Below are 83,456 nucleotides of genomic sequence, written 5' to 3'. Positions count from 1 at the left end.
CTGGAGGACCGCATGCAGCCCCTGCTGGGCCTGCTGATGCGCGAAGCGGGCAAGAGCGCCAGCAACGCCGTGGCCGAGGTGCGCGAGGCCGTGGACTTTCTGCGCTACTACGCGGCCCAGGTGCAAAGCACCTTCGACAACCCCACCCACCTCCCCCTCGGCCCGGTGGCTTGTATCAGCCCCTGGAACTTCCCGCTCGCCATCTTCATGGGCCAGGTGGCGGCTGCCCTGGTCGCAGGCAACCCCGTGCTGGCCAAGCCCGCCGAACAAACCCCGCTGATCGCCGCCGAGGCCGTGCGCCTGCTGTGGCAGGCCGGCGTGCCCCGCGAGGCGGTGCAGTTGCTGCCCGGCCAGGGCGAGACCGTGGGCGCGCGTTTGATTGGCGACGCCCGGGTGATGGGCGTGATGTTCACCGGCTCCACCGAAGTGGCGCGCATCCTGCAGCGCACCGTGGCCGGGCGCTTGGACACTGCAGGCCGCCCCATCCCGCTGATTGCCGAAACCGGTGGGCAGAACGCGATGATCGTGGACTCGTCCGCCTTGGTCGAGCAGGTGGTTGGCGACGCGGTGTCGTCCGCCTTTGACAGCGCAGGCCAGCGCTGCTCCGCCCTGCGCGTGTTGTGCGTTCAGGAAGAAGCCGCCGACCGCGTGGTGGAGATGCTGCAGGGCGCCATGGGCGAACTGCGCATGGGCAACCCCGGAGCGCTGCGTGTGGACGTGGGCCCCGTCATCGATGCCGAAGCACAAGCGGGCATCATCCGACACATCGAGAACTTCAAGGCCAAGGGCCATCGGGTGTTCCAGCACCCGAACCATGTGTCGGCCGCCGGCATACAAGGCACCTTCGTGCCTCCCACATTGATCGAACTGAACCACATCGGTGAGCTGGAGCGCGAAGTCTTCGGCCCCGTGCTGCACCTGGTGCGCTACGCGCGCGACGACCTGGATCGCCTGCTCGACCAGATCAACGCCACCGGCTACGGCCTGACGCAAGGTGTGCACACCCGCATCGACGAAACCATTGCCCGTGTGGTGAACCGGGCCCATGCTGGCAACGTGTACGTCAACCGCAACATGGTGGGCGCCGTGGTGGGCGTGCAGCCCTTTGGCGGCGAAGGCCTGTCGGGCACGGGGCCCAAGGCAGGTGGGCCGCTGTACCTGCTGCGCCTGCTGTCGCAGCGCCCAGGCAACGCGGTAGCACAGGCGTTTGAACACATCGACAACGTCAGCCCCCCGGACCGAACAGAACAGCAGCGTTTGCACACACGGCTGAGCGCTCTGGCGCGCTGGGCGCAAACGGCTGGCCGTGAAGCTCTCGCCGCCACCTGTCGCCGCTTTGGCGACGAAGCGCAAAGCGGCACAGCACGCCTACTCCCGGGCCCCACGGGAGAGCGCAATACCTACACCCTTCTCCCTCGCTCCAAAGTGCTGTGCCATGCCTCCCAGATGGGCGATGCCCTTACCCAGTTGGCGGCGGTGCTGGCCTGCGGAGGCACCGCAGTCTGGCCTGCGGCGCTTGCCAGCGCGGCCGCCACCCTGCCCCAGGAAGTGCAGGCGTCGATCGAACTTCAGACCGACCCGCTCGCGTCGGCCGATCCGGCTATTGCGGCCTGCCTGTACCACGGCGGGAGCGATGCCCTGCGAGCCCTTTGCCAGGCCATTGCGCAACGCCCTGGTGCCATCGTCAGCGTAACTGCCCTGCCTGAAGGCAGCGCAGAGGTTCCTCTGGAAAGGTTGGTAACGGAACGCGCGGTCAGCATCAATACCGCAGCGGCCGGCGGCAACGCCAGCCTCATGACTATCGGGTGATGAGCGAATTGCGCACGGAGGCAGAAGTGATCACTCCATGAGAAAGCCGCCCATGGCTCTGCAAAGGAACCATGGGCGGCTTGACGGTCGGCTCTGAAAATTCTGCGAACGGGCACCTTCCTCAACAAGGATCGGTGCGTGTGCGACTCAGCGCACCACCATCAGCGAGAAGGGCCAGACGTAAGCCTGCAAGGTGACATAAAGGCCCACCAGGCAAGCCAGTGCGATCGAGTGGAAGAACACGTAGCGCAGGATGTCGCCTTCGTGGTTGAACCAGCGCGTTGCCGTGGAAGCGACCACGATCGACTGGGCATCGATCATCTTGCCCATGACGCCCCCGGAACTGTTCGCCGCACCCATCAGGTTGGGCGACAGGCCCAATTGCTCGGCTGCCACCTTTTGCATGCCACCAAACAGCACGTTGGATGCCGTATCCGAGCCCGTCATGGCCACGCCGATCCAGCCCATCAAGGTGCCAAAGAAGGGATACAGGACACCGGTATTGGCAAACGCCAAGCCCAGTGTGGTGTCAGTGCCCGAATAACGCGTCAGGGTGCCCAGCGCCAGCATGAGAACAATGGTCATGAGCGAATAGCGCACCAGCCAGAACGTGCGCAGGTAATTGGCAACGATCTCGATCGGGTTGTACTTCATGACCAACGCACCCACCAAGGCCGAAGCCAGAATGCCCGTACCCGTGGCCGACAGCAGATTCAGCGTATAGACAGCGCCTTCCTTGGTGGGGCTGGGAACAACGGGCGGCATCTTCATGATCAGGTTGTGCAGTCCATCAATCGGGAAGGTGGGTGCAAACAAGCTGTTCAGGAAGGTCTTGAATTGCGGCAGACCCCAGATGAACACGAAGATGGTGAGAATCAGCCACGGCGTCCACGCCCGCATCAGGTCGGCACGCGAATGGCGCTGTACCGCTACAGCAGGCCCGACATTACCGCCATCGGTTTCATGGCCCTTCAGCGAGGTCGACGTCCACACCTTCTTGGGCTGCCACACGCGCAGGAACAAGATGAGAGCAATCATCGAGCAAATGGCGGCAATGATGTCGACCAGTTCGGGGCCGATGAAGTTGGACACCAGATACTGGGGAATGGCGAATGAAAGGCCCGTCACGAGTATCGCCGGCCAAATTTCCATCATCGCCTTGCGGCCTGCAAAGGCCCAGATCAGCCAGAAGGGCACCAGCAGCGAGAAAAATGGAAGCTGCCGCCCAATCATCGCGGTGACCTCCATGAGATCGTAACCGTGGACCTTGGCCAAGGTGATCACCGGGGTGCCCAGCGCACCAAAGGCCACCGGAGCCGTATTGGCGATCAGGCTAAGACCCGATGCGGCCAGCGGCGAAAAACCCAGGCCGATCAAAATACCCGCCGTGACAGCCACGGGCGTCCCGAAGCCGGCTGCTCCTTCAAAAAAGGCGCCAAAGCTGAAGGCGATCAACAAAAGCTGCAGGCGGCGGTCTTCGGTGATGCCGGAGAGGGAATCCTGCAGAATCTTGAAGCTGCCATTCTTCTCGGCAAGCTGCTGCAGAAAAATGATGTTCAGCACAATCCAGCCGATGGGTAGAAGGCCGGTGAAGCCCCCCAGCAAAGCAGCCTTGCCCGCCATGGGTGCGGGCATGCCGTAGGCCAGGACGGCCACCAGCAGTGCTGCCAACAAACCCAGCCCCGCCGCAATGTGCGCCTTGATATGAAAAATCCCCAATGCCGCCAGCATGACCACGACTGGTATGGCGGCCAGTAGCGTGGATATCACCATATTGCCGAACGGATCGTATATTTGCTGCCAAACCATGTGTTATGTCCCCTATTGTGTTGGTTGTTGATCAGCAATCCATCAAAGCCCCGAGCAGCAAGCTACCCACGACTTAAATAGTGATCGCGGCGCGAGTGTATGCAGGATGTCTCTCCAGCAGATTGAAGTTTATTGTTGTGCGCGTTGCAAAAACTTTGCGCTACTGCGAGAAAGGAGTGATCGCAAGGGCGCAATAACCACTTCCAAAACAAGGCCAACAGTAGCCACCAGGGGATTGGCATTACACGACCGGGCGCACCCAGCCCTTGATTTGCGCGAACTTTCGGCTGCCTACCACTATCGCAATGGCCACTGCGCCAGGATGCGATACGGACCTGGCGAACCGCGCAGGTTGTAGAGCAATTGGAATTCGCGCACCACCCAGCTCACCGGCGAGACGCCATGCTCTCCCACCGTCCCGTCGCTGTAGAGCAGGGTCATATGCGGCGTCATCGATGGGAGAGGACGATCCACCGTTGCACCGCCCGCGAATACGGAGTCCAGCGCCCGATACAACGAACGGTGCAACGCCCTGATCCCTTCCACGCCCGGCTCGTTACCGCACAGTACCAGTGGGTGTCTGGATCGCCGACCACGAAAACTCAGGCACCGATCCAGCTGCAACTCAAACGCAGGCACATTTACCTGCGCCGCTGCCAGACAGGCACGCTGACATTTGGTCTCTGAAAACACCGCATCCCATCCCAGCGACAGGATGGTGACATGCAGCCGCTCGGCGCGCACCATGCTGCCTTCCAGTTTGTGCAGCGCCTTTTCCGTCTCGCGCAACTGTACTGCTTGCTGCACACCCTGCGCACTGGCCAGCACGGCAAAGAAAAGATGGTGATTCATGCCCGGTGCTGGCGCTATCGCAGGCAATAGTTGCTGGTCGCGGGACATGCCGATGGGCCTCTTTGAAAGACCCGACACCCTAGCGCGGCTGTGCGCTACAGTCCAGGCCCCTAACGCCCCTGTCCTTTCAACCGCAATTTCTGAGCGCTGTTGCGCCCACGCCATCGCGGCATACGGATCACTCCCACTCGACAATTCACTCGCCCTCTGCACGCCTCTGTGCACTGGGGCGGAAGCGACTTCGAAGTCCTTTATACCGTCAAAGATACCGTCAAAACCCGTGGGCTTCGGTGATACGTCGTGGTGCAGCCATGTCGTTCAGACCTACGTCGAAGCTGCATCCCGCGCACCCATTCAGACCCACGCAACAAGATGATGCCATAGGGCCGCGCCATGTCATACCGTCGCGAGACCAGCCTCTGCTTCAACGCAGGAGTCCCCCGTCAGATCAGGTGCCCGACCTCTGGGTCAAGGCGGCTTCAGCGACGACTACAGTTCGACAGTACCGGCCTGAAGGGAAGACATCAGGGCTGCAGCGACCTGTACCTGCCCGTCCTTGTGCAAACGCGCCAGCAGATCGTCCGGCTGCGGGCGAGAGCTCAAATCGGTGCGAAAGTGACGGAATGCAGCGCTGAACGCCTGAGGATCGCCTTGGAACAGGGCCGCGAGAAACTCGTCCGGCTTGCGCAGCGCAATGCCCAGCTTTGCCAGCTCGCCTTTGCGAAAATCCTTGGTATTGCGAGTGACCAATGCAACGGCCTGGCCTCCCCCATACGCATTGGCCGCGATCAGATAGTGGGCACACGCCGCGACATGGGCGTCCTTGGCCGAGCGGACTGCGTGCGCCACACTGGCGAACTGGGCTTGTACGTCCCTCGTGGCCACCAGGGCGTGGGGTAGCGCATCCTGCATGCGCGCCTCATGCGCCTTGGCATCGTCAAGGGTCTTTTTCCGTCCAGCATCCACCAGTGCACGGGCCACCTCGTCAAGAATCATCGGCGACCAGTGCAGCCGGATCAGGCCACCGAAGTCCAGATAGATCAGCAGACCTCTCGTAGTCGCCGGAAACAACGTGTCGGCATCGGCAACGATCAGCAGGCTCACGAGGAGAAGATCTCCTCGTCCAGATCCCCTGCCAACCGCTTGAGCGATTGCGTCTGTCGCGAACGCTCGGCCTGCTGCCAGCGCAGCACGGCACTGCGCCGCACGCGACGCTGGTTTCCGACCTTCTGATGCAACGCGACAGCGCCGGTATCGATCAGCTTGGCCATGAAGGGACGGCTGACCCCGGCCCATTGCGCCGCCTGCTCCGTGGTGAGGATAGGGTCGTCATCCTCGGCGGGCAGTTGCCGTACGTCCATGTCCACGGCCGCATGTTCCAGCGCTTCGGCCAAATCGTGAGCGATGGCCTGCCGCGCCTTCTCACTGACCTTGACGTGCCGCTGGACAATCGACACGAGAGGTTCGACAGAAAACGACAGCCTGACCATCGGCAAGGCTGTTTCGGCTGCCGCCTTCGCCCGGGATGCCCCGGGTTGCAGCAACGGTCGCGCCCCGGCAGTGGCCTGACGGCCTCGAGGGATGGTTTGCTTCGCAGTCATGGTGAAGCCTCTGGTGTGTTTACGGCAAGGTCAAGTATAGCTAAAACTCGAAATAGTCGAAATACTCGAAAATCCCTTCGCTTTCTGCAGGTGCGAAGCGTAGCGCCCAGGGCATCGGCTTGGCATCGGGTTGTACCGCGCCAAGGCGCGCCCATGAAAGCCCATCTCGCCGCTGGTTCGGTGAAGCCGCCGTGCGCAATCTGCCAGGACGTCTGGCGTTTGCAGGGGCGGAGCCGCCGCGCCCTTGCCGGCATCCAGGGATCAACCACTCCGCCGCCATGAACACCCTCAACAGCATCAGACGCTCCGTCGCCAACCACAGCGACGACGTGTTCCTGCGCGGCGAGTTCAATCAGTTCGGCAGTGTGGCGCAGGTAGGCCGCGCTCTGCGCACGCTAATGATGGACGGCACGCTGGTGCGCCTGCGCCTGGGCCTGGGCCTGGGCGTCTATGCCAATGCCAATGCCAATGCCAATGCCAAGGCCAAGCCGAGTGTGCCGACCGGCAAGCCCATTCCGGTCAGACCGCTGGAGGTTCTGGCCCCACAGGCGCTGAACAAGCTGGGGGTGACCGTCATGCCCAGCCGCCTCACCCAGGAGTACAACGCCGGGCGCAGCGCCCAGGTGCCCGCGAGCATCGTCTTCAACGTCGGACGGCGCCGTATTGCCCGCAAGCTGGGCTTCAACGGCAAGGCGATCCAGTACGAACGCGCCTGAGGGCACTGGCACCTGATCGGCGGGAACTGATCGAGACGCTCGTCACGGAAGCAACACCAGGCGGTATCACGACAGGCCTGCTGGAAAAGGACGAGTACCCCATCGATGCGTTGCAAGGTCGACGCCGGGCTGCCAACGGAAGCAGCTTTGCTAGCCATGCACGACCTCCTGTACCTCGTCCAGCGCAGCCTCGATCACCCGTTCGGGTGTCGTCGCCAACAGATCCTGCGGACGATTGCCGCCCAGGAAACTGTTGACGGAATGGAACCAGTAGGCCATGCCCCAGCCATCTTTGTGCCCGGCGAAGGCGTCGATGACCCTGGCCAGAGTCTTGACCGGCCGGAAGCCTGTCTCGCGATCCAAGCCGTAGCCGGGGAAGTAATCGACGCCGCCATGATGGATCGTGAAGATCTGTCCTTGCCTCTTCCACTTGTTGGGCTGGGCGCTCGGATTGCGCGTACTCAGCCCCGCCAGTTGCGCGACCTCGGCGGACGTCAACCAGTCGCCGTTTGCCAGCACCGCCTTGCGTGCCTGTATCAGCATGGCCGCTTCTTTAAGCATCTTCGGCAGCATACTTCTGCGAGACGCTTCAGTGATTTCGGATGCTGGTGCTGCTGCAATCCATCCACCATGGAAGCCGCCAAGTTGGTGACGTTCTCGTCAGGTTCTCGAAAACCGCCGGCTCAATCTGCTCGAAGGCCAGCCCCAGCGCGCGGCCGGCATGCAATCGGCCAAGCTGGGCCTGCACTTCCTTGGGCGGTCCGATCAAGATGGAGACGCCCCGGTGGTCTGCGGCAGCGTTCATAGATAGAGGCCCACCGGGCAGTGGTGCGGATTTCATGCCCACAACGCCCGCCGATGCACAGACAACGATTCGGCCAGCTTCGCCACGTTGCGCCAGATCTGCCGCGGCGGCAGGTGCGCGCACGAAGCCGTTTCCTCCACGACCATCACGATGATGGGCACGGGCGCTTCGTCAAGCAAATGGGTCAGGTGCGGGGCGGATGGAGACGGCACTGCACCGAATAAGGGCATTCACCTCCGATTCATTGGCAATTGCCCTTCGGATTTGTTGCAAAATGTTTACCAAATCCGCTGATCAACCGGTTTCAGAGGGGAATCGATGGCAAGAAGGCGCAAGTCCAGCGCGGCCGAGGATCTCATGGACCTACTGGCCCTGCTACTCCGACGAACCTGGGCTGGCGCTTGCCAGCTACTGGGTGCTACATGTCGTTGCTACGTGCCCTTCGCCCGCGGCGCAGCCCGCTCAGTAGATCGGGCAGTTGACCACGACGGCCGTACCAGTCATGGGCTTGCTCGAGCTACGAGGCCGCCCGCTGCGGTTGGTTGTCGCGCGCTGACGCCGTGCCAGTTGCTCTCAAGAAGGAGCTAGCTCTGGCTCCGGTGACGAAGACGCCTGCAAGACGCAGCTCGGCGCCAAAGAAGGAGCGCGGGGTCAAGGTAGGCCTGGATCGCTTCGAAAAAATCCTCCGCCTCGCCCGTCGCCGCAACGGTGCGACGATGGAGGATCTGAAACACGAGCTGGAAGTCTCATTGGCCTCCGTCAAGCGAGACATCGAGTTCTTGCGAAATCGCATGGGCTGCCCCATCGACTGGGACCCCAAGAGGCACCGCTACTTCGTACGGGACCTGCCAGATGGCGGCCGCTTCGAACTTCCCGGGCTTTGGTTCGACGCGTCCGAGGTGTTCGCGCTGCTCATGATGATCCACTTGGTCGAAGGCGTTGAGCCGGGCCTCCTAGTAGAGCATCTACGCCCGATGAAAGATCGGCTTCGGTCAATCCTCGCCGCGGGCGGCAAGTCAGCTGGCGAGCTCGAGAGGAAAGTCAAGCTGATTCACTTCGCTCCGCGCAAGGTCGAACCGAAACACTTCCGAGTTATGGCCACGGCCCTGCTTGAAAGCAAGCGTCTGTCGCTTCGCTACTTGCGCCGGGATAAGCAAGAGCACACCGAACGCGTCATCTCGCCGCTGCAGCTGGTGCACTACCGCGAGAACTGGGTTCTGGATGCGTGGTGTCACCTGCGCAACGAGCTGCGCTCTTTTGCCTTGGAAGCCATCGAAGAAGTCAGCGTCGTCGATGAGCCCGCCAAGAAGGTCAGTCGCGAGGACATGCGGGCCCATTTCCAGAGCGGCTACGGCATCTTCGCCGGCAAGGCAATCCACCGCGCAATCCTGAAATTCACCCCCGAGCGCGCGCAGTGGGTGTCCTTGGAGACCTGGCATCCCGACCAGAGTGACCGATGGCTGCCGGACGGCAGCTATATCCTGGAGATTCCGTACTCCAATGACCAAGAACTCGTAATGGACCTGCTTCGCTTCGGCGCCGACGTCGAGGTGTTAGAGCCTCCCGAGCTACGCACGCGCGTCTACGACGCATTGTGCGTCGCCGCAAATCGCTACCGCTAGCTGCCGTCGAGGTGGCTCATTACTTGAGCTACCACCCCCTCGAGAATGCGTTCCCAAGGCTCGGCCAATGCCGGGCGAGGAGAACGCGATGCAGATCCATGTTGCCCATATCCGAGAGCGAGCGCAGTCCGGCGGCTGGCTGAGCTGCTGCGTCTTTGACGCGCGCTCGACCTCAGGTACCACGGCCGACAACTCCCACCTGCTCGCGCGCCTGACGGTCGCCGCCAAGACGGCAAACCTGCGGGTCGACCATGCCGCCCTGGCCTTCGTCAACGCCGGCCGGCTGCAGTTTTTTGGCAGTCACAGCCTCGTACAAGTCCTCTCCAAGAGGGGCCTGCCCTCCTGGACCCACACCTTGACCATCTGAAAGGAGCTCCCCCATGGCTAGAAATCCCCCCATCGGTGACGGCGCCCGCCGCGGAGCAGTCCGCGACCGGTCACAAGTGTTCAACCCGCAGAACCAGACCTGGACCAAGCGCGACACGGGCAACGGCCGCTTCATGGACCAGAAGAAGGACGGCGACCCCTTCAAGGGCGTGCGCAAGGAAAAGAAGGACTGAGGCCATGCTGGAAAACCTTACGGTGCTGCTATACCGCTTCCCGGCGTTCTTCCGGGAGCTGGGTGCCACCCTCTACAAGGTGAGTGGCTTCGGCCTCATCGCCGGGGCCTTCGCCCAAGTCGGGAAGCTGGCCGCATCTACCGCAACCGGCATAGCAGGCCAGCCGCCCCTAACCAACATCGCCCAGCTCCTGCCTGGCCTGTGGACCGGGTGGGTGCCGGAGTCGGCTTCCGGGGCGATGGCGTACGCCGCCCTTGGCGCCGTCGGTGTTGTCCTGGCCTTCGCAGCCAAGGACGTCCAGCGCCAACTGCGACTCTTGTGACTGCATGCCTGCTTGCCGGCCGGCGCCCCAAGTTATTCACGTTGGACTCGTTCTTTGGAAATTACGTCAAGCGCCTGCCAACGCAAGCCCTTCCGCACCACTGGTAGTGCGTAGGTTGGCTAACACCGCGGAGAGAGGAATGGAGTTTTTGAATTGGTTGATGGGCATAGGAACCCAACTGGTCACTTGGTGGGTTCGGCCCCGCAACATTGGACTAGGGATGATGCGCTGGTGCGGGATGGTGCTCGTTGCCGCGCTCTCCGGCGGACTCCTAGTGCAGCTTCAAGCGGGGGCCGAGTACAGGTTCATGTTCTCAACGGCGGAAGGCACTCCGGCGGTAATCCTCTATGCCGTTTCGGCCGTCGCCTTGCTCGGCTTCATCGTCGGGGCGGTGCTAGCAGGCCATGCGCACGTGCAAGACGCGAAGGTCACCCAGGTCAGCCGCGTGCTGGTCGCTGAACTCCGCGGTCTGGTGGATACGTCTGACCGGCCGCTTACCAAAGCCGTGCCCCCGACCCTGCGGGGCCGGATCGAGGACTGCCTTGTCGACGTTCGCGCGCAACTGTCCGGCGCGCCGGACGTACCTGCCGCCCTGGAAGAACTTGGTGCCTTGGCCAAGCAGGTGCGCAGAGCCCGCGGTGACACGGCGCGCGAACACGTTTCCGTGGTCGCCGGTGGCGTGCTGCAAGTTCCCCTTCTCTTCTACGCTGGTGTCGTTCTGGACGACGAAGGCAAGGTCCGATTGATGGACTGGGACCGCGTCGAGGGTCGCTGGAAGCAGCTCGACCAGCCGGACGATGGCTCGCGGTTCCGGATTTCTGGCCTGCAGGACGTGGCTGGCCCAGAGGTGGTCCTGGCGGTCTCTGCGTCCTACCTTGCAGACCTTGCCGGCATCGCGCAAACCTTCCCTGGGCTGCCACTGGTGCACTTGGCACGCCCCAATCCGAAGCCGAACACCCTGTGGTCCGAAGAGGGCCAAGCCGCATTGGCCTCACAGTTCCTGGACACCCTTGCCGACCTTCACAACCGAGGCGTGCAGACGGTGCACCTTGTGCTGGTGGCGTCATCGAGCCTAGCCCTGCGACTGGGCATGGTCTATGACTCCAAGAACCACCCCAGATTGCGTTGTTATGAATGGAAGCGCGACCAGTTGCCGGCGTACCCATGGAGCGTGCAGATGCCGACGGCTGTGCTGCCGGTGGCTTATGTGTCCACCCCTGCCCCGGCCCATTCGCCCGCCTCCGTCCCTGCCTAACTTGGAACACCTATATGGACCTGACGACCCAATCACCCCAACCGCGCAGGCGCCTGCGCCCCGTCCTGGAGTCGCTCGCCGCCCGCAACGAAAACCAGCAGTGGGAAGACTTCATCGCCCGGATGCTGCTCAAGCTGGAGCTCTCCCCGGAGAAACGCGCCGCGGCCGTCAAGCGCTATGAGGAGCTCGGCCGCCACGTTGCCCGCAACATGGGTATCGGCGAGACGGACGCACACGTCGTCGTGCAGGGCTCCATGCGCACGCAGACGACCATCGCAGGCGACGGCCGGGAGAAGTTCGATCTGGACATCGTCGTGAAGCTGTGCGGAGCGGAATTCGAGGGTCTGCGGCACTCCGAGGACTTCTTCCAGAACTTTGGTGCCGCGCTCCACGGCATTGAGGGCGCCGGCCCCCCAAAACCGAAGAATCGATGCTGGCGCCTGCAGTACCCGGGCGAGCCGTTCTATTTCGACGTCACGCCAGCCGTCCCGCTGTCTGAAGAAATCACCGGAGCCGATCTGCGGGTGCGCGACGAAAAGAAAGTCTGGAGCCCCTCGAACCCCGAGGAATTCGCTGACTGGTTCTGCACTATCGCCAACAAGCGCTTTACCTTCCAGGACCGCATGGTCAAGTCCGCCATCGCCGTGCTGGACGAAGCCAGGACGACCGTCGACCCACTGCCGCAGACCAAGGTCCCCCTGGACGACATCCTGCGCCGGCTGGTGCAGCTGATGAAGTTGCACCGGGACGGCTACTACAAGAACCTGCCGGAAGTTCGTGGCGACGCGCGGCCCATCTCGGTCATTCTCGTCACGCTGGCCGCGCACGCCTACAACGAGATGGTCTTGAAGGAGCGCGGCAACTACTCCTCCGCCATCGAGGTGGCGCTCGAAGTCATCGACCGTATGCCCAAGTTCATCAGGCGCGTCAACGAGCTTGCGTTCGTGGACAACCCCGCGCTGCCTGGCAATGCTGGCGAGAACTTCGCAGACCGCTGGAACACTGACGGCGGCCTGCGCGCCAGGGAATTCAGGACCTGGCACACCCAACTCGTGGAGGATCTCGAGGCGCTTTTCTCCGAGGAGTACAGCAAGCGCTCGGAGGGGCGAGTTCGCGCCATCTTCGGTGAGCCCGGCGTGAAGGCCTGGAAGGACAGCCAGCACAAGCCGGGCATCCTTGGCGGTCTGCTGGCGACTGCTCCCTCGCAACCCCGCACGCAGCCCCAGGCGCCGCGCAGCACCGGCTCGAGGGACACGCTTGCCTGAGCATGCTGTCGCCCTGACACCCTTTGAGCGTGCCGCGGCCGCCATTGAGGCCTGGCTGGACGGATCAGGCGCCGCTTTCGCGGTCCGTACCCGCCAGCCGGACCCGCGCCGCAAGGTCGCCTCATGGGACCTTGAGCTGCACCATGCAGTTCACGGGCGTCAGCGCGTCAGCATTTACATCACGAGGGACTTTCCTGCGACTCCGCCGCAGGTTCGCTTTGACAAGAGCTTGTGCCTGGTCCTACCCCACATTGAAGAAGATGGCCGGTTCTGCCACGGCGTTGAAGCGGACCCGCGGGACTACGACGAACCCGTTGAGGCCATGGTGGAGGTGCTCAAGCGGCTGGAGAAGTTCTGGTCGGATTCGACAGACCCTGCTTGGACAGCCGGCGAGTTCCAGCGTGAGAGCCTCTCGTACTGGCTGCGGTTTTGTCTGCAGTACAAGCCGGTACGTGGCGCTCCAGGCGCCTCAGACCTGCGGGTGGCGCTGCCGGACCTCGACGGCCCCACTAACGGCCGGCTTGCCGCCTACTTTAAGAAAGACCAGAAGGCGCGCAGCGACCTGATGGTCGCCACAGTGGGCGAGGCGGACCCGCATGGGTTGGCTGTACGTCACGGCTGGGCGGTCGGAACGCTGGTGCGTGGCAACGCGCTTTTTGTGCCCGTAAACGCCGCTCAAAGTTGGGCTCCGGCATCTTGGCCTAGGACACTACGGCAGCTGGAAGACCTGGTCGCTTCCGCCACCGACCAGACACTGTCTGTCGCAAGGTGGATTGAAGACAACAAGGAAGACGCGCATTGCTTCCTGGTGGTCCTTGTTCAAGGCCGGACCTGCTACGGCTACCTGGTGTACCCGGCTCCCGTGGCGCGGCTCACCTCTCCCAACATCGTCCCTGTACCGGTCGACCGCGTGGATGCTGACTGGGCACTTGCGCGTGACCACGGACTTGATGTGCTCCATCTGCGGCGCACGAAGCGCGTGCTCCTGGTGGGCTGCGGGTCGTTGGGTGCCCCGGTGGCGGAGCTCTTGGCCCGTGCGGGCGTCGGCGAGTTGCACCTGGTGGACAAGGAATTCTTTGGCTCGGAGAACTGCGCCCGGCATCTGCTCGGCGCCGGCGACATTGGCGACCTGAAATCGGGGGACCTCGCAACAAGGCTTCGCCGGCAGGTTCCCGGCATCGCGGTCAAGGCGTTCCACGCGCTTGCAACCGATTGGATTCGTCACCAATGCAAGCCAGGCACATACGACCTCGTTGTGGACTGCACTGGCGAGAGTGCTGTCCGGACGGTGCTCACGCGCTTACGCGAGCACTGCCTGGGCAAGTGCCTGGTCGCGCACGCGTGGATGGAGCCGTTTTGCGCGGCCGCCCACGTCGTGCTGCTGCAGCACCGCGATCTCTGGCCAGTTGACGATCCTCGAGGAAAGGTGAACGCCGCCGAGTGGCCGGAAGACACGCGTGTACATCTGCCGGCATGCAACGCCGGATTCCACCCGTACGGCGCTGCGGACGTCTGGCAAGCGGCCGGTTTCGCGGCGGAGCGGCTCCTGGCTGCACTTGATGGCAAGGTCACGACCTCGGTGGTTTGCAGCTGGGTGCGCTCCGCGGCCTTCTTCCAGACCCTTGGAGTTCCGGTACAGCCGGGCCCAAGGGTGCCGGCAATCGACTCCGGCATGGACGCCGTGCAGCTGACCAGAACCTACGAGGACGTGTTCGGAGATGGCTGAGAGCAGCCTGGTGTATCGCATCCCAGATGCATCGTGGGTACTGGAACTGCCGGGTGAAGGAGTCCGAACCCTGCTGTCACACGCCCAGCGCCGCTGGTGGTCCACAGAGGCTGCGGGGCAGCTGTATTCCGCTGCGCCTGGCAAGGACGCGGTTCGAGTGGATGCCGTTACCAAGCTGCCGGCTCGGGCAGCCAGCCGTACAGGCTTGCGACTCGACATTCCAGCCGTAGCCAAGGAACGCGAAGCCTTCTTCCGAGAGGGTCTGCACTGCTTGGGTTTCTGGCATACCCACCCGGAGCCTACGCCCTGCCCCTCCCCAGACGACATCGCGTTGGCAGCGGACCATGCGCGCGCAGGTAGGGCCGCCTTCACAGGCCTCGTCTTCGTGATTGTCGGCACGGCTGCGGCACCGGGGGGAATTGGGGTATGGGTGCATGACGGCACGACTTTGTGGCGCGCCTTGCCGCAGGCGGAAGCCGGCATTTCCCCGTCAATGGCGCTGCTATCCTGATCTGATGCGAGAACACTACATCTCAGTGGATGTCGAAACCTCCGGCCCCATCCCGGGTGAGTTCAGCATGCTCTCTCTTGGCGCTTCGGTCGTGGATGACGATGGCAAGACGTTCCACGTTCAGATCAAGCCCTTGAACCGCAATGCGGTGCCTGAAGCACTTGCGGTCACGGGTCTGTCGCTGGAGACCCTCGAGTGCCATGGCACCGAGCCTGCGATTGCGATGGAGAACTTCGCAAGCTGGCTCGAGGGGGTGCGGCCAAACGGAATCAAGCCAGTTTTCGTCGGCCTCAATGCGCCCTTTGACTGGAGCTTCGTCAACTACTACTTCGTTCGCTTCTGCGGGAGCAATCCCTTCGGATACACGGCCTTGGACATCAAGGCCATGTACATGGGTGCGACTGGATGCACCTGGAGCCAGACAACCTCTAGTCAGATGGCCAAGCGGCTGCTTCCGAAAAGGAAGGGAACGCACAACGCTCTGGATGACGCCCTGTACCAGGCTGAGTTGTTCCGTTTGGTCCGCGGACTGACGCGTCGGTAGTGCTACATCGCGGGGGGTATCGAATGAGAGCAGAGACGAACTCGGAGCAGACCTTGAACGGAGAAGCTACGGCGCTGCTGTCGATCCTCCTCGACGAAGCGCTTCAGCAGGGCGGAAGTACCGATGCTTCAACGTTCCGAGCACACCACTACGACAAGATCGATGCAATCGAATGGCTGGAAGCGCAAAACCATATCAAGCGCGTGAATGAACGATACATCGTCACGGCGAGTGCTATCGCGATCTTGGAAACGGCAACTGCTCGCCATCTGCTGGCGAATGCAGAGCGCATCTATAGCCGCGTGCGTGAGCACTACCAGGCGACGCAAGCGCAGAAGGTAGACGTGGAGGTACTTGCCCGGGAGGCGAATGTACCGCTCAACGAGGCTCGGACCGCTCTCTCTTTCATGCTCGATATGACATTGTGGTGCGGCGGGTGGAGCACGAATCTTGCGGATCCCGGCGCATACATCGTCCCAGCCGAAGGTGTTCTCAAGTACCCGACCTTCGTGGCCATCATTGACCAAGTGCGGGCGTGGCGATCTCCGCATCGCGCAACGGCCTCGATGGGCCTAGTAAACACCATCCTCGCAGCTCCAGAGGATATTGCAGCCGCAAGCGAGGCTCAACACGAGATCCCCCGACCGGACTGGCTCCCCTCGCTGCAGGAGCCCTTACGCGAAGTCATGGACGAGGTGTACCGCGGCGTCAACTTGGACCTGCGCGCCATCTCAGCCATGGGCATACGCGCAGTCATCGACATGGTCTTGGTGGATCTGGTTGGCGACGTGGGGGGTTTCGAGAAAAAACTAAACCAGATGGTTGCCAAAGGACTGCTGACTGAAATGAGCCGAACACATACGCTTGCGGCGATCGAAGCCGGGAACGCGGCGGCGCATCGAGGCCATATTCCCGACCGCGTTGATGTTCTCACGTTGCTAAAAATCTGCGAGAACTTGCTGTACGAGCGCTTGATCATGCCCGCTCAAGCTCGGCGCTTGCGATCGAACACGCCAGCTCGCACCAAACCCTGATGTGTATGGTGCGGCGGCTGGACCACGGTGTTCTTAAGTAGCCGAGAAGCTTCATGCAGCGTGTCTGCCGAGCATGGCCGAACCCGCATAGAGGGCTACTGTGATTTCTGGGCGGTACTCACCGATGGTGCCTTGGAATCGGCAGAACTGCGTCGCGCGGTCGAGGCCACGTTCCGCACGGCAGGAATTGGCGATGCCCAGCCCCCTCAGGTTTGGGCAATGCATTCATACAGAACGCGGTGAAACAAAGGGCAGTGGGCGGCCCTCCTGAAAAGGAACCGACTGGAAGCCTCGGGCCTGGCCGAGGTCGAGCACCTTGCGCAACGAATTCCCGAAGCCGAAGACCGCCTGAAACGCATTGGCTGATGCACCGAATGAGGTGCATACCCGCTGATTCGTTGGGAAGTACCTCTCGAATCTGTTGCAGAATGTTTATTCAATCTGCTAATCAGCGATTTCGGAGGGGAATCAATGGCGAGACGGCGCAAGTCCAGCGCGGCGGAGGACCTCATGGACCTGATAGCCTTGCTGCCCTGGTGGGCAGGCGTGGTATTGGCGCTCGCCAGCTATTGGGTGCTACATGCCGTTGCTACGCGTCCGCTGCCTGCAGCGCAGTCCGCCCAACAGATAGGCCAGTTGGCTACGACGGCCATCTGGCAGGGCCTCGCCACGGGCGGCCAGTACCTGCTGCCGATCATCTGTCTTTTTGGCGCCGTCATGTCGGCGGTGCGCCGGCGACAGCGGCGCGCCTTGTTCGATACCACCTCCGCGAGCAGCAGCGCCGATGCGCTGCACGTCATGTCCTGGCAGCAGTTTGAGCTGCTGGTCGGCGAAGGATTCCGGCGGCGCGGGTATGCAGTCAAGGAGATTGGCGGGGGTGGCGCCGATGGCGGTGTGGACCTGGTGCTCACCAAGGCCGGCGAGAAGACCTTCGTGCAATGCAAGCAGTGGAAGGCCTTCAAGGTCGGTGTCTCCACCGTGAGAGAACTGTATGGCGTGATGGCTGCGCATGGTGCTGCGGGCGGCTTCGTCGTGACCTCCGGGCGCTTCACGCAAGAGGCCGCGGCGTTCGCCAGCGGCCGCAACATCCAGCTCATCGATGGACCGGCACTCATGCAGCTCCTGCGCGAAGCGCGCGGTAGGGCCGAGGCAAGTCCATCAGCTTCCAATGCGGCTGTGTCGCATGGCACGGCAGCGTCCGCAAGGTCTGCTGAATCGGCTGGCATTGCTCAGGCGATGGAGCCGGCGGTGTCCACCGACCCATCGTGCCCCAAGTGTGGCAAACCGATGGTGCGGCGGGTGGCGAAGCGGGGCGCCGCGGCCGGCAAGGCATTCTGGGGGTGCTCGGAGTTTGCTGCGGGATGCCGGGGCACGCGCGAGATCCAGGGCACCTGATGGCGACGCCAATTACAAGAAGGAGAAGAAATGGGGCGAAGAAGCGGGTTTGAGGGATTCCTACGCGCCACGGCGCGGGCAGTGGCTGCTGCGGAGCGTGAACGTCAGCGTGACATCCGTGCGCAACTGACCCAGGCACGGCAGATCGAGCGTCATCAACGCATGGCGCTGGCACAACAGAACCGCGACGACCGTGCCGCGCAGAAACTCGCCAAGGCGCAGTACCTGGCTGACCGGCAGGGCGAAGCCGATGACCTGAACGCCGAACTGCAGGATCGGCTGGAAGAACTGCAAGGCATCCTGGCGCATACGCTGTCGCTGGATGACCGGATCGACTTCGACGCGCTGCGGCCGGCGGCGGATTTCGAAGCCTTCAAGCCGCCGCCGGAACTCGAACCGGGCCGCGCCCCACGCGCGCCACAGATCTCCCCACCCTCTGGCCTGCGCAAATTAATTCCGGGAGCTGCCAAGAAGCATGCTGCCGCGCTGGCCAGAGCAGCCAGCGACCATCAGTCGGACGTCGCGCGCTTCAACCAGGCCGAGGCCACCAAGCGCGAACAGTTTGCCAAGCTCAAGGCGGACTACGACCAGCGCAAGAGCCAGTTCGAGATGGAGGTCACGCGCCGCGACGCCGAGGTTGATGAGTTCCAGACGGCCTACCGCGCGAAGGAACCGGATGCTGTAGTGGCCTACAACGAGATGGTGCTGGCCCGGTCGGAGTACCCCACGGAAGGGTTCCCGCAGAAATTCCGCATTGCCTACAGCCCCGATTCGTCGGAACTGATCGTGGAATACGACCTGCCGGAAGTACAGACGATTCCCAAGGAGGCAGAGTACCGCTACGTCAAGACCAAGGACACCATTGAGTCCAAGGCCAGAAAGCCGGCGGAGATCAAGCAGCTCTACCAGGACATCGTCGCCTCAATCGCGCTGCGCACCTTGCACGAACTGTTCGAGGCCGATCAGGCTGATGCGCTCGCGCTGGTGACCTTCAATGGCATGGTGGACACCCATGATCCGGCCAGTGGGCGCGAGGTACGGGTGCCGGTCGTGTCGGTGCGGGCGCCGAAGACGGAATTCTTGGGCCTGCGGCTGGAGAAGGTCGACAAGGTGGCCTGCCTGCGAAATCTCGGTGCCCAGGTGTCCAACCGCCCGGACGAGTTGCAGGCGGTCAAGCCGATTGTCGAGTTCGACATGGTGGACAAGCGCTTCATCGAGCAAGGGGATGCCCTGTCGGGGCTCGAAACGCGCCCGAACCTGATGGACCTGACGCCGGCGGACTTCGAAGTGCTCGTCTCCAATCTCTTCAGCAAGATGGGGCTGGACACCAAGCTCACGCGCAGTTCACGGGATGGTGGCGTGGATGCGGTTGCCTTCGACACCCGCCCGGTGCTCGGTGGCAAGGTGGTGATCCAGGCCAAGCGGTATCGCGACACAGTGGGCGTGAGCGCCGTTCGGGATCTGTACGGGACCATGCTCAATGAAGGGGCCAATAAGGGCATCCTGGTCTGCACAAGTGGCTATGGGCCCGATGCGTACAACTTTTCCAAGGACAAGCCGATCGAGCTGATTGACGGCGGCGGGCTGCTGTATCTCTTGCGTGAGCATGCTGGGACTGCAGCGCGGATTGTCGTTTGATCGTTTAGTCCAACTAGATAGGCGAAAACCTCGTGCTGATGTCTGAGATATGCAGCAGCGGACTGGATTGCAACGGGAGCAGCAAATCGAGCGACGGTGTACGAAGATTGCTGCCAGCCTAGCGACCGCCTGGAGATTCCATGTTTCTGTCACAGCTCACGATCAAGAATTTCCGGCAATTCGGTGCTGCTGATCCACTGTTCTCAATCGAGTTTCGCGAAGGCGTCACAGCACTCGTCGGTGAAAACGATGCAGGCAAGACGGCCGTCATCGATGCGATCCGGCATGCGTTGACGACCCGTGACATGGAATTCATGCGCGTGCAACCCGAGGACTTCCACATCCGAACCGATGGGCAGCAGGCGACGGAGATCACGATCCGGGCCCGGTTGTCCGGGCTAACAGACGGCGAGAAAGGCGCGTTCGCCGAATACCTGACGTACGAGGGTGCGGAGGTTGCCCTCTATGTGCACTGGTTTGCACGCCGTTTGAGCGAGACACCCGGCAGCCGGCGATGGGTCGACATCACGGTGCGCAGCGGCCCTGCAGGCGAGGGCCCTCCCTTCGATGCGACGGTCCGGCAGCTGCTTGCGACTGCGTACCTGCGCCCCTTGCGCGATGCCGAACGCGAGATGTCGCCGGGACGCGGCTCCCGTCTGTCGCAGATCCTGAACAACTTCCCGGAGATCAAGAAGGGGCAGCCGTTCGACCCGACCTCGCCGCCGGCCGACGCGGCGCAGGCGGCCAACTTGAGTCTGTCCGGGTTGTCCGACTACTTGCGTCACTTGGTCGACCAGCATGAAGGCATCGGGGGTGCGCAGAAGGCCATCAATACCGATTACCTGGCCCACCTGTCCCTTGCCGGCGAGGCGCTGCACGGGCGCATCAGTTTCGCGGAAGGCGGCACCGACACAGCTCGGTTACGTCAGATCCTCGAACGCCTGGAGTTGGACTTGCTCGCGGGTCCGGATGGTCGGTCCCGCGGCACGTACGGCCTGGGTTCCAATAACCTGCTGTTCATGGCCTGCGAGCTGCTGTTGCTCGGCAAGGAACCTGACGGCCTCCCGCTGCTGCTGATCGAGGAGCCGGAAGCGCACCTGCATCCGCAGCGGCAGTTGCGTTTGATGGAGTTCCTGGAAGCCGCCGCCGAGCCCTTGGCGGAAGGCACTCGACGCCAGGTGCAAGTCATTGTCACCAGCCACAGCCCCAACCTGACGTCGAAGATCCCGTTGCAGAACTTGGTGCTGCTACATCGACGAGGCGCCTACTCGATGGCCGAAGGCCACACGCACCTGAGCAAGAGCGACTACAGGTTCCTACAGCGCTTCCTCGACGTGACCAAGGCCAACTTGTTCTTCGCGCGCGGCTTGATCGTGGTGGAGGGCGACGGCGAGGCCCTCTTGGTGCCTACGCTCGCTCGGCTGATCGGCCGTGACTTGACCCAGCACGGCGTGTCGATCGTGAATGTGGGTGGCACAGGTTTGCGACGCTATGCACGAATCCTTCAACGCCAGGATCCCGCCAAGGGCGTCTTTGCGATTCCGACGGCCTGCCTGGCCGACATGGATGTGATGCCGGACTGCGCACCCCGCATCCTGGAGTTGGTCACGGACGATGCGGACCCAAAGTGGACCAGTCCGCGTCGCAAATGGCGGATCAAGCGCGAGTTCGGCGCCACCCCTGCCGATCGGCAAGCCGGACTCCAGGCTAAGCGGGTCCGGCTCAGCGAAGGCGATGGGCAGAACGTCAGGACCTTCGTCGCCGATGAATGGACGCTGGAGTACGACCTGGCATTCGCCGGTCTCGCCGAAGAGGTCTACATCGCCGCCGTCCTCGCGGCCAACGACGACCCCTTGAACGACGACAAGAAGACGCATGCGGACGTCAAGGCGGCCGCGAAGCTGGACTACGCTGCGCTGGTGGTCCAGGCCGCCGGCGATCGCGAGGTGTTGTGCTCCCATGTCTATGAGATGTTCTCGAGCAAGCGGGCTTCCAAGTCCATTGCGGGGCAGCATCTGGCTGAACTGTTGAGCGAGCAAGCGAGGACAGGCGAGATCGATGGCGCCTGGCTGTCGGCACGCCTTCCGGCCTATATCAGAGAAGCCGTCGCCTTCGCCACCACCTCGCTGGCGCCTGCCGTAGTACCCCTGGCGCCAACGGCATGATTGCGCCGTCGGACCTGATCGGCCCCATCACCGATGACGACATCGAGTGGGCTCGCAGAGTGCTCAAGCTACAGGCCCTCGATGCGCCGCGGCGCGCGTTCCTGAAGTCGTTGACCACGCTGGACGTCTCGGCCTGTCCCGGCAGCGGCAAGACCACGCTCGTCGTGGCAAAGCTGGCGATTCTCGCGCGCAAGTGGAAAAGCACTACCCGCGGAATCTGCGTCCTTTCTCACACCAACGTGGCGCGCGAGGAGATCGCGCATCGCCTGGGCAACACGGATGTCGGCCAGCGCCTGCTTGGCTATCCGCACTTCATCGACACCATTCACGGATTCGTGAATCGTTTTCTGGCCACCCCATGGTTGCTGTCGGCGGGCTACCGGGTCGCCGCGATCGACAACGATCTGACGACAAGGGTGCGCCGTCGCCATCTCAGCCCAGGGGACTATTTCACCCTGAACGGTTACCTCGAGAAGAAATTCATCAGCTTCGACAGCCTGCGCCTCGGCAGCGCCAATTTTGCGACACCGTTAGTGAACACTAGTTTTCCCAGCGGTGCTCACACCAAGATGTACCAACTCGCGGCGTCCGCGCTGCAGCATGCGGCAGAACAGGGCTATTTCTGCTACGACGAGATCTTCCTTCTCGGTGAAGCCTTGCTGGCGCAGCAGCCCAGTCTTCCCTCTATTCTCCAGAACCGGTTCCCCTTCGTCCTGGTCGATGAGATGCAGGACACCTCCGAACAGCAGAACGCATTCCTGCGGCGGCTCTTCCCGCGTGACGTGCCTGCGGTCTGCATCCAGCGCGTCGGTGATCCGAACCAGGCCATTTTCGAGGGTGGGGTTAAGCCGGTCGCCGATGCATTTCCCGACAACATCCGGTGCGTCAACATCGCCGACTCCTTCCGCTTCGACGCGTCGATCGGGGCGCTTGCCACCCCCTTCGCCTACATCCCTGTTCAACCCAGCGGCTTGAAGGGTGTGCGGCCGACCGCGGTGGCAGGCCAGGGTCTGCCCCACACCATCTTTGTCTTTCCCGACAACGATACTTCCGGCGTTCTAGACGCCTTTGGTCATCATGTGCTCGCCACGTTGCCTGCTTCCCTGATCGCCTCGTCGGCGGTCACTGCGGTCGGCGCGGTTCACAAGCCTTTCCCCGACGTGGAACCCGGCCACAAGCAATACCCGAAGACCGCCGCGCACTACTGGGCGGGATATCAGCCAGGTGCCGACCGTCCGACCTATCGGCCGCGCACCCTCGCTGAGAACTTCCTCGCGGCACAGGTGCTTGCATCGAGTGGCGGCCCTCTCCACCAATGCGTGGACAGTGTCGCCTCGGCGATTGTTCACCTCGCCAACCTGCTGGCAGGAACGACGCAGATCAGGTCCAGCAGCCGGCAGCACGTGCAGGTCGAGAAGCGGCTCGCGAATGCCGATGAAGCACGGGCCGTGTATCGCGGCTTGCTCACCCGATTCGTGATCGGGCGGGAGCCACTTACCGAGGCGCTTTGGGCACAACTCTGCCCCGTGCTTCGGATGCTTGGGGCCGCCTTGGCCGGGGGTGATGCGAACGCGCCTACCGCCAACGACTTCATGGCTTGGCCAACTACCGAGCCTCCCGCACTGCCCGCCGATCTGAATCGAGCTCAGTCCGTGCCAGCGAATAGTTACCGCTACATCTACGGAAATACCAGCGTCGATATCCGACTTAGCTCCATCCACATGGCAAAGGGCCAGACCCATTCGGCTACGCTCGTCCTAGAGACTTTCAACCAAATGCACTTCCTGCATGGGCTGATGCCATGGCTCGTAGGCCAGCACCAGAACGGCGCAAAGTGCGCCAGCGACAAGGCGATGCAACGGCTACTGCAGGCTTATGTCGCGATGACCCGACCTACTCACCTGCTGTGCCTGGCTTTGCGAAGCAGTTCGCTTGGCACGAAGAAGGATATCGCGACGAATACGGAGAAGTTGATGGCTCGTGGTTGGCAGATCCAGCACCTCGCGCCGCGAGCGGCCGCGGATGAATCCGCAGATATTTCTGGTGGCAAGGAGGACTAACGAAGGGGCTCGAGGACGTTCTCATGATCGCGTTTCCGTCAGGTGCGGTTTCGGGTTTGGTGGTCGCTGCACTGTTTCGATACTTCATGGACATTCAGGTCAAGAAGGTCATCGCGAAGTATGAGGCGGCCTTGACAGACCGCACAGAGGTTCTGAAGACTGATCTGTCGATCCGCGCGCATGAGACGACGATCGGCTTGACTCGCTTGGAGGAGTTGCGCGCGAAGGCGATTCAGGAGATCTACACGCTGATCACCACGTGGCAGGAACTCTTCCTAGAGATCACGCAGCCGAACTTGCCGCAGCGTGCGAACGACGAGGGACAACTCACGCAGTTGGTGAATTGGTCGCAGAACTTAGTGAGGGAGAGCAAGAAGCTCTCAATCAAGGTACGCGACTCGGCGCTGTTCTTCGACGAGCAGAGCTACCAGGTGATCGCCAAGTACGGGAAGCTCACGATGGATCTGAGCATCGACTTCTACGACGCGACGTTCGGTGCATGGGACAAAAGCAAGCAGCCCAACTACCCGGCGCTGTTCAATTCGTTTGACACGGAGCGAATCAAGTTGCGTGAGAACGCCAAGGGCGAGTACGACAAGGCGCAGAGAACACTCGTCGTCGAGTTTCGAAAGCTCATGAAAGCCGAGAGGACGCAGAAAGTCGCAGACGGGCAGAAGTAATCCTGTTCAACATGCTCATTGGCATGTAAGGGTGGTTTGGCGCGATGACACCATGAAATCGGAGGGAGAAACACATGCAGGTCAAGTTGCCGGCTGTCCTCGGCGTCGATGTCAAATCGCGTCTAGGCCGGGTTCGCCAGATCGCCGCCCCGCCCACCATGATCGACTGCCGCGCGGTGAAGTACACGCTGGGTAAATCGGTCGGCCATGTGCTCCAAAACACCTCCGGCAAGAACCTGCTCTATCTTTTCCCGACGCATCCCAAGACAACGCCGTTGCCAAGCGACGCACCCGTGCTGGTTGCGAAGGATGTGTCCGTCGACGTGGACGAACTCGATCTGACCGAGGGTACCTGGGTGACGCATCCGGCCAAGGAAGCCGAACCGCCGCGGGCCGCGACGGTGGCTATCGCCGCCCGCAAATCATGGCCTCGCGCTTTCAACTTTGCTGAGGAGGATCCGGGCAACGCGGTGGTCGGTCTGCGCAAGCCGCAGACAGGCGCGTTGCACGCGATTCACGCGCACTGGTCGACGAGTAGCGAGAGTGCCACTGTGGTCATGCCTACCGGCACCGGTAAGACGGAAACGATGCTGGCTATCCTGACGTCAGCCTGTTGTGAACGGGTCCTGGTCGTCGTCCCAACCGATGCTTTGCGCTCGCAGATTGCGGAAAAATTCGAGACGCTTGGCCTACTGAAAGTGCCCGGCAACGCCGTGCTGGCCGAGCAGGCGCTGCGTCCGGTCGTGGGCACGCTCACCTCCAAGCCGAAGACCATCGAGGAGGTGGACAGCATCTTCCGCAGCTGCAACGTGGTGGTAACGACCAGCCATCTGGTGGGGTTGTGCGAGGCCGACGTCCAGGACCGCATGGCCGCGCTGTGCACGCATCTTTTCATCGACGAAGCCCACCATGCGGAAGCGCCGACGTGGAAAACATTCCGCGAGCGCTTCGGCGACAAGCTGGTCCTGCAGTTCACGGCGACGCCATTTCGTGAGGACGGCCAAGCAATGGACGGCAAGCTCGTCTACGTCTACCCACTCCGCAAGGCGCAGCAGGAAGGGTATTTCAGACCTATCCGCTTTCACGCGGTGCGAGAGTTCAACGCCACAAACGGGGACCGCAAGATCGCAATGGCCGCCCTGGACGAACTGGACGCCGACACCACTGGCAAGCACATCGTGATGGCTCGGGTCGGCGACACACACCGCGCATCGGCGATCCTTGCTCTGTACCAATCGTTCGCTCGTCATCGGGCGGTGGCGATTCACTCGGGCATGTCGCCACAGGAACAACAGGCCGCGAAGCGACAGCTGTTCGACGGGGCGGCACGGGTGGTGGTCTGCGTGGACATGCTCGGCGAGGGCTTCGACCTCCCGGAGCTGAAGATCGCGGCCTTCCACGACATTCGAAAGAGCCTTGCTGTCACGCTGCAATTGGCCGGACGCTTCACGCGCGCACGCCTCGACCTGGGCGACCCAGTCTTCATCGCGAACATCGCGCTCGTTGACGTTCGCGACGAGCTGCGCAAGTTGTACAGCCAGGACCCGGACTGGAATGTCTTGCTGCCCGAGCTAAGCGCGGCCGCAATTGAAGCCGAGCAGACCTCGCAGGAGTTCTTCCGAGGCTTCGGCGTGTTCCTGGACGAGGTACCGCTGAACGACCTTCGACCCGCAGCCAGTATGGTGGTCTACAAAACGAACTGCGCGAACTGGACACCGAAGCTTTTCAAGCGGGGCATGCGCGGTTTGACGTCTCGCGACAAGGTCTTCCACACGCTCAATGAAGTTCAGAACACGCTCGTGGTCCTGACCGCGACGGACCAGGGTGTGCGCTGGAGTGACGTCGAATCCATTCGCGAAACCGTCTGGGAGCTATTCATCGCCGTCTGGGATCGCGAACGCGCGCTTCTCTACCTGCACGGTTCAGGGCTGAACGGCGAGTACAAGGAGATCGCGAAAGCGCTGTGCGGCCAGGACGTGCAGCTGATCGTCGCGCCAGAGGTGTTTCGCTGCTTTCACGGGGTCAAGCGCCTGATCCTGAACAACGTCGGGTTGAACGAGCATCTGGGCCGCCAGGTCCAGTACACCGGACGGATGGGGTCCGACGTTGAATCGCGAATCGGTCAAGCGGCGCGGCGGGGTGCCAAGCGCGCCGTATTGGCGGGCGGCGGTTTCGAACACGGCGCGATGGTGTCCGTCGGCGCAGCCAAGCGCGGTCGCGTGTGGTCCAACCTGCGGCTACGCGTCGACACCTTTGCGGCGTGGGCGCGTGCCGTTGGCGCGAAGATCGCCGATGAGACCATCGATCCCAACACCGTGCTAGCGGGGACGCTGAAGCCGGAACCCGTGGGCAGGGTGCCGGCCATAACCGCTGTCGCGATCGATTGGTCCAAGGAGGTGCTCGAGCGTCCCGAGACGGGTTGCCGCTTCTCGGGACCCGGGATCACTGAGGAGCCCTCGACGAATGTCGACATCGAGATGTTGGCGCGCGAACCCGCTGATCCGCTGCTGATTCGCGTGTTCTCGGACAGATGGGAGAGTGTCCTGCGTCTCGAGCTCTTGCCGACCGACGACAGTTTCGACTTCCGGTTTGTGCATGTCCGAGGCGTCGTCCTCAACCTCAGCTTGGGCACCAAGGACGAGGCTCTCGCCGAGTTCTTCACCAACAATCCACCGATCATTTGGTTCGCCGATGGGTCATCGCTTGAAGGCTGCGAGTTCACTCGCCTCCCGACGGATGACCTGCAACCGTATGACGCCGACCGCCTCCAGGCCCTGGATTGGTCCGACGTCGACATCCGTGCCGAGTCACAGGGCGAAGCGCGGCGTGCTGGCACCATCCAGCACAACATCATCGAACGCTTGCAACGCAACCCTGCGTACGACGTGATCTTCGACGATGACGGATCGAACGAGGCGGCCGACGTTGTCGCCATCACGGTCGATCGGAGCACGCCGACAGTACCGCGCATTGAGGTCGAGCTCTACCACCTGAAGTACGCCGGTGGTGAACCAGGCAGACGGTTGGAGGACCTCTACGTCGTGTGCGGGCAAGCCCAGCGCAGCACCTCGTGGCTTGCCAATCATGGGCGACGGACCGATCTGTTTACTCACCTGCTCAGTCGAAATGACCAACGCGTGCAGCGTGGTGCTCCGACACGTTTCGAGCGGGGATCCGAGGAGTTGCTCTTGCAGATCCGGGAGATGAGCAGGCGGTCGGATGTGAAGCTCAAGGTCTACGTTGTGCAACCTGGTCTGTCGAAAGCGCAAGCCTCGCACGGGCAATTGATGCTCTTGGCGGTCACGGAACGATTTCTCTCCGACACGTACGAGATTCCCTTCATCGTCATGTGCAGCTCTTAACGAAGTTCGGCCTCAACACGCCGGTCTTGGCGGAAGTCGAACTCAGCACCCCCGGCAGATCCTATGGTTATGCTGGAGAGTTCTCCTCAACCGCCACCTCGTCACGTGGCCCGCGAGCAGCCCGGATAGCTATAACCACCGGGGATAGAGCAGGCGTGTACGATTCGCCGGCTGCCCATGCATTGACCATGTTCGCCCACTCCTGAAGCATGTGTCTGCGCGGTTCGGCATACTCCGCCTTGTTGTACACCGACCGCGACGAGCGTCCGCTTTCGTGCGCGAGGCACTTCTCGATCCAGTCGCCGTTGAAACCGGCTTCGTTGAGCAACGTGGAGCCCGTTCGCCTCAGATCATGGACGGTGAATGGTTCCAACGGTAGCCCTTCGACTCTCGCCCGTTCAGTGATGAGCTGTGTGACGCGATTCAGCGTGCCCTTTGACATGCATCGATCCGCGCCGTAGCGTGATGGCAAGACATACCTTGATCCGGCGGCGCATGTGCGCAGTGCGATCATGATGTCGAGCGCCTGGGAGGACAGGTACACGTTGTGCGCCCTCCTCCCTTTCATGCGGCTCTTCGGAATGGTCCATACCGCTGCCTCGAAATCGACTTCGTCCCAGGTCGCCTCGATCAGTTCGCTCTTGCGCACCAGGGTCAGCAGAATCAAGCGCAACGCGAGCCGGATCGCGGGATGAGTCGGAGCAAGATCCAGCTGCCGACACATCAACTGGATTTCCTCAGGAGATAGCGCTCGGTCTTTCGGCACGAATGTGGCAATGGATGCTGCACTGACGTCATCGGCCGGATTGCTCACCTTTTCTCCATGAAGGTTCGCGTAGTCATAGATCTGTTTGATGATGTCGCGAATGTGGACCGCCACCGTAGGAGCTCCTCGCCCCTTCACACGCAGGCATAGAGCACGGAGGTCCTCCGATTGAACCTCGCTCAGGAGGCGCTTTTTAAAGATCGGCAGGATGTCGCGATCCAGCACACTCTTGCGCATCGCCCGAGTGGAAGAAGCCATGGTAGCTCCATGAAGCCAGTGGACAGCATGATCACCGAAGGTCTTGATCTCAGGCCCACGGGCTTTTTCGCGCTGCTTCTGAATGGCCGGGGAAATTCCTTCGCGCACCAACCTCTTGGCGGCCGATAGCTTGTCCCGCGCAGCAGCGAGCGAGATGCCACCGAAACCATAGCGGCCAATGGTCAGTGTTTCGCGCCGGCCATTGATGCTGTAGTCATATCGAAAGGAGATGGACCCTGTCGGTGAGATGGCCACGTACATCCCATCACGATCAGCGACTTTGTAAAGGGTCGCGCGAGGCTTGAGGTTCCGAAGACTGAAGTCTGTAAGCATGTAGGCCATCCCGTTGATCCCGCACTAACCAGAATCAACGGCTCGAAGGCAATCCACGTCACTGCAGTCTGAGTTGGAGCGAAAGTGGAGGAACGGGGAGGCCCCCGGTCGCAACCGGGTGCTGCCATCGCGCCGGGTTGACGGGGCTTGGACGGGCTATCCAGGAAAGCGGATTGGCGCGGCGACGCCGCTCGCGCCGAGTTCAGTGCGGTGCAGGGCGGTCGCATCTATGACGCAAGGCGCACTGCCGGCATGAAGCCTCGGACAACGCATAGGACGGACGAAGATGCCCGTCTAGGATAGCTTTGTGGCGTCGTTTGAGGTTTAGCACTTCGTCCAGGCCGAGTAGGCGGACACGGTGTGATCGAAGCCGTCCGTCGGGCCGGAGCACCGAAACAAGGGCATAGGGCTCGACCGTCTGGCCCGTCTGGCGCTCGATCGCGAGCTTCTGTGCCGATAGCTGAATGACATCGCTGGGATAGGCGCGGTCACGCCACCGCGTCTTGAGCTCCACGAGCACCAGCGATCCTCCTGGGAGCCGGTACACCCGGTCCACCTTCGCAACAAGCCGAATGGGCTCTCGGATGCGGAAGAGCGTCTCCATGTAGACCAGCTCGGCATTGGCCAGCTCCCGCGGCCGGGACGCTCGCTCGCCGGATGGGCGCCGACGGATCCACAACCGCACCAGCCAAGGCGCTAGCACCAAGCCAGCGAGAACATAGGCGGCCGACCAGTTCACGGCAAGCTCCTGTTGCCCAGTACCTTCTCACACCGGGCAACCACAATGCGCAGCAGGCGGCACACCCCGACCACCGTCGCGGGCGATCGCTCCATGACGCGACAGCCCGTCGGGGCAACCCGGTAGTACGCTGCCACCAGGGCCCTCCCCCAACGCCGATGTAGGAGCACCGTATCTCGGTATGCGCGAAGCACCTGCGTCTCCCACGCCTCCGGGCCGAAGACGAAGGTGGCCACGAAGCACCGGCGATCCGATGTCGCGGCCAGTCCCTCCTCCAAGTACCGCTGATGAGCCTCCTGCCCTCGGGCCATGGCTTGGCGCTGCTCGGGCGTGACCTGTTCTCCATATATATAGGCAAGCTGCACCCTCTTCTCGCAGAAGCCCATCTCCGCGAGTTCCGTCGCACTCACCTCGTCCCCCAGTCCCTTTCTTAGCTTGGACATACGCACCTCACTCGGCCAGACTCGGCGCGAAGACGTCGTTGGTCATGGCCGCGCGCGCTGACGGGTCGCCGCCTATGGGGGGCGGCACCAGGCGAGCGCCCTCCACGGCAAACACCCCGTACTGCACCAGCAATCCGTCATAGGCCAGCACACGCAGCCGGTTCACGCGCTTGGCGCCTTGCGGAAACCGCACCAGTTCGTCGTACAGCCGCGGGTTGTCGGCCCGCGCGAGCTCGAACACCAGCCGCACCGGCTTGGGCTCGCTCTGGGGATGCGCGTTCATGCGGCCTCCCCTGCCCCGCGATCACGGCCCGGCGCCATGGTGCTGGCGGCGTAGTTCTGCCCCGCAAGCTGGAACCCCCGCACGTTGGCGAACATCGGCTCCTTGACCTCGTGGATCCGATGCTTCGGAAACGCCGCCTTCACGGCCTTCTTGAACAGGAAGGCCCCGCCGCCCACCAGGATGATGTTCTGCAGGCTTTCGGGTGTCTCGATCCACTGCCGCATGGTGGAAACGGCCTGTTGGGCTACGCTCTCGGCCAGTGGCAGGTGCCTCTTCATGTCGTAGGGCTTTTGGAAGATCACCGGCGCCTTGCCGGTGCGCAGCGCCAGGTCGATCGCGTCATAGTCTCGGTACGGCGTGCCGAGGTCCTTCGAGACCTCGGCCGCCAGCAGGCGCAACACGTCGGACATGCCGCGGTTGATCGAGTGCGACTGCTTCTGCACCAGGCGCATGCCGCGCGTGACCAGCCAGTCGAAGGTGCGCGAGCCCGGATCGATGACCAGGCTCTGCTCGGTGCCGATGCTCTCAATCTTCTGGTGCTCAGCCGCGTAGTGGACCAGCGCCCCCTGCGGCTGGGCCACGGCCATCGCCTTGGCGACCGTCACGGTCTTGCCACCGCCGACCTGGTGGCTGCCGACCATGGCTTTCTCGAGCGCCGCCTTCTTCAAGGTGAACAGCGCCACCGGCAGGCCGACGATCAAGAGGTCGATGTGGGGTACCTTCATCATGCTGAGCGCGCCGCGCAGCAAGGCCATGTACTCCGGCGACTCCGTGTATTCATCGTGCAGCTGCTTGGCGCGGAAGGTGTCGGCGGCCAGACCGACGTCTGGCCCGACCTCGTAGAACAGCGGGCCAACCGGGATGCAGAAGGTCTTGCGCCGTTCGCTGGCCGGCCACTGCGGCGTCTCGCCGCTGGACGGGTAGGCGACCGACGGGAAGCTGGCGCAGCGGATATCGGCGCCCGCGACGCCGGTGACGAGTTTGGTGTTGCCGGAGCCGACATCCACCGCTCTGACGATCAATTCCATGAGAGTGCTCCAAAGTGAGAAAACATAACGGTCAGCATCACCAAGGCGATGCGACCACGCCACGCGCAATCTGCACAAAATGACCCGGCTTTCGGGATCGGGCGTCACTGGCTGCCACTCCAAGGAGATTCGGACGTCAGCCCAGTGACACCGGCCGTGCGTCCACCCCGCGACGAACTGCTTGTGTGTCACCACGGTCTCACTGCTCTGGCACTCGTCAACCCCGCTGCACGTCGACCACGCACACGGTTCACGGGAGCTGCGCAAGCGCTTGAGCACACCGCTTGGGACCAGAGGCAGAGCTTTTGCCTGTCAAGGCCGCATGCAGCCTCGCTCTGCGGCGGCGCGGGACACTAAATCGCCCCTATCACCTCGTCGCGTGCCCGCAAGCGCCACCGGCAAGGCGGTGTCCATGCCGTCGCATGGCCATGCCGGCGTTGACCTGCAAGCCTCTTTCGTCATCCACTACAGGCTCCCGAGGGCCATCCTTGGCCCGCTCCTTCGCGGAGCAAAAGGCGTCGCAGTCGTTACCTGCCCTTCAAGCCCCGGCCCCGAGCCGGGGTGGCCGTCGCCCCCGAGGCGACCGCCCCGAGGTTTTCCTTCGTAGTGCATGTGCCTTCGACCATTGCCAGCCCCGCTGCTGAGCGCTCCATGAAGCACGTCAAGGCCGTCAATCTCCCGAGCCGGCACCGGATGCCGGCTCCCGATCCCGCCATCACCCGAGCACGCGTGTTTCACGCCGCTAGCGGTTGTGCTTGCCCTCATGGGCTCCCCGCTGGTCTCCGCTCAAACGCCCGACACCGCCCTGGACTTTCGGTCAGGGGTGGACCCATGCGCGCGGATGGCGCTGCTAACTCCAGGATTGATCCACCAGCAGGCGCGAGACCCGATCTCGCTGCCGACGCGGCTGCCCGCCCTTGAGGCGGTGGCGCGTCACGAACCTCCGTGGTTGCAGAAATGCACGGACGGAGCCGGATCACACGTTTTCATTTTTAAGACCGACCGAGCTGGCCCCTGCATACGCATGGGGTTGGTACAACCCCTGGGTCGGCAGCGCGTGCCGTGGTCGCGCGCTGTCGCGAATGCCTGACCACCCACTCCAGCGGATGACGGAATCCGTCGTTGGGGTTGGCCTTCCGGATTCCTGCTGGCATGCCGTTCGGGCGGCGCGCCGTCCCCTTTGTTTGGAGAGCACGATGACAACACCTTCACCCCGACCGACCGATCCCGTCAGCCCAGGGCGCATCCCTGGCATGGATCGACCGCGCCCCCAAGCCTGGGCGCGCAAGACACCCGAGGAAATCCTGGCCCGCCTACAGCCCGGCCGTGCTGATCCGCTGCGCGTGTTGGACACCCTGATCGATCTGTTCAACACCCGGCACACGGCGCGCGAGAAGACCGTCTCGCACAAGACCCGCGCCGAACGCGCCCGCTTCCTGCGGCGCTTCTTCGTCGACCTCCAACGCAAGGCAGGCTTTCACACCATGCCCGACCCACGCAACCTCGGGCAGAAGCATCTGCACGCGATGGTGCAGGTCTGGCAGCGCGAGAGGCTGACACCTGCGACGGTGCAGACCTACCTGAGCTTCCTACGCGGACTCGCGTCCTGGCTGGGCAAACCGGGCTTTGTGCGGCCGCCGGCACGCTACGGCCTGAGCCTGAAGGAATACGAGCGCCACGAATCCGCGCAGCGCGACAAGAGCTGGAGCGCGCATGGCGTCGATGTGGAAACGGTGCTTGCCCAGGTGGCGCAGTTCGACGCACGGATCGCGGCTTCAATGCGGTTGATGGACGCGCTGGCGCTGCGGCGCAAGGAGTCGGTGATGTTCCGGCCCTACGAGCACGTCGTCCCGTTCGAGCAGACCGGCCTGCCCCTCGAAAGCCGCAAGGCGGATGAGTATGTGTGGGTCAAGGGCAAGGGCGGGCGCGTGCGCTGGGTGCCGCTGGAGACGGACAGGCAGCGTGCGGCGGTGGCGCTGGCGCGCTCACTGATCAGGGGCCGCGATGCCCACATGGGCGATCCAGCGCTGACCCTCAAGCGCAACCTGCGACGGCTGGACTATGCGCTGGAGAAGTTCGGCATCACGAAGCGGCAGACCGGCGTGACGGGTCACGGGTTGCGGCACGGGAACCTGAACGATCTGTACGAAGGTGTCGCTGGCGTTCCATCGCCCGTGCGTGGCGGCGGCTCGGTGGTCGCCGACGTGGATCGTGCGGCGCGTCTCGCGGTCTCAGAGCGAGCCGGGCACGCAAGGATGAGAGCGGCTGGGGCTTACATCGGCTCGGGATTTCCGAAGCACAACGCAGGCAGCAGGCAGTCCGCCGACAGGCCAGAGGCGAAACCACCGGCCTGACGCATCAGGCAGCGCGCAGATCGGCCTCGGTCTTGCCGCTGGCCAGCGCCTCGGTAAACCACTTGGGCTTGGGGCCATAACCTGACCATGCGTGGCCCGCGTCGTCCTTGTACTTGATACGACCCGCGACGCGCCCAGCCTTTGGAGCCTTGGCCTCAGACGCCTTCTTGGCCCCCGCCTTGCGCGTGGTGACTCCCAGCCCCAGGTCGGCAGCGGTGATGCCATAGTAGGCAACGGCTTCCTTCATGCGGGCGACCACGCCAGCTTTTTCGGCCTCGCGGAGCTGCTCCCGCTCGTTCTGCAATCTGGCGATCTCTGCGTCGATTTCCTGGGCCGTGCGTTGGGAAGATTTGCGAGCCATGGCAGCCTTTGTCATTGAGATGCGTTGGGATGCGTGATCATGCGGGGCGAGTCACACACCCAGACCACAAGTCCGAGTCTATAGCAGGCCCTCTGTATCACTTCGCAGGCGACACGTCGAACTCCTCATCCGGGTAGATCGCAGCCCTGCATGGGCCAACGCAGCCCTGCGCAAACTCTTCTGCTTCGTCCTCGGACACTCCATACCTGGACAGCGCGGCACATCGCGCCAGCGTCTCATTGATCTCGGCCACCTGCCCGATGTGCGTGGCACTCCCACTGCGCATCACGCGCACATTCCATTGCTTCATGCTCATTGGGCTCACTCCTCGGCAATGGTCTCCAATTCCGACTGCTGACGCTCGACATCCTCGTGGCGGAAGCCAAACCGCGCCCAAGTGCGTGGATCGACCTCGATCGGGCCACTGCGCTTGGAATCCAGATTGACGACGACGCCGTGCGCGGACAGCCGCCCTTTGGAGAACAGTTCGTAGAGCAATTGAGCGGCGTAGCGCACCGCCACGTCGTTGACGAACAGCCCCTGGGAGGCCAGCGACATGCGTACCGAACAGGAGGGCTGGTTGTCCTCTGGCGCGGCCACATCCAGCAGTTCGGGGAATAGTTCGGTCACGCACGGCAATCTTGGGCCTTGCATGCCTCGTCCTGCCCCCATCCCGCCCCCAGGTTCGCCCAGCACCACCTGCGCGGTGGACTCGGTATTACCCAGGTCGAGCCAGTAGTCGTAGCGGTTCACGTCCCGCCATGCGAGGCGGTGCAACGTCTGCCTTGCCGAGCGACTGTCCACGCAACTGACCAGCAGGTCGGCGCTGGCTGCGTAGCGGTGACCGAAGACGAATTCCTCGTAGCGCATGGGATAGGCTTCCCAATCCAGCCCATAGAACTGGTTCAGGCGGTGGATGGTCACCAGCGCCTTGTGCCTGCCGATGTCGGCTGCGCTATAGAGCTGCCGCCCCACGTTGGCCTCGCTGACGCGGTCCGCGTCGAATGCCGTGACGTGCAGGCCCAGCGGATGGCCAAGGGCGCGCATCGCAATGTCCAGGCGGGCGAGGCAAGCGGCCATCTGCGCGCCGTTGCCGCCCACGCCTATCAGATGCACCGCCACGCGGCGCTCCAGCAGCTTCGGATGAATCAGGTGTTCCACCAGTGCCTCCAATCAAATGTCCTGCACTCAGTCTCTCGCGGGCGGGTCGGACTTCAACCCGGCAGATAGCGATCCCGCCAGCGCCACAGCACGCGACGCATCCAGCCTTCGCCGCGCTGTGCTGGAGCGCCCTGCTCCGGCCACTCGCCTTGCGCCCTTCCGTGGAGTTGTTGCCATGGATGCCTGTCGAGCGGCTGGTACAGGCCATTGATCACCAGCCGGAAACATGCCGAGGGCCGTGGCCGGTCGAGCAGGCCGAACACCCCCGCCACCTTGATGCCCTGGTCATCCCGGTCGTCCTCGCTCGACCAGAAGGCTGGTGCCCGGCCATGCGTGTGCAAGTCAACCGCTACCGTCTCGCCCTTGGCCATCGCAGGACGCCGGTAGCGGATGTGGACGGGCGAGGTCTGCTCGGGCTCGCACATCGCCAGCCGCAACTGCCCGGTGCGGCGCGAATAGATCAGCACCCCGGCGGCTTCATTGGGCAAACGCTCCCGGCCCGCCGCCACGAACGCCTCAATCAGGCGAATGGGCAGCACGCCGAAGCTGAACCGCAGGTGCTCCGCGACTTCGCCATAAGGTAGATGCATCAGCGGCTGGCCGTGGCCCAGGGCCACGATGCAATCGAGCCAGTCGAGCCGGGTCTGCACGAACCAGCCGTTGCGGGCGACGATGACGCGCTGGCCGTTGCCCATGTCCGGCAGCGCGCCGAAGCGCGGCGCGGCGATCACTGGACAAGCGGCGAGCAGGGCTTGGTCCCTCGAGTCCATCGTACCCATCATTTGGCTCCCGGCTCGCCCAGCAGTTGGCCCAGCGTCGTCTTGGCATCGACCAGCACCCGCTCGGGGAAGCGTGTGAAGCGCCCGTCGAGCATGTCGCACCAGAAAGCGTAGGCCCCGCCCCGGTAGCGCAGCAGCTTGCCCGCCACGTTGGGGTGCGTGAAGTAGGAGCGCAGAAAGGCGTCGTTCCAGGCGCTGATCTTCTCCACGGTCGTGCCGTTGGGCACCGGCACATTGCCCTGGCAGATGCAGCCCTGGCCGTCGACGTTGAAGTACGGGGCCTGGAACAGCGGCGTCTGCGGCGTCGGGCGGCTCTGGCCCTTGACGGCCCACACTCGCCATGTGTTGCTCGCTGCGGCGAAGACCAGCCCCGGCTGCGGCACCGTCTCGCCGCGCTCGCGCCCGCCAAATGCCTCGGCCTGCTCATTGCCGACCCGAAAAGTCAGATGCCTGCGTGCCGGTGGCACCCACCACACCAGCAGATCACCCTGGAGGTACAGCACCGTCTCGGGAAGGAAACCGCCGTGGGCCGCGCGCTGGAGCAAGGGCCCGGCCAGTTCCCGCGCCGCCTGGGCGGTCATGGCCCGGCCCGCGCCAATCACTGGGGCGCCGTCCACGGTGATGACCTCATGCACCGTGGCCAGCGCGCTGCCCGAGCGCCCGTGGTACAGCAGCACTGCCTGATCCAGTTCCAGCACGTTGTCCGTGGGCGTCTGGATGGAAAACTCCGCTTCGTTCATGGGGAACACCTCCTATCTATATAGAGTCAGTGTCCGTCGCACAGGGCGTGGATCAAGCGGTCGATCAGCGCGATGGCCTCGAAGCGCTGGCCCATGCGCAGGAACCATGCTTGCAGCGCGCCAGGGTCGTCCAGCGGAATCAGCACCTCGCCCATGCGGTCGCAGTATTCGGACTGGTGGGCCAGATTGAGCAGGTCGTCGTAGATGCGCGTGGTGACGTCGCCCTCCTCCCAGGACAGCACCGCGCCAAAGCCGATGTACTCGCCTTCGATGTCGGGGTGGAAGTCGTCGGTGAGGGACAGGCGCGACAGGGCCAGCGCGTCGGCGGCGATCTGGCGATGGTGGGGGTCGGTCAGCGTCTTGGTCGCCCGGCGCAGATTGCAGGGTCGCCATGCCGGGGGATGCTTGCGCCGTCTCCCGCTCTTGTCGGGCTGCAGCAGCCAGCGGCGTGCCCATTCGGGATAGGCGGCGTTGAGCATGTCGCGTGTGACCATTTCCTCGCGCATGGCCTCGCGGTCGGCGTCGTCGCTGTTGTCCTCGCACATCATGTCCAGCGCCGCTTCCTCATCCATTTCGCCCTGCCAGTACACATAGGAGGCCACGTCGTCGGCGATGTCCGGCGTGAACAGCGGGTAGACATAGCGGCCCTGCTGGCGCAGCACCTGCAGCACCGTGGCCCCCAGGTGGGGCATGGCTTCGTTCAACGCCTCCAGGCTGCGCCCCACCGGCCATTCGGCCTCGCGGTATTCGCACCAGTACACGTCGAGCTGGGCATAGGGGGCCTGCCGACCGTCCCGCGTACCCGGATGGTGGCCATGCTCGTCGAGGACGTTGATGGCGAAACGTGGTTCCAGGCAGTGCAGCGGGCCGATCTGGCGCTTGATCCAGGTGCCAATGGCGTGCTGGCAGGCCTTGAGCGGGTCGGCCTCGCCGTCCGGCAGGTCGTCCTCGCGCACCGCGCCTGCGTCGATCAGGAAGCGGCACAGCGCCGCATTCGCGCTGGCCTGGGTTGTCGATGCGACCGACAGCGGAATCCCGGGTTGCAGGCTGGGTAGCGGCAGCATGGGAGTTACAGACATGGCCGTGGCCCTCACGGCAGCGGGGCGAGCATGTCGCTGGTGACGCTCGCACGCGGGACGGCGGCACCGCTGCGATGCTGCTCCAACGTCCTGTGGGCAAACCGGCTCCATGCTGCGGAGCGATTCACCACGGCCCGCTGCGACAAGGCGCGGGAGAGTTTGGCCGTCGCGCTGGCCGGGCCGGGCTGCACGCTGGCCAGCAGCGCCGCAAGGCGAGGGCCAAGTGGCTCGGACTGGCCCGCCCCTTTGGTGCCAACGGCCTTGCGGAAGGTGAAATCCTGCCGTCCGTTGGCCACTTCGCCAGCCTCGACCTCGGCGCTGACCAGTTCGGGGTATTGGGCGCTGTAGAGGTCGCGCACCTCACGCGGCGAGAGGCCGGGTACATCGGGTAGTAGGATGCCGTTGTAGGTGAAGGTGCGGACAATGGGGGTGACTGCAATCGACATGGATGGGCTCCTTGGAGGATGAACGCGGCAACCGCCGTGGTTGCCATGCGTTCAGTCTCTCGCCGCAGGTGGCCGCATCAAGGGTGCCCAGCTCACTCACCCGAATAGGTCGAAGGATTCGCCGCCAGCGGCGGAGGCTGTGGCCGCTTCAGCCGTTGCGGTCTGCGCGGCAGCGTCTTCTTCTTCATCCGCCGCATCGCCTGAAACTGAGGCGGTTGTGGCTGGCGCAGGCTTGGCCGCTATGGTTTTTGATGCTCCCACCTTCACGGTGGCGTCGCTGGCCTTCTTGACCGACGCTGCCTTTGCGGCCTCGATCACTTCCTTGGTGGCCTCGACCTGCTGGGCAAGGCTCTGGCGTACCTCGCGGTAGCCGCGTAGGGCTTCGATGAAACCCGCATCGAACTCCTGTGGTGTAGCCGTGAGGCTCAAGGGCTGCGTCAGCGCGGCCTCGCCCGCGTCCTGCCGAGGCTTGGGAATCACATTGACCGTCAAACGGCCGGATTTCTCGTCGGCGCTCACCGTCATCGTGAGCGTAGCGCTGCAAGCCAGCGCGAACAGTTCCTCGAACATCGTCATCTCATGCTCCTTGGTGGAATGGGGGACGTGGCCCCATGCGGGGCCGTCCAGACCATGCTAGAACCCGGCTCTCCTGTGTCCAGGGGCTGGTTGCCGCATCAGGCCAGCGCGGGCTCGGCCTGCGGTTCCAATATGACCTCGGTGCTCTCTGCCTCATCCGCTCCATCGGCCTCGCCGCCCTGCCCGTCCCGCTCACCTTTGGCCAGGATCGGCTGGCGCGGATAGCACATCACCGCAGGCACCGTGCCCTGGTAGGCGAAGCCCGGCACCTTGAGCAGCGCCGCGATGAAATCGGGCTTCTTGCCGGAACGTGCCGCCTTGAAGCCCGAACCCATCGCCTTCTTGAGCCCGACCTCTGCGGCAAGGCTTTCCAGTTCGCTCATCGTGAACAGATCGAGGAACTCCTTGTTCCACTGAAAATACCGCCCTTCATCCACCTGGACATAGTTCAGCAGCAATTCGAGGTCGGTCACGTTGACGCCAAAGGCCGCCGAGGCGGTAACGGCTTGCAGCAGCCGCTCCAGTTGGGCGTCGGGCGCGGCGGCGGCCCGTTGCAGACCTCCCCGGATGCCGAACCCTGAGCCCTTGACCTGACCTGTGAGCCGCTCGAAGGCGTTGCGGAATGGCGCCTCCCGCAGATCGGCCCCGCGACCGGCCAACGCCAGCGCGATCAGCACCCGCTGGCTGTACTGCGGCTGCGCCATCAAGGCCTTGGCCAGCCAATTGCGCCATTCCATGACGCGGTGGCTGACGACGCGCTGCGGCGTCTGGTTCGTTGGCACAACGGGCTTGGACTTCTTGCCCGAGTGCTTGGCTGCACCCGCCTTCGCGGTGCCCTTTCCTGGTTTATCATCCAGCGCCGCCTGGGCATCCCGCTGCGCCTTGCGCCACAAGGCAACCTTCTGGCTGTTGCAGGCGGCGTCGAAGCACAGCGAGCGCGTAACGTCGCCGTAGCTGCCCGGCATTGCGGACACCGCGCAGCCAAAGGACTGGCAACCCTGGCAGGATGTGTACTGCGGCGCGCCGACGCCCAAGTCGCCAGCGGCGCTCACGGGCAGCGGCGTAAAGCCGTCGCTGATCTTGACGATGCGGATGACCGGGTATTCGTCGCGCAGTGCATCGGCGCGGGCTTCGACGGCCTGAAGGGTCAGTTCCTCGAAGTGGCTCGGGTGTTGGCAGTAGCCCTCGCCCAGGGATTCCGCGAACAGGCCCGACTGCCGCGCCGAGTTGTGTGGACAGCCGCCGCACTGCGCAGTGTCGAAGATCGCATCGGCCAGCCGCCGCGCATAGCGGCCCAGTTGTGCCTTGAGCACGGCCACCGGCACCTTCTGCGTCAGCACGCCCGCGAGCACGCTGTCCTGCTTGTCTGGGGGAATGCCCGAGAGCAGTTCGGCATGCCCGAGCTGGATAGTGCGGGTGGTGAGCGCCTTGAGCACGGCAGGTGTGCAGGCCAGCAGCGCCAGCCGCCGCTCCAGCACTTCGGGCGACCAGCCCATGAGGCGGGCGGCTTCCTCCTTGTCGCCACGCTGGCGCAGCAATTGGCGCTGGGCAGCGTGTGCCTCCTCGGCGGGCGACATGGCGGCGCGGTGGTAGTTCTCGATCACCGACATGGCCTCGGCGGTTTCATCGCTGGCGTCCTTGATGACCACGGGCATGTCGTAGTCGTCTCCGAAGACGTTCTTGGCGGCGCGCCAGCGGCGTTCACCGGCGATGATTTCGTAGAGGTCGGTGCCGGGGACGGGCCGCACGACGATCGGTTCGAGCACGCCGACGGCGCGGATGCCCTCCTCCAGTTCGGCCATCTCGGCGGGATCGAAGTATTCGCGGGGGTTCTTGCCCTGCACGATCTTGCGGATTGGCAGAGTGGGTTGATTCGGATGGGTCATGGTGCCTCCTGGCTGCATCGGATGAGATGCAGTCATGCTCTCGCCGCTCGGGCCACCTTCAAGAGGCCGCGCCCACTCCCCTTTCGGTGGTCGCCCGAACCAATGCTTCCCAGGTTTGCAGCACCAGCACCTGTTCCGCCCGCGCCGCCGCCTCGCGTGAGCCAAAGGTCACGTCGCCGGGGTCGTTCAACGCCTGCCTGCGGTCGTCACACACGATGCGCCATTTCCTGTCGGGGTAATTGCTGCTGACGCAACCGCAGGCGCCGCTGGGATAGCGAATGCCGCTCACGTACCAGCCGCCATGCCGCCACCGTGAGTAGTGCAGCGGCACCGAGGGATTCACCAGTTGCAACACCTGCTCGAATGCCTGGGTTGCAGTGCAATGGCTTTGTGCCTGGATCGCACTCGCCATGCCGTCGAACACTTCATCCGGACACGGCATGCAGGTCGCCGCATCGCTCAGGGCGTGCCTCACGATGGTGTCGATGTTGAGGTGGTCGATGGAGCGGCTTTTATCAACCTGCCGCTGGCAGGCATCGCGCACGGCCAGCGCCGCCGTCATGGTATGGAGTTTGATCGTCATCCATTGGCTCCTTCGGAATGGCTGGCGGCCGGGCCGCACAGGGATGGAGTCATCGTCCCGTGAAGCTGGCTGGCTTCAAGACGCATTCGCTCATTCACGATCTGAGCGAAGCAAAAAGTAATTGCCGGATACCCGCACAGAGGCCGCCATGTCCCCCGAGCGGGGACAATGACGCATCCCCCTCGCGCGACCGACCTCCACCATGCTCGTCCAGTACACCGTGCTCCTGCTGCTCAATGCCGCCCGTGGCTGTCTTGCGGAGATCGAACTGGCGCAGTCGGAAGTGCCTGCCAGCGGCTCACGTCAATGGCTCTGGATTGAAAGCAAAACGGTCACCTCCCTGCAGCTTGTCGATGGGGATCAGTCCTCGAAGCGGTTTTTTGATCGCGCTGTTCTGACATTCGATGGCGCGCAGGGGCAACTGGATTGGCCGGGCGGACGGTGCGACCGCTTGTCAGTCGATGCCACCCGCGCGCTGCGGCCTGAGTTCCAGCGACTGCTGCATCAGCATCTGAACTGAGGGGTTCACGTCGGCTGCATCTGGGCACGCTGCCGCATCAGTTCCGCGTACCGGGCGGCAACGGCATCGGCATCCAGACAGTCGGCTCCGATACCCAAGGCTTGCGCAACGCGCCGGCGCACCGAGGCAAGCGATCGCGCTTCAGCCGAGGTCGGCATGCACACAGGCCAGCCAGCCTGATAGAGCAAGTGGGTGGGGATTTCCGCTTCCGCCGTTTGGCGCAGTACTGCGCGCTCCTTCGCCTCTGCCAGTCTTGCCCGTAGCGCGGGCTCCAGTAGTCCGGGGGCTACATCCCCAAGCCACTTGCCCGACTGGAACGAGAAAGTACTGCGTACCTCCAGGTTGACCAGTTCGCGATAGACGGCAGCGTTGTCGTCGCAGGTTGCCGCCGCATGCAAGTCGCCTCGGGAAGCCAGCACGCAGAAGGCACAGGACACCCGGCTGCTGCCGTAGATGCGATAGGCCTCATGCAGCACGCCGCCGCACTGGCGGATGTAGTCCAGCACGTCCTGTCGCGGCCAATGGATGATCGCGTTCCAGTCCAACCCGATGCCCCGCGCGCGGCTGAGCGCCGCATCACGCTTCGCCACTGGCTGGCGCGCCCGTGCCGCGCTCTCCTCCCAGCGCAGCCCAATGGCGGAAACCACGACACCCGCTGGATGGCGAGCGCGGATCGCGCGCGCGATGACCTGGGTCTTGAGCTCGCTGGTGCAAAAACGCTGTGCCGCCGAACTCCACGGCATGATGAGCTTCACACACGACAGCATGCGGTAGCGCTCCACGTTCGCCGCCCAACGCGACAGCCAGCGGTCAACCATGTCACCGGCCTGCCGCCGCACGGTCACAAGTTCCCAGCCAATCCGCTCGGCGAGCCGCTCGCAAACGGGAGCCGAATCCCGCCATTCGATGCGTCCAAGGTCACTGTGGATCAGGGCGCGCACGCCAGCGTGCCCGATTTCGTCCAGATGGGCCTGGACGCGGTAGGCCAGCGCCTGGCTGTCCTTTCCGCCGCTCACGCCGACATACACCGGAGCATGGCCCGCCAGAGCCATGTCGATCAGTGGATCGCGAGCGACGTTGAAGCGCAGCAATGATGTTGAAATGATGGCCCGCAGAGCCTGGGGCTCTGCCAATGCCAGTCCGGGCAATTCGATCTGTTGCACGAAGGTGCCTCCTGAAAACCAGGATAGGCAGCGCTCCATGGAATCAAGGGCCCAAACGCCCCGGCCTCTGCTCCCGGACATGCAATGCCAATCAACGCATGTCGGTCAAGCGGGCAGCGCTTAAGGCCCTCTCGATAGAATTGCCTACTGCGCGATGTGCCCAGCGGCCGTGGCGCGAACCACTGCTTTCAAACACAACGAACGAGATCGAGACATGGCAACTGCGAAGAAAACCACCAAGCCGGCACCTGCAACAAAGGCCGCCAAGGCCAAGACTCCGGCCACGACGGTCATCCGCCCCATCAAGGACACCTTCACCAAGGGTGCCCTGACCAATCACCTGGCAGAACTGGCAGGCGTCGAACCCAAGGCCGTGAAGGCCGTTCTGGCCGCCCTGGAAACCACAGTGCTCGGAGCGGTCAACAAGAAGGGCGCGGGCGAGTTCACGCTGCCCGGCCTGCTCAAGATCGGCGTGCAGAAGGTGCCCGCCAAGCCCAAGCGCAAGGGCATCAACCCATTCACCAAAGAAGAACAGGTCTTTGCAGCAAAGCCGGCGACCGTGCGCATCAAGGCACGTGCGCTCAAGAAGCTCAAGGACGCCGCGCTCTGACCTCGCGTGGTGGCGGCTCGGTCATCCGTGCCGCCCTGCTGTCGTCGGCGGTTGCGCTTCAGGTTTCTCAACGCCACTTGCCCCGGGCGGATCCTCTGCAAGCAATCGGTGGCGCTCTTCCGGCCGGGTCAGAACCGGAAGCACGCGACTGGCGACCAGCCAGCAGACCCCGAACGCAGACAACGCCATGGCCTCGCCATAGAAGACGATGCGCGGTATGCGTGTTTCGATTTCCAGCGTCTCGCCCCACACGCCATTAACGAAGAGCGCGACCATGGCGACGACCATCGTCCAGAAGCAGGCCAAATAGATCTTGGCACGCCAGCCAGCCTGCCTGTGCCCTTTGCTTCTGGCATGTCGATAGAACTCAATGCAGAAGTAGGCCAGGACGGCAAACATGACTGCTGCGCTCGCATAGTGAACGTATGGAATGATTTCCTCGCCCCCGCGGCATTTACAAGGAAACATGGCCACGCCGAGACCCGCCAGCGCCGCCACGCGGGACAGCACCATGTGGGCTCTCGTCTGGCCGTTGTAGGACAGCAAGAATGCGGAAATGGCAAAAAGGAAGCCGACGAATATGTTGCGCGACCAGTCGCCCGCAAAGTAGGACTCGCTGATGGAGGTGAGCGGTCGATCAAGCGTGGACACGAAGCTGGTGACCGAAGCGATCACGACGGCAATGACGCCGACGATCAGCTTCATGGTGAGCTGGTTGATTTCCGCAGTCTTTGGCTTCTTGATGATCTGCATGGCAGTTCCTCCTTCCACAGCCTTGTACCGCATCTGGTGTAGCACAGCCAAGCTTGCCACGCGCGCAGTTTGTCATTGACTTGCCACGCAATGCAGCAACAATATGGCTTTGGCCAGGAGGGGATCGCGGCAGTGTCTTATAAAGTACCTGGCTGTTGATCGAGGAGGAGCCCAATGCACCGCACTCATGTGACGGCCTGTGCGGCGTTTGCTGCCGTGGCCGTGTCCCTTTCCACACCGGCTCAGGCCGAGACTCTGCGCATTGCGACATGGAACCTTGGCTGGCACGTCGCGAGCGACGAGGTGCCTGCCTGGATTGCCCAGTGCAACAAGTTCTACATCAAGAACCCAGCGACCAAGGCCTGGGATCTCGCAGCCGAAGGAGCTACCAGCGCCAAGCGCGGCTGGGAGATCACAGAATCGCGAGCCACCCTCGAAGGGGTGAACCTGTCGATCATGCCGCCATGCAGCGTGTACCAGACCTCCGGCCACAAGGGCATTGCCGTCACACCCAGCGCGTACGCCAAACGCGGTCAGCAACTCAGCCAAGTTCTCGCTCGCGACGTTCAGCCCGACGTGATCGCGTTCCAGGAGGTGTCGGGCACCAAGGCGGCGGTCGAAGCGCTCGGGGCGGCTGCCGGCGACTACAACGTCTGCTCGTTCGACGGAAAGTACAAGGTCCAACGCCTGGCCTTCGCCTGGCGCAAGAAGTTCGGTGAAGCGGTCGAAGCCTGCCGTGACATCCACGAAGTGTCGCTGCCCGAAGCACCGGCCAAAGATCAGGTGCGGCCGGCTTACACCGTCACGCTCAATCTGAATGGCAAGAAGGTACGATTCCTCACAGTCCACCTCAAGTCGAGCTGCGTCAGTCCTCTCGACAGGAACCCACGCCGACTCGACGATGCGTCCATTGAAGCCTGCGCGTTGCTGCAACAACAGGTACGCCCGCTGGAAGCCGCGTTCGAGACGCTCGGTCAGGGCGTGGATCACTTCGTGGTGCTGGGCGACTTCAACCGGAACCTGGCGCACGAGTTGAACCAGGTCGCGGGCGCCGAGCCGACCAGAAGCGACGGAGGTACCGATCTCGCAAAGCCGTTGGCAACTGGCGCGCGCACTCGCAACCTGCTGCTGGAGATCAATGACGGCCAGCCGGCATCATCGAAAGCCGCTCTGCTCCTGCCCAAGTGCCCGGGATCCGCTGCGCTCGAGGCCGCCTGCGAAGCTTCCAAGACGGGTGTCCCGACGGCTGAGCAGCAAACACTCCTGGGTGGAAAGACAGGTCTCGGATGCCGAAACCCCGTGGGTCTGGACCACATTCTCGTATCGCAGAGTCTGGCGGCCGCGGTGTCCAACACGATCAAGGTCAGCATTGGACCGTTCGGCGGCTCGCTGCTGCCTTCGGTCAATCGGCCCGATCCCCTGCTCGCCGTGTCGGACCACTGCCCGCTGGTTGCCGACGTTCAGTTCTAACCGAAGGACCTTGCAGACCGGAACAACGACGCCCTCTATAGACCCGCTCCCTGTGACCATCCATGTACTCACAAAGGCTGTCGCGCACGATCTCCAATTTGCCGGATCTACCTGGCCATAGCTATCCCTATCGCTTGTTCATGTGACCAGGGAATGCCTGATCGGTATCACCAGTTGGGAAAGCTGACCGGCGACTGCCTCAGGCTGCAGATGCGCTGGATCTCTTCCTCGTAGCAGGACCTGAATGCCGGTGTCGCCAACCATTGCGTCGCTTGCCCACGAAGTTCGTCCACGGTCGTCATCCTAAGGTCGGCTATCAGTTCGACGACGTCGATGATGAACCCGTAGAGGTCTTGGCAGCACGGCGCGGGCTCCTGCGCCAACTCGTAGAAGTCCTTGCCCTTGTGCACCAGCGCGTTCCTGATGTCCGTATAGAGTTCGTCGTAACGCACGAGGGCCGACCTGAATCGCTCCACCTTCCCATGCGAGACCAATGCTGCGACATAGGTGCGGTGCTTCCACCCCGTCCACGGCTTCTTAGGATGCACCAACCCATCGAGGGCGAACACGAGGTTGAGGAGTCGGGATTCGTCGCCAAGACTGTAGAACGACTGGTGGCAAGCGCGCAGAGCAGCCTTGACGCAGAGCGCAAGCTCGTCGGGCCGACCGCCCAGCATGGCCACCAGCAACTCACGCGCGCGGAAGTCGCAGTCGTCAATCTCCGGGCCGAGCCAGTTGTTCGATGCCGACATGGGCCGCGATATGCCTTTCAGATTGAGCGGCTTGAGATGCGTCCGGCCATGGGGAACGATCTCGACGACGTAGCTTCCATCATCGAGTTGCCCCGCAGGATTCGGCGTGAACTCTGGCCGATCAAAAGCGCTGAAGCGAAACCGAATGACATCCAGGGCGTGCTCCGCCAAGGCGAGACACTTGCAGATGACGACATCGTTGTAAGCGATCGCCCGATTGACCTTGAGCAGATCTCGGTACTTCAGTTCCGTATCAAACTGCAGATAGTCGCCATCCCAGTCCGCCAGCCTGTCTTGCGGCCTTTCGTCAAATTCTCTTCGGCAGACGAACCTGAAAGGCCCGAGCTCGAACGACTCCTCGAAAAACACCCGTTCGAGTGGGACGATCACTGTGCAGACAATCTCGGTTTCCTCTTCCACTTCGAATTCGGCCAACTCCAGGTTCGCATCCCCGGACTCTCCCATTGCCACGTCGAGCCAGGGAAACGCCGCTGCGAAGTCCGCTAGAACCTCCTGTCTCGATCTCCCTCCAGCCTTGTCGTTGAACGCGACACCGTCCCCTTCCGGAAAGGGGCTGGCCCAGTAGCCAAGCGCTATCATGGTCTTGACTGATTCGGCCAACAGCTCTTCATTTCCTAGCAGGTCGGCCTTCCTCCACAGCAAGTTTCCGCTGTAGTCGCCGTGGGGAAGGAGGAGCTTTGCCTTCATGGTTTCAGTAGACGGGGGCAAAGAAGGGGGCATGCGTGCGTCATCAGAATGGCCAATGCGAACCTTCTCGACCACCCGCAGGTTGGAGCAGCTGATTTTGCAATGCCTCCAGATCGTTCATCGCAAGTGCTGCTCCAATTCGTCGACAAACTGGGACGCGCGACCTACCGTGTGAATCAAGTGCACTTCAGACTTCGCTCGGGTAAAACCCACATAGAAAAGCCGTCGGGCCTCCGCGAGTTGCTGTCTACCGGCATCGTTGCGTGGCAGGCGCCCGGCATCCATGCCGAACAAGAACACGACGGCGAACTCCCGTCCTTTGGCACTGTGGAGGCTCGACAAGGTGAGGCGGTCCAGACCGCCTCCGTCACCTGCCATTTCTCCCAACAGCATGCCTGGACAGTCACCCTCCGGGGATGTCCTTGCGACAAATGCAGCCAGCGTCTCCAGCTCGTCGCGCAGGCTCACACATCCCAACCCCAATGGATCGATCAGTTGCTCCTTCAGGCGCACGAGCCAGGCATGCAGCGGCAGGCTCGGATCTCGGACATTCCAGAGTCCGTCGATCAAGCGGCGATGAAAGTCCCCCACCTGATCCTCGCCGCGGATCGACTCGGCGAAGAGCCGGCGCCCTTCGGCGACAAGCCGTGAGAACCGCGGGTCGCCTGCTCGCCATCCCCCGCAACACCACTGGGCGCAAAGCTCGAGCCACTGCATGAGCCGGCTCGCCCGCGGATACAGTGCATTCCCATCGGTGCGCACGACCGGGATGCCGGCTTGCCGCGCGGCATCCGCGACGGAATCGCCGATCCATGCAGCGGGATAGAGTACCGCGACATCTCTGTAGCGGAGCCCGGGCTTACCCGCCATGGCCCGCTGCAGGAGGTTGGCAATGAGGTGCCGTGCCTGCTGTGGATAGGCGCCCTGCACGGCGTGTACGAATACCGTTCCCAGCGGCGCCCCTTCGGCAGCCTCGTAGCCCCGCTCCTCGCCCAACGCTACACTGGATGCTGCGACGATTCGCGTGCCGCTTCGATAGTTGAGCCGCAAGCGCACGGTCTCGACATCCTCACGCTCAGACAGGCGCCGCAACAGTTCAGGCTGAGCCCCATTGAAGCCGTAGATCGATTGGTCGGCATCCCCCACGGCGAAGAGGCGCATGCCCGCGCTGAAGCACAGCCCCATGACCATACGGTGCAACGCCAATCCGAGGTCCTGGTACTCGTCGACGACAAGGACCGGGTACTTCGCCAGCAGCGCGCGTTGCAGCCACGGCTTCTCGCGCAGGGCGCGCACGGCGAGCAAGGGCATGTCGTCGAAATCGATCAGTCCGCGAAGCCGTAGTTCCGCCTCATAGGCCTCGACCAGGCCAGCCAGCTCTGGGTCGGTTTCTTGCCATTGCACGCTGTCCCGGTTCAAGATTGAACGGCGGTAGCTGGCTAGTCGAAACTCCCAGTCCTGCGGGTTGCCGGCGTAATCCATGGTGCGGAGCACGGCATTCGACAACGCAGCCTGGCGCTCGGCACGCGTTGCGACTCCGAAATCGTCCGGCAATCCCAATCCCGCCACCTTGGCATAGGGCAGGATGATCTGCGTCAGCGAGAACGAGTGCACGGTGCCGATGAACACCCGTCCATCAGGCTCCACGCCGAGGGCCGCAAGGCGCCCCTCGAGTTCTCGGGCACACTCATTGTTGAAGGTAATGCAAGCCACGCCGCGCGGCTCAGCGACATCCTCCGCGAGCAGGCGCGCCATCTTGGTCGTGAGAGTCTTGGTCTTGCCGCTGCCTGGCCCCGCCAGCACGATGCAGTGCCCGCGCGACTCATACGCCGCCCACTGCCCCGCGTTGCCCCGAAGCTGCGCGGCGGCGCGCAGATAGGCCGCTCTATCAGACACGGCCGACCACGTAGGCGATGGCGTTGGCGATATAGGCTGGCGGCGCTACACCCTCGACGCGCGAAGCCAAGCGCTGCGCAAACCGCCCCTTTCCGATCGCCTCGATCATCTTGAGATAGTTCTCGACGTTTAGCGTACTGGGATCGGCTTCCCACTCGTCCAGCCACGCCATACGTGGCGCCGCCCACGGCTGCTCCCTCAGCGCAGCGAGGATCGCTGTGGTGAAGTCGTCGTCTCGGAACAGATCAACCTCCAGCGTTTCCACGTTGGTGAAGACTCCATGCTCCTCGCAGCGTTCCGCGAACACATTCACATCCTCGATGGACTTTAGTTCTCGGATCAGACGCGTGGGCTCTTTTCCAGTTCGGGCCGACTCAATGGTCTGCACGAGCTTCCAGGAACGGTTGAAGCCCAACGCCTGGCGATCGATGCGCGGATCCCAATCCGTCACGATCGAAAACGGGATGCCGAGCGCCGTCAGGAACTTGGCATACGGCGTGAAGTTCGTCCCGGACACAGAACACACCGTGATGCCCAGGTGGTCGAGGTCATGCCCGAGCGAGGCCGCGAAGACCGGCAGAAGAAACTTCTCGGCGTCTCCTTCGACCAGGATGATCCCTCGGGCGAACAGCATCTCCGCCCGCGTGACATCCAGGTAACGAGCGAGGTCGTCCTCCTCGTCTTCGGTCAGTTCAATAGTCGCCGCCGAAGTCCCTACCGTGCTTTCGTCTTTGGATTCGCGCAGCAGTACCAGCGAGCGAAGCGGCGCGACACTCGCGATGTGGGGCGAGTGCGTCGTCAACAGCAACGACAGCTGCTCTCCCGCCGGTGCAGCGGCCAGATCTTCGAACAGGTGCCGATAGACGGACCGCTGCAGGTGCGGATGCAGGTGAGCCTCCGGCTCTTCGATAGCCAGCAGCGTGTGATCACGCCGGTTCTCACTCATGAGCTGGCGCAGTTCCAAAGCCTTGAGGGTCAGGAAGGCCACATTTGCGGAGCCGAGACTGGCCTCTCCGATGGTCCGCAGTCCTCCATCGATCAACAGCTTGAGGTTGCGAAAGAGCCGGGTGACGTCCGTTGTGCCAAACCCCAGGCTTGGCTCGATGTCCTGCTTCGGACCGCTCATCGAGGTGAACAGTGCCCGCAGGTCCTTCTCCAAGGTTTGGACGGCCGGGAACTCCGCCAGCTGCTCGGTAGCCGCGTGGACCGCGTCGCGCACGCCCCTGAGCTCCTCGCCCGACACTCCGGCGAATGCACGCTCGAGCAAGGGCCGCAGAGGCGAACGCCGCCAGGCGGCCAGATCTCCTTCCGCATCGCGCAACGCGGGCAGAAGGTCCATGGCGATGCGCCGGCGCACGTCGTGCCCGAACTTCTTGGTCTCAGCCTCTCCCCCGAAGCAGATGAACTCGTAGTCTTCGTCTGCCTGCGGAAACCCGTCGAGGCCCGGGATTGGGCGGAACTCATAGGTGAGGCGAACAGTGTTCGCAGCATCATCCAGCCGAAAGTCCGTGAGCAGGGCCAGCAGATCCAGGTCGTCCTCGAAGTCGGTCAGTTCCACGAACACCGTGATCTTCTCGCCTTCCAAGGGTTCGCCCAACCCATCGCAGAAGTCACCCTGGCCCAACTGGCGAGCACTGTCGGGCAGGCTGGGATCGAAGATCAACCGCAACGCATAGAGCAGGTTGCTCTTGCCGACGCGGTTCTCCCCCACGATGACGGCGCTCCCATCCAGCGCGACATCCAGCTCAAGGAAGTTGCGGAAGTTGTTGATGTAGATCCGCGTCAGCTTCATGGAACCCTCCTTGTTCTTTATTGCATGTACACCGGTCAATCGGCCTCGATGCCGGCGCGCAGCGCAGCCTGCAGCACGGCATCGCGCAGCGTGAAGTTCCTGGCCAGCGACCCGCCGATGCGCGAGCCGCTCAGCACACCACGCAGTCGGTCACCGAACAGCAGCAGCGCATGGTCACGATCCCGCTGGCGCGACATCCACAGCAGGCCATCCACGTCGGGAAACTGCCGGTGCAGCGCCTGAGCCCACAGGGCCGTGTCCGGGTAATCGCGAGCTGGAGAGGCGATCAACTCGTCCTTCGGCACCTTCAACCGGTGCAACCCCTCGCTCGTCAGGTCCACCAGTTTCAAGTCCCGGTTGGGGATCAGTTCGGCGTGGCCACGCTGCGCGAAGTCGTCCAGATCCACGAACTTGTCAGCCGCATCGATCGGCACGTCATGGAACACGGTCTCGAAGATCGCGCAGTCCAGCGTCGATCCACCGTACAGGTAGGGGACTACCTTGCCCTTGGCATCCCGGATCGGAGCGAAGCGGGTCGGCTTGCGCAGCCGCCCTGCTCCATCCACACCTGGGTTGAAGCTCTCGGGTGCGAACGCGGTGTCATGAATGACGTGGATCACCCGGCCCGCCGCCCAGGTATCGAACAAGGGATTGAGCGGAGGGACCGGTACGCGACACGTCAAGCCGCACTCCCCTCGGCGTCGCGCCGGGCCGCATCAATAACGGCCTGCGGATCGGTGATCAGCAGGTCAACCGGGCGGGCGCTGCCCGCCAGCCAGCCGTTGTTCGAGGTGAACCACAGCGCCAATTTCCAGGGCGCCTTGCGTCCGCCGAAGGCCTCCAGCACCTCCTGCACCGCCTTGACCGGCTTGCCGTTCTCGAACTGGAAGGCCGGATAGACGTCGCGCTCGCGCGCCGCCTTGTCCGGGTGGGGCACGGCGAACACCTGGCGGCGCTTGCGCCAGTTGTCGGCCAGAGCCGTGCGATTGCTGGCCTGGGAGCCGTTGGCATCGGCCAGTTGCTCTGCACTGAAGAAGCCGAACTCGTTGAGGATGCGGGCATGGCGCTGCGCGAGCCTCTGCGCCATCTCCAGTTCGACAACGCTGGGGGCAAGCATGCGCGCCGCCATGAAGTCGACCATTTCCTCCATGCGGCGCTCGCGCACCGCGGCGATCTTCTCTCCCAGCAGGCGGTCCAGCAGCGGCAGCGAAGCCAGCAAGGTGCTCGAGGCCGCCTCGTCTGCCACTTCGAGCACAAAGGCCCGGCCAGCGCGCGAGCCATGTCCTCGGTCGGCGCGGTAGGGCTGCACGGTGAACACGTCGCCCTGCAGCATGTGGGATGCGGTCTTCGCCATGGCATTGAACTCCGTTTGACCAGATTGATGAAATCATACATCAAAAGGTCAATTTGGTCGAACTGCCGACGATCGGCATCCCGGAGCCGAGTCGCTGTGCCACGCACTGCAGGAGCAGTCGCCACCGGCAATCGGCTGGAATCCCCCTGACCTTGCGGGCGCGAACGGGCTCCAGCGTCGCCCATGCTCGTACAGCTTCATGGGCATGGCTCGCCCCGGCCCGTGGCGCACTGCCCCCTACCGAACCGCGCTGCCAATGCCACCCGCAAATGCCTGGCTCCATGGGACTTTGCGGGGAGCGGAACTCGTGTCGCCGCCCCAGGCCATGTCCGCGGGCCCACACTCAAGGCTCCCCTGCTTCCGTCGAGGAAGCCATCCCGGCCACGCCGGGCGTCGCAGTCGTTACCTGCCGTGGCACGGGCTTGTTCCCGCTGCCGATTTCCCCCTGGGAGCACTGTCTCCCAGGGAGCAGTGTTCCCTCCCCACTTCCTGGCGAGAACACCATGCCCCCGTCTCATACCGATCAGGCCGGCCCGAAGCCGGCCCATGCCACCGTCGATCTCGAGTCTCTGCTCGGCGACAGCGATGCCGAACTCGTCTACGAAGGGCTCCACCGGCTGCGCGAACTCAAGGTCGAGGCCCTGCAGCTCGTGCAAACCGAAGGCGTTGCGCTCCCTGGCCGCAGCTTCGAGCCCTGGGACTTCGGCATCGCCCAGATCGACCGGCTGCTGGCCCGCCTCGGCGCCGGGCCGTCCGAAGAATCTGTCTCCACCCAGGAACACTGACATGGGACCGACGCCCTACCAGTACCTGCCCCTGTGGGCCAAGATAGCCATTGAGCGGCTGGATCGCGACGCCGAAATGCGCAGCGAGTCCATGCTCGACGAGGTGCTGGACAGCTACGCGATGACCTATGGCGAGGCGGTTGACGCCCAAACCCGCGACTCGGCCCGGCACATCTGCCGGCGCCGCTTCATCGGGTCGTACACGGAGCCGCCACGGCCCGAGCCCGTGCCGCCCGGCACCCTGCGCCTGGTGCGACTGTCGCGCGAAGGCGCACTGTGCCCCGGCGATCTGGTCGCAACGCAGCGGCTGGGCGAATGCGAGGTCACCCGCATCCACTCACCCCACTCCATCGAGGTGCGTGACCCGTCCACAGGGCGGCACTACCTGATCAGCGGCGTGGATTTCGGACCGGACGCGCGCGTCACCGAGACAGCAGTCCCGCCCCGCGCTGCGTAGCAACCCAGCGGACCGCCGCAAACCGGGGCTGGTGCCCCGGCAAGGCCAGCCCACCCAATTACCCCTGTTCCTTGCGGGACGCCGAACCCTTTGGTTCGACGCTCCCCATCTACGAAAGGAGAAAACCCATGCACCCCATGTCTGCAATCCCCATGCAGCATCTATTGCAGCACGCCGAGCCCCTGGCCGCGATCTCGATTGCGTACCTGCGTCCCGCTACTCGCCAACGCCTCGCCGACGACGAACTGTCGGTCCTCGCCTACCCCAACGACTACGGCGGGTTCGTCTACGTCGGCCCTGCTGGCGAAAACGCCCCGTCCGAGCCGGAACTGATTCCGCTCTTCACCGCAGCCCGGGCGGGCGGCATCGTCTGGCTCAAGTTCGATGCCGATGCCGAGACGGTCGAAGGCTTCGCCACCTTCCCGGATCAGGAGATGCCCTCATGAGCCGCCACATCCTTCACCTGATCCATGAGGGCCAAGCGGTCACCGTGGTGGCCGGCTATGACCGGCCACTGCGCGAGCTGTTCCTGCACGTGGTGCGCGACGATGGCGCGGCAGACCGGCAGGCCGAGGTGCTCCTCTACGACAGCCTGGCGGAACCCGGACTCGACTGGACGGACATCAACACGGTGGCCAACCAACTGGCGGCCCTGGGCATTGAGCCTCCTGCGAGCCTGATCGAGAGCATCTTCCTCGACCAGTGCTTCAACGCCGGCAACCGGGTGGTCGAGCACCACCTCAACCAGCCTCCGGTCGTCCTGCAGCCTTCGGGAGGGTCAACAGCATGAGCAAGCAAGTAACTACACAGGAGATCGCCGAAATCGTCACGCGCTTGTTGACCGACACATCGGCGACGGGGCAGTTGGAGGCCTATGAAGCCTTCCAGGGCTTCATGACCGACATCGCCCTGGTCATCTGCGACTACTGCGGCGGCGAGATCCATCATCCGGCCGAGCCTTTCGAGGATGTCTGGTACGTGGGGATACACGGCAACGATGCGCTGCCGGATCCGGCAGGCGGCATCTGGCAGCAGTACGACGAAGAAGGTGAGTTGTTCGACAACGAAGCGCTGTCCTGGCGCTCCGCCCCATCGGACTCTGACCGGAACGCCGGCCCACAGGGAGACAAGTCATGAGAGCCGCGACCCCGAGCCGCCCGCGCATGAAGGAGATCTACGCCCCAGGCACCTCATCCACCCATCGGGGCCCGCCCCTGCGGGTGCCGCGGCCCCTTTCTTCTCCAAGGAGCAACCACTATGGCATTCGCAGTTCTCATTCTTCCCGCCCAAGCTCGATTCGCCTCTGGGCAGGTGGTCATGACCATCGGCGTCGATGCGCTGATCGAGGAAGGCCGGCTCGACCCCGCGCCGTACCTGTACCGCCATCTCAGCGGTGACTGGGGCGATCTCGACGACAGCGACCGGCGTCTGAACGACGCTGCGCTGCAGTCCGGCGGGGATCGGCTGTTCTCGTCCTACCAGGTCACGCCCGATCTGAAGCTCTGGATCATCACCGAGTGGGATCGGAGCGTGACCACGCTGCTGCTGCCCGACGAGTATTGATCCCCACAGCGCCGCGCTCCGCGGCCCTGGCCGGATCACCCGTCGCTACAACGCACTCAGGAAGGCGTCAGCCTCTGCCACGCAGTGCTCGAAGCTCGGCCGGTAGTCCAGCGTGGCGATGGCACCGAACCCGGCCCGAAGGCTGGGATGCGGTGCCCGGATCTGCGCCAGGAAAGTGTCCCGGTGGCGCAGCATGAAGGGACGGGCCCGTTCAAGCTGCGCGGGCTCATTCTCGATCACGAGCGCCAGATTGAACAGATCGCGTGCCGTGATGCGTCAGGCCGCGTGAGTTTGCGCCCTACTACCGCAAGGTGGTGGGGCATTTTTATTGATGAGAGCTACTGCCGGTATCAGGACTCCACCCGCAAATGCCCGGTCTGACGGGTATTTTCGGCTGGCGCGCTCCGATGCGTCGACCGCAGGCCAGCGCGCAGACCATACTGCAAGGGCTTCCTGTGGGCATCGCGTCCACCAAGCCTTCCTCGCAGCCTTGGCTGCGCCGAAGTCCAGTCCTGCTGGCGTCGCAGTCGTTACCTGCCCTCGAGTTCCCAGGCCCCGGCCTGGGCGGTTGCTTCGGCAGCCGTGAGTTCCTGTCGGCCGTCAGGTCGACCTTCCCAACTGACGCGCGACTTCACGGTTGCGCGCCACCGAGCAAAGGCCCTTGCCGTAAGGCACTGGGCCTTCATCCCACGCCAGCCCGCAAGGCTGACGCCAAGCCGCCTCGCACCTGCGAGGTACACCCGAACGGGGACCCCCAGTCCCCGCCAGGGTTGGGCGTTCCCCTTTTTCACCAAAGGAGAACGCCATGTTCGCTGCCCTTGCAGCCAGAGAGTCGCGCCGCATTCCGGTGCTGTTGGGTGGATCAGGCCTCGCCCGCCCTGCCCCCTTGCCGCAGCGCAAGCTCGCGGTGCTGCTGCGTCCCCGGCCTTGCCTCGGCAAGTGCATGGGCCGCTCGTGCGCGGACTGCCGCGAAGCAGCTTGACCATGCAGGTCGATCTGTACCGCCGGCGCATCGCCGCCACTGTCGTCGAACTGGCCCGGGACGATCCGTTCCTGGTCAAGGAAGTCATCGCCCGTCTGCGCACGGCGGGCGAAATCGAAACCGACGATCTGGTCTACCTGGACCGGATCGCCGACCGCTGGATCGCGGTCGCCGAAGCCAACGCCCAGCGAGGCGCCTCAGCGCACGCGCGTCAAGCGCGCGGGTAGCGAGGCTCCCTTCGCTTCGGCCATGGCAGAGGCGATCTTGTCCAGCAGTTGCGGACGTTCCCCGGCCAGCGTGCCGGCCCATCGGGCCAGCGCCTGGTCGAGATCGTCCTGCGTTCGCGTCCCACCGACATCAAGTCCGACTCTACGGAGTTCCTCGATCTCGGTGGGCGTGAACCGGAGTGAGTGGCCTGCACGGAGCATGTGTGGGCCTTTCAAGGCGTGTGGGATGCCAGCTTAGCAAGGCTGCACACCGCCACAACCCCGGGAGACTGACGCCTCCCGAATGGGTCTGGGCGCGTGCTTCCCACAAGCAAGGAGATAGGACCATGAACCTGACCGCAGCGCGACCCCGCCCCAAGCGCGGCGCCATCGGCATGGAAGAGGAACGTGCCTGGGTGTCCTTCTACCGGCGCGCCGGCAAGGATCCGGTGATCGCCGCCGAAGTGCTGGCGCAGTTGGACAGCGACCCCGAGATGAAGCGCGAGCACCTGGCGCTGTACCTGTGCTGCCGCGAATCGCTGCGCCTGCACCAGGCGCGCGAGGCACGCAACCAACGCTTTGGCCGCTTCGTGCGCTGGCTGCTCGGCGGCTTGTTCGTCCGGTTTCCGGCGAATGCACGGCGCGCGCTGGGACACGGAGGCGACCTCGCCGCGGCCTGCCTGCCCGACGAGATTGCCGAGCCCGCGACGGCGCAGATCCAGCGCCTGGCCAAAAGCCCGAAGGTACGTGCCGCCCGCGCGGCATTCAAGGCGCCCGCCACCGCGGAGACACCTGCCGCCCCGCAGGCGCAGTCCGAAACGGTGGATTCTGCGCCCCGAGCGGCTCAAGCCGCTGGCTGAGCCATACATCTCGTTCCCCTGGCCACCCGGCCGGGGGAATGCGGTGCTTCCCCCAAGCCCTACCCACCCTGCTGACAGGCTCACGCGGCCAGGCAACGCGCCACTTCCTGGTCGATCATCCAGTGAAGGAACTGCGTGTCGCGGGAAACGCCCCAATAGTGCGCCTTGCACTTCGCCACATACGCATCGAGATCCGCGTGCGTGCGGATACCGACCGGCTCGATGTCGGTCAGCCAACGGAAATACTCGATTTCCTTCTGCGTCAAACGGATCTGGGAGCCCAGGCGGATCATGGTGAAACCCTTCGATGGCCACCATACTGACGCAAAAGAACCTGTCTGAGACCGATTTATCGGGACTTGATCAAAAGATTTCTCGAATGACACTGAAGTGACTTTCGAGTGTCACGAGATTGCATGCCACGCGCATCGAGCCTCTTCTGCGTTGACAATTGGCGACACCGCTGTGCAATTTCCCTCCGAATCCGAGGATGAATTACACGTCATTGACATCGGTTTCCTGCCCGCGCAGGTTTTCCCCCTTGTGACACGGCGAAGTCAGGGCCACACTGCCAGAGTCCACTTTTCTCCTGACGTCGTTCGCCTATCGGGTATCAATGCTCCAAAAGATGTCACGGCGCGCACATGCCGAAAACACACAGCGAGCCGTGATCCGCTTTCGGCTCCGCGTATGGGAATTCCGGTGGGCTTGCAGAACTGCGACATGGTGTCCGCGAAGTCCACAAGGCATCCCGGAGACCAAGCCGGCAGCGCCACACAAGGAGTAAACCATGCACGCTCATTGCATCGAGCGGCTATGCGAATTGGCTGAACCGCTGGCGGCGCTTTCGCTGACCCACCTGACGCTAGCCACGCGGCAGAAGCTGCGAGAAGACGATCTGTCCGTCAACGCCTATCCAACCGACTTCGGAGGCTTTGTATTCGTGGGCTCGCCGCGCTACCGCTTACCGACGGAGCCCGATCTGGCTGCTATTTTCGAGCTCGCCGAGCAAGCCGGTATCGCCTGGCTCAAATTCGACAGCGAAGCACCCATCATCGAGGGACTTCCGACCTTCGGCTCCCAAGCCCCCGTCTTGTGAGACCACCCATGCACTGAAACTCTACGCCATGTTCTGCCCCACCTTCATCACCATCACGCCAAGGAAACCGGATCGGCGTCAGTCCGCAGTGCCTCCAGATCGATCACTACATCGGCCATGCCCGCCAGTTCGGGCGTCTGCGAAACAAAGAACTCGCGCCGGTAGCCGCCCAGCCGCAACACCTCACGCTTCATCGCTCCGAACATGCGCTTGCGCTCGGGATCCAGCGCACCGTCGGCCTCATCCGAGAACAGGGTCTCGTAATGCCGCTCACTGGTCTGCTCCAGATACAGCGCCACGGCCCGTACCAGGCATTCGTTGATCCAGACCCGCTCCCCTCCACTCATCAGCCGCACACTCTTGCTTTCCCCCGATTCGGCGTCATGCACCAGGATGTCGAAGTCTTCCCGCTTCTCGCCCTTGGCCGTCTCGACCTGCGTGAGGATGCATACGGTGAAACGTAGGCCATAGCAGGCCAGCAGCAATTCGTTCGCCAGACCCGACAGAGCCGGCCCCGCATCGTCGATCGCCAGCGCGATCAAGCCGTCATAGCTCATGCACCGCGCCAGCAGGGTCCAGTCGCCCATCGCGCCTCCGATGCGCTGGGCACGTCGGTGCGCCGCGGCCTGGCGCTCGGCCAATGCGTTCTGCTGCTGACGCAGCGACGTCAGGCTTTCCAGTTGCTTCAGAGCGTCCATGTGCTCCCGCTGCGCGCCCTCGTGCGCGGCGACAGCGCGATCGCGCGCCGCCTCGGCGGCGTCAAGCCTCTGGGGGTCAAAGGGTTCCGGCAATGCCTGCAGTACCGTGTCCAGCCGCGCCAGCGCCTGCCGCAGCCGATCGGATTGCTGCGTCCGCTGTGCATCAATGACCTGCAGCGCGGCGGCGATGGAATCACGCTCCTCCCGTTCGGCACCCGCTTCAGCCGAGGCATCTTCTCGCCCAGGATCACCGAGACCAGTCAATTCATCCTGAACGTCGGCCAGGCGCTGCCGCACGACCCGCATGTCGTCCGCCTTCGCCGCCAGCAAAGCAAGCCGTGACGCACGATGGCGAGCGCGCTCCAGGTACCGCTCGGCCGTCTCCAATTGATCGCCGGCCGGCGCCAAGGCCTGGATCCGTGCCTTGACGGCACGTCCGTCCCGCTCGACCTCTGCCTTCTCGTCGGCCAGACGCCGCAGCACCGCATCGGCGCTCGGGATCAGCGCCTGAGCCTCCCGGGCATCGGCCAGCAACTGGCAAGCCCCCTGCAGCGGCAGGCCCGCGCACGGCACCTCCGCGGTCAACCCAAAACGGCGCCGGAGCGACTGCGCCTGCAGGGCGGCCTGCCCTGCTTCGCGCTCAATGCCCTGAACCCGCTGCTTCAAGATGCGCAACTGGCTTTGCGCCTGCTCCCGCTCTGCCACCCGGTCTCGACCCTGGCATGCACGCTCATCGCGCAGCGCCAGCAAGCGCTCGGCCTGCGGCAAGCGCCGTACCGCGTTGCGCACGAGGTGTTCCCGAGCCAACAAAGTGCGGCATTGGGTCTGTGCGTCCTCCAAGCGTTCTCGACGCTGCCCGGCCTGAGCTTGCCGCTGTGCAACGCGGCGCGTGAGCCGGTCCAACCGCTGGCGCTCAGCTTGTTCGCGGTCCGCTAGTTCCTGCATCGCCGCTCGGTCCGCTGCTTGCGTAGCTTCCCGCTCCTGCTGCAACTGGGCACGCCGCGCGTCGGTCTCGCGGGCCTGCTCGCGCTGCACCGTGACCTGGACATAGGCTTGTCGCGCCCTCTCCAGCGCCAAGGCGGCTGCCGTCACGGCTGCCTGGGCTCGATCGGCACGGGCCGGCGCATCGTCTACATCGGCCTGCGCTTGTACCAGCCGCGCGGCCTCGGAGTCCATGGCCGCGGCTTCCTGGCGCACCGCCACGAGCCCCGCCTTCAACAGCTTGGCCGTCTCCCCCGCCTTGCGCCCCAGTTCGCGGATTTGCTCCTGCCCCAGCAGGTCGGCCAGCAGCGTCTTGACCTCCGCGTTGCGGTAGTCGCTGAGCTGGCGCTTGCCCTGGGCTCCGAAGACTGAGGTGAAGAAGGTATCGGCGCTGCCGCACAGGTGCTCCACGCAGCGCGTATAGGTTTCGATCTTGCCATCCGACACCGTGCCGTCCTCGAGCGTGACCGGGTGCCATGCCCCTGTATCGGAGAGTACGAACAGGAAGGCCTCCGTCCGGCGTCGGCCGTTGAGCCGGATCACGACCTGGGAGCGGTAGCAGCGCCCCTCCAGGGCCCAGACCAGATCCTTTTCGTTCTCGGGGAGAAACACATGGTCGTAGTAGCTGAAGCCGCCAGCGCCTGCGGCGGACGCGCGCGAGGGCATGGTGAGGTACGGATGCATGTTGTCGAGCACCGTGGACTTGCCACGCCCATTGGCGCCTGCGATGGCCACCAGCTCGGCCCCATCGCACAGGGCCTCGAAGTCCAGGGTCAAGACATCCAGGCCCAAGCCGTCGCGAATCCCACGAAAGCCTTTCAGGGTCAGGGAAAGTAGTTGCATGGCAGTGATCTCCAGGGGTTGATGAATCCCAGTTTCCTGCGAGTGCGGGAGAGATCAAGCTCCTGCGAGCTGCAGCCAGCCCGCGGAACGCTTTCACCATCAGATGATCGGGTTTCGTTCGGAAATCCCATTTCCAGTCAGCAAGTTACGGGAATTTTCAGGAAAGGTAAAATCATCCTCCAAGGATCACCGCCTCCACCACCATGAACACACTCAACCGCATCAGACGCTCCGTCGCCAACCGCAGCGACGATGTGCTGCTGCGCGGCGAATTCGACCAGTTCGGCAGTGCCGCACAGGTGGGCCGTGCACTGCGCGAGCTGGTGCTGGACGGCACGCTGGTGCGCCTGGGCCTGGGCGTTTACGCCAAGGCCAAGCCGAGTGTGCTGACCGGCAAGCCAATTCCGGTACGGCCGCTGGAAGTTCTGGCTCCGCAGGCACTGAACAAGCTGGGCGTGACCGTCATGGCCAGCCGCCTGACCCGGGAATACAACGCCGGGCAAAGCACCCAGGTGCCAGCAGGCATCACCCTCAACGTCGGCCGCCGTCGCATCGCCCGCAAGCTGGGCTTCAACGGCAAGGCGATCCAGTACGAACACGCATGAGGGTGCTGGCGCCAGAGCGGCGGGAACTGATCGAAGCGCTGGTCGCGGAAGCCGAGTCAGGCGCGATCACGGCGGGCCTGCTGGAAAAGGACGAGCACCTGACCGATGCGTTGCGGGCCCTGTTCGCCTTGAAGCCGGAAGGGGTGCAACTGGTGTTCTGCGGCGGCACCAGCCTGTCCAAGGCCTACGGACTGATCGAACGCATGTCCGAGGATGCGGACCTGAAGGTGGTGCTCCCGGATGCGGGCCAGGCATCCCGCGCCGATATCCGCCGCCGGCTTTCCGCGCTAAAAGCCCAGGTGACCAAAACCCTGGCCGGCATCGGTCTGGTCGAAAACAAGGCCAAAGGGCTGGCTTTCAACGAGAACCGGTACTTCTGCAGCGAATGGACCTACGAGCGGCACTATGCCTCTGCCGCCGGGCTTCGCCCTCACCTGCAGATCGAATTGACGGCACGCGCGCCGGTTCTGCCTTCGCAGATCTGCCGCATCACCACGCTGGCCGACCAACTCGCCGGCCGCAGCGACCAGGCCTTTGAAGTTCCTGTGGTGGCCGTGGCCGAGACCGTCGCGGAAAAAATCCTCTCGTTCCTGCGCCGCTACGCCCAGCACCGCGCCGGCCTGATGCGCCAGGCCTGGGATACGGCCCTGGTCCGGCACCTGTATGACGTGCACCGCATTCACCAGCGCCAGCCCGAAGCATTGGCCGACGCCCGGCGGGCCTTCCCCGCGCTGGTCGCGGGCGACCAGAAGGAGTTCGGCGCCCAGTTCCCGGACTTTGCCGCAGCGCCTCTTGAAGTGCTGAACGGCGCGCTGCGGCAAGCCCGCGCCGATACCAAGATCCAGGCGGAATTCACCGGCAACCTGCTGCCCCTGGTCTATGGCGGCGAGACACCGGCATTCGAGCAGGCTTTCAGTGACTTCAACACGGTCGCCGAAGCGCTCCTCGAAGCGCTGCCATAGCCCGTCCGTCGACCGCGTCAGGCCACCAGCCGCATTGGCTCAGCTGGCGGAGGTTCTGCTCCCTGGTCGCCCAGCAGGCCAGCGGCAATGTCCTCGGGGGCTGCTTCCCCCAGCGCTGCCAGGCACGCCAGCAGCGGTTCCGGGTTGACGTCGGACACCTGCGCCCAGGCGCGCAGCTTGTCCTCCATCCGGGCCATGCGCGAGATGCCGGCCGTGCGCGCGCGCAGCACGGGAACGATGCGGCCCTCCAGCTTGGTTTCAGCCGCGCCGGCAAGCACCCGCTGGATGGCCTCGCGATCCACGGCGCCTCGGTCTTCCTCCGCCACGGTCCAGCGCACGCGCACGCTGGCGCCCGTGATGTCCTGCCGCGTGACCGCCTCGCGCAAGGTGTCGAGATCCGGGCGACCCTCGAACACGATGTCCATGGTTCGGCGCGCCGGGGTGGGTTCCAAGGTGCAGCGGGCCCACTCTGCGCCAACCTCCCACAGCAGAAATCCCTTCTCCCCCTCCTCGCCATAGTGAAATCGGCCGATGGAGCCTGCATAGGCGATCAGTTGCTCGCCCGCCAGCCCTTGCTGCATCCAGGACTGGTGCCGGTGGATATGGCCCAGCATGCAAGCCTGGGCCTCGGCGGCAAACAGCGCGCCGGTGGTGAACTCATGGTCGAAGCCCGCCATCGGAACCCCGTGTTCGCTGAGGCAGCCGAACACCGTGCCGTGCGATACCCCGATCGTCGGCAAGCCCAGGCTGCGTGCGCGCCGGTTCAGCGGGGCGAATCCAGCAAGCAATCGCCCCAGTTGCTCGCCCACCGACTGCGCCGCATCCACCGCCCCGGTGGCGGCGGCCACCACAGCCTTGTTCACCGTGGGCAGACAGAAAACCAGCATCTCGGCATCCGGCGGCAAGACCTCGAAGCACCAGGCCGCCGACGCCACCCAGCCGCGCCGGGTCAGCGCCACCTGCTGGATGCAGTCGGCAACATGGATGGGATGACGCCCGCCCACCGAACGGAACACCGCCAGCGTGCCGGGGGGCTCGTGCGAGTAGGTGCCCTGCAGAATGAGGACCGGACAGTGATCGGCGAGGCGGCGAACCTGCGCCACCAGCCGGATCACGGCGGGCGCATGCAGGTCGAGTGCATGGTCGGTCGCGTCGCCCGAGATCACGGCGGCCTTCACGCCCAGGGCCACGGCGCGGTCGATGGCGGCGCCGAAGCAGCGGTCGGCCTCCGCCAGGGTCTTCGTGCCGTAGTGAAGATCCGAAAATTGTGCAATACGCATGGTGCCTCCCCGGTTCATGCCATTTGATTCAGCTCGGTGTCGATCTTGTCGAGATAGCCCACCGGATCGTTGTAGTACCTCAGCAGCTCATCCCAGGCACGGCCACGGCCATGCGGGTTGACCCGCCAGCCCCGGCCCCAGCGTCGATCCGCGTATGCCGCGTAGCGTTCGCGCGGCACGCCCATCGCCTGCGCCTTGTCCAGCAGCTGTTCGAGCGTCGGGCGACCGGGGCGCTGCGCGGCCTCGCCGATTTCGGCCGGTGCATCCACTACGTCTGTAGGCATGTGGGAGTTTTCAACCACCTGCGTGACCAGCCGTGCTTGCTGGATGGAGGCCTCCTCATCCTCGTGGTCTCGCAGCAGCGCGGTCACGTCCACGGGCGCTTCGAGCTCGATGATCCACTGGGGCACGCGCACCGCCCGCCCCTGTTCGTCGATGTGCGGCACCTCCTTGAGCACTTTGGTCAGGAAGAAGGTCGTGCGGTCGCGCCCCAGAAACCCAGAGATACGTCCACCGCGCATCTGGGCGATGGCCTGGAAGCGCTGGATGGCCGCGCTCATCGCATAGAAGCTCGTGGTGGGCAGCTCCAGCGCGCTGATCGAACGAATGCCGGGAATGAAAAACAGGAAGCGGCCCGTGAGATTGCACTGGCGGGCCTGGTACTCGGGGCAGGATTCGGGGTTGCAGATGCCACCGTTCTCTTCTCGGGGCACGGTCTTGCGCCCGCCGAAGATGCGGATCGTGCGCCGCCCGGTGTCGTCCACCGGCACCGGTGCATGGCGCATGCAGTGGCGCACCTGTCCGTCGGGCGAATACTGCGACCAGAAGCGCTTTTCGTGCGTACTCCATGCCGCCAGCTCGTGCGGCATCACGGTCTGCCAGTGGTCGGATGGGAAAACGACCGGGATGCGGTACAGCCGGTGACCCTGCCCCCGATCCTCGCCATAGATGTCGAGGATCTCGCGGGCGATTTCGGGGTTGGGGAAATCCGAGCCGCGCACCGTGAACCACGGTACGTTGCGAGGCACCAATGGGGATCTGAGCTGGGGCAGCGCCTGCGCCAGCGCCTTCTCGATCGCCTCGAACGATCGGCCTTCGGCCACGCCCTGGGTATAAATGGCCTTGGCCTCGGGCTGCTCGGCCGCCTTGCGCGTGAGCACCATGATGCCGGGGCGGATCTTGCCGCCTGTGGGGATGCGTGCAGGTGCTTGGCCCAGCAGCGTCGGCAGCGCGTCCGATCCGCCCTGCACCGTGATGATGGCTTGTGCCATGGAGTGCTCCTTGATGAACGTCGGGGAATTCCGATGGTTCATGCTCTCGCCGATAGGGCCGCCATCAACCCCTGACTTCGTCCTCCAAGGCATCGAATATGCAAGGCAGTACAGCCACGACATTCCCGAGTTGATTCTTCGGAATTGCCTGACGCGTAGTCTGTTCGGACAAGGCGCACACTTGGCTGATGCCGAAACCCCCTGCATTTCGCGGCGGTTTCGGCTGGCGCGCAGCCAGGCCATTGTTCAGCATGGACCTATGGACCAGACTGCAGCAACAAGGAGCGATAGCGTGCAAGCGGAGGAACCCATCGAACCCACAGAAGGGGCGCGGCAAGGCTCCTGGGCGCTCGCGATCGAGATGCTGCGCAGCATTCTCGAAGGAGGCACCTACGATGCCGTCGCGGCCCAGCACGGCATCACGCGGACGGCCGTCGAGCGGCGCATCAAGGCTGTCGCCGCCCATGTCGCCTCGACCGCCGGCATCGCAGGACTGAATGTGGAGGGCGCCGCCTTCGTGCGCCGACTCCGGATGCATCGCGAAGCCATCCACGCAGCCCTGGACGAATTGGGTACTACGCCACCGTCCCACGCACGGCACATCCGCGTCCTCACCGAGGAGGAGATCACTGCGGGTGCATTGCGCATTCGGGGCCGCAGTCAACAGCCCCACAAGGACCTGGCCCTCTACTACATCCTTTTCGCCACGGGTGCCCGGCCGTTGGAGATCGCTCGCCTTGAAGTCCGCGACTATCTCCATGTCGACGGCAGTGTGCGCCGAGGCTCCTGCGTCCGGCCGGATGTCGCCATCACCGGGCGAGAGCGTCCGCTTTTCTTCTGCAGCGCACGACTTGAGGAAGCGTTGAATGCCTACCTCGCCGAACGCGTTTCGGACCGGCAGGGGTTGGGAGTTGATGGCGAGTACCGAGGACTCGATCCGGCCAGCCGGCTCCTTCTGTCGGCGAGTGGCCAGGGCTTCGAGATCAAGCCCTACGGGGCGGAGGGCCAGAAGCGGTTCCGCTGCCGCGCCATCCAGGAGACCTATCGGAAGCTTTTCCGCTACGCGGAGCTCAAGCAGGTGACCGCGCTCACGGTGCGCCATACCGTGGCCGACCGCCTCTATGCCAGGGGTGCGGAAGAGTCCCAGGTCGGCTTGCTGCTGGGCATCGCCGATCGCAGTGCGGTGCGCGAGCAGTTTCCTCGCCGACTGCCATCGCTGGATACCTTGACCACCGATCTGGTGTAGCGGCCATGGGCGGTGCCACAACCGATCTCTCGCCGGATGTGCAGCGGTTCGCCATCCGCGGCCGGATCTGGCAGGTCACCGACCCGGGCCTGCAGGACGCGCTCGCCCAGATTCACGACTCGGCGGAGCGCCCGCGCTGCCTGTGCACGCCCGACGGGATCGAGATGTATGTGGCGCGGCACCGCCAGTACCTCGTGAAGCGCATGCCGGATACCGGCAAGTCCCATCATCCACTGTGCCCGTCCTATGAGCCCGACAACGCCTATTCGGGGCTGGGTGACCTGATGGGCGATGCCGTTCTCGAAACGCATCCCGGCCACATCGAGCTTCGCGTCGATTTTCCGTGGACGCGCATCCACGGACGCGCCGTGGCGCGTGGCGAGCCGGATGAACCGGGGGAGGTTTCCGTGCCGCGCAAGCGCATGACGCTCAGAGCCGTCATGCACTTTCTGTTCGAGCAAGCCGGCTTCAACCGGTGGACACCGGCCATGGCCGGCAAGCGGAACCAGGGCGTGCTATGCAAGTACCTGCTCGAGGCTGCGGCGGACATCGAGGTCAAGGGCAAATCCCTGGCCGAAAGACTCTACGTCCCCGAGCCTTTCAGCGAACCCGCGAAAGCGGACATCGCGCAACGCCGACGCGCCAAGCTGGCAGTGCTGCAACCCCATGGCGGCCAGGCCCCGCTGGCACTGGTGATCGGCGAATTTAAGGCCTGCGAACGCAGTGAGCGTGGCTGCCGCATCTGGATCCGCCACATGCCGGACGCTCCGCTCCTGATGGATACGCGTGCCTGGGATCGTTTGGCCCGCACCTATGCAGCGATGTTGGAGGCCCGCGATGCCGACACCGGACACCCCGCTCGGCTCATCATGGCGGCACTGATCCATGCCCGGCGGGAGTTCACCTACGAGATCGACGCCGCCAGCCTGATGCTGGTCAGTGAACAATGGATTCCCGTGGACGGGGTCCACGAGTTGCCGCTCATCGACGGCCTGATCGCCCAGAAACGGCGCTTTCTGAAACCGCTGCGCTATGACGCCAAGGCTGCGGCGGCCTTTCCAAATGCCCTGCTGCTGGACTGCGGTGCCGCGCCCATCCCTCTGCATCTGACCAGCGAGTTCATGAGTCCCAAGGACCGAGTCCTCAAGGAAAAGGCGATTCACACCAACGGCAATGCAACCGTCTGGCACTGGCACACTGCCCTACCGATACCGCCATTGCCCCCCAAAACATTGGGCCAGCCACTTTGACCTCCACCCGAGATTCCAGCTGCCTGCGTACGCTCTAGCAACCGGAATCTGCCAGACATTCAATTCTGCTCAGCAATCCAACGCCTAACATCCTCTGCGCGCCACACCGTGATCCCCCTCGACAGGCGGATCGGAGCTGGGAACCCGCCGGCATTAACGCGCCGCCAGAGCGTGGATTTGGAGAACGGAATGAAGCGCAGCAGCAACTTCTGGCGGACGAAGCCCGTCTCGGGCAATGCGGGCCGCTCCGCCTGATGGGTAGGTTGAGCGGGAGAGATAGTCGAGATAACTTGCATGATCATTCCTTGTCTTGGCAATCGCCAAAGGTGCAGGGGTATGACCAGCTCTGTCGCAGCGAAGGTGGTCTGGAAAAGCTTTCGCTGCCGAGGAACGCGAGACTCCTACCGCTGTGCAGGCGTTCCGGTCAGGCACAGGGCAATGGGTATGGATGGGTTTGAATCGCCAGATCACGAACACCGCCCGCCCGCGAAGCGCAGAGCAGAACGGGGCGAAGGGTAGTGTTCGATACGTGGGGCCGAGTGGGAACGCGGCCTGAAGGCAGGTGACGACTGCGACGCACCTGGCCTACCAGGTGGTGCGGGGCGACGATGCAATCACACACCCCTGTCCACTACTTTATCCTCGCGGGCTCATTGCGTACCAGCTACGTTCAACGCGGAGCGGGCAATCGCACCTGTCCTCGGCCAGTTTCCCGTGGAGACAGCGCGATGCTACGCCGCCCCCGCCGGGGCGGCGTCGGTTACCGGGGACGAGGATGGCAGGATGTCTTCGGCGACCGCCATGTCCTGCCCGGCATCGGCTTCCGATGGGATGCTGGCTGCGGCCTCGCCTGTTGGCTGCCGTTCGTCGGCATTCTGGCTCTCGGCATCGGCTGAACTTCCACCGTCGCCCGCTGGGCGGCGCACGTCCAGCGCATTCATCTCCCGCCGCAGTCGGGTCGCCAGATTGCGCGCCCCGTTCGCGACATCCCGCACCTTGCGCTTGAGCGCCGCCCTTTCGACGTCGACTGCCTGCTGGGTGATGACCTCGTGGATCTCGAGCGTCTGCAGCAACGGCATCAGCTGATCGAGCTTTCCCAAAACCTCCAGATACCGGCGGCTGCTCGACGACAGCACCCCGACCTCCAGATCCAAGGGCACGGTGTCATAGGTCGCGGTGCTGGTGATGCCATTGGCATGGAACAGCGCCTCGGCACCGTCGATCGCCTTGTTCAGTTCCTCGGCGACCTTGTCCATCTGCGACCGGATCAGCGTCTCGACTTTATTGACGTCGTCGTGGTTCAGCCGGGTTCGCGAGATCACCGAGATGAAGTGGATGCCCAGCTGGAAGGTATTGAAGTAGCGGATGAACAGGCGCTTGCCTTCGGCGCTGGAGAAGCTCGCCTTGATTTTCAACGACGCCGCTTCGACGCGGCGGAAGTCGGCCTTGGTTTCCTTCGCGAGGATGCGGGCGTTGACGCCCCCTTGGTCATGCTTGACGAAATCGATATCGGCCATGGTCGAGTCCTCCGGCGGCAGCGCTGTTCGGAGAAATGATCGGCCAAGCGCCCAAGCATCGCCACGCGAAACGGCCACCAACTCAGGCTGCTTTCGGCATTGGCAGGCATTGCGGGCTTGTCGGGCATTGACGCGTAAGGAGCGGCCCTCTACCGTGCGAAGCATGCAGTAGCTGGCCCTGCACCCTTGGCAAGCCCTGGAGTTTCCATCGACACGGCCTGAGCGCGAAGCACAGGACCGCTGTCTCGACGTAGCGCTTCCCGCCGGCGGCTTTCGAGGCCGGCCCCGAGGGCGACCACTCCCTCGCCTGGCGCCGAAAGCTTCCCCCGCCGGTTGCTGGCACACCGGCCCCGCAGCGCATCCCGCTGCCATCCAAGCCAGCCCCGAAGTCTTCGATCCCCATACCGGATCTGTCCACCCATCCACCCCTTGGGGCTAATCGCCCCTAGATCGGTGCGTTGGCTCCCGCTTTCACGCCAAGGAGCCAACCATGCTGCACCACAGCTTTGCACCCGAGATTTTTTCCGTTCCCCCCGTCTGCGCCCCTCTCGGGGATCCGCCGCTTTCGCCGCCATTCATGGGTGCGCTGCTCCACCGGCTGCAAGCCGGTGACGCGCCACCTGCCCCGTCCCTGAGCACCCTCGCGTCGCTCGACGCGGATGAAGGCCAGCCCATTGAATGGAGCGAGGAAGACGTCGTGCTGCTGCACTGGCGGCTGCTCAAAGAGATCGGCCGCCTGGCCGATCCCGAGACGCCGCTGGAAGAGAAGTTCGACACGCTGCGCTGGGTCTTCACCGAGCGCGACAAGGATCTGAGGCCGTTCAGCTTCGTGTCCTGCCTACGCGTGGTGGCCTGCAGCCCGCTGTCGCCACTGCCGTACTGCGGCCTGGTCGACGCCGAGGAGGTGCGGGACTTCATTCGTCTCGCGATCCCCCAGTGGCTTCATCAGACGCTGCTGCGCTATCCCGTGTGGGTGCGCGAAGCCATCGTGGACCACCCCGACTGGGTAGAGGCGCGATTAGCCCGCAACCCGCAGTGGATCAACGAAGAAGTCAGGCGCGTCTCCCTCGAGGGCGATCTCTTTGCCTGCCCCTCTCCGTAGGAGCGCTCCGCGCTCCCACCTTCAACTTCGAAAGGAGTCCGCCATGACCTCGTGGAAGGATGTTCTCTGCCTGCTGGCGATCTTCGTGGCCTACGGCCTCGCCGGCCACCTGGACTACCAGGATGCCGTCGCGATGGAAGAAGCCATGCGCGATGACCCGCGGCTGCCCTGCTCAGCGCCGCCTTGCGCGGCGCCGGAGGGTGCCGCACGATCACAGCCCGACGCGCTGCCCGCGCGCCTTGGTGCCGTGGCGGCCTGTTCCCCATCCGTCTGCCAGCCAGACGATCAATGAGGAGCCACGTCATGCACCACACCACGGCACATCGCGCAGCCCGCGCCAGCACCTGGCTCCCGGTTAACGCGCTGGGCGACATCGAATACCTCGTGAAGGAAAGCGAGGTGCTGACCGGCCAGGCCGGCCGTCGCTTCGTCATCGCCGGCGCCGACCGCCTGCCCTATCGGGTGCACTGGCACCCACTGGGTTTCAAGGTCGAGCGCCTGGATGCCGGCGGCAAGGTGCTGGACTACCGGCACCTGCTGCCCTGGGAGTTCGAGCGCCACAGCCTGGCCCAGGCCCTGGCCTACGGCCAGTTGTTCACCGCCTCGGTGCCCCGCGATAGGAGCGGCCGCACCTAATTTTCACCACCCACCAGCGGGCTCGCCCGCGATGCGGGCGGTGCGCTGGCATCTCGGGAGATTTCCATGAAGATCCAAGTCCGCATCAACGAAGAAGGCGTGCTGCGTAACCAGCGCTTCGCCTTCACCGACCGGTTCACGCTGGTCACCGAGCTTCTGCAGAATGCCCGTCGCGCAGGCGCGCGCCATATCGCCGTCGACCACCTGGCCGAGGAGCGGGTGCTGCGCATCCGCGACGATGGGCGGGGCATTGAGGACTTCCAGAAGCTGCTGAGTTTCCATGAGTCCGGCTGGGACGACGGCATGGTGGCCCAGGAGCACCCCTTCGGCATCGGCTTCACCAAATGCCTCTACGCGGTCGATCGCATCGTGGTCGCCTCGGGCCGGCAGCGCGCGGATATCGACACCGCTGCGGCCCTGCGGCGCGAAACCTTCGAAGTGCTGGACAGCGAGCAGGCCGAGACCGGCACGCTCATCGAACTGCACGGCGCGGACGTCGACGGTCTCGAGCAGCGCATAGAAACGCTCTGCCAGGGCTTCCCGGTCGATGTGGTGTTCAACGGCAAAACGCTGGAGCGCCGCTACGCCGAGGATCACCTGCCCCTGACTTCCACGCCGATCGGCGCGGTGCATGTCTCGGGCAACCACAGCGGCAAGGCGACCCGGCAAACCCTGATTTTCCTGCAGGGCTTCTGTGTGCATCGGCCCATGTACTTCAACGCCGGCGAGGCGAATGTCGTCCATCTCGACCCGCGGCAATTCATGGCGCGTCTTCCCGACAGGGACATGCTGATCGACGCCGATCAGCAGCTCAAGCGCGTGGAGACCCAGCTCAAGCAGTCCTGGCGCGCCATCCTCGTGGTGGCGAAGTCGCAGCTCGAGGCACGGCAGTTCGTTTCGACCTACTTCGAGGCCATGCGCCAGTGGGGCCATCTGGACCTGCTCAACGACATGGACGAGTTGCCTGCTGCGCTGTTCGAGAGCATCACGGGCTATCCTGTCCAGACGGTTTATGGTCAGCGCGACTATGTCGAGACGGTGGCCGAGCCCCCCACGCGGCAGGACATCGAGTCCGGCCGGGTTACGCTGGTTTCCCTGGGCTGGCCCACCAGCGAGAACGCAGGGCACTGGATGCTCGCCCGCAGCAAGCAATGGCTCGTCGCCCTGGCCTACCAGTTGGACAGAGACCACTGGATCCACCCCCATGTCCGCTACATCGAGCTGCAATCGGCCGAGATCGAAGCGCAGGCGGAAGCCGCGCGCACCAAGCTGGAAGGCCGCTGGGTCTGGCCCCTGGTCATTCTCTGCGACACCGTCCGCGTGCGTGTGGGCGACCACGAGGCGATCATCGCGGACGAAGCAGTGTGCCAGGAGGACGTCATCCTCGTTCCCGCGGGCGAAACCTCGGGTGAGGCGGTGCGCCAGCTGTCGGACTTCCGCGATGAGCACGACCACGTGCGCGACGACGACATGGAGGCTGACTGCAATGTGCTGGCCGATCTGATCCGGCGTCTGCGGTCGACCGACCCGGTCAGCACGCTCAGTTCTCTGCTGTCCGAGCTGACATTGGGCCGGTACCCGCTGCTGCACGGCAGGCGGTTCGAAATCACGGTGGGCACCGGCTCCTCGCCCGGATGCCTGGTGGAGCTATCGGCCAGTGGAGACGGCCATGCAGAACGCTGAATACGCCGCCCGCGTGGAGGCCGTCAAGCAGCGTGCGCACGGACGCTGGACCGAAGTGCTCGGCGCCCTGGGCCTGGACGAACGCATGCTCAAGCGTAAGCCCATGCCCTGCCCGCTCTGCAAGGACGGTGTGGACCGGTTCCAGTACACCGACAAGTACGGCGAAGGGAACTACCACTGCCGCAAATGTGGCCCGGGCGGTGGCTTCAAGCTGCTGCAGGCCTGCAAGGGCATGGACTTCCATGCGGCGCTGTGCGCGGTCGAGAAAGTGCTGGGCATGCTGCCGCCGGCCGCGCCGGTGGACAGCGCGGCGCCGGAGCGGATGAAGAAGCTGGTGCAGCGCATCTGGAACGAGGCGCTGCCCGTAACCCTCGGCGACGAGGTGGACCGCTACCTGCGCGGCCGCGGGCTGGCCCTGACCAGCTACCCGCCGTCGCTGCGCTTCCATCCCGCACTGGGCTACTACCAGAAGGAAAGAGCGGCCAAGGCCCGCAAGGTGGCCGAGTACCCCGCGATGCTGGCCAGCGTGCGCGATGCCCAGGGCGCCGTGACGCTGCACCGCACCTACCTGAGCGCGGGCCGCAAGCTCGATGCACCCGATGCGAAGAAGGTGCTCTGCAGCGGCTTCTCGGGCGCGGCCGTGCGGCTGGCCGAGGCGACCGATGAACTGGCCGTCTGCGAAGGCATCGAGACCGGCATCGCCGTGTTCCTGGCGACCGGCAAGCCGGTCTGGTGCGCGCTGAGCGCGGGCAACCTCGAGAAGCTCTGGGTGCCCGACACCGTGCGCAGCGTGTGCATCTACGGCGACAACGATGCCGACGGCGATTACACGGGCCAGGCCAGCGCCTACACCGTGGCACGCCGGCTCAAGCGCGAGGAAGCGCAGAGCGGCCCCCGCACGGTGCGCGTCTTCCTGCCCCGGCAGGCGGGCTCGGACTGGGCCGACGTGTGGCGGCAGCGGCAGGAAGCCAGCCTGCTGCGCGCCGCGTGACGTTCGTCGGGGGTGGGTTCGCCCACTCCCGGCTTTTTCAGCGCAGGTTCCGGATCTGAGCCTGCACCGAAAAGGTTTCTCCGCTGGTCGCTGCCAGACCAGGCCGCATGACACACGTCATGCGGCGAAGGCAGCCCTGGAGTTCTTCGCGCAACCACGGTTGCGCCATCGTGGACCGGCTCTCGCCGGTCCTTCATCAGCCCATGCGGGGATGTGCATCCCCGCCGGGGCTCTGCCGTCCCCGCTTTTTTCCTCACCGAAGGAGATTGTCATGAGAAGCGGACGTACCCTCTTGAACCTGGCCCAGGAGCTGGAGCGCCAGCTCAACACCAAGAAGGATCTGGTGGTGTCCTCGCCGCTGGTGCGCCACAGCACCAGCGAAGGCGGCGGAACGACCCTCGTGGTCGAAGAAGCCAGCGGGCCCGCGACGTATGGCGTGACGCCGCTCGCGCGGCGCCAGCTCGCCGACAAGCTGAACATCCCGTATGCCTATTTCGAGCGCATGCGCGAGAACCAGCCGGCGCTGCTGGACCGCAACGTCAACACCTGGCTGCAAAGCGAGCCCGACCGGCGCCTGCTGCGCACCCTCGACGGGCAGGTGCGTGCCGTGCTGTCCGACCGCTACCGGCGCCTGGACAACTACGACCTGGCCGTGCATGTCCTGCCCATCCTCAAGGGCCTGCCCGAGCTGCGGTTCGAGTCGGTGGAGCTGACCGAGACGCGCATGTACATCAAGTGCGTCACGCCGCAGCTGAAGTTCGAGATGGCGCCCGGCGACATCGTGCAGGCTGGCATCGCGATCTCGAACTCCGAGGTCGGCCAGGGCACGCTGTCGGTGCAGCCATTGCTGTTCCGGCTGGTGTGCCGCAACGGCCTGATCGTCGCGGACCGCGCCCTGCGCAAGACCCACGTCGGGCGTTCGCTCAGCCAGGAGGACGAAGGCGTGACGGTCTACCAGGACGACACCCTGCAGGCCGACGACAAGGCCTTCTTCCTCAAGGTCCGCGACGTCGTGCAGGCGGCGGTGTCCGAGGTGACGTTCCGCCAGGCCGCGGCGAAGATGCAAAAAACCATGGGCATCCAGCTGGCGGGCGATCCGGTGCACAGCGTCGAGGTGCTGGCGCAGCGCTACACGCTCAACGAGGCCGAGCGCTCCGGCGTGCTGCGCCATCTGGTGGCGGGAGGCGACCTGTCGGGCTACGGCCTGGTCAACGCCGTCACCCACTTCAGCCAGGAAGTCGAGGACTACGACCGGGCCACCGAGTTCGAAGCCCTGGGCGGCAAGCTGATCGAGTTGACGGCCGCCGAATGGAAACCGCTGGCCGAGGCCGCGTAGTCGGCATGTAGCTGAAGCGTGGCGGAAGGGGATGAACCCCTTTCGCCCGTTTCCGCGCATCCGTGCCTATCGGCCTCCGAACACCTTCACGCTGATGGCGCTGCGCACCTTGCCGAGGATCTTGACGCGGCGCCTTGCGGCCGCCGTTGCGCTCGTCCACTCGTAGTCCTGGTAGGCCTTGTTGTCGCACTTGAGCACGATGCTCCGGTCGATGCGCCGTTCGACCCGCCGGATGAGCAGACTGCCATTGCAGGTGAACGCATAGATTCCATTGCCAGCCAGTTCGGTCACGGTCGAATCGACGAAGACAAGATCGCCCGCCTTCAGGTGGGGCGCCATCTCGTCGCCGGGCACTTGCACTGGTGTGCCCAGTTGGCCGCGATGGGCGAGCGAATCGGCAATGGCCTGGATGCAATTGGCCACCTGGATGAGTTGCGTGCAGTGGGCTTGATCTTCGGCCTGCGGGCGCAATGCGCCGATGATCTCGTCCGCACTGCAACCCAGGCCCGCGCACAGCCGGGCGAACGACTCGAGATCCGGCAAGCCGGGCTCGGGGGCGTCGAACCATCGACGCACGCTCTGGGAGGCACGATGCGTGATCCCAGCCACGTGCGAAACCGTCTTGTCGGCGGGAACGCCCATGGCGGCCAGCCTGGCTTGCAGACGGTCACGCACACCGGGAACCAGATCGAGATCACCCGGCGGGGATGCCGACGCAGAACGGCCAGCGCGATTCACGGCACGGGCGCCTTCCAACCGTCCTCGCCGATCCGCAGGCGAGCGTGGTACTGCAGATCCCAACGACATTGTCTTGGCAGTCACATCTTCTCCTGCGCAAAGAAGTCAAAGGCGGGTGTTCTACCGCTACTTCTGTTACTGAATGTGGCCGGTTTCGAAATCGACCGCCAATCCTTGTCCTTTCCGGTGGCGCTTTCAGCGCGTCGTCGCGAAAGGAGCAAATGATGTGCACATCTTCACAGGTCACAGCATATGCTGACTCAAACCTGACCACCAATCCATCTGAATCGAGTACCCGTGAAACATTGTTGACACTCCCCTCAGAGGGGCATCGAGGAAACGATCATGTGCCACCTGCTTCTATCCGATGTGCAATCCACCAACCTGCAATTGCTCCATGCCATCCTTGTCGGCGCGGAACGCGACATGGTGGAGACCTGCCGCAAGTTCAGCCTGCATGCGGCCCAGGCCGAGCGCCTGCGCACGATGAGTCCCGCCGAAGTCTGGAGCCTGGTACACGCGGTCGGCCAGACGTCCTTGTTCGTGCCGCGGGCCGACCTTGTCGCGCTGATCGACGCCCCGCCGCCACTTGTGGGCACCCTCGCCGCCGCGCGTTCGCCACTCCCTGCGCCGTCCATGCACATTCAGGTGTCCCGATAGATGCCGGGCACCAAGATCAGCCAGCGCATACGGACGCTAAAGCTGGCCCGTGACTGTGCAGCGCTGGGGGCGCGCATCCGGACGATCCACCACCTCACTGGACTGCGTCCGCGCGAGTTGCTGTATCTGCTGTTCAATGCGCACGCCCAACCACCCTGCGGCAGGGCGCCGAATTCCCGCGAGTGGTACCACAACGCCAACCTCCTGCAACGGATCGAAGCGTCCGTCGTCATCGCCAACTTCCGGCGCATGCGCTTTCTGGGATTTCCGGCGCCTGAAGCCCTGGTCGGTGCGTACCGCTACTACCAGTCGATGCACAGGCCCCCGCCTCGCATCAGCTTCGACCGGGCTTTCGACCTCGCGGCCCACACCGAGGGTTTGTGGATCGCCAAGGTCCCGAGCTTCCGCCTGGCATCCTGCGCCCGCTGCGGTAGCGAATTCCTGGATGCGCTGGGGGGCACCGACACGACGGCACGGCCCTGCCCCTTCTGCCAGTTGGTCGACCGACACGCCCGCGATCCGCGCCTCACCGCATCCTTCGCCGAGCAACCGCCGGTTTCGGAGGATCTGATCGCCCATCTGATGCCTGTTCCGGGCTCGCACACGGAAGCCAATGGCGAAACCCCCTCCACTTCGCCCTCATTGCCAGCAGCCGAAACCTAGCCATCTCTGAACAATGAATGTCCATGCGCCCCGCACAGGCGCGGAGATTCTTCGATGGCTCCCGGCACCTCCTCCAGCGCCGCCGTACAACCCTTCGCATCCTCGGATCCCGGCTTCGAGGCCGTGCCCTTGGACGCGGTCATCGCGGCACAGCAAGCGCTCCTGGCCCGGATCAAGCTGTGCTTCGGCGCTGATCGAGTCACCTTCGAACGCGAGCTGATGCCGCTGGTTCACGGGTACGCAGGTTTCGTGCACTTGCTGCCCGCCACCGCCGACAACTACTTCCACACGCCAGGCGGCCTGCTGCAGCTCGGGCTGGAGACAGCCTTCTTCAGCCTTCAGGGTACGGACGCGCACATCTTCTCGGGACGCGCGACGATTTCCGAGCGCCGCGAGCTGGAGCCGCGCTGGCGCATCGCGACCTTCATCGGTGGCCTGTGCTGCGAACTGCACCGGACCCTGACCCACCTGATCGTGACCACCGCCGACGGCGAGGAATGGCCCGCCTTCCTGGGCGGCCTGGCGCCGTGGCTGGAACGGCAAGGCGCCGAGCGCTACTTCGTACGCTGGCGCGCCAATGCGCGCGAGTCTCGCGGCACGGGCCTGTTCGCCCTGCCCCATGTCGTTCCGGCCGAAGTGCTGCAGATGCTGGGCGACGGCAATTCCATCGTGGTGTCGCAGCTCCTGGCCAGCATCGCAGGCGTTCCCCAGTACCGTGAGCACAACGTCCTGGACGAACTCGTGCGCCGGTCGATGGCACTGGTCATCGACCGCAACCTGCTGGCCAACGCCGACCGCTACGGCAAGCCCCAGTACGGGTCTCACCTCGAGCGCTATCTCGTGGACGCGCTGCGCCGCCTCGCCGCTGGCCATTCCGCGTGGATTGCAAACCGTGACAAGAGCCGCGTCTGGCTCGGGCCCGAGGGGTTGTTCCTGGTCTGGCCCGGAGCGGCCGAGGACGTGCTGTCGCTGCTGGAGAGCGACCAGTTGGCCGGCATCCCGAAGTCACCCCACACCTTGCTGGACCTGTTGCTCGAGGCCGAGGTCTTGGTGGCCGTCGGCACAGGCCGGGAAACCTGGGCCATACAACCACCGGGCGCCAAGACGCCGATCGAAGCGGTGAAGCTCGCCAACGCGGCGATCCTGCTGACAGGCCTTGATCCCCAGCCCGCCGCCCTGACGACTCACCTTCTCGCTCCGCCACCATCCCCAGCGAAGCCACAGGCCCAGGTACCGAACGCGAAGCCAGTGGCAGCCGGAGACTCACGAGCCGCCACGGCCACCACGCCCTCGCCTCCAGCGACTGCCCTGCCCGAAGCAACCACGGCAGCCGCGCCGGAAGAACAGCTGTCGTTGCTGGATGCCACCGGCAATACCGATGCGCCCTTGGCTGCGCGGCAAGAGGTCGTCCCCTTGGATGAAGCGCCCGCTGCATTACTTTCGGGGCCGGAGCCACTCGCCATCCGCCTGCGGGCTCCGATGCGACTGAACCCTGCCGTGCGCAATGTCCTGGCCGAGATCGTGGCGACCCTCAATGACAGCGCCGCCAACTCGGACGTCTGCACCGTGGCCGAGGGGATCTTCGTGCCGCTGGCCGATTTCGAGCGACGCGGCATACAGCCCAGCATCGCGATCCGCGCCCTGGACGACATCAGGATGATCCGCCGTGCACAGCCAGGTGGCCCGCCAACGGTCTCGCGCCAGATTCGTGACGACACCGTTGTGGGCGTGATCCTGGCGCCAGTGCATCTCGAAGGCCTAGATCCGAAGGCCTTTGCTTGCGCCGCCGAGGGGAAAGTAGTCGCACCTTCCGGCTCAGCCGCCACACCGCACCGAGGCCTCTGACATGCTGGTGCGCCGCTACGAGATGCCCTGGCGGCGCGCCTTCGAGGCCCATGCGGGCCTGGTGTGGCTGGCTGCCGCGCTGTACTTCGCGGTCATCGCACTGACGGGCCCAGTGCCCGTTCTTCCTGCGCTGGCGCTCGCTGCCGTCTGCCTGCTGATGGCGTGTCGACGGACAGCCCAGGCGGTGCGCATCCTGCGGCTGCGCGGATCGCTCGGCGGGCGCCGCATCCAGGTGCTGAGCTCGCAGGAGTTGGGCCGCCTGTGCACGGATCCAGCACAGGTCTTCCTGGGTTTCGGCTTCGAGTGGCGGCCTGTGCATGCGCAGCGCCTGTACGAGCTCGCCAAGGTGGACTACCGCGAGTTCAACGTGCCCCCATGGTTGCAGCACGCCATGGGGCAAGGCAGCGCGGCCCAGCCCGATGCCGAGATCGGCCTGCCCTACATCCATGGGGTGGAGCCGACCGAACACCCGCTGCACCGGCCCTTGCAGAACTTCGAGGGCGGCACGCTGCTGGTGGGCACCACGCAGTCGGGCAAGGGCGTGGCGCTGGCCAACCTGATCACCCAGGCCGTGTGCCGCGGCGACGTCGTGATCGTGATCGACCCCAAGAACAGCCGCCGCCTCAAGCGGGTGGTCGAGCGCGCCTGCGAGGACTACCGCGAGGCGGACACCTTCATGGAGTTCCACCCCGCCTTTCCGGAGCGCGGTGTCCGCCTGGACTTCACCTTCAACTGGCAAAAGCCCACCGAGATCGCATCGCGCATCCAGTCCATCATGCCGCCCGACACGGCTGGGGCGTTCACGGCCTTCGGCTGGGACGCGGTCAACGTCGTGGTGCAAGGCCTGGTCGAGCTCGAAGAACGGCCGAACCTCATCAAGCTCACCAAGTACATCGAGGGCGGCATCGAACCGGTGCTGGAAGCCTCGCTGCGGCGCTTCTACGAGCAGCTGCTGGGCCATGGCTGGCGCGACCAGCCCGAGATGCGCAAGCTGCTGCACGATGCGCACCGGGGCAACATGCGCCGACCCTCCGAGGCAGCCAGCGCCGACCTGATGGGATTCGTCGCCTACTACGAGCACCACGTCGCGCAGAATCAGCGCAGCAAGGTGCTCGACGCCCAGGTCCGCACGTTCCGCCACAACCGGGAGCACTACCAGAAGATCACGGCGAACCTGCTGCCGATCCTCTCGATGCTGACCTCGGGCGACCTGGGCCGCAGCCTTTCACCGGATCCATTCGACGCTGACGATCCGCGCCCGATCATGAACTTCGAGAAGATCGAGCGCGGCGGCCATGTGCTATACATGTGCCTGGACTCGCTGCCCGATCCGTCGGTCGCTTCGGCCATCGGCGCCCTGGCCCTGGCCGACCAGGCCGCCCGCGCCGGCATGCGCTACAACCTCGGCACCTATCGACGCATCTCGCTGTTCGTGGACGAGGTCAGCAACGTCATCAACCAGCCGCTGATCGAGATCCTGAACAAGGGCGCCGAGGGCGGCATCTTCGCCACCTGCGCCATGCAGACCCTGGCCGACCTGGCGCGGCGCCTGGGCAGCGAGGATGCGGCGCGCATGGCGCTGGGCAACCTGAACAACCTGATCGCACTGCGCACCAAGGACCGGCCCACGCAGGACTTCGTGGTCGAGACCTTCGGCAAGACCGCGATCCACACGGTGCGCGTCGGCCTGAGCCACGGGGCCGACACCCACATCGGGGATTTCTCGTCGAGCTACTCGACCCAGCTCACCGAAAGCTTTGAAGAGGTGGTGCCAGCGGACATCCTGGGCAAGCTGCCGAACCTGCAGTACTTCGCCTCGGTATCGGGCGGCCGCATCATCAAGGGCCGGTTCCCGATCATCAACTCGGATGCGGACGTGCAGCCGCGAGGAGCGGCCGCGTGATCCGGGCCGTCGCCGTCATCTCCCTCGTGCTGCTGCTCATCCTGGTGCTGTACGTGCCTGCCGTGCATCCGCCCGAACGCTTCCTGGAGCAGCTGCGCAGCGAGCACCAGGTGGCGGTCGACTTCTGGGGCGCAGAGCCCGCCTACCGGATGCTGGATCGCGCCATCAAAATGCAGTCCCATGCCGCCGAGGCCAGTCCCCTCCCGGCGCTGAGGGACATGCCCAAGCCCCAGGGCGTCAACCGCGCCGTCGCTGCCGAGATGGGCTCGGTCAACCAGCGCCTGTTCAACAACACTTACTTCCGCTCGGTCGATGCGCTGCTGATGCTCGCCAGCTACCGCCTTTCCAGTCTGCTGGAATGGCTGCCCTGGCTGATCCCACTGGCGCTGGCCGCGGGCATCGACGGCCTCCTGCTTCGTGTGGTCCGATCCAAGGAGTTCCTGCTGCATGACCCGGAGATGTTCGCCGTGTGGTGCTCTCTGTTGATCATCACAGGCTGCGCGACGGTCGTCGCATTCGTGCTGCCCATCCGAGTGCACCCAGCGATGCTGGCCGGGTCGCCCATCGCAATGATGGTGCTGCTAGGCCGTGCCCTCACGCATTTTCATCGGCGGGCGTGACTGCGCTCTTGGACCTTGGCTCTTGACCGCTACAACTCGGCTTCGGCCATCAATTCGGTCACGGTCATCTCCATCGCTCTTGCAATACGAGTGACGGAGACGATCCCGGGATTCTGGCCGCCGCGTTCGATGCTGCTCATGTAGGAACGGTCGATGGCACTGCGGTGTGCAAGTTCTTCTTGAGAGATGCCTCGCGCGAGTCGGCTACGGCGAATGGCAGCGCCCAGTGCGATGAGCACCGGGTCGTTGGCGTGCCGAGGCGAGGTAATGGGCATCCCCGCATGGTGGGGATATGATGCCAATCACACCACGGACGATCTTCCACATCACCGACGGATGGAAGAGCCTGTGATCGGAATTGCATTGACGTACCGCCTTTGCCGAGGGCACGACCATGACCACAGCCTGCATCGACCGCCTCCGGGAATTGGCGGAGTCGATCACCGTACTTTCACTGTCCCATCTGCAGCCGGCCACACGCGCCGGTCTGCAAGAGAACGACCTGTCGGTGAACGCCTATCCCACCGAGTTCGGCGGACTGGTGTATGTCGGATCGCCACCACACCGCACTCCCATCGAGACTGATCTCTCACTCATCTGGGACATCTCGACACGCGCCGGCATTGAGTGGCTCTTCTTCGACGCCGAGGGACCGGTCATTGACGGACTTCCCATATTCGATGCCCAGGCTCTCACGCCATGAGGTCAGTGATGAGTGGACTCACTGAATCTCAACGCATTTCCGTGACTCGCGTTCTATCAGATCGGACACCCTGAGACGCTGATCGCGAAACACCCCTGAGTTCAGCTTCATTCCCGGGCGACATGCATGAAGCCCCCTCCTATTCTCTGTCCATGCGCCGATGCGCGCGTTCATGGAACGCCAGGACACGAGGACCCATGCCATGCTGATTGCCATGCCGAACACCGGCCCCACGGGGCATGCCTGCGAAGGCGCCACCGACTCCAGCGACGTGGTCGAGACGCGCCTATGGCTGGAGGAGCACAACTGGCTCTATGCCCTGCTGCGCAGCGAGAGCAACGTCGCTCCCACGTTCCGCATCCCGGATCTGCTCAGTGCCTGCGTGGCCCTCGTCTTCAACAGCGACGACGCCGCGGAACGCATCTTCGGCTTCCTCGGAACCGCGCTGGTCATGCGCTCGCCCACCACGCCGCGCCGGCGCGAGTCGCTGTGGCGTCCCCAGTTCGAGCTGCTGCACGACCTGCAGTGCTCGCCCGCCAACCGGCATCCCAACCCCAAGTTCCAGCTCGACCAGCTCACCACGGCCTGCGTGGCGCTGTGCCAGCAAGAGGATGCCTCCGGCGCTGCCGTGCTGGTCCAGGCGCGCCGCAACATGGTGGAGCGCCACCTGACCCAGCTCGCGCCGCGACACCGGCGATGACCTCGCGGCTTGGTGCCGCTCACCCGCTTTGACCTCCCGGGCTCCCGCCCCGCTCACCCGCCAATACCCTGACCGGCACGCCGGTCCTCACCCCGTGCCCGCACCGCAGCGGGCTTGTCCTGAACCATTGGGGGGTGTCGGATGCGCTGGGTTGTCGTTTTCATGGTAGCGCTGTTGCCGGCCGCGCCGGCCCTGGCCATGTGCTGGGACGCGGCCGCGCAACGCTACGGCATTGCGCCGGAGCTGCTCTATGCCGTCGCACGCACCGAGTCGAGCCTGAACCCGCGCGCGGTGAACCGCGCGCATGAGAAGCGCACGGGCAGCTACGACATCGGTCTCATGCAGATCAACAGCCGGCACCTGCCCCGGCTGGCCGGCTTCGGCATCCGCGAGGCCGATCTGTACGACCCCTGCGTGAACCTGCAGGTGGGGGCCTGGCTGATGGCCGACAGCTTCGCTCGCCACGGCGTCAGTTGGAACGCCGTGGGCGCCTACAACGCCGCGTGCACCCAGCTCAAAGGCGACGCCTGCACGCAGGCCAGAGCCACCTATGCCTGGAAGGTGTACCGGCATCTGCCATCCGCGCGTACCGCGGATGCGAGTCCCCGGCAGAAGGCTGCCGTCGTCGCCGCGCAAAGCCCGGGCCTGCGCGTGAGGGTCGCGCCATGAAGCACGCGACACCCGACGCATTGGGCCGCCGGTGCGCG

88 protein-coding genes are annotated in these 83,456 nt (G+C 64.2%); 51 read left to right on the top strand and 37 right to left on the bottom strand.

Translation table 11 applies throughout. The annotated features are described in order from the left end of the window. Window positions 1-1,809, top strand: a 1,809-nt coding sequence (locus ACDELDRAFT_RS01500; RefSeq protein WP_040327701.1) for an L-glutamate gamma-semialdehyde dehydrogenase, incomplete at its 5' end; no start/stop codon positions are given. A gap of 147 nt (window positions 1,810-1,956) precedes the next feature. Here ACDELDRAFT_RS01500 and ACDELDRAFT_RS01495 read toward each other — a convergent pair. The 4 genes from ACDELDRAFT_RS01495 to ACDELDRAFT_RS01480 form a co-directional block, all read right to left on the bottom strand. Then, entirely contained in the window at window positions 1,957-3,618 is a 1,662-nt protein-coding gene (locus tag ACDELDRAFT_RS01495) for an L-lactate permease (RefSeq protein WP_005792963.1), read from the bottom strand. 297 nt (window positions 3,619-3,915) lie between these two features. Then, entirely contained in the window at window positions 3,916-4,518 is a 603-nt protein-coding gene (locus ACDELDRAFT_RS01490; protein WP_005792962.1) for a 2'-5' RNA ligase family protein, read from the bottom strand. 441 nt (window positions 4,519-4,959) lie between these two features. Then, the gene (locus tag ACDELDRAFT_RS01485; RefSeq protein ID WP_005792961.1) at window positions 4,960-5,574 is read right to left on the bottom strand and encodes a PIN domain-containing protein; all 615 of its coding nucleotides are present in this window, start codon (window positions 5,572-5,574) and stop codon (window positions 4,960-4,962) included. Next, window positions 5,571-6,071, bottom strand: a complete 501-nt coding sequence (locus tag ACDELDRAFT_RS01480; protein WP_005792960.1) for a helix-turn-helix domain-containing protein — start codon at window positions 6,069-6,071, stop codon at window positions 5,571-5,573. Before ACDELDRAFT_RS01480 ends, ACDELDRAFT_RS01485 begins: the two co-directional genes overlap by 4 nt. A 278-nt stretch (window positions 6,072-6,349) precedes the next feature. Here ACDELDRAFT_RS01480 and ACDELDRAFT_RS01475 point away from each other — a divergent pair, with 278 nt between their 5' ends. Next, the gene (locus tag ACDELDRAFT_RS01475) at window positions 6,350-6,787 is read left to right on the top strand and encodes a hypothetical protein (RefSeq protein WP_005792959.1); all 438 of its coding nucleotides are present in this window, start codon (window positions 6,350-6,352) and stop codon (window positions 6,785-6,787) included. 150 nt (window positions 6,788-6,937) lie between these two features. On the opposite strand, the gene ACDELDRAFT_RS25515 is transcribed toward ACDELDRAFT_RS01475, so the two are convergent. Together ACDELDRAFT_RS25515 and ACDELDRAFT_RS25950 are read right to left on the bottom strand one after the other, a co-directional pair. Then, window positions 6,938-7,360, bottom strand: a complete 423-nt coding sequence (locus tag ACDELDRAFT_RS25515; RefSeq protein WP_005792958.1) for a hypothetical protein — start codon at window positions 7,358-7,360, stop codon at window positions 6,938-6,940. A gap of 264 nt (window positions 7,361-7,624) precedes the next feature. Beyond that, a complete protein-coding gene (locus ACDELDRAFT_RS25950; protein ID WP_269763805.1) occupies window positions 7,625-7,753 on the bottom strand; it encodes a hypothetical protein in 129 nt (42 codons plus the stop codon). Window positions 7,754-8,152: 399 nt separating this feature from the next. Here ACDELDRAFT_RS25950 and ACDELDRAFT_RS01460 point away from each other — a divergent pair, with 399 nt between their 5' ends. The 16 genes from ACDELDRAFT_RS01460 to ACDELDRAFT_RS01390 all read left to right on the top strand — a co-directional run bounded on the left by ACDELDRAFT_RS01460 (window position 8,153) and on the right by ACDELDRAFT_RS01390 (window position 27,731). After that, window positions 8,153-9,214 carry a helix-turn-helix transcriptional regulator gene (locus ACDELDRAFT_RS01460; protein WP_232504688.1) on the top strand — a complete coding sequence of 354 codons (1,062 nt, stop codon included), beginning with the start codon at window positions 8,153-8,155 and terminating at the stop codon, window positions 9,212-9,214. 88 nt (window positions 9,215-9,302) lie between these two features. Beyond that, window positions 9,303-9,581, top strand: a complete 279-nt coding sequence (locus ACDELDRAFT_RS01455; protein WP_005792955.1) for a hypothetical protein — start codon at window positions 9,303-9,305, stop codon at window positions 9,579-9,581. 13 nt (window positions 9,582-9,594) lie between these two features. Beyond that, window positions 9,595-9,774, top strand: coding sequence for a hypothetical protein (locus ACDELDRAFT_RS01450; protein WP_005792954.1), 180 nt, complete (start codon window positions 9,595-9,597; stop codon window positions 9,772-9,774). A 4-nt stretch (window positions 9,775-9,778) separates the two neighbouring features. Further along, complete coding sequence (locus ACDELDRAFT_RS01445; protein WP_005792953.1) at window positions 9,779-10,096, top strand: hypothetical protein; 318 nt, start codon at window positions 9,779-9,781, stop codon at window positions 10,094-10,096. A gap of 139 nt (window positions 10,097-10,235) precedes the next feature. Next, on the top strand, window positions 10,236-11,351 hold the full coding sequence (locus ACDELDRAFT_RS23505; RefSeq protein ID WP_005792952.1) for an SAVED domain-containing protein: 1,116 nt from the start codon (window positions 10,236-10,238) through the stop codon (window positions 11,349-11,351). A gap of 14 nt (window positions 11,352-11,365) precedes the next feature. Beyond that, complete coding sequence (locus tag ACDELDRAFT_RS01435) at window positions 11,366-12,616, top strand: nucleotidyltransferase domain-containing protein (RefSeq protein WP_005792951.1); 1,251 nt, start codon at window positions 11,366-11,368, stop codon at window positions 12,614-12,616. Then, window positions 12,609-14,342, top strand: coding sequence for a ThiF family adenylyltransferase (locus ACDELDRAFT_RS01430; protein WP_005792950.1), 1,734 nt, complete (start codon window positions 12,609-12,611; stop codon window positions 14,340-14,342). Before ACDELDRAFT_RS01435 ends, ACDELDRAFT_RS01430 begins: the two co-directional genes overlap by 8 nt. After that, on the top strand, window positions 14,335-14,853 hold the full coding sequence (locus ACDELDRAFT_RS26170; protein WP_005792949.1) for a Mov34/MPN/PAD-1 family protein: 519 nt from the start codon (window positions 14,335-14,337) through the stop codon (window positions 14,851-14,853). The genes ACDELDRAFT_RS01430 and ACDELDRAFT_RS26170 overlap by 8 nt, the downstream gene beginning before the upstream one ends. A 4-nt stretch (window positions 14,854-14,857) precedes the next feature. Then, on the top strand, window positions 14,858-15,397 hold the full coding sequence (locus ACDELDRAFT_RS01425; protein ID WP_005792948.1) for a 3'-5' exonuclease: 540 nt from the start codon (window positions 14,858-14,860) through the stop codon (window positions 15,395-15,397). Window positions 15,398-15,450: 53 nt separating this feature from the next. Further along, the gene (locus tag ACDELDRAFT_RS01420) at window positions 15,451-16,431 is read left to right on the top strand and encodes a DUF4145 domain-containing protein (protein ID WP_157764846.1); all 981 of its coding nucleotides are present in this window, start codon (window positions 15,451-15,453) and stop codon (window positions 16,429-16,431) included. 471 nt (window positions 16,432-16,902) lie between these two features. Next, window positions 16,903-17,826 (top strand): restriction endonuclease, encoded by a 924-nt coding sequence (locus ACDELDRAFT_RS01415; RefSeq protein WP_005792946.1) that lies wholly within the window; start codon window positions 16,903-16,905, stop codon window positions 17,824-17,826. 30 nt (window positions 17,827-17,856) lie between these two features. After that, on the top strand, window positions 17,857-19,464 hold the full coding sequence (locus ACDELDRAFT_RS01410; protein ID WP_005792945.1) for a restriction endonuclease: 1,608 nt from the start codon (window positions 17,857-17,859) through the stop codon (window positions 19,462-19,464). A 140-nt stretch (window positions 19,465-19,604) separates the two neighbouring features. Continuing rightward, window positions 19,605-21,629, top strand: a complete 2,025-nt coding sequence (locus ACDELDRAFT_RS01405; protein WP_005792944.1) for an ATP-dependent nuclease — start codon at window positions 19,605-19,607, stop codon at window positions 21,627-21,629. Continuing rightward, window positions 21,626-23,689, top strand: a complete 2,064-nt coding sequence (locus ACDELDRAFT_RS01400; RefSeq protein WP_005792943.1) for a UvrD-helicase domain-containing protein — start codon at window positions 21,626-21,628, stop codon at window positions 23,687-23,689. Before ACDELDRAFT_RS01405 ends, ACDELDRAFT_RS01400 begins: the two co-directional genes overlap by 4 nt. Before the next feature lie 23 nt (window positions 23,690-23,712). After that, on the top strand, window positions 23,713-24,369 hold the full coding sequence (locus ACDELDRAFT_RS01395; protein ID WP_005792942.1) for a hypothetical protein: 657 nt from the start codon (window positions 23,713-23,715) through the stop codon (window positions 24,367-24,369). A 74-nt stretch (window positions 24,370-24,443) separates the two neighbouring features. Next, window positions 24,444-27,731 (top strand): DEAD/DEAH box helicase, encoded by a 3,288-nt coding sequence (locus ACDELDRAFT_RS01390; RefSeq protein WP_005792941.1) that lies wholly within the window; start codon window positions 24,444-24,446, stop codon window positions 27,729-27,731. 67 nt (window positions 27,732-27,798) lie between these two features. On the opposite strand, the gene ACDELDRAFT_RS01385 is transcribed toward ACDELDRAFT_RS01390, so the two are convergent. From ACDELDRAFT_RS01385 to ACDELDRAFT_RS01365, 5 genes are all read right to left on the bottom strand, one after another. Further along, window positions 27,799-29,088: a tyrosine-type recombinase/integrase gene (locus tag ACDELDRAFT_RS01385; protein WP_040327691.1), complete on the bottom strand. Its 1,290-nt coding sequence runs from the start codon at window positions 29,086-29,088 to the stop codon at window positions 27,799-27,801. 202 nt (window positions 29,089-29,290) lie between these two features. Continuing rightward, on the bottom strand, window positions 29,291-29,827 hold the full coding sequence (locus tag ACDELDRAFT_RS01380; protein ID WP_005792939.1) for a PD-(D/E)XK nuclease family protein: 537 nt from the start codon (window positions 29,825-29,827) through the stop codon (window positions 29,291-29,293). After that, window positions 29,824-30,270 carry a CFI-box-CTERM domain-containing protein gene (locus ACDELDRAFT_RS01375; RefSeq protein WP_005792938.1) on the bottom strand — a complete coding sequence of 149 codons (447 nt, stop codon included), beginning with the start codon at window positions 30,268-30,270 and terminating at the stop codon, window positions 29,824-29,826. Before ACDELDRAFT_RS01375 ends, ACDELDRAFT_RS01380 begins: the two co-directional genes overlap by 4 nt. 7 nt (window positions 30,271-30,277) lie before the next feature. Next, complete coding sequence (locus tag ACDELDRAFT_RS01370) at window positions 30,278-30,553, bottom strand: hypothetical protein (protein ID WP_005792937.1); 276 nt, start codon at window positions 30,551-30,553, stop codon at window positions 30,278-30,280. Beyond that, window positions 30,550-31,581, bottom strand: a complete 1,032-nt coding sequence (locus tag ACDELDRAFT_RS01365) for a PRTRC system protein D (RefSeq protein WP_005792936.1) — start codon at window positions 31,579-31,581, stop codon at window positions 30,550-30,552. The genes ACDELDRAFT_RS01370 and ACDELDRAFT_RS01365 overlap by 4 nt, the downstream gene beginning before the upstream one ends. A 1,196-nt stretch (window positions 31,582-32,777) precedes the next feature. On the opposite strand from ACDELDRAFT_RS01365, the gene ACDELDRAFT_RS01360 reads away from it, so the two are divergent. Then, window positions 32,778-33,935 carry a phage integrase N-terminal domain-containing protein gene (locus tag ACDELDRAFT_RS01360; RefSeq protein WP_005792935.1) on the top strand — a complete coding sequence of 386 codons (1,158 nt, stop codon included), beginning with the start codon at window positions 32,778-32,780 and terminating at the stop codon, window positions 33,933-33,935. 4 nt (window positions 33,936-33,939) lie between these two features. Here ACDELDRAFT_RS01360 and ACDELDRAFT_RS01355 read toward each other — a convergent pair whose 3' ends face one another. The 10 genes from ACDELDRAFT_RS01355 to ACDELDRAFT_RS01310 all read right to left on the bottom strand — a co-directional run bounded on the left by ACDELDRAFT_RS01355 (window position 33,940) and on the right by ACDELDRAFT_RS01310 (window position 41,525). Then, on the bottom strand, window positions 33,940-34,296 hold the full coding sequence (locus ACDELDRAFT_RS01355) for an H-NS histone family protein (protein WP_005792934.1): 357 nt from the start codon (window positions 34,294-34,296) through the stop codon (window positions 33,940-33,942). A gap of 97 nt (window positions 34,297-34,393) precedes the next feature. Further along, on the bottom strand, window positions 34,394-34,612 hold the full coding sequence (locus tag ACDELDRAFT_RS01350; RefSeq protein WP_005792932.1) for a hypothetical protein: 219 nt from the start codon (window positions 34,610-34,612) through the stop codon (window positions 34,394-34,396). Between the two features lie 5 nt (window positions 34,613-34,617). Then, on the bottom strand, window positions 34,618-35,457 hold the full coding sequence (locus ACDELDRAFT_RS01345; protein ID WP_005792931.1) for a PRTRC system ThiF family protein: 840 nt from the start codon (window positions 35,455-35,457) through the stop codon (window positions 34,618-34,620). 53 nt (window positions 35,458-35,510) lie between these two features. Continuing rightward, window positions 35,511-36,236: a PRTRC system protein A gene (locus tag ACDELDRAFT_RS01340; RefSeq protein WP_005792930.1), complete on the bottom strand. Its 726-nt coding sequence runs from the start codon at window positions 36,234-36,236 to the stop codon at window positions 35,511-35,513. Then, complete coding sequence (locus tag ACDELDRAFT_RS01335) at window positions 36,236-36,976, bottom strand: PRTRC system protein B (protein WP_005792929.1); 741 nt, start codon at window positions 36,974-36,976, stop codon at window positions 36,236-36,238. The genes ACDELDRAFT_RS01340 and ACDELDRAFT_RS01335 overlap by 1 nt, the downstream gene beginning before the upstream one ends. A gap of 26 nt (window positions 36,977-37,002) precedes the next feature. After that, the gene (locus tag ACDELDRAFT_RS01330; protein ID WP_005792928.1) at window positions 37,003-38,055 is read right to left on the bottom strand and encodes a PRTRC system protein F; all 1,053 of its coding nucleotides are present in this window, start codon (window positions 38,053-38,055) and stop codon (window positions 37,003-37,005) included. Between the two features lie 11 nt (window positions 38,056-38,066). Then, a complete protein-coding gene (locus ACDELDRAFT_RS01325; RefSeq protein ID WP_005792927.1) occupies window positions 38,067-38,501 on the bottom strand; it encodes a PRTRC system protein C in 435 nt (144 codons plus the stop codon). A 96-nt stretch (window positions 38,502-38,597) separates the two neighbouring features. Continuing rightward, window positions 38,598-39,077 carry a PRTRC system protein E gene (locus tag ACDELDRAFT_RS01320; RefSeq protein WP_005792926.1) on the bottom strand — a complete coding sequence of 160 codons (480 nt, stop codon included), beginning with the start codon at window positions 39,075-39,077 and terminating at the stop codon, window positions 38,598-38,600. A gap of 98 nt (window positions 39,078-39,175) precedes the next feature. Continuing rightward, window positions 39,176-40,963 (bottom strand): PRTRC system ParB family protein, encoded by a 1,788-nt coding sequence (locus ACDELDRAFT_RS01315; RefSeq protein WP_005792925.1) that lies wholly within the window; start codon window positions 40,961-40,963, stop codon window positions 39,176-39,178. 58 nt (window positions 40,964-41,021) lie between these two features. After that, a complete protein-coding gene (locus ACDELDRAFT_RS01310; protein ID WP_232504687.1) occupies window positions 41,022-41,525 on the bottom strand; it encodes a hypothetical protein in 504 nt (167 codons plus the stop codon). Window positions 41,526-41,748: 223 nt separating this feature from the next. On the opposite strand from ACDELDRAFT_RS01310, the gene ACDELDRAFT_RS01305 reads away from it, so the two are divergent. Then, complete coding sequence (locus ACDELDRAFT_RS01305) at window positions 41,749-42,066, top strand: hypothetical protein (protein WP_005792923.1); 318 nt, start codon at window positions 41,749-41,751, stop codon at window positions 42,064-42,066. 5 nt (window positions 42,067-42,071) lie between these two features. On the opposite strand, the gene ACDELDRAFT_RS01300 is transcribed toward ACDELDRAFT_RS01305, so the two are convergent. Next, entirely contained in the window at window positions 42,072-43,229 is a 1,158-nt protein-coding gene (locus ACDELDRAFT_RS01300; RefSeq protein ID WP_005792922.1) for a phosphoadenosine phosphosulfate reductase family protein, read from the bottom strand. 214 nt (window positions 43,230-43,443) lie between these two features. Between ACDELDRAFT_RS01300 and ACDELDRAFT_RS01295 the strand changes: the two genes are divergently transcribed. Next, window positions 43,444-43,839: an HU family DNA-binding protein gene (locus ACDELDRAFT_RS01295; RefSeq protein WP_005792921.1), complete on the top strand. Its 396-nt coding sequence runs from the start codon at window positions 43,444-43,446 to the stop codon at window positions 43,837-43,839. A 21-nt stretch (window positions 43,840-43,860) separates the two neighbouring features. Here the strand turns inward: ACDELDRAFT_RS01295 and ACDELDRAFT_RS01290 are convergent, their stop codons facing one another. Continuing rightward, on the bottom strand, window positions 43,861-44,592 hold the full coding sequence (locus ACDELDRAFT_RS01290; protein WP_005792920.1) for a hypothetical protein: 732 nt from the start codon (window positions 44,590-44,592) through the stop codon (window positions 43,861-43,863). A 174-nt stretch (window positions 44,593-44,766) separates the two neighbouring features. Between ACDELDRAFT_RS01290 and ACDELDRAFT_RS01285 the strand changes: the two genes are divergently transcribed. Further along, a complete protein-coding gene (locus ACDELDRAFT_RS01285) occupies window positions 44,767-46,062 on the top strand; it encodes an endonuclease/exonuclease/phosphatase family protein (protein WP_005792919.1) in 1,296 nt (431 codons plus the stop codon). A gap of 167 nt (window positions 46,063-46,229) precedes the next feature. Here ACDELDRAFT_RS01285 and ACDELDRAFT_RS01280 read toward each other — a convergent pair whose 3' ends face one another. From ACDELDRAFT_RS01280 to ACDELDRAFT_RS01260, 5 genes are all read right to left on the bottom strand, one after another. Beyond that, window positions 46,230-47,522, bottom strand: coding sequence for a hypothetical protein (locus ACDELDRAFT_RS01280; RefSeq protein WP_005792918.1), 1,293 nt, complete (start codon window positions 47,520-47,522; stop codon window positions 46,230-46,232). Window positions 47,523-47,639: 117 nt separating this feature from the next. Continuing rightward, window positions 47,640-49,418 carry an ATP-dependent helicase gene (locus ACDELDRAFT_RS01275; protein ID WP_005792917.1) on the bottom strand — a complete coding sequence of 593 codons (1,779 nt, stop codon included), beginning with the start codon at window positions 49,416-49,418 and terminating at the stop codon, window positions 47,640-47,642. Further along, window positions 49,411-51,210: an ATP-dependent nuclease gene (locus ACDELDRAFT_RS01270; protein WP_005792916.1), complete on the bottom strand. Its 1,800-nt coding sequence runs from the start codon at window positions 51,208-51,210 to the stop codon at window positions 49,411-49,413. The genes ACDELDRAFT_RS01275 and ACDELDRAFT_RS01270 overlap by 8 nt, the downstream gene beginning before the upstream one ends. A 35-nt stretch (window positions 51,211-51,245) precedes the next feature. Next, the gene (locus tag ACDELDRAFT_RS01265; protein WP_232504686.1) at window positions 51,246-51,857 is read right to left on the bottom strand and encodes an RES family NAD+ phosphorylase; all 612 of its coding nucleotides are present in this window, start codon (window positions 51,855-51,857) and stop codon (window positions 51,246-51,248) included. A 32-nt stretch (window positions 51,858-51,889) separates the two neighbouring features. After that, on the bottom strand, window positions 51,890-52,564 hold the full coding sequence (locus tag ACDELDRAFT_RS01260) for a hypothetical protein (RefSeq protein WP_005792914.1): 675 nt from the start codon (window positions 52,562-52,564) through the stop codon (window positions 51,890-51,892). A gap of 503 nt (window positions 52,565-53,067) precedes the next feature. Between ACDELDRAFT_RS01260 and ACDELDRAFT_RS01255 the strand changes: the two genes are divergently transcribed. The 6 genes from ACDELDRAFT_RS01255 to ACDELDRAFT_RS01230 all read left to right on the top strand — a co-directional run bounded on the left by ACDELDRAFT_RS01255 (window position 53,068) and on the right by ACDELDRAFT_RS01230 (window position 55,369). Then, window positions 53,068-53,349, top strand: a complete 282-nt coding sequence (locus ACDELDRAFT_RS01255) for a hypothetical protein (RefSeq protein ID WP_005792913.1) — start codon at window positions 53,068-53,070, stop codon at window positions 53,347-53,349. Between the two features lies 1 nt (window position 53,350). After that, on the top strand, window positions 53,351-53,806 hold the full coding sequence (locus tag ACDELDRAFT_RS01250) for a hypothetical protein (RefSeq protein ID WP_005792912.1): 456 nt from the start codon (window positions 53,351-53,353) through the stop codon (window positions 53,804-53,806). Between the two features lie 128 nt (window positions 53,807-53,934). Then, window positions 53,935-54,252, top strand: a complete 318-nt coding sequence (locus ACDELDRAFT_RS01245; protein ID WP_005792911.1) for a DUF5983 family protein — start codon at window positions 53,935-53,937, stop codon at window positions 54,250-54,252. Then, window positions 54,249-54,596, top strand: coding sequence for a hypothetical protein (locus tag ACDELDRAFT_RS01240; protein WP_005792910.1), 348 nt, complete (start codon window positions 54,249-54,251; stop codon window positions 54,594-54,596). Before ACDELDRAFT_RS01245 ends, ACDELDRAFT_RS01240 begins: the two co-directional genes overlap by 4 nt. Then, window positions 54,593-54,943 carry a hypothetical protein gene (locus ACDELDRAFT_RS01235; RefSeq protein ID WP_005792909.1) on the top strand — a complete coding sequence of 117 codons (351 nt, stop codon included), beginning with the start codon at window positions 54,593-54,595 and terminating at the stop codon, window positions 54,941-54,943. The genes ACDELDRAFT_RS01240 and ACDELDRAFT_RS01235 overlap by 4 nt, the downstream gene beginning before the upstream one ends. A gap of 120 nt (window positions 54,944-55,063) precedes the next feature. Then, window positions 55,064-55,369, top strand: a complete 306-nt coding sequence (locus ACDELDRAFT_RS01230; RefSeq protein WP_005792908.1) for a hypothetical protein — start codon at window positions 55,064-55,066, stop codon at window positions 55,367-55,369. 45 nt (window positions 55,370-55,414) lie between these two features. Here the strand turns inward: ACDELDRAFT_RS01230 and ACDELDRAFT_RS01225 are convergent, their stop codons facing one another. Beyond that, window positions 55,415-55,609, bottom strand: coding sequence for a hypothetical protein (locus ACDELDRAFT_RS01225; RefSeq protein WP_232504685.1), 195 nt, complete (start codon window positions 55,607-55,609; stop codon window positions 55,415-55,417). Window positions 55,610-56,174: 565 nt separating this feature from the next. Here ACDELDRAFT_RS01225 and ACDELDRAFT_RS25305 point away from each other — a divergent pair. The 4 genes from ACDELDRAFT_RS25305 to ACDELDRAFT_RS01210 all read left to right on the top strand — a co-directional run bounded on the left by ACDELDRAFT_RS25305 (window position 56,175) and on the right by ACDELDRAFT_RS01210 (window position 57,417). Next, a complete protein-coding gene (locus ACDELDRAFT_RS25305; protein WP_005792906.1) occupies window positions 56,175-56,351 on the top strand; it encodes a hypothetical protein in 177 nt (58 codons plus the stop codon). A 2-nt stretch (window positions 56,352-56,353) separates the two neighbouring features. Continuing rightward, window positions 56,354-56,578, top strand: coding sequence for a hypothetical protein (locus ACDELDRAFT_RS01220; protein ID WP_005792905.1), 225 nt, complete (start codon window positions 56,354-56,356; stop codon window positions 56,576-56,578). 48 nt (window positions 56,579-56,626) lie between these two features. Continuing rightward, a complete protein-coding gene (locus ACDELDRAFT_RS25945) occupies window positions 56,627-56,761 on the top strand; it encodes a hypothetical protein (protein WP_269763804.1) in 135 nt (44 codons plus the stop codon). 143 nt (window positions 56,762-56,904) lie between these two features. Next, window positions 56,905-57,417 carry a hypothetical protein gene (locus ACDELDRAFT_RS01210; RefSeq protein ID WP_005792903.1) on the top strand — a complete coding sequence of 171 codons (513 nt, stop codon included), beginning with the start codon at window positions 56,905-56,907 and terminating at the stop codon, window positions 57,415-57,417. A gap of 80 nt (window positions 57,418-57,497) precedes the next feature. Here ACDELDRAFT_RS01210 and ACDELDRAFT_RS01205 read toward each other — a convergent pair whose 3' ends face one another. Next, window positions 57,498-57,710: a hypothetical protein gene (locus ACDELDRAFT_RS01205; protein ID WP_005792902.1), complete on the bottom strand. Its 213-nt coding sequence runs from the start codon at window positions 57,708-57,710 to the stop codon at window positions 57,498-57,500. 497 nt (window positions 57,711-58,207) lie between these two features. Here ACDELDRAFT_RS01205 and ACDELDRAFT_RS01200 point away from each other — a divergent pair, with 497 nt between their 5' ends. Further along, window positions 58,208-58,516: a DUF5983 family protein gene (locus tag ACDELDRAFT_RS01200; protein WP_005792901.1), complete on the top strand. Its 309-nt coding sequence runs from the start codon at window positions 58,208-58,210 to the stop codon at window positions 58,514-58,516. Window positions 58,517-58,569: 53 nt separating this feature from the next. Here the strand turns inward: ACDELDRAFT_RS01200 and ACDELDRAFT_RS01195 are convergent, their stop codons facing one another. Next, window positions 58,570-60,972, bottom strand: coding sequence for a DNA repair protein (locus ACDELDRAFT_RS01195; RefSeq protein ID WP_232504684.1), 2,403 nt, complete (start codon window positions 60,970-60,972; stop codon window positions 58,570-58,572). 269 nt (window positions 60,973-61,241) lie between these two features. Here ACDELDRAFT_RS01195 and ACDELDRAFT_RS01190 point away from each other — a divergent pair, with 269 nt between their 5' ends. Next, window positions 61,242-61,643, top strand: coding sequence for a hypothetical protein (locus tag ACDELDRAFT_RS01190; protein ID WP_005792899.1), 402 nt, complete (start codon window positions 61,242-61,244; stop codon window positions 61,641-61,643). Beyond that, window positions 61,640-62,605, top strand: a complete 966-nt coding sequence (locus tag ACDELDRAFT_RS01185; RefSeq protein WP_005792898.1) for a nucleotidyl transferase AbiEii/AbiGii toxin family protein — start codon at window positions 61,640-61,642, stop codon at window positions 62,603-62,605. Before ACDELDRAFT_RS01190 ends, ACDELDRAFT_RS01185 begins: the two co-directional genes overlap by 4 nt. A gap of 17 nt (window positions 62,606-62,622) precedes the next feature. Here the strand turns inward: ACDELDRAFT_RS01185 and ACDELDRAFT_RS01180 are convergent, their stop codons facing one another. Then, window positions 62,623-63,885, bottom strand: a complete 1,263-nt coding sequence (locus ACDELDRAFT_RS01180) for a metallophosphoesterase family protein (protein ID WP_005792897.1) — start codon at window positions 63,883-63,885, stop codon at window positions 62,623-62,625. A 14-nt stretch (window positions 63,886-63,899) separates the two neighbouring features. Then, window positions 63,900-65,156 (bottom strand): recombination directionality factor, encoded by a 1,257-nt coding sequence (locus ACDELDRAFT_RS01175; protein WP_005792896.1) that lies wholly within the window; start codon window positions 65,154-65,156, stop codon window positions 63,900-63,902. Window positions 65,157-65,169: 13 nt separating this feature from the next. Here ACDELDRAFT_RS01175 and ACDELDRAFT_RS01170 point away from each other — a divergent pair, with 13 nt between their 5' ends. Together ACDELDRAFT_RS01170 and ACDELDRAFT_RS01165 are read left to right on the top strand one after the other, a co-directional pair. Further along, a complete protein-coding gene (locus tag ACDELDRAFT_RS01170) occupies window positions 65,170-66,402 on the top strand; it encodes a site-specific integrase (protein ID WP_005792894.1) in 1,233 nt (410 codons plus the stop codon). A gap of 5 nt (window positions 66,403-66,407) precedes the next feature. Further along, window positions 66,408-67,652, top strand: a complete 1,245-nt coding sequence (locus tag ACDELDRAFT_RS01165; protein ID WP_005792893.1) for a DUF1173 domain-containing protein — start codon at window positions 66,408-66,410, stop codon at window positions 67,650-67,652. Between the two features lie 59 nt (window positions 67,653-67,711). Here the strand turns inward: ACDELDRAFT_RS01165 and ACDELDRAFT_RS01160 are convergent, their stop codons facing one another. Together ACDELDRAFT_RS01160 and ACDELDRAFT_RS01155 are read right to left on the bottom strand one after the other, a co-directional pair. Then, window positions 67,712-67,948, bottom strand: coding sequence for a helix-turn-helix transcriptional regulator (locus ACDELDRAFT_RS01160; RefSeq protein WP_005792892.1), 237 nt, complete (start codon window positions 67,946-67,948; stop codon window positions 67,712-67,714). A 435-nt stretch (window positions 67,949-68,383) separates the two neighbouring features. Next, window positions 68,384-69,169, bottom strand: coding sequence for an AcaB family transcriptional regulator (locus ACDELDRAFT_RS01155; protein ID WP_005792891.1), 786 nt, complete (start codon window positions 69,167-69,169; stop codon window positions 68,384-68,386). Window positions 69,170-69,659: 490 nt separating this feature from the next. On the opposite strand from ACDELDRAFT_RS01155, the gene ACDELDRAFT_RS01150 reads away from it, so the two are divergent. From ACDELDRAFT_RS01150 to ACDELDRAFT_RS01125, 6 genes are all read left to right on the top strand, one after another. Further along, window positions 69,660-70,271 carry a hypothetical protein gene (locus ACDELDRAFT_RS01150; RefSeq protein WP_005792890.1) on the top strand — a complete coding sequence of 204 codons (612 nt, stop codon included), beginning with the start codon at window positions 69,660-69,662 and terminating at the stop codon, window positions 70,269-70,271. Window positions 70,272-70,314: 43 nt separating this feature from the next. After that, window positions 70,315-70,563: a hypothetical protein gene (locus ACDELDRAFT_RS01145; RefSeq protein WP_005792889.1), complete on the top strand. Its 249-nt coding sequence runs from the start codon at window positions 70,315-70,317 to the stop codon at window positions 70,561-70,563. 11 nt (window positions 70,564-70,574) lie between these two features. After that, window positions 70,575-70,907 (top strand): hypothetical protein, encoded by a 333-nt coding sequence (locus tag ACDELDRAFT_RS01140; RefSeq protein WP_005792888.1) that lies wholly within the window; start codon window positions 70,575-70,577, stop codon window positions 70,905-70,907. A gap of 66 nt (window positions 70,908-70,973) precedes the next feature. Continuing rightward, window positions 70,974-72,590, top strand: coding sequence for an ATP-binding protein (locus tag ACDELDRAFT_RS01135; RefSeq protein WP_005792887.1), 1,617 nt, complete (start codon window positions 70,974-70,976; stop codon window positions 72,588-72,590). Next, window positions 72,577-73,581 carry a DUF7146 domain-containing protein gene (locus ACDELDRAFT_RS01130; protein WP_005792886.1) on the top strand — a complete coding sequence of 335 codons (1,005 nt, stop codon included), beginning with the start codon at window positions 72,577-72,579 and terminating at the stop codon, window positions 73,579-73,581. The genes ACDELDRAFT_RS01135 and ACDELDRAFT_RS01130 overlap by 14 nt, the downstream gene beginning before the upstream one ends. Before the next feature lie 271 nt (window positions 73,582-73,852). Continuing rightward, complete coding sequence (locus tag ACDELDRAFT_RS01125; RefSeq protein ID WP_005792885.1) at window positions 73,853-74,917, top strand: DUF932 domain-containing protein; 1,065 nt, start codon at window positions 73,853-73,855, stop codon at window positions 74,915-74,917. Between the two features lie 66 nt (window positions 74,918-74,983). On the opposite strand, the gene ACDELDRAFT_RS01120 is transcribed toward ACDELDRAFT_RS01125, so the two are convergent. Next, complete coding sequence (locus tag ACDELDRAFT_RS01120) at window positions 74,984-75,655, bottom strand: S24 family peptidase (protein ID WP_232504683.1); 672 nt, start codon at window positions 75,653-75,655, stop codon at window positions 74,984-74,986. 345 nt (window positions 75,656-76,000) lie between these two features. On the opposite strand from ACDELDRAFT_RS01120, the gene ACDELDRAFT_RS01115 reads away from it, so the two are divergent. From ACDELDRAFT_RS01115 to ACDELDRAFT_RS01095, 5 genes are read left to right on the top strand one after another with little or no spacing between them, the layout of a single operon-like run. Further along, window positions 76,001-76,315 (top strand): hypothetical protein, encoded by a 315-nt coding sequence (locus ACDELDRAFT_RS01115; protein WP_005792883.1) that lies wholly within the window; start codon window positions 76,001-76,003, stop codon window positions 76,313-76,315. Further along, window positions 76,316-76,978 (top strand): FlhC family transcriptional regulator, encoded by a 663-nt coding sequence (locus ACDELDRAFT_RS01110; RefSeq protein ID WP_005792882.1) that lies wholly within the window; start codon window positions 76,316-76,318, stop codon window positions 76,976-76,978. 54 nt (window positions 76,979-77,032) lie between these two features. Further along, entirely contained in the window at window positions 77,033-78,823 is a 1,791-nt protein-coding gene (mobH, locus tag ACDELDRAFT_RS01105; RefSeq protein ID WP_005792881.1) for a MobH family relaxase, read from the top strand. A 1-nt stretch (window position 78,824) separates the two neighbouring features. Beyond that, window positions 78,825-80,726: a conjugative transfer system coupling protein TraD gene (gene traD, locus ACDELDRAFT_RS01100; RefSeq protein ID WP_005792880.1), complete on the top strand. Its 1,902-nt coding sequence runs from the start codon at window positions 78,825-78,827 to the stop codon at window positions 80,724-80,726. Beyond that, window positions 80,723-81,346: a DUF4400 domain-containing protein gene (locus ACDELDRAFT_RS01095; protein ID WP_005792879.1), complete on the top strand. Its 624-nt coding sequence runs from the start codon at window positions 80,723-80,725 to the stop codon at window positions 81,344-81,346. Before traD ends, ACDELDRAFT_RS01095 begins: the two co-directional genes overlap by 4 nt. Before the next feature lie 29 nt (window positions 81,347-81,375). On the opposite strand, the gene ACDELDRAFT_RS01090 is transcribed toward ACDELDRAFT_RS01095, so the two are convergent. Next, window positions 81,376-81,621, bottom strand: a complete 246-nt coding sequence (locus ACDELDRAFT_RS01090) for a helix-turn-helix domain-containing protein (protein WP_005792878.1) — start codon at window positions 81,619-81,621, stop codon at window positions 81,376-81,378. A gap of 119 nt (window positions 81,622-81,740) precedes the next feature. Between ACDELDRAFT_RS01090 and ACDELDRAFT_RS01085 the strand changes: the two genes are divergently transcribed. From ACDELDRAFT_RS01085 to ACDELDRAFT_RS01075, 3 genes are all read left to right on the top strand, one after another. Continuing rightward, window positions 81,741-82,049 carry a DUF5983 family protein gene (locus tag ACDELDRAFT_RS01085; RefSeq protein ID WP_005792877.1) on the top strand — a complete coding sequence of 103 codons (309 nt, stop codon included), beginning with the start codon at window positions 81,741-81,743 and terminating at the stop codon, window positions 82,047-82,049. A 202-nt stretch (window positions 82,050-82,251) separates the two neighbouring features. Then, entirely contained in the window at window positions 82,252-82,749 is a 498-nt protein-coding gene (locus ACDELDRAFT_RS01080; RefSeq protein ID WP_040327677.1) for a hypothetical protein, read from the top strand. 162 nt (window positions 82,750-82,911) lie between these two features. Beyond that, window positions 82,912-83,418 carry a lytic transglycosylase domain-containing protein gene (locus ACDELDRAFT_RS01075; protein ID WP_005792875.1) on the top strand — a complete coding sequence of 169 codons (507 nt, stop codon included), beginning with the start codon at window positions 82,912-82,914 and terminating at the stop codon, window positions 83,416-83,418. Window positions 83,419-83,456: the final 38 nt, after the last annotated feature.

The organism is Acidovorax delafieldii 2AN (genome assembly GCF_000175235.1).
In the GTDB taxonomy this organism is placed as follows: domain Bacteria; phylum Pseudomonadota; class Gammaproteobacteria; order Burkholderiales; family Burkholderiaceae_C; genus Acidovorax; species Acidovorax delafieldii_B.
Note: the sequence above shows the minus strand (reverse complement) of the source record. Positions and strands in the feature narration are given on the sequence as shown.

Coding starts and splice junctions, on each gene's coding strand:
- ACDELDRAFT_RS01445 (WP_005792953.1), top strand. CDS start 9,779: ATGCTGGAAAACCTTACGGTGCTGCTATACCGCTTCCCGGCGTTCTTC.
- ACDELDRAFT_RS01085 (WP_005792877.1), top strand. CDS start 81,741: ATGACCACAGCCTGCATCGACCGCCTCCGGGAATTGGCGGAGTCGATC.
- ACDELDRAFT_RS01190 (WP_005792899.1), top strand. CDS start 61,242: ATGAACACACTCAACCGCATCAGACGCTCCGTCGCCAACCGCAGCGAC.
- ACDELDRAFT_RS01270 (WP_005792916.1), bottom strand. CDS start 51,210: ATGAAGCTGACGCGGATCTACATCAACAACTTCCGCAACTTCCTTGAG.
- ACDELDRAFT_RS01490 (WP_005792962.1), bottom strand. CDS start 4,518: ATGTCCCGCGACCAGCAACTATTGCCTGCGATAGCGCCAGCACCGGGC.
- ACDELDRAFT_RS01135 (WP_005792887.1), top strand. CDS start 70,974: ATGAAGATCCAAGTCCGCATCAACGAAGAAGGCGTGCTGCGTAACCAG.
- ACDELDRAFT_RS01170 (WP_005792894.1), top strand. CDS start 65,170: ATGAACGTCGGGGAATTCCGATGGTTCATGCTCTCGCCGATAGGGCCG.
- ACDELDRAFT_RS01310 (WP_232504687.1), bottom strand. CDS start 41,525: ATGACGGCGGCGCTGGCCGTGCGCGATGCCTGCCAGCGGCAGGTTGAT.
- ACDELDRAFT_RS01295 (WP_005792921.1), top strand. CDS start 43,444: ATGGCAACTGCGAAGAAAACCACCAAGCCGGCACCTGCAACAAAGGCC.
- ACDELDRAFT_RS01115 (WP_005792883.1), top strand. CDS start 76,001: ATGTGCCACCTGCTTCTATCCGATGTGCAATCCACCAACCTGCAATTG.
- ACDELDRAFT_RS01290 (WP_005792920.1), bottom strand. CDS start 44,592: ATGCAGATCATCAAGAAGCCAAAGACTGCGGAAATCAACCAGCTCACC.
- ACDELDRAFT_RS01090 (WP_005792878.1), bottom strand. CDS start 81,621: ATGCCCATTACCTCGCCTCGGCACGCCAACGACCCGGTGCTCATCGCA.
- ACDELDRAFT_RS01210 (WP_005792903.1), top strand. CDS start 56,905: ATGAACCTGACCGCAGCGCGACCCCGCCCCAAGCGCGGCGCCATCGGC.
- ACDELDRAFT_RS01475 (WP_005792959.1), top strand. CDS start 6,350: ATGAACACCCTCAACAGCATCAGACGCTCCGTCGCCAACCACAGCGAC.
- ACDELDRAFT_RS01285 (WP_005792919.1), top strand. CDS start 44,767: ATGCACCGCACTCATGTGACGGCCTGTGCGGCGTTTGCTGCCGTGGCC.
- ACDELDRAFT_RS01480 (WP_005792960.1), bottom strand. CDS start 6,071: ATGACTGCGAAGCAAACCATCCCTCGAGGCCGTCAGGCCACTGCCGGG.
- ACDELDRAFT_RS01175 (WP_005792896.1), bottom strand. CDS start 65,156: ATGGCACAAGCCATCATCACGGTGCAGGGCGGATCGGACGCGCTGCCG.
- ACDELDRAFT_RS01455 (WP_005792955.1), top strand. CDS start 9,303: ATGCAGATCCATGTTGCCCATATCCGAGAGCGAGCGCAGTCCGGCGGC.
- ACDELDRAFT_RS01450 (WP_005792954.1), top strand. CDS start 9,595: ATGGCTAGAAATCCCCCCATCGGTGACGGCGCCCGCCGCGGAGCAGTC.
- ACDELDRAFT_RS01340 (WP_005792930.1), bottom strand. CDS start 36,236: ATGGGTACGATGGACTCGAGGGACCAAGCCCTGCTCGCCGCTTGTCCA.
- ACDELDRAFT_RS01185 (WP_005792898.1), top strand. CDS start 61,640: ATGAGGGTGCTGGCGCCAGAGCGGCGGGAACTGATCGAAGCGCTGGTC.
- ACDELDRAFT_RS01365 (WP_005792936.1), bottom strand. CDS start 31,581: ATGGAATTGATCGTCAGAGCGGTGGATGTCGGCTCCGGCAACACCAAA.
- ACDELDRAFT_RS01330 (WP_005792928.1), bottom strand. CDS start 38,055: ATGTCTGTAACTCCCATGCTGCCGCTACCCAGCCTGCAACCCGGGATT.
- ACDELDRAFT_RS01110 (WP_005792882.1), top strand. CDS start 76,316: ATGCCGGGCACCAAGATCAGCCAGCGCATACGGACGCTAAAGCTGGCC.
- mobH (WP_005792881.1), top strand. CDS start 77,033: ATGGCTCCCGGCACCTCCTCCAGCGCCGCCGTACAACCCTTCGCATCC.
- ACDELDRAFT_RS01335 (WP_005792929.1), bottom strand. CDS start 36,976: ATGAACGAAGCGGAGTTTTCCATCCAGACGCCCACGGACAACGTGCTG.
- ACDELDRAFT_RS01180 (WP_005792897.1), bottom strand. CDS start 63,885: ATGCGTATTGCACAATTTTCGGATCTTCACTACGGCACGAAGACCCTG.
- ACDELDRAFT_RS01160 (WP_005792892.1), bottom strand. CDS start 67,948: ATGCAAGTTATCTCGACTATCTCTCCCGCTCAACCTACCCATCAGGCG.
- ACDELDRAFT_RS01375 (WP_005792938.1), bottom strand. CDS start 30,270: ATGTCCAAGCTAAGAAAGGGACTGGGGGACGAGGTGAGTGCGACGGAA.
- ACDELDRAFT_RS01250 (WP_005792912.1), top strand. CDS start 53,351: ATGGGACCGACGCCCTACCAGTACCTGCCCCTGTGGGCCAAGATAGCC.
- ACDELDRAFT_RS01075 (WP_005792875.1), top strand. CDS start 82,912: ATGGTAGCGCTGTTGCCGGCCGCGCCGGCCCTGGCCATGTGCTGGGAC.
- ACDELDRAFT_RS01325 (WP_005792927.1), bottom strand. CDS start 38,501: ATGTCGATTGCAGTCACCCCCATTGTCCGCACCTTCACCTACAACGGC.
- ACDELDRAFT_RS01260 (WP_005792914.1), bottom strand. CDS start 52,564: ATGGCGAAGACCGCATCCCACATGCTGCAGGGCGACGTGTTCACCGTG.
- ACDELDRAFT_RS01205 (WP_005792902.1), bottom strand. CDS start 57,710: ATGATCCGCCTGGGCTCCCAGATCCGTTTGACGCAGAAGGAAATCGAG.
- ACDELDRAFT_RS01350 (WP_005792932.1), bottom strand. CDS start 34,612: ATGAGCATGAAGCAATGGAATGTGCGCGTGATGCGCAGTGGGAGTGCC.
- ACDELDRAFT_RS01235 (WP_005792909.1), top strand. CDS start 54,593: ATGAGCAAGCAAGTAACTACACAGGAGATCGCCGAAATCGTCACGCGC.
- ACDELDRAFT_RS01255 (WP_005792913.1), top strand. CDS start 53,068: ATGCCCCCGTCTCATACCGATCAGGCCGGCCCGAAGCCGGCCCATGCC.
- ACDELDRAFT_RS01370 (WP_005792937.1), bottom strand. CDS start 30,553: ATGAACGCGCATCCCCAGAGCGAGCCCAAGCCGGTGCGGCTGGTGTTC.
- ACDELDRAFT_RS01130 (WP_005792886.1), top strand. CDS start 72,577: ATGCAGAACGCTGAATACGCCGCCCGCGTGGAGGCCGTCAAGCAGCGT.
- ACDELDRAFT_RS01425 (WP_005792948.1), top strand. CDS start 14,858: ATGCGAGAACACTACATCTCAGTGGATGTCGAAACCTCCGGCCCCATC.
- ACDELDRAFT_RS01410 (WP_005792945.1), top strand. CDS start 17,857: ATGGGGCGAAGAAGCGGGTTTGAGGGATTCCTACGCGCCACGGCGCGG.
- ACDELDRAFT_RS01435 (WP_005792951.1), top strand. CDS start 11,366: ATGGACCTGACGACCCAATCACCCCAACCGCGCAGGCGCCTGCGCCCC.
- ACDELDRAFT_RS01415 (WP_005792946.1), top strand. CDS start 16,903: ATGGCGAGACGGCGCAAGTCCAGCGCGGCGGAGGACCTCATGGACCTG.
- ACDELDRAFT_RS01355 (WP_005792934.1), bottom strand. CDS start 34,296: ATGGCTCGCAAATCTTCCCAACGCACGGCCCAGGAAATCGACGCAGAG.
- ACDELDRAFT_RS01400 (WP_005792943.1), top strand. CDS start 21,626: ATGATTGCGCCGTCGGACCTGATCGGCCCCATCACCGATGACGACATC.
- ACDELDRAFT_RS01145 (WP_005792889.1), top strand. CDS start 70,315: ATGACCTCGTGGAAGGATGTTCTCTGCCTGCTGGCGATCTTCGTGGCC.
- ACDELDRAFT_RS26170 (WP_005792949.1), top strand. CDS start 14,335: ATGGCTGAGAGCAGCCTGGTGTATCGCATCCCAGATGCATCGTGGGTA.
- ACDELDRAFT_RS01280 (WP_005792918.1), bottom strand. CDS start 47,522: ATGAAGGCAAAGCTCCTCCTTCCCCACGGCGACTACAGCGGAAACTTG.
- ACDELDRAFT_RS01315 (WP_005792925.1), bottom strand. CDS start 40,963: ATGACCCATCCGAATCAACCCACTCTGCCAATCCGCAAGATCGTGCAG.
- ACDELDRAFT_RS01245 (WP_005792911.1), top strand. CDS start 53,935: ATGCACCCCATGTCTGCAATCCCCATGCAGCATCTATTGCAGCACGCC.
- ACDELDRAFT_RS01305 (WP_005792923.1), top strand. CDS start 41,749: ATGCTCGTCCAGTACACCGTGCTCCTGCTGCTCAATGCCGCCCGTGGC.
- ACDELDRAFT_RS01080 (WP_040327677.1), top strand. CDS start 82,252: ATGCTGATTGCCATGCCGAACACCGGCCCCACGGGGCATGCCTGCGAA.
- ACDELDRAFT_RS25515 (WP_005792958.1), bottom strand. CDS start 7,360: ATGCTGCCGAAGATGCTTAAAGAAGCGGCCATGCTGATACAGGCACGC.
- ACDELDRAFT_RS01140 (WP_005792888.1), top strand. CDS start 70,575: ATGCACCACACCACGGCACATCGCGCAGCCCGCGCCAGCACCTGGCTC.
- ACDELDRAFT_RS01360 (WP_005792935.1), top strand. CDS start 32,778: ATGACAACACCTTCACCCCGACCGACCGATCCCGTCAGCCCAGGGCGC.
- traD (WP_005792880.1), top strand. CDS start 78,825: ATGCTGGTGCGCCGCTACGAGATGCCCTGGCGGCGCGCCTTCGAGGCC.
- ACDELDRAFT_RS01385 (WP_040327691.1), bottom strand. CDS start 29,088: ATGCTTACAGACTTCAGTCTTCGGAACCTCAAGCCTCGCGCGACCCTT.
- ACDELDRAFT_RS01405 (WP_005792944.1), top strand. CDS start 19,605: ATGTTTCTGTCACAGCTCACGATCAAGAATTTCCGGCAATTCGGTGCT.
- ACDELDRAFT_RS01390 (WP_005792941.1), top strand. CDS start 24,444: ATGCAGGTCAAGTTGCCGGCTGTCCTCGGCGTCGATGTCAAATCGCGT.
- ACDELDRAFT_RS01220 (WP_005792905.1), top strand. CDS start 56,354: ATGCAGGTCGATCTGTACCGCCGGCGCATCGCCGCCACTGTCGTCGAA.
- ACDELDRAFT_RS01230 (WP_005792908.1), top strand. CDS start 55,064: ATGGCATTCGCAGTTCTCATTCTTCCCGCCCAAGCTCGATTCGCCTCT.
- ACDELDRAFT_RS01395 (WP_005792942.1), top strand. CDS start 23,713: ATGATCGCGTTTCCGTCAGGTGCGGTTTCGGGTTTGGTGGTCGCTGCA.
- ACDELDRAFT_RS25305 (WP_005792906.1), top strand. CDS start 56,175: ATGTTCGCTGCCCTTGCAGCCAGAGAGTCGCGCCGCATTCCGGTGCTG.
- ACDELDRAFT_RS01155 (WP_005792891.1), bottom strand. CDS start 69,169: ATGGCCGATATCGATTTCGTCAAGCATGACCAAGGGGGCGTCAACGCC.
- ACDELDRAFT_RS01150 (WP_005792890.1), top strand. CDS start 69,660: ATGCTGCACCACAGCTTTGCACCCGAGATTTTTTCCGTTCCCCCCGTC.
- ACDELDRAFT_RS01495 (WP_005792963.1), bottom strand. CDS start 3,618: ATGGTTTGGCAGCAAATATACGATCCGTTCGGCAATATGGTGATATCC.
- ACDELDRAFT_RS23505 (WP_005792952.1), top strand. CDS start 10,236: ATGGAGTTTTTGAATTGGTTGATGGGCATAGGAACCCAACTGGTCACT.
- ACDELDRAFT_RS01165 (WP_005792893.1), top strand. CDS start 66,408: ATGGGCGGTGCCACAACCGATCTCTCGCCGGATGTGCAGCGGTTCGCC.
- ACDELDRAFT_RS01125 (WP_005792885.1), top strand. CDS start 73,853: ATGAGAAGCGGACGTACCCTCTTGAACCTGGCCCAGGAGCTGGAGCGC.
- ACDELDRAFT_RS01200 (WP_005792901.1), top strand. CDS start 58,208: ATGCACGCTCATTGCATCGAGCGGCTATGCGAATTGGCTGAACCGCTG.
- ACDELDRAFT_RS01240 (WP_005792910.1), top strand. CDS start 54,249: ATGAGCCGCCACATCCTTCACCTGATCCATGAGGGCCAAGCGGTCACC.
- ACDELDRAFT_RS01320 (WP_005792926.1), bottom strand. CDS start 39,077: ATGACGATGTTCGAGGAACTGTTCGCGCTGGCTTGCAGCGCTACGCTC.